The organism is Streptomyces solicavernae, from assembly GCF_029968095.1.
GTDB classification, from domain to species: domain Bacteria; phylum Actinomycetota; class Actinomycetes; order Streptomycetales; family Streptomycetaceae; genus Streptomyces; species Streptomyces solicavernae.
Genome location: NZ_JASCIR010000009.1, coordinates 114180 through 225901 on the forward strand (window position 1 = coordinate 114180; position 111722 = coordinate 225901).

General features: G+C 72.5%; 104 protein-coding genes and 1 other RNA gene (1 of these 105 only partly in view). 55 read left to right on the plus strand and 50 right to left on the minus strand.

Annotated elements, in window-relative coordinates; genetic code table 11:
- The 3 genes from QIS99_RS13490 to QIS99_RS13500 all read left to right on the plus strand — a co-directional run.
- A protein-coding gene (locus tag QIS99_RS13490; RefSeq protein WP_282513486.1) for a DUF3043 domain-containing protein crosses the window boundary here: on the plus strand, window positions 1–459 show its 3' portion. It extends 138 nt beyond the left edge of the window; 459 of the gene's 597 nt are visible here — the last part of the coding sequence; its start codon lies off the left edge, out of view; its stop codon occupies window positions 457–459.
- 86 nt (window positions 460–545) lie between these two features.
- Entirely contained in the window at window positions 546–1298 is a 753-nt protein-coding gene (locus QIS99_RS13495) for a class I SAM-dependent methyltransferase (RefSeq protein ID WP_408909556.1), read from the plus strand.
- 67 nt (window positions 1299–1365) lie between these two features.
- Window positions 1366–1962 carry an RDD family protein gene (locus tag QIS99_RS13500; protein ID WP_282513487.1) on the plus strand — a complete coding sequence of 199 codons (597 nt, stop codon included), beginning with the start codon at window positions 1366–1368 and terminating at the stop codon, window positions 1960–1962.
- A 41-nt stretch (window positions 1963–2003) separates the two neighbouring features.
- Here the strand turns inward: QIS99_RS13500 and QIS99_RS13505 are convergent, their stop codons facing one another.
- Window positions 2004–2228 (minus strand): hypothetical protein, encoded by a 225-nt coding sequence (locus QIS99_RS13505; RefSeq protein ID WP_282513488.1) that lies wholly within the window; start codon window positions 2226–2228, stop codon window positions 2004–2006.
- A gap of 92 nt (window positions 2229–2320) precedes the next feature.
- Between QIS99_RS13505 and QIS99_RS13510 the strand changes: the two genes are divergently transcribed.
- Entirely contained in the window at window positions 2321–3517 is a 1197-nt protein-coding gene (locus tag QIS99_RS13510; RefSeq protein ID WP_282513489.1) for a bifunctional adenosylcobinamide kinase/adenosylcobinamide-phosphate guanylyltransferase, read from the plus strand.
- Window positions 3518–3702: 185 nt separating this feature from the next.
- Window positions 3703–4824: a nicotinate-nucleotide--dimethylbenzimidazole phosphoribosyltransferase gene (cobT, locus tag QIS99_RS13515; RefSeq protein ID WP_282513490.1), complete on the plus strand. Its 1122-nt coding sequence runs from the start codon at window positions 3703–3705 to the stop codon at window positions 4822–4824.
- Between the two features lie 79 nt (window positions 4825–4903).
- Here cobT and QIS99_RS13520 read toward each other — a convergent pair whose 3' ends face one another.
- Complete coding sequence (locus QIS99_RS13520) at window positions 4904–5731, minus strand: adenosylcobinamide-GDP ribazoletransferase (protein ID WP_282513491.1); 828 nt, start codon at window positions 5729–5731, stop codon at window positions 4904–4906.
- Window positions 5732–5896: 165 nt separating this feature from the next.
- On the opposite strand from QIS99_RS13520, the gene QIS99_RS13525 reads away from it, so the two are divergent.
- From QIS99_RS13525 to QIS99_RS13550, 6 genes are all read left to right on the plus strand, one after another.
- Window positions 5897–7426 (plus strand): leucyl aminopeptidase, encoded by a 1530-nt coding sequence (locus QIS99_RS13525; protein ID WP_282513492.1) that lies wholly within the window; start codon window positions 5897–5899, stop codon window positions 7424–7426.
- A 312-nt stretch (window positions 7427–7738) separates the two neighbouring features.
- Window positions 7739–9127, plus strand: a complete 1389-nt coding sequence (lpdA, locus tag QIS99_RS13530) for a dihydrolipoyl dehydrogenase (protein WP_282513493.1) — start codon at window positions 7739–7741, stop codon at window positions 9125–9127.
- Window positions 9128–9190: 63 nt separating this feature from the next.
- Window positions 9191–10966: a 2-oxoglutarate dehydrogenase, E2 component, dihydrolipoamide succinyltransferase gene (gene sucB / locus QIS99_RS13535; RefSeq protein WP_282513494.1), complete on the plus strand. Its 1776-nt coding sequence runs from the start codon at window positions 9191–9193 to the stop codon at window positions 10964–10966.
- 205 nt (window positions 10967–11171) lie between these two features.
- Window positions 11172–11795 carry a GntR family transcriptional regulator gene (locus QIS99_RS13540; protein WP_282513605.1) on the plus strand — a complete coding sequence of 208 codons (624 nt, stop codon included), beginning with the start codon at window positions 11172–11174 and terminating at the stop codon, window positions 11793–11795.
- Between the two features lie 366 nt (window positions 11796–12161).
- The gene (aceE, locus tag QIS99_RS13545; protein WP_282513495.1) at window positions 12162–14858 is read left to right on the plus strand and encodes a pyruvate dehydrogenase (acetyl-transferring), homodimeric type; all 2697 of its coding nucleotides are present in this window, start codon (window positions 12162–12164) and stop codon (window positions 14856–14858) included.
- A 163-nt stretch (window positions 14859–15021) separates the two neighbouring features.
- Window positions 15022–15993, plus strand: coding sequence for a helix-turn-helix transcriptional regulator (locus tag QIS99_RS13550; RefSeq protein WP_282513496.1), 972 nt, complete (start codon window positions 15022–15024; stop codon window positions 15991–15993).
- A gap of 20 nt (window positions 15994–16013) precedes the next feature.
- Here QIS99_RS13550 and QIS99_RS13555 read toward each other — a convergent pair whose 3' ends face one another.
- Complete coding sequence (locus tag QIS99_RS13555; protein WP_282513497.1) at window positions 16014–16964, minus strand: SDR family oxidoreductase; 951 nt, start codon at window positions 16962–16964, stop codon at window positions 16014–16016.
- 124 nt (window positions 16965–17088) lie between these two features.
- Between QIS99_RS13555 and QIS99_RS13560 the strand changes: the two genes are divergently transcribed.
- Window positions 17089–17613, plus strand: a complete 525-nt coding sequence (locus QIS99_RS13560) for a DUF4240 domain-containing protein (protein ID WP_282513606.1) — start codon at window positions 17089–17091, stop codon at window positions 17611–17613.
- Window positions 17614–17635: 22 nt separating this feature from the next.
- Here QIS99_RS13560 and QIS99_RS13565 read toward each other — a convergent pair whose 3' ends face one another.
- Both QIS99_RS13565 and QIS99_RS13570 read right to left on the minus strand, forming a co-directional pair.
- Window positions 17636–18904, minus strand: a complete 1269-nt coding sequence (locus QIS99_RS13565) for a PP2C family protein-serine/threonine phosphatase (RefSeq protein WP_282513498.1) — start codon at window positions 18902–18904, stop codon at window positions 17636–17638.
- 120 nt (window positions 18905–19024) lie between these two features.
- Window positions 19025–19819, minus strand: coding sequence for an SDR family NAD(P)-dependent oxidoreductase (locus QIS99_RS13570; protein ID WP_282513499.1), 795 nt, complete (start codon window positions 19817–19819; stop codon window positions 19025–19027).
- 163 nt (window positions 19820–19982) lie between these two features.
- Here QIS99_RS13570 and QIS99_RS13575 point away from each other — a divergent pair, with 163 nt between their 5' ends.
- A complete protein-coding gene (locus tag QIS99_RS13575) occupies window positions 19983–20600 on the plus strand; it encodes a TetR family transcriptional regulator (RefSeq protein WP_282513500.1) in 618 nt (205 codons plus the stop codon).
- Window positions 20601–20642: 42 nt separating this feature from the next.
- Here the strand turns inward: QIS99_RS13575 and QIS99_RS13580 are convergent, their stop codons facing one another.
- Entirely contained in the window at window positions 20643–21152 is a 510-nt protein-coding gene (locus QIS99_RS13580) for a GNAT family N-acetyltransferase (RefSeq protein ID WP_282513501.1), read from the minus strand.
- Between the two features lie 101 nt (window positions 21153–21253).
- Between QIS99_RS13580 and QIS99_RS13585 the strand changes: the two genes are divergently transcribed.
- Window positions 21254–22159: a TIGR01777 family oxidoreductase gene (locus QIS99_RS13585; RefSeq protein WP_282513502.1), complete on the plus strand. Its 906-nt coding sequence runs from the start codon at window positions 21254–21256 to the stop codon at window positions 22157–22159.
- Window positions 22160–22402: 243 nt separating this feature from the next.
- Entirely contained in the window at window positions 22403–23773 is a 1371-nt protein-coding gene (locus QIS99_RS13590) for an NAD(P)/FAD-dependent oxidoreductase (protein ID WP_282513503.1), read from the plus strand.
- 39 nt (window positions 23774–23812) lie between these two features.
- Here QIS99_RS13590 and QIS99_RS13595 read toward each other — a convergent pair whose 3' ends face one another.
- Window positions 23813–25255 carry a regulator gene (locus QIS99_RS13595; protein WP_282513504.1) on the minus strand — a complete coding sequence of 481 codons (1443 nt, stop codon included), beginning with the start codon at window positions 25253–25255 and terminating at the stop codon, window positions 23813–23815.
- A gap of 277 nt (window positions 25256–25532) precedes the next feature.
- Between QIS99_RS13595 and lipB the strand changes: the two genes are divergently transcribed.
- The 4 genes from lipB to QIS99_RS13615 all read left to right on the plus strand — a co-directional run bounded on the left by lipB (window position 25533) and on the right by QIS99_RS13615 (window position 28726).
- Window positions 25533–26384, plus strand: coding sequence for a lipoyl(octanoyl) transferase LipB (gene lipB / locus QIS99_RS13600; protein WP_282513505.1), 852 nt, complete (start codon window positions 25533–25535; stop codon window positions 26382–26384).
- 129 nt (window positions 26385–26513) lie between these two features.
- Window positions 26514–27479 carry a lipoyl synthase gene (lipA, locus tag QIS99_RS13605; RefSeq protein ID WP_282513506.1) on the plus strand — a complete coding sequence of 322 codons (966 nt, stop codon included), beginning with the start codon at window positions 26514–26516 and terminating at the stop codon, window positions 27477–27479.
- A 317-nt stretch (window positions 27480–27796) separates the two neighbouring features.
- Window positions 27797–27994, plus strand: coding sequence for an SCO2195 family GlnR-regulated protein (locus tag QIS99_RS13610; RefSeq protein ID WP_282513507.1), 198 nt, complete (start codon window positions 27797–27799; stop codon window positions 27992–27994).
- Window positions 27995–28024: 30 nt separating this feature from the next.
- Window positions 28025–28726, plus strand: a complete 702-nt coding sequence (locus tag QIS99_RS13615) for a DUF4191 domain-containing protein (protein ID WP_282513508.1) — start codon at window positions 28025–28027, stop codon at window positions 28724–28726.
- 148 nt (window positions 28727–28874) lie between these two features.
- Here QIS99_RS13615 and QIS99_RS13620 read toward each other — a convergent pair whose 3' ends face one another.
- Entirely contained in the window at window positions 28875–29342 is a 468-nt protein-coding gene (locus QIS99_RS13620; protein ID WP_282513509.1) for an RDD family protein, read from the minus strand.
- A gap of 211 nt (window positions 29343–29553) precedes the next feature.
- Between QIS99_RS13620 and glnA (QIS99_RS13625) the strand changes: the two genes are divergently transcribed.
- On the plus strand, window positions 29554–30963 hold the full coding sequence (gene glnA, locus QIS99_RS13625) for a type I glutamate--ammonia ligase (RefSeq protein WP_282513510.1): 1410 nt from the start codon (window positions 29554–29556) through the stop codon (window positions 30961–30963).
- Between the two features lie 91 nt (window positions 30964–31054).
- Here glnA (QIS99_RS13625) and QIS99_RS13630 read toward each other — a convergent pair whose 3' ends face one another.
- The 8 genes from QIS99_RS13630 to QIS99_RS13665 form a co-directional block, all read right to left on the minus strand.
- Entirely contained in the window at window positions 31055–31621 is a 567-nt protein-coding gene (locus tag QIS99_RS13630; RefSeq protein ID WP_282513511.1) for a GTP-binding protein, read from the minus strand.
- The gene (locus QIS99_RS13635; protein WP_282513512.1) at window positions 31602–32018 is read right to left on the minus strand and encodes a DUF742 domain-containing protein; all 417 of its coding nucleotides are present in this window, start codon (window positions 32016–32018) and stop codon (window positions 31602–31604) included. The genes QIS99_RS13630 and QIS99_RS13635 overlap by 20 nt, the downstream gene beginning before the upstream one ends.
- Complete coding sequence (locus tag QIS99_RS13640) at window positions 32015–32467, minus strand: roadblock/LC7 domain-containing protein (protein WP_282513513.1); 453 nt, start codon at window positions 32465–32467, stop codon at window positions 32015–32017. The genes QIS99_RS13635 and QIS99_RS13640 overlap by 4 nt, the downstream gene beginning before the upstream one ends.
- Window positions 32464–34842, minus strand: coding sequence for a sensor histidine kinase (locus tag QIS99_RS13645; RefSeq protein ID WP_282513514.1), 2379 nt, complete (start codon window positions 34840–34842; stop codon window positions 32464–32466). The genes QIS99_RS13640 and QIS99_RS13645 overlap by 4 nt, the downstream gene beginning before the upstream one ends.
- 106 nt (window positions 34843–34948) lie before the next feature.
- Window positions 34949–35731 carry an MHYT domain-containing protein gene (locus QIS99_RS13650; RefSeq protein ID WP_282513515.1) on the minus strand — a complete coding sequence of 261 codons (783 nt, stop codon included), beginning with the start codon at window positions 35729–35731 and terminating at the stop codon, window positions 34949–34951.
- Between the two features lie 282 nt (window positions 35732–36013).
- Entirely contained in the window at window positions 36014–36994 is a 981-nt protein-coding gene (locus QIS99_RS13655; RefSeq protein ID WP_282513516.1) for an asparaginase, read from the minus strand.
- A gap of 43 nt (window positions 36995–37037) precedes the next feature.
- A complete protein-coding gene (locus QIS99_RS13660) occupies window positions 37038–38021 on the minus strand; it encodes a fibronectin type III domain-containing protein (RefSeq protein ID WP_282513517.1) in 984 nt (327 codons plus the stop codon).
- A gap of 180 nt (window positions 38022–38201) precedes the next feature.
- Window positions 38202–38495: a hypothetical protein gene (locus tag QIS99_RS13665; protein WP_408909552.1), complete on the minus strand. Its 294-nt coding sequence runs from the start codon at window positions 38493–38495 to the stop codon at window positions 38202–38204.
- A 191-nt stretch (window positions 38496–38686) separates the two neighbouring features.
- On the opposite strand from QIS99_RS13665, the gene QIS99_RS13670 reads away from it, so the two are divergent.
- On the plus strand, window positions 38687–39055 hold the full coding sequence (locus tag QIS99_RS13670) for an arsenate reductase family protein (RefSeq protein WP_282513519.1): 369 nt from the start codon (window positions 38687–38689) through the stop codon (window positions 39053–39055).
- A 57-nt stretch (window positions 39056–39112) separates the two neighbouring features.
- Here QIS99_RS13670 and QIS99_RS13675 read toward each other — a convergent pair whose 3' ends face one another.
- Window positions 39113–40063, minus strand: coding sequence for a Gfo/Idh/MocA family protein (locus QIS99_RS13675; protein ID WP_282513520.1), 951 nt, complete (start codon window positions 40061–40063; stop codon window positions 39113–39115).
- Window positions 40064–40290: 227 nt separating this feature from the next.
- Between QIS99_RS13675 and glnII the strand changes: the two genes are divergently transcribed.
- The 3 genes from glnII to QIS99_RS13690 all read left to right on the plus strand — a co-directional run bounded on the left by glnII (window position 40291) and on the right by QIS99_RS13690 (window position 44289).
- Window positions 40291–41322 carry a glutamine synthetase gene (gene glnII, locus QIS99_RS13680; protein ID WP_282513521.1) on the plus strand — a complete coding sequence of 344 codons (1032 nt, stop codon included), beginning with the start codon at window positions 40291–40293 and terminating at the stop codon, window positions 41320–41322.
- Window positions 41323–41709: 387 nt separating this feature from the next.
- Window positions 41710–42702 (plus strand): SDR family oxidoreductase, encoded by a 993-nt coding sequence (locus tag QIS99_RS13685; RefSeq protein WP_282513522.1) that lies wholly within the window; start codon window positions 41710–41712, stop codon window positions 42700–42702.
- Between the two features lie 60 nt (window positions 42703–42762).
- Window positions 42763–44289, plus strand: a complete 1527-nt coding sequence (locus tag QIS99_RS13690) for a DUF1996 domain-containing protein (protein ID WP_282513523.1) — start codon at window positions 42763–42765, stop codon at window positions 44287–44289.
- 26 nt (window positions 44290–44315) lie between these two features.
- Here QIS99_RS13690 and QIS99_RS13695 read toward each other — a convergent pair whose 3' ends face one another.
- Window positions 44316–44807, minus strand: a complete 492-nt coding sequence (locus tag QIS99_RS13695) for a hypothetical protein (RefSeq protein ID WP_282513524.1) — start codon at window positions 44805–44807, stop codon at window positions 44316–44318.
- Between the two features lie 114 nt (window positions 44808–44921).
- Between QIS99_RS13695 and QIS99_RS13700 the strand changes: the two genes are divergently transcribed.
- The 7 genes from QIS99_RS13700 (at window position 44922) to QIS99_RS13730 (ending at window position 55672) form a co-directional block, all read left to right on the plus strand.
- Entirely contained in the window at window positions 44922–48080 is a 3159-nt protein-coding gene (locus tag QIS99_RS13700) for an alpha-N-acetylglucosaminidase (protein ID WP_282513525.1), read from the plus strand.
- 334 nt (window positions 48081–48414) lie between these two features.
- A complete protein-coding gene (locus QIS99_RS13705; protein ID WP_282513526.1) occupies window positions 48415–50376 on the plus strand; it encodes a hypothetical protein in 1962 nt (653 codons plus the stop codon).
- Between the two features lie 97 nt (window positions 50377–50473).
- On the plus strand, window positions 50474–51400 hold the full coding sequence (locus QIS99_RS13710; protein WP_282513527.1) for a metal-dependent hydrolase: 927 nt from the start codon (window positions 50474–50476) through the stop codon (window positions 51398–51400).
- A gap of 41 nt (window positions 51401–51441) precedes the next feature.
- Window positions 51442–52518, plus strand: a complete 1077-nt coding sequence (locus QIS99_RS13715; RefSeq protein WP_282513528.1) for a PDR/VanB family oxidoreductase — start codon at window positions 51442–51444, stop codon at window positions 52516–52518.
- 149 nt (window positions 52519–52667) lie between these two features.
- Window positions 52668–53375, plus strand: coding sequence for a TetR/AcrR family transcriptional regulator (locus QIS99_RS13720; protein WP_282513529.1), 708 nt, complete (start codon window positions 52668–52670; stop codon window positions 53373–53375).
- A gap of 187 nt (window positions 53376–53562) precedes the next feature.
- Complete coding sequence (locus QIS99_RS13725) at window positions 53563–54600, plus strand: LacI family DNA-binding transcriptional regulator (protein WP_282513530.1); 1038 nt, start codon at window positions 53563–53565, stop codon at window positions 54598–54600.
- 118 nt (window positions 54601–54718) lie between these two features.
- Window positions 54719–55672: a phosphatase PAP2 family protein gene (locus QIS99_RS13730; protein WP_282513531.1), complete on the plus strand. Its 954-nt coding sequence runs from the start codon at window positions 54719–54721 to the stop codon at window positions 55670–55672.
- A gap of 41 nt (window positions 55673–55713) precedes the next feature.
- Here QIS99_RS13730 and QIS99_RS13735 read toward each other — a convergent pair whose 3' ends face one another.
- Genes QIS99_RS13735 through QIS99_RS13745 form a run of 3 tightly spaced genes read right to left on the minus strand, consistent with a single transcriptional unit; the run spans window position 55714 to window position 59496 of the window.
- Window positions 55714–58812, minus strand: a complete 3099-nt coding sequence (locus QIS99_RS13735) for a bifunctional [glutamine synthetase] adenylyltransferase/[glutamine synthetase]-adenylyl-L-tyrosine phosphorylase (RefSeq protein ID WP_282513532.1) — start codon at window positions 58810–58812, stop codon at window positions 55714–55716.
- A 58-nt stretch (window positions 58813–58870) separates the two neighbouring features.
- Window positions 58871–59287: a type II toxin-antitoxin system VapC family toxin gene (locus tag QIS99_RS13740; RefSeq protein WP_282513533.1), complete on the minus strand. Its 417-nt coding sequence runs from the start codon at window positions 59285–59287 to the stop codon at window positions 58871–58873.
- A gap of 5 nt (window positions 59288–59292) precedes the next feature.
- Window positions 59293–59496 (minus strand): hypothetical protein, encoded by a 204-nt coding sequence (locus QIS99_RS13745; RefSeq protein WP_282513534.1) that lies wholly within the window; start codon window positions 59494–59496, stop codon window positions 59293–59295.
- 46 nt (window positions 59497–59542) lie between these two features.
- On the opposite strand from QIS99_RS13745, the gene QIS99_RS13750 reads away from it, so the two are divergent.
- Window positions 59543–59965, plus strand: coding sequence for a VOC family protein (locus tag QIS99_RS13750; RefSeq protein WP_282513535.1), 423 nt, complete (start codon window positions 59543–59545; stop codon window positions 59963–59965).
- Window positions 59966–60030: 65 nt separating this feature from the next.
- On the opposite strand, the gene glnA (QIS99_RS13755) is transcribed toward QIS99_RS13750, so the two are convergent.
- Complete coding sequence (glnA, locus tag QIS99_RS13755; protein ID WP_282513536.1) at window positions 60031–61392, minus strand: type I glutamate--ammonia ligase; 1362 nt, start codon at window positions 61390–61392, stop codon at window positions 60031–60033.
- Window positions 61393–61576: 184 nt separating this feature from the next.
- On the opposite strand from glnA (QIS99_RS13755), the gene QIS99_RS13760 reads away from it, so the two are divergent.
- From QIS99_RS13760 to QIS99_RS13775, 4 genes are all read left to right on the plus strand, one after another.
- Entirely contained in the window at window positions 61577–62281 is a 705-nt protein-coding gene (locus QIS99_RS13760; protein ID WP_282513537.1) for a DUF3105 domain-containing protein, read from the plus strand.
- Window positions 62278–62946 carry a DUF305 domain-containing protein gene (locus QIS99_RS13765; RefSeq protein ID WP_282513538.1) on the plus strand — a complete coding sequence of 223 codons (669 nt, stop codon included), beginning with the start codon at window positions 62278–62280 and terminating at the stop codon, window positions 62944–62946. Before QIS99_RS13760 ends, QIS99_RS13765 begins: the two co-directional genes overlap by 4 nt.
- A 199-nt stretch (window positions 62947–63145) precedes the next feature.
- A complete protein-coding gene (locus QIS99_RS13770; protein WP_282513539.1) occupies window positions 63146–63997 on the plus strand; it encodes a DUF4190 domain-containing protein in 852 nt (283 codons plus the stop codon).
- Window positions 63998–64089: 92 nt separating this feature from the next.
- Entirely contained in the window at window positions 64090–65865 is a 1776-nt protein-coding gene (locus tag QIS99_RS13775) for an NAD+ synthase (protein WP_282513540.1), read from the plus strand.
- Between the two features lie 35 nt (window positions 65866–65900).
- On the opposite strand, the gene QIS99_RS13780 is transcribed toward QIS99_RS13775, so the two are convergent.
- Both QIS99_RS13780 and QIS99_RS13785 read right to left on the minus strand, forming a co-directional pair.
- Window positions 65901–67127: an MFS transporter gene (locus tag QIS99_RS13780; RefSeq protein ID WP_282513541.1), complete on the minus strand. Its 1227-nt coding sequence runs from the start codon at window positions 67125–67127 to the stop codon at window positions 65901–65903.
- Window positions 67128–67262: 135 nt separating this feature from the next.
- Window positions 67263–68285: an endonuclease/exonuclease/phosphatase family protein gene (locus tag QIS99_RS13785; RefSeq protein WP_282513542.1), complete on the minus strand. Its 1023-nt coding sequence runs from the start codon at window positions 68283–68285 to the stop codon at window positions 67263–67265.
- Window positions 68286–68578: 293 nt separating this feature from the next.
- Here QIS99_RS13785 and panB point away from each other — a divergent pair, with 293 nt between their 5' ends.
- The 3 genes from panB (at window position 68579) to QIS99_RS13800 (ending at window position 71544) form a co-directional block, all read left to right on the plus strand.
- A complete protein-coding gene (panB, locus tag QIS99_RS13790; protein WP_282513543.1) occupies window positions 68579–69502 on the plus strand; it encodes a 3-methyl-2-oxobutanoate hydroxymethyltransferase in 924 nt (307 codons plus the stop codon).
- A 174-nt stretch (window positions 69503–69676) separates the two neighbouring features.
- On the plus strand, window positions 69677–70705 hold the full coding sequence (locus tag QIS99_RS13795) for an ATP-binding cassette domain-containing protein (protein ID WP_282513544.1): 1029 nt from the start codon (window positions 69677–69679) through the stop codon (window positions 70703–70705).
- The gene (locus QIS99_RS13800) at window positions 70702–71544 is read left to right on the plus strand and encodes an ABC transporter permease (RefSeq protein WP_282513545.1); all 843 of its coding nucleotides are present in this window, start codon (window positions 70702–70704) and stop codon (window positions 71542–71544) included. The genes QIS99_RS13795 and QIS99_RS13800 overlap by 4 nt, the downstream gene beginning before the upstream one ends.
- A 156-nt stretch (window positions 71545–71700) precedes the next feature.
- Here the strand turns inward: QIS99_RS13800 and QIS99_RS13805 are convergent, their stop codons facing one another.
- Window positions 71701–75045: a BTAD domain-containing putative transcriptional regulator gene (locus QIS99_RS13805; RefSeq protein ID WP_282513546.1), complete on the minus strand. Its 3345-nt coding sequence runs from the start codon at window positions 75043–75045 to the stop codon at window positions 71701–71703.
- Window positions 75046–75183: 138 nt separating this feature from the next.
- Here QIS99_RS13805 and QIS99_RS13810 point away from each other — a divergent pair, with 138 nt between their 5' ends.
- Entirely contained in the window at window positions 75184–75978 is a 795-nt protein-coding gene (locus QIS99_RS13810; RefSeq protein WP_282513547.1) for a site-2 protease family protein, read from the plus strand.
- On the opposite strand, the gene QIS99_RS13815 is transcribed toward QIS99_RS13810, so the two are convergent.
- Window positions 75968–76165, minus strand: a complete 198-nt coding sequence (locus tag QIS99_RS13815) for a hypothetical protein (RefSeq protein WP_349017294.1) — start codon at window positions 76163–76165, stop codon at window positions 75968–75970. The two genes, QIS99_RS13810 and QIS99_RS13815, sit on opposite strands and share 11 nt — an antisense overlap.
- 80 nt (window positions 76166–76245) lie before the next feature.
- Complete coding sequence (gene npdG / locus QIS99_RS13820; protein ID WP_282513548.1) at window positions 76246–76983, minus strand: NADPH-dependent F420 reductase; 738 nt, start codon at window positions 76981–76983, stop codon at window positions 76246–76248.
- Between the two features lie 145 nt (window positions 76984–77128).
- Here npdG and QIS99_RS13825 point away from each other — a divergent pair, with 145 nt between their 5' ends.
- On the plus strand, window positions 77129–77737 hold the full coding sequence (locus QIS99_RS13825) for a hypothetical protein (protein ID WP_282513549.1): 609 nt from the start codon (window positions 77129–77131) through the stop codon (window positions 77735–77737).
- Between the two features lie 82 nt (window positions 77738–77819).
- Here the strand turns inward: QIS99_RS13825 and QIS99_RS13830 are convergent, their stop codons facing one another.
- Window positions 77820–78050, minus strand: a complete 231-nt coding sequence (locus tag QIS99_RS13830) for a hypothetical protein (protein WP_282513550.1) — start codon at window positions 78048–78050, stop codon at window positions 77820–77822.
- A 77-nt stretch (window positions 78051–78127) separates the two neighbouring features.
- Between QIS99_RS13830 and map the strand changes: the two genes are divergently transcribed.
- From map to QIS99_RS13845, 3 genes are all read left to right on the plus strand, one after another.
- Window positions 78128–78985 carry a type I methionyl aminopeptidase gene (gene map, locus QIS99_RS13835; protein WP_282513551.1) on the plus strand — a complete coding sequence of 286 codons (858 nt, stop codon included), beginning with the start codon at window positions 78128–78130 and terminating at the stop codon, window positions 78983–78985.
- 147 nt (window positions 78986–79132) lie between these two features.
- Window positions 79133–79798 carry a biliverdin-producing heme oxygenase gene (locus QIS99_RS13840; protein WP_282513552.1) on the plus strand — a complete coding sequence of 222 codons (666 nt, stop codon included), beginning with the start codon at window positions 79133–79135 and terminating at the stop codon, window positions 79796–79798.
- 190 nt (window positions 79799–79988) lie between these two features.
- The gene (locus QIS99_RS13845; protein WP_349017295.1) at window positions 79989–80966 is read left to right on the plus strand and encodes a hypothetical protein; all 978 of its coding nucleotides are present in this window, start codon (window positions 79989–79991) and stop codon (window positions 80964–80966) included.
- A gap of 146 nt (window positions 80967–81112) precedes the next feature.
- Here the strand turns inward: QIS99_RS13845 and QIS99_RS13850 are convergent, their stop codons facing one another.
- Window positions 81113–81847 carry a bifunctional DNA primase/polymerase gene (locus tag QIS99_RS13850; protein ID WP_282513554.1) on the minus strand — a complete coding sequence of 245 codons (735 nt, stop codon included), beginning with the start codon at window positions 81845–81847 and terminating at the stop codon, window positions 81113–81115.
- Between the two features lie 162 nt (window positions 81848–82009).
- On the opposite strand from QIS99_RS13850, the gene QIS99_RS13855 reads away from it, so the two are divergent.
- Window positions 82010–82903, plus strand: coding sequence for a glycerophosphodiester phosphodiesterase (locus QIS99_RS13855; protein ID WP_282513555.1), 894 nt, complete (start codon window positions 82010–82012; stop codon window positions 82901–82903).
- Window positions 82904–82909: 6 nt separating this feature from the next.
- Here QIS99_RS13855 and QIS99_RS13860 read toward each other — a convergent pair whose 3' ends face one another.
- Entirely contained in the window at window positions 82910–83545 is a 636-nt protein-coding gene (locus tag QIS99_RS13860) for a TetR/AcrR family transcriptional regulator (protein ID WP_282513556.1), read from the minus strand.
- Window positions 83546–83758: 213 nt separating this feature from the next.
- Here QIS99_RS13860 and ddaH point away from each other — a divergent pair, with 213 nt between their 5' ends.
- Window positions 83759–84589 carry a dimethylargininase gene (gene ddaH / locus QIS99_RS13865; RefSeq protein ID WP_282513557.1) on the plus strand — a complete coding sequence of 277 codons (831 nt, stop codon included), beginning with the start codon at window positions 83759–83761 and terminating at the stop codon, window positions 84587–84589.
- Window positions 84590–84711: 122 nt separating this feature from the next.
- Here the strand turns inward: ddaH and QIS99_RS13870 are convergent, their stop codons facing one another.
- The 4 genes from QIS99_RS13870 to QIS99_RS13885 all read right to left on the minus strand — a co-directional run bounded on the left by QIS99_RS13870 (window position 84712) and on the right by QIS99_RS13885 (window position 89940).
- Window positions 84712–85689 carry a small ribosomal subunit Rsm22 family protein gene (locus QIS99_RS13870; protein WP_282513558.1) on the minus strand — a complete coding sequence of 326 codons (978 nt, stop codon included), beginning with the start codon at window positions 85687–85689 and terminating at the stop codon, window positions 84712–84714.
- A gap of 47 nt (window positions 85690–85736) precedes the next feature.
- A complete protein-coding gene (locus QIS99_RS13875; protein ID WP_408909553.1) occupies window positions 85737–86903 on the minus strand; it encodes a serine hydrolase domain-containing protein in 1167 nt (388 codons plus the stop codon).
- Complete coding sequence (locus QIS99_RS13880) at window positions 86849–88153, minus strand: Bcr/CflA family multidrug efflux MFS transporter (RefSeq protein ID WP_282513607.1); 1305 nt, start codon at window positions 88151–88153, stop codon at window positions 86849–86851. The genes QIS99_RS13875 and QIS99_RS13880 overlap by 55 nt, the downstream gene beginning before the upstream one ends.
- Before the next feature lie 131 nt (window positions 88154–88284).
- A complete protein-coding gene (locus QIS99_RS13885) occupies window positions 88285–89940 on the minus strand; it encodes an alkaline phosphatase D family protein (RefSeq protein ID WP_282513560.1) in 1656 nt (551 codons plus the stop codon).
- A gap of 133 nt (window positions 89941–90073) precedes the next feature.
- Between QIS99_RS13885 and QIS99_RS13890 the strand changes: the two genes are divergently transcribed.
- Both QIS99_RS13890 and QIS99_RS13895 read left to right on the plus strand, forming a co-directional pair.
- Window positions 90074–90832 carry an SDR family oxidoreductase gene (locus QIS99_RS13890; protein ID WP_282513561.1) on the plus strand — a complete coding sequence of 253 codons (759 nt, stop codon included), beginning with the start codon at window positions 90074–90076 and terminating at the stop codon, window positions 90830–90832.
- A gap of 118 nt (window positions 90833–90950) precedes the next feature.
- Window positions 90951–91841 (plus strand): PhzF family phenazine biosynthesis isomerase, encoded by an 891-nt coding sequence (locus QIS99_RS13895; protein WP_282513562.1) that lies wholly within the window; start codon window positions 90951–90953, stop codon window positions 91839–91841.
- A gap of 28 nt (window positions 91842–91869) precedes the next feature.
- Here QIS99_RS13895 and QIS99_RS13900 read toward each other — a convergent pair whose 3' ends face one another.
- From QIS99_RS13900 to rnpB, 8 genes are all read right to left on the minus strand, one after another.
- Complete coding sequence (locus QIS99_RS13900) at window positions 91870–93123, minus strand: cytochrome P450 (protein ID WP_282513563.1); 1254 nt, start codon at window positions 93121–93123, stop codon at window positions 91870–91872.
- 185 nt (window positions 93124–93308) lie between these two features.
- Window positions 93309–93638, minus strand: a complete 330-nt coding sequence (locus QIS99_RS13905; protein WP_282513564.1) for a nuclear transport factor 2 family protein — start codon at window positions 93636–93638, stop codon at window positions 93309–93311.
- A gap of 292 nt (window positions 93639–93930) precedes the next feature.
- On the minus strand, window positions 93931–94230 hold the full coding sequence (locus tag QIS99_RS13910; protein WP_282513565.1) for a hypothetical protein: 300 nt from the start codon (window positions 94228–94230) through the stop codon (window positions 93931–93933).
- Between the two features lie 444 nt (window positions 94231–94674).
- Entirely contained in the window at window positions 94675–95136 is a 462-nt protein-coding gene (locus QIS99_RS13915) for a DUF5990 family protein (RefSeq protein WP_282513567.1), read from the minus strand.
- Window positions 95137–95395: 259 nt separating this feature from the next.
- Window positions 95396–95932, minus strand: a complete 537-nt coding sequence (locus QIS99_RS13920; RefSeq protein ID WP_282513568.1) for a hypothetical protein — start codon at window positions 95930–95932, stop codon at window positions 95396–95398.
- A gap of 23 nt (window positions 95933–95955) precedes the next feature.
- Window positions 95956–96633: a helix-turn-helix domain-containing protein gene (locus QIS99_RS13925; protein WP_282513569.1), complete on the minus strand. Its 678-nt coding sequence runs from the start codon at window positions 96631–96633 to the stop codon at window positions 95956–95958.
- Window positions 96634–96775: 142 nt separating this feature from the next.
- Window positions 96776–97024: a hypothetical protein gene (locus tag QIS99_RS32180; protein WP_349017296.1), complete on the minus strand. Its 249-nt coding sequence runs from the start codon at window positions 97022–97024 to the stop codon at window positions 96776–96778.
- Window positions 97025–97260: 236 nt separating this feature from the next.
- An RNA gene (gene rnpB / locus QIS99_RS13935) (RNase P RNA component class A) lies at window positions 97261–97662 on the minus strand.
- 98 nt (window positions 97663–97760) lie between these two features.
- On the opposite strand from rnpB, the gene QIS99_RS13940 reads away from it, so the two are divergent.
- Window positions 97761–98555, plus strand: a complete 795-nt coding sequence (locus QIS99_RS13940; protein WP_282513571.1) for a MerR family transcriptional regulator — start codon at window positions 97761–97763, stop codon at window positions 98553–98555.
- Complete coding sequence (locus QIS99_RS13945) at window positions 98552–99250, plus strand: hypothetical protein (RefSeq protein ID WP_282513572.1); 699 nt, start codon at window positions 98552–98554, stop codon at window positions 99248–99250. The genes QIS99_RS13940 and QIS99_RS13945 overlap by 4 nt, the downstream gene beginning before the upstream one ends.
- Here the strand turns inward: QIS99_RS13945 and QIS99_RS13950 are convergent.
- Window positions 99201–100697, minus strand: a complete 1497-nt coding sequence (locus tag QIS99_RS13950; RefSeq protein ID WP_282513573.1) for an RNB domain-containing ribonuclease — start codon at window positions 100695–100697, stop codon at window positions 99201–99203. The two genes, QIS99_RS13945 and QIS99_RS13950, sit on opposite strands and share 50 nt — an antisense overlap.
- Before the next feature lie 164 nt (window positions 100698–100861).
- On the opposite strand from QIS99_RS13950, the gene yaaA reads away from it, so the two are divergent.
- The gene (gene yaaA / locus QIS99_RS13955) at window positions 100862–101662 is read left to right on the plus strand and encodes a peroxide stress protein YaaA (RefSeq protein WP_282513574.1); all 801 of its coding nucleotides are present in this window, start codon (window positions 100862–100864) and stop codon (window positions 101660–101662) included.
- Window positions 101663–101731: 69 nt separating this feature from the next.
- Window positions 101732–102358 (plus strand): bifunctional 4-hydroxy-2-oxoglutarate aldolase/2-dehydro-3-deoxy-phosphogluconate aldolase, encoded by a 627-nt coding sequence (gene eda / locus QIS99_RS13960; RefSeq protein WP_282513575.1) that lies wholly within the window; start codon window positions 101732–101734, stop codon window positions 102356–102358.
- 10 nt (window positions 102359–102368) lie between these two features.
- On the opposite strand, the gene QIS99_RS13965 is transcribed toward eda, so the two are convergent.
- The 4 genes from QIS99_RS13965 to QIS99_RS13980 all read right to left on the minus strand — a co-directional run bounded on the left by QIS99_RS13965 (window position 102369) and on the right by QIS99_RS13980 (window position 106358).
- Window positions 102369–103613, minus strand: a complete 1245-nt coding sequence (locus tag QIS99_RS13965; protein ID WP_282513576.1) for a bifunctional RNase H/acid phosphatase — start codon at window positions 103611–103613, stop codon at window positions 102369–102371.
- Between the two features lie 3 nt (window positions 103614–103616).
- Window positions 103617–104360: a zinc ribbon domain-containing protein gene (locus QIS99_RS13970; protein ID WP_282513608.1), complete on the minus strand. Its 744-nt coding sequence runs from the start codon at window positions 104358–104360 to the stop codon at window positions 103617–103619.
- Window positions 104357–105220: a Nif3-like dinuclear metal center hexameric protein gene (locus QIS99_RS13975; protein ID WP_282513577.1), complete on the minus strand. Its 864-nt coding sequence runs from the start codon at window positions 105218–105220 to the stop codon at window positions 104357–104359. Before QIS99_RS13975 ends, QIS99_RS13970 begins: the two co-directional genes overlap by 4 nt.
- Window positions 105221–105311: 91 nt before the next feature.
- A complete protein-coding gene (locus tag QIS99_RS13980; protein ID WP_282513578.1) occupies window positions 105312–106358 on the minus strand; it encodes an ABC transporter substrate-binding protein in 1047 nt (348 codons plus the stop codon).
- Between the two features lie 178 nt (window positions 106359–106536).
- On the opposite strand from QIS99_RS13980, the gene QIS99_RS13985 reads away from it, so the two are divergent.
- Both QIS99_RS13985 and QIS99_RS13990 read left to right on the plus strand, forming a co-directional pair.
- On the plus strand, window positions 106537–107880 hold the full coding sequence (locus QIS99_RS13985) for a hypothetical protein (RefSeq protein WP_282513579.1): 1344 nt from the start codon (window positions 106537–106539) through the stop codon (window positions 107878–107880).
- A 179-nt stretch (window positions 107881–108059) separates the two neighbouring features.
- Window positions 108060–108236: a hypothetical protein gene (locus tag QIS99_RS13990; RefSeq protein ID WP_282513580.1), complete on the plus strand. Its 177-nt coding sequence runs from the start codon at window positions 108060–108062 to the stop codon at window positions 108234–108236.
- Window positions 108237–108323: 87 nt separating this feature from the next.
- On the opposite strand, the gene QIS99_RS13995 is transcribed toward QIS99_RS13990, so the two are convergent.
- From QIS99_RS13995 to QIS99_RS14005, 3 genes are all read right to left on the minus strand, one after another.
- A complete protein-coding gene (locus QIS99_RS13995; protein WP_282513581.1) occupies window positions 108324–109265 on the minus strand; it encodes a 3-oxoacyl-ACP reductase in 942 nt (313 codons plus the stop codon).
- Between the two features lie 61 nt (window positions 109266–109326).
- Window positions 109327–110403, minus strand: coding sequence for a Zn-dependent alcohol dehydrogenase (locus QIS99_RS14000; RefSeq protein WP_282513582.1), 1077 nt, complete (start codon window positions 110401–110403; stop codon window positions 109327–109329).
- Between the two features lie 159 nt (window positions 110404–110562).
- On the minus strand, window positions 110563–111417 hold the full coding sequence (locus tag QIS99_RS14005; RefSeq protein ID WP_282513584.1) for a MaoC/PaaZ C-terminal domain-containing protein: 855 nt from the start codon (window positions 111415–111417) through the stop codon (window positions 110563–110565).
- 45 nt (window positions 111418–111462) lie between these two features.
- Here QIS99_RS14005 and QIS99_RS14010 point away from each other — a divergent pair, with 45 nt between their 5' ends.
- Window positions 111463–111606 (plus strand): hypothetical protein, encoded by a 144-nt coding sequence (locus tag QIS99_RS14010; RefSeq protein WP_282513585.1) that lies wholly within the window; start codon window positions 111463–111465, stop codon window positions 111604–111606.
- Window positions 111607–111722 lie beyond the last annotated feature (116 nt).

The following is a 111722-nucleotide window of genomic DNA, read 5'->3' on the forward strand; positions in this document are numbered from 1 at the left end:
AGCGTGGCGAGTACGCCGACTAACCGCAAGGAGGCGGCGAAGCGGCAGCGCGAGGCCCGCCGTGCGGACATGGCGCGCCAGCGCGAGGCGCTCGCCAGTGGCGACGAGCGCTATCTGCCGGTGCGCGACAAGGGCAAGGTGCGCAAGTTCGCGCGCGACTTCGTCGACTCGCGGTTCTGCATCGCCGAGTACTTCCTGCCGATGGCGGTGATCATCCTCGTCCTGAGCATGCTGCAGAACCCGCAGCTGCAGAACATCGCGCTGCTGCTCTGGCTGGGCGTGATCCTGCTGATCGTCATCGACTCGGTCTTCACCGCGATCCGCCTGAAGAAGCAGCTCCGCGAGCGCTTCCCGGACGAGCCCAAGCGCGGCGCCGTGGCGTACGCCCTGATGCGCACGCTCCAGATGCGCCGACTGCGGCTGCCGAAGCCGCAGGTCAAGCGCGGAGAGCGGCCCTGAGCGGAGATTCTGAACCGGCGCGCAGCGCTCCTTGGAAGGGTGGCGGCGGGCGACGGGAGGGCTTCGAGGGGGGCGCGGCCGGCTGGCTGAAGGGTCTCGGCGGGCTGCGGAACGTCGTCCGCCAGGAGCTGGTCGCGCGCCAGCTCGACGAGCAGATCGGCGCCCGCTTTCCCGTCGGCCGGCGGCTGCGCGTGCTCGACGTCGGCCTCGGCCAGGGCACGCAGGCGCTGCGGCTCGCGCGCGTCGGCCACCGGGTCACCGGCATCGAGTCGGACGCGGAGATGCTGGCCGCCGCGCGTGCGGCGCTCGCCGCCGAGCCGGAGGGCATCCGCGCGCGGGTGCGGCTGGTCGAGGGCGACGGGCGGGACACCGGTGTGCACTTCCTGCCCGGCTCGTTCGACGTGGTGCTCTGCCACGGCGTCCTGATGTACGTGGACGAGCCGGACGGCCTGCTCGCCGGGCTCGCCCGGATGCTGGCGCCGGGCGGGCTGCTCTCGCTGCTCGTGCGGAACGCGGACGCGCTCGCGATGCGGCCGGGGCTTTCCGGCGACTGGCCGACGGCACTCACCGCGTTCGACACCACGGCGTACACCAACCGCATCGGCCTCGAAGTGCGCGCCGACCGCCGGGCCGACCTCACGGCGACGCTCGCGGGCATCGGCGCCCCGCTGCACGCCTGGTACGGCGTACGGGTCTTCACGGACACGGTCCCCGACGAGGCCGGGCTGCCGCCGGAAGCGGAACTCACGGCGCTGCTCGCGGCGGAGGAACGCGCGGGGCGCACCGATCCGTACCGGTCCGTGGCGGCGCTGACACATCTGTGCGGGGTACGGGGCTGAGCGCCCGGCCCACCACCCACGCGGAACGCCCAACTCCCCTTCTGCTGTGAGCAGTAGGGGAGTTCGCATGTCAGTGCGATGGGGCAGGATGGCGTACGTGATCAACCAGCAGCCGCCACAGAACCAGCCGTACGCCCCTCAACCGACGAACCCCTACCAGGCGAACCCGTACCAGCAGCACCCGCAGCAGCAGAGCCCTCCTCAGTACCCGCAACAGCACCCGCAACCACACCCACAGCAGTACCAGCGGCAGGCGCCGTCCGAGCCGGAGGAGGTAGGGGACTACCGGCGGGGGTTCGCGGCCACCGTCGACGGCCTGATCGCGCTGCTCGGCGGCTTCGCCCTCGCCGAGCAGCTCGCCGGGGACAAGAGCGTCGGCGCCTACTGGGGCTGTGTCGCGGGGCTCATCCTCGGGGTCTCGTTCGTCCACCATGTCCTCGGCGCGCTGATCTTCCGCGCGACCGTGGGGAAGTTCCTCTTCACCTCGCGTGTGGTGCGCGCCGAGGACGCCGGGCGGCCGCGGTTCTGGCAGACGGTCAGACGCTGGCTGCTCGGCCTGACCTGGCTCCCGATGCAGCCGGTGCTCAGCCTGACGAACGACGACGGGGATCCGTACGAGGACGGCTGCGGGCTGCGCTACGTACGCAGCAGAGACCTGCGTTGACCGTCCGCACACCGGCCGACGGCCAACGCTCCGGCCAAGGGCTACTCCTGCGCCGCGGCTTCCTGAGCGTGCAGGCTCATCGGGCCGTAGATCTCCGTGCCGTCCTCGAAGAGGCGTACCTGGTCGGTGCCGCCGTCCGCGAGGTCCTTCCAGACCTCGCCGATCCAGGACTCCGCGTCGCCCTGCGTCGTGAACTCCTCGGGCTGGACCGACGGTTCCACCTCGGTGCCGTCGGACCTCTCGAACCGCCACGTCCACGCCGCCATGTCAGCCTCCCAGGTGCTGGTCCAAGATCCGAGTCCTGGCTGCAGCCTATCCGGGCGCGCAAGACCGTCTCGGAGACGGCAGGATCGTCCCCGTGGAACTGACTCTGCTCGGCACCGGCGCCCCCGACGGGCTGCCCCGCCCCGACTGCCCCTGCGCCGCCTGCGCGAGCGCCCTCGGCGACGACACACGCGCGGCGACCGCGCTCCTGGTGGACGGCGTGCTGCTGCTCGACCTCACGCCCGGGGCGGCCTTCGCGGCCGCCCGCGCGGGGCACTCGCTCAGCGGCGTGCGCCAGGTGCTGCTCTCGCACCCGCAGGAAGGCCCGGCGTTCGAGCACCCGGCGGGGCTGCCTTCGGGAGGCCGGGTGCCGGAGGGCCGCGAGCTGGCGCTGCTCGACGGGCACCGGGTGCGGGCGCTGGCCATGGACGCGCCGGGCACCGGGTACGAGGTGACGGGTCCCGACGGACAGCGGCTGCTGTACCTGCCGCCGGGCTGTGCGCCCGCGGGGCTGGACCATCCGGTGCCGTACGACATGGTGCTCGCCGATGTCGTGGGGCGGCCGGACGCGCTGGCGCGGCTGCGCACGGCCGGGGCCGTGACCGCCACGACCGACGTGCTCGCGGTGCACATCGACCACGACGTGCCGCCCGGCGCCGAGCTGCGCCGCAGGCTGGCCGCGGCCGGGGCGCGGGCCGTGCCGGACGGTACGACGGTGGTGGTCGGCGAGTTCCACGCCGTACCGGACCTGCCGCGGCGCACGCTCGTGCTCGGCGGGGCCCGCTCCGGCAAGTCCGTCGAGGCGGAGCGGCGCCTGGAGTCCTTCCCGGAGGTGGTGTACGTCGCGACCGGCGGGAGCCGTGAGGGCGACGCGGAGTGGGCGGCGCGGATCGGCCTGCACCGGGAGCGCCGGCCGGGCAGCTGGCGTACGGAGGAGACCTGCGAGCTGGCTCCGCTGCTCGACGCGGACGGGCCGCCGCTGCTCGTCGACTGCCTGTCGCTGTGGCTGACCGACGCGATGGACCGGGTCGGCGCGTGGGACGACGACAAGTGGGCGGCGGGCGGCGAGCGGGCCCTGCGGGAGCGGGTGGCGCAGCTGACGGAGGCGGTGCGCAGGACGCGCAGGACGGTGGTCGCGGTCTCCAACGAGGTCGGCTCGGGCGTGGTCCCCGCGACGGCCGCAGGCCGCCGCTTCCGCGACGAACTCGGCCGTCTGAACGCGGCGTTCGCGGCGGAGTGCGAGTCCGTCCTGCTGGTCGTGGCGGGCCAGGCGATGATGCTGCGGGGGTGAGAGCGCCCTGCGGCGGGCGGCGGCACGAGGCGTGCGCGGCGTTCGGGGACGGGGACTGTTCGCGAGGTTGACGTGCTCGCCGGAGCCGCACCGGAGCCCCTGCCCTGGCCGCACGGGAGCCGCACCGGAGCCGCGTCGGGCCGGGGCGATGAGGTGTTCGGGTCGGTCCCGGTACTGTTCGGCGAATGAGCTCGCTGAATCTCGATGACTTCTCCGATCTGATCGAGCGCCCCGACGGCGGGGTGCGCCGCGACGCCGAAGAGCGCAGGGAGCGGCTGGCCGTGCCGCCGGGCGCGCTCGGACGGCTTGACGAGCTGGGCGAGTGGCTGGCGGCCGCACAGTCGACGGTGCCGGTGAAGCCGATCGAGCGGCCCCGCGCCGTGCTGTTCGCGGGCGACCACGGCGTGGCCGAACTCGGCGTCTCCGCGCGGCCCGCCGGGAGCGCTTACCGGCTGGCGCGCGCCGTGCTCGACGGGGAGAGCCCGGTCGCGGTGCTCGCGCGCCGCAGCGGCGTCCCGGTCCGCGTCGTCGACCTGGCCCTGGACTGCGACCCGGACGAGCTGCCCGCCGAGGCCGTACGGCACCGGGTGCGGCGCGGCAGCGGCCGGATCGACGTCGAGGACGCGCTCACCGCCGAGGAGGCCGAGCAGGCGTTCCGCGCGGGCATGGCGGTCGCCGACGAGGAGGCCGACTCCGGCACCGACCTGGTGGTGCTCGGCGACCTCAGCGTCGGCGGTACGACGGCGGCGGCCACGCTCGTCGCGGCGCTGTGCGGCACGGACGCCTCGGTCGTCACCGGGCGCGGCGGCCGGCACATCGACGACCTGGCCTGGATGCGCAAGTGCGCCGCCGTACGGGACGCGCTGCGGCGGGCCCGGCCGGTCCTCGGCGACCAGCTGGAGCTGCTGCGTACCGTCGGCGGCGCCGATCTCGCGGCGATCACCGGGTTCCTGCTGCAGAGCGCGGTCCGTCGCACGCCGGTGATCCTCGACGGAGTCGTCTCCGCGGCCTGTGCGCTGGTCGCGCAGCGGGTCGCGTTCCGGGCGCCGGACTGGTGGCTCGCGGGCCACCGCAGCGGCGAGCCCGCCCAGGCCAAGGCCCTGGACCGGCTCGCCGTCGACCCGCTGCTCGACCAGGGCGTCACGGCGGGCGAGGGTACGGGCGCGATGCTGGCGCTCCCCCTCGTACAGGCGGCCGCGGCCCTGGCCGCAGAACTGCCGGAGGTCAAACCCGAGACGGACGTCGAGGACGAACAGGCCGACACGGAGGCGGAGTTGGGGGACCGGGAGCCGCAGTCCGGCCAGTAGCCCGCATGGGCACAGCTCCGGCGAACCGCCCGAATTCACCCACTCCGCCCGCCGGGGCTCGGCCGCTACCCCCGAGGAGCTACCCCCCGAGGACCAGCACGACGAGCGCCGCCGTCGCCGCCGTCTCCGCGAGCGCGCCGAAGACGTCCCCGGTCACCCCGCCGAACCTCCGCACACAGCGCCGCAGCAACAACTCCGCCGCCCCCACCGCCACAAGGACCGCACCCCCGCAGCGCACCGCAGCGCTGACGGTGGCCTCACCCCACAGCGCACCGCACCCCGCGGCCACCACCGTGACCACGCCGAGGACGGCCGACGCGGACCGGACGGAGACCGTTCCGGCGACGGCGGCGCCGAGTCCGTCGGGCCGGGCGGCCGGGACCCCGGAACGTGACGCGAGGGTGAGCGCGACGCGGGCGGCGACCGCGGAGACGACGGCCGCGACGGCGCCCTCGGCCCACCCCGACTCGTACGCGTGGGAGACCGCCGCCACCTGGGCGAGGAGCGCGAAGAGCAGCGTGACCACGCCGAACGGGCCGATGTCGGACCGCTTCATGATGGCGAGCGCGGCCTCGGCGGGCTTGTTGGAGCCGAGGCCGTCGGCGGTGTCGGCCAGGCCGTCCAGGTGCAGGCCGCGGGTGAGCGCCGCGGGCACCGCGACCGTGGCGACGGCGGCGAGCAGCGGGCCGGTGCCGAGCAGCAACAAGGCCGTGCCGAGGGCGGCGGCGCACAGGCCGACGACGAGCCCGGCGAGCGGCGCGCAGAGCATGCCCGCGCGGGCGGCGCCCCGGTCCCAGCGGGTCAGCCGGACCGGAAGGACCGTCAATGTGCCGAAGGCGAACCGGAGTCCGTCCTCCAGGTCGTCCCGTATGCCCTTGCCGCTGCCGCCGCCGTCCACTGAGTTCACCGCGGCAGGTTATCCGCAGGTCGCGCGCACCCACTCCCGGGCGGTTGCGGGAGCGGCGAGCGTAGGCTCACTCCGGGTGCTCATCGGGCCGGTCGTACGATGCGGCTGGGCCAGGTCGACCCGATCCCATCGGCCACAACTCAACGGAAGCGAGAATTCACCACCGTGACTGCTCTGACTCTGAAGCCCGCCGCCGCTGCCGGGCAGCGCGCCGACGTGATCGTCGTCGGTGTCGCGAAGGGCGCGAAGGGACCGGTCCTCGCACCGGGCGCCGCCGTCGTGGACGAGGCGTTCGGCGGCAAGCTCGCCGCTGTCCTCGAAACGCTCGGTGCGTCGGGCGGCGAGGGTGAGACGACGAAGCTGCCCGCCCCCGACGGGCTGAAGGCGCCGGTCGTCCTCGCGGTCGGGCTCGGCGGACTCCCGGAGAAGGACGCGGCGTTCGACGAGGACGCGCTGCGCCGCGCCGCCGGCGCCGCCGCCCGCGCCCTGGCCGGCACCAAGAAGGCCGTGTTCGCCCTGCCCGCCGAGAGCGCCGAGGCCGTGGCCGCGCTCGCCGAGGGCGCCGCGCTCGGCGGGTACTCCTTCGACGCGTACAAGGACGACGGCGAGGCCGCCAAGGGCGGCAAGAACGGCAAGGGCCCGCTCGGCGAGGCCGCGATCGCCGTGGACAAGCCGCGCGACAAGGACGTGAAGGCCGCCCTGGAGCGCGCCGCCGCGGTCGCCGAGGAGGTCAACCGCTCCCGCGACCTGATCAACACCCCGCCGAACGACCTCACCCCGGAGGCCTTCGCCGCCGTCGCCTCGGCCGCGGCCAAGGAGCACGGCATCAAGGTGCAGGTGCTCGACGAGAAGGCCCTCGTCAAGGGCGGTTACGGCGGCATCCTCGGCGTCGGCGCCGGTTCGCAGAACCCGCCGCGCCTGGTGAAGCTCGCGTACACGCACCCGAAGGCGCAGAAGTCGCTCGCGTTCGTCGGCAAGGGCATCACGTACGACTCGGGCGGCATCTCGCTCAAGCCGGCGGGGCACAACGAGACGATGAAGTGCGACATGAGCGGTGCCGCCGCCGTGTTCGCCGCGATCGTCGCCGCCGCCCGCCTGGGCCTTGAGGTGAACATCACCGGCTGGCTGGCGCTCGCCGAGAACATGCCGTCCGGCTCCGCTGTCCGCCCCGGCGACGTCCTTCGGATGTACAGCGGCAAGACCGTAGAGGTCCTCAACACCGACGCCGAGGGCCGGCTGGTCCTGGCCGACGCGCTGTGGAAGGCCTCCGAGGCGAAGCCGGACGCGATCGTCGACGTGGCCACGCTGACCGGCGCGATGATGATGGCCCTCGGCAGCCGCACCTTCGGCGTCATGGGCAACGACGACGCATTCCGTACGTCGGTCCACGAGATCGCCGAGGAGGCCGGCGAGGCGTCCTGGCCGATGCCGCTGCCGAAGCACCTGCAGAAGGGCATGGAGTCCCCGACGGCCGACATCGCCAACATGGGCGAGCGGATGGGCGGCGGCCTGGTGGCCGGCCTGTTCCTGCAGGAGTTCGTGGGCGAGGGCATCGCCTGGGCCCACCTGGACATCGCGGGCCCGGCCTACAACGAGGGCAGCCCCTACGGCTACACGCCCAAGGGCGGCACGGGCAGCGCCGTCCGCACCCTGGTCCGCCTGGCCGAGCGCACGGCCGCCGGCGACCTGGGCTAGCACCGGCTCACGGAGCACGATCCGCACCCCCGGCCGCGGCGACCGTGGCCGGGGGTGCGGCCCCGGACGGGCTGCATTCGGTTTCGCTTCCGACGAAATCCGTACCTCGGTACGCAGCGCCGATCGACGAAATCACTGAGGCGCCCGTCTCAGTCAGCGGCCCGGCGTCCCGTCGCCCGTCGACAAGTGCGAAGATGGGTTCTCGGCAGGACAGGGCCCCCACCACAGGGCCGAAGGAACAAGCGGCCGAACACCAGCCGCCGCGCGGTCATCGCAGACCGGCGTACGGCGCACATGCATGGAGGACGTGACGTGGCGAACGACGCCAGCACCGTTTTCGACCTAGTGATCCTCGGCGGCGGTAGCGGCGGTTACGCCGCGGCCCTGCGCGGAGCGCAGCTGGGCCTTGACGTCGCCCTGATCGAGAAGAACAAGGTCGGCGGCACCTGCCTGCACGTCGGCTGCATCCCGACGAAGGCCCTGCTGCACGCCGGCGAGATCGCCGACCAGGCCCGCGAGTCCGAGCAGTTCGGCGTGAAGGCCACCTTCGAGGGCATCGACATGCCCGCCGTCCAGAAGTACAAGGACGAGGTCATCTCGGGCCTGTACAAGGGCCTGCAGGGGCTCATCGCCTCGCGCAAGGTGACGTACATCGAGGGCGAGGGCAAGCTCTCGTCCCCCACCTCCGTCGACGTGAACGGCCAGCGTGTCCAGGGCCGCCACGTGCTGCTGGCGACCGGCTCCGTGCCGAAGTCGCTGCCCGGCCTGGAGATCGACGGCGACCGCATCATCTCCTCGGACCACGCGCTGACCCTGGACCGGGTCCCGAAGTCCGCGATCGTGCTCGGCGGCGGCGTCATCGGCGTCGAGTTCGCCTCGGCCTGGAAGTCCTTCGGCTCCGAGGTGACGATCGTCGAGGGCCTCAAGCACCTCGTCCCCGTCGAGGACGAGAACAGCTCCAAGCTTCTTGAGCGCGCGTTCCGCAAGCGCGGCATCAAGTTCAACCTCGGCACGTTCTTCGAGAAGGCCGAGTACACGCAGGACGGCGTCCGCGTGACCCTGGCCGACGGCAAGACCTTCGAGGCCGAGGTCCTCCTGGTCGCCATCGGCCGCGGCCCGGTCTCGCAGGGCCTGGGCTACGAGGAGCAGGGCGTCGCGATGGACCGCGGCTACGTCCTGGTCGACGAGTACATGCAGACCAACGTGCCGACGGTCTCGGCCGTCGGTGACCTGGTCCCGACGCTCCAGCTCGCGCACGTCGGCTTCGCCGAGGGCATCCTGGTGGCGGAGCGTCTGGCCGGTCTGAAGACCGTTCCGATCGACTACGACGGCGTGCCGAAGGTGACGTACTGCCACCCCGAGGTCGCGTCGGTGGGTCTCTCCGAGGCGAAGGCCAAGGAGGTCTACGGTGCGGACAAGGTCGTCGCCCTGAAGTACAACCTGGGGGGCAACGGCAAGAGCAGGATCCTGAAGACCGCGGGCGAGATCAAGCTCGTCCAGGTCAAGGACGGCGCTGTGGTCGGTGTCCACATGGTCGGTGACCGTATGGGCGAGCAGGTCGGCGAGGCGCAGCTCATCTACAACTGGGAGGCGCTGCCCGCCGAGGTCGCGCAGCTCATCCACGCGCACCCGACGCAGAACGAGGCGCTCGGCGAGGCCCACCTGGCCCTGGCCGGCAAGCCGCTGCACGCGCACGACTAGTCGCTCTCCCGCAGCGATCGCGCCCCGTTACCCATACGTAGTTCGTTAGGAGCAACCGAAACCATGTCGGTTTCCGTAACCCTGCCGGCGCTCGGCGAGAGCGTGTCCGAAGGCACCGTCACCCGTTGGCTGAAGGCCGAGGGCGAGCGCGTCGAGGCCGACGAGCCGCTGCTCGAAGTCTCGACCGACAAGGTCGACACCGAGATCCCGGCCCCCGCCGCCGGTGTCCTCGCGTCCATCAAGGTCGCCGAGGACGAGACCGTCGAGGTCGGCGCCGAGCTGGCCGTCATCGACGACGGCTCGGGCGCCCCGGCCGCCGCCCCGGCCCAGGCCGAGGCCCCCGCCGCCGAGCCCGCCCCGGCCCCGGCCGCCGAGGCCCCCGCGGCTCCGGCGCCCGCCGCCGAGGCCCCCGCCGCCGCCCCCGCCGGTGGTGCCGAGGGCACCGACGTGACGCTGCCCGCCCTGGGCGAGTCCGTCACCGAGGGCACCGTCACCCGCTGGCTGAAGGAGGTCGGCGAGGAGGTCGCGGAGGACGAGCCGCTGCTTGAGGTCTCGACCGACAAGGTCGACACCGAGATCCCGTCGCCCGCCGCCGGTGTCCTCCTGGAGATCGTGGTCGGTGAGGACGAGACCGCCGAGGTCGGCGCGAAGCTCGCCGTCATCGGTGCCGCGGGTGCGGCTCCGGCCGCCGCCCCGGCCGCCCCCGCCGCTCCGGCCGAGCCCGCCCCGGCCCCGGCTGCCCCCGCAGCCCCGGCCGCCCCGGCTCCGGCTCCCGCTGCCCCGGCTCCGGCTGCTGCCGCTCCGGCCGCGCCCGCCGCCCCGGCTGCCCCGGCCGCCCCGGCTCCGGTCGCGCCCGCCGCACCCGCCCCGGCCGCGCAGGCCGTGGCTCAGGTGGACGACGGCGCCTACGTGACCCCGCTGGTCCGCAAGCTCGCGTCGGAGAACGGCGTGGACCTGTCGGCCGTCAAGGGCACCGGCGTCGGCGGCCGTATCCGCAAGCAGGACGTCATCGCCGCCGCGGAGGCCGCCAAGGCCGCCGCTCCGGCCGCTGCTGTGACTGCAGGGGGCCCTGCTGCCGCTGCCGCGCCGAAGGCCCCGGCCCTGGAGGTCTCTCCCCTCCGCGGCCAGACGGTCAAGCTGCCGCGCATCCGCAAGGCCATCGCGGACAACATGCACAAGGCCCTGCAGGAGCAGGCGCAGCTGTCCTCGGTCATCGAGGTCGACATCACCAAGCTGATGAAGCTGCGCGGCAAGGCCAAGGACGGCTTCGCCGCCCGCGAGGGCGTCAAGCTCTCCCCGATGCCGTTCTTCGTCAAGGCCGCCGTCCAGGCGCTGAAGGCCCACCCGGTCATCAACGCCCGCCTGAACTACGACGAGGGCACCATCACCTACTTCGACTCCGAGAACGTCGGCATCGCCGTCGACTCGGAGAAGGGCCTGATGACCCCGGTCATCAAGGGTGCGGGTGACCTCAACATCGCGGGCATCGCCAAGAAGACGGCGGAGCTGGCGGGCAAGGTCCGTACGAACAAGATCGCCCCGGACGACCTGTCGGGCGCCACCTTCACGATCTCCAACACGGGTTCGCGCGGTGCGCTCTTCGACACGGTCATCGTCCCGCCGAACCAGGTCGCCATCCTGGGCATCGGTGCCACGGTGAAGCGCCCCGTCGTCATCAACCACCCGGACCTCGGCGAGACCATCGCCGTCCGTGACATGACGTACGTGACGCTCTCCTACGACCACCGACTGGTGGACGGCGCCGACGCCGCCCGCTACCTGTCGACGGTCAAGCAGATCCTGGAGGCGGGCGAGTTCGAGGTCGAGCTCGGCCTCTGACCTGAGGATTCCCGTTGTACGGCGGCGCCCCCGTCCGGAACTTTCCGGACGGGGGCGCCGCCGTGTGCGGGGCGTCGCCGCGGCAGCCGCGAGTGACGGATCCCGCACCCCGCGCACACCCCAAGGACGAGGTGAACGCCGTATCGTCGTCCCATCGCACCTGCCTGAGGAGCCACCACCCATGAGTTCGAGCCCCGGGGCGGCCATGTCCGCGCCCGTCGTCCACTCGCTGCGCGACCAGATCCGCGAGCACATCGTGGAGGGGATCGTCAGCGGCCGCTGGAAGCCGGGCGAGCGCATCGTGGAACGCCGTATCGCGGTCGAGCTGGAGGTCAGCCAGACTCCGGTCCGGGAGGCCCTGCGCGAGCTGGAGTCGCTCCGCCTGATCGAGTCGGCCCCGAACAAGGGCGTACGCGTACGGAATCTGACCGCGGCCGACCTGGAGGAGAGCTACCCGGTACGGGCCGGCCTGGAGCAGATCGCCGCCGAGCTGGCCGCCGACCGCCTGGCCGAGGACTGCTCGGCCCTGGAGGCACACGTGGCGCCGCTCTACGAGGCCGACCGGAACGCCGACGGCACGGCGCAGGTGCGGCACACCGTCGGCTTCCACCGCGAACTGGTGCGCGCCGCGGGAAACTCCGTGCTCCTGCACACCTGGGAGGGCCTGGGCATCGAGGTGTTCACGGCCCTGTCGATCCGCTGGCTGGGCACGCAGCAGCAGTCGTACGCGGAGGAGCACGAGGAGCTGGTGGCGGCGTTCCGGCGGCGTGATCCGCAGATCGGGGCGTTGGTGAAGGAACACGTTCTTGGTTGTGCGCCGCGGGCATAAATCAGCCCGTCGTCTGGGGGGCACCTCCCAGCGGTAGCTGGGGGGACGAGCGCGGAGCGCGATCGAGGGCGCCCGAGTCGACGCTCACAGGCCGGCCGACCTGCGCTCATATGGTCCACCCCGCCCGCAAAGTAGCGTCCACTTTGACCAGAAATGGGCGGCACCCCGTGCCCGAACCCCAGGCACGGGGTGCCGATTTCTCCACGTAGAGAAATTTCTCCCCTCAACCCTTTGATCGATCATCGATCAGCGGCTTACAGTCGACGGCGGGCTGCACCCAGCCCACCGCCCTGTCCTGCCAGATAGGGCCATCTCCACCCCCTCTTCCGCGGCGTCGCGGAAGAACCTGTCCGGAAGGCGTCGATCATGACCGACCCCGTAGGCAAGCTTCCGAGCCAGCTGGACCAGCTGCCGGACCGCGACCCCGAGGAGACCGCCGAGTGGGCGGCCTCCGTGGACGCCGTGAGCGAGCACGCCGGTACGCATCGCGCGGAGTACCTGCTGCGCCGTACCCTCCAGCACGCCGAGGACGCGGGCCTCGCCCTGCCGCGGCTCCTGGAGACGGATTACGTCAACACCATCCCCACCTCCGCCGAGCCCGCCATCGAGGGCGACGAGGAGATGGAGCGGAAGATCACCGCCTGGAACCGCTGGAACGCGGCGGCCATGGTGACCCGCGGCTCCAAGCACGGCGTCGGCGGCCACATCGCCACCTTCGCCTCCGCGGCCTGGCTCTACGAGACGGGCTTCAACCACTTCTTCCGCGGCAAGGAGCAGGACGGCTCCGGCGACCAGCTCTACATCCAGGGCCACGCCTCGCCCGGCATCTACGCCCGCGCCTTCCTGGACGGGCGCCTCTCGGAGCAGCAGCTCGACCACTTCCGGCAGGAGTCCGGCGGCAACGGTCTGCCGTCGTACCCGCACCCGCGCCGCCTGCCCTGGCTGTGGGAGTTCCCCACGGTCTCCATGGGCCTCGGCCCGCTCTCCGCGATCTACCAGGCGCGGTTCAACCGCTACCTGACGAACCGCGGCATCAAGGACGTCTCCAACTCTCACGTGTGGGCGTTCCTCGGTGACGGCGAGATGGACGAGCCCGAGTCGACGGCGGCACTCGCACTCGCCTCGCGCGAGGGCCTGGACAACCTGACCTTCGTCATCAACTGCAACCTGCAGCGCCTCGACGGCCCGGTCCGCGCCAACTTCAAGATCGTGCAGGAGCTGGAGGCCCAGTTCCGCGGCGCCGGCTGGAACGTCGTGAAGTCGCTGTGGGGCAACGCCTGGGACGAGCTCTTCCAGCTCGACACCAACGGCGCCCTGGTCCGCCGCATCCGTGAGGTTCCGGACGCGCAGATCCAGACGTACCAGACGCGTGACGCCGCCTACATCCGCGACCACTTCTTCGCGGGCGACCCGGCCCTTGTCCAGCTCGGCAAGTCGCTCAGCGACGACAAGATCATCGAGTGCTTCCAGCTGTCGCGCGGTGGCCACGAGCCGCGCAAGGTGTACGCCGCGTACAAGGCCGCCCTCGCGCACAAGGGCGCGCCGACCGTGATCCTGGCCCAGACGGTCAAGGGCTTCACGCTCGGCGAGGGCTTCGCGTCGAAGAACGCCAACCACCAGATGAAGAAGCTGACCACGGACGAGTTCAAGGGCATGCGCGACCTGCTCGAACTCCCCATCAAGGACAGCGACTTCGCCGACGGCCAGGTGCCGTACGGCCACCCGGGCGAGAACTCCCCCGAGGTCCGCTACCTCCAGGAGCGCCGCGCCGCCCTCGGCGGTCCGGCCCCCGCCCGCCGTACGCAGCCGCTGCCCGCGCTGCCCGAGGCCGCCGCGAAGACCTTCGCCGCCTTCGACAAGGGCTCCGGCTCGCAGTCGATGGCGACCACGATGGCGTTCGTGCGCCTCGCCAAGGACCTGATGCGGGACAAGACCTCCGGCAAGCGCTGGGTGCCGATCGTCCCCGACGAGGCCCGCACCTTCGGCATGGAGTCGCTGTTCCCGTCGCTCGGCATCTACTCGCCGAAGGGCCAGACGTACGAGCCGGTCGACCGCGACCAGCTGATGTACTACCGCGAGGCCAAGGACGGCCAGATCCTCAACGAGGGCATCACCGAGGCCGGCTCGATGGCCGACTTCATCGCCGCGGCATCGTCGTACGCCACGCACGGCGAGACCATGATCCCCTTCTACATCTTCTACTCGATGTTCGGCTGGCAGCGCACGGCCGACCAGATGTGGCAGCTCGGCGACCAGCTCGGCAAGGGCTTCCTCATCGGCGCCACGGCCGGCCGCACGACGCTCACCGGTGAGGGCCTGCAGCACGCGGACGGCCACTCCCCCGTCATCGCGGCGACCAACCCGGCGGCGCTGACGTACGACCCGGCGTTCGCGTACGAGGTCGCGGCGATCGTCAAGGACGGTCTGCGCCGGATGTACGGCGAGACCGCGCCCGGCGAGGACTCGAACGTCTTCTACTACCTCACGGTCTACAACGAGCCGATGCCGCAGCCCGCGAAGCCCGAGGGCGTCGACGAGGGCATCGTGAAGGGCCTGTACCGCTTCAACACCGCCGAGTCCGCGGGCCTTTCGGTCCCGGCCGAGGCTCCGCGCACGCAGCTGATCTCCTCCGGTACGGCGATCCACTGGGCCCTCAAGGCGCAGCGGATGCTGTCCGAGGAGTGGGGTGTCGGCGCGGACGTGTGGTCCGCGACCTCCTGGACGGAGCTGCGGCGCGACGCCCTTGAGGCCGACGCGGCGCTGCTGCGTGGCGAGGAGCAGGTGCCGTACGTGCGCCAGGCGCTGGAAGGCGTCACCTCGCCGGTGCTTGCCGTCACGGACTACATGCGGCAGGTGCCGGACCAGATCGCGCAGTGGGTCGAGCAGGACTACACGTCGCTTGGTGCGGACGGCTTCGGCCTGTCCGACACCCGTGACGCGGCCCGCCGTCACTTCGGGGTCGACGCGGAGTCGATCGTGGTGGCTGCTCTGGCGCAGCTCGCCCGCCGCGGTGAGGTGTCCGCTGCGGCGGTCAAGGAGGCTCGGGAGAAGTACGGGCTGTAGCCGGTCCCCTCGGCTCTCCGGCCCCGTCACGCTGCGTCGTGGCGGGGCCGGTTCTTTTCACCCCACTGCTGCGCCGTCGTTCCAGCCCCTCCGGCGTTTGAGGAGCGGGGTCCGGGGCGGAGCCCCGGTTACGGGAAGAGGCGGGGCTGGGGAAAATACCCGCATGCGAGCCGCACGCCTCATCAAGATGGTCCTGTTGCTGCAGAACCGGCCCTCCATGACCGCCGCCGAGCTCGCGGCCGAGCTCGAAGTGTCCGAGCGCACCGTGACCCGAGACGCCCAGGCACTCTCCGAGGCCGGCGTCCCCGTGTACGCGGACCGGGGCCGCCTCGGCGGGTACCGGCTGATCGGCGGCTACCGCACCCGCCTCACGGGGCTCGCCCGCAGCGAGGCCGAGGCGCTGTTCCTGTCCGGCGTGCCGGGCGCCCTGCGCGAGATGGGCCTGGAGGACGCCGCCTCCGCCGCCCGCCTGAAGGTGTCCGCGGCGCTGCTGCCCAGCCTGCGGGACGCCTCGCGGAGCGCCGCGCAGCGGTTCCACCTGGACGCACCGGCCTGGTTCCGGGAGGCCGACCCGCCCGAGCTGCTGCCCGTCATCGCCGACGCGGTCCGGGACGACCGCCGGGTCACCGCCCGCTACCGCCGCCGGGACACCGAGACGGAACGGGAGTTGGAGCCGTACGGGCTGATCCTGAAGGCGGGCGTCTGGTACCTGTGCGCCCGCGTCCCGGAGCACGGGGCCCACCGGGTGTACCGGATCGACCGCTTCACCTCCGTCACGCCCGGCCCGGAACGCTTCGTGCGGGACGAGGAGTTCGAGCTGCCCCGGTTCTGGGAGGAGCGCGCGGCGCAGTTCGCGCGCTCGATCCTGCGCGCGGAGGCCGTCCTGCGCCTCTCCCCCGCGGGCGCGCGCAGACTGCCGTACGTCACCGACCCGGCCGCCGCCCGCGAGGCCCTGGACGCGGCGCCGGAACCGGACGGCCGGGGCTGGGTGCGGATCGTACTGCCGGTGGAGAGCGACGAGGTGGCGTACGGCCAGCTGATCGTGCTCGGCGCGGAGTGCGAGGTGCTCGGACCGGCCGCCCTGCGCGACCGGTTCGCGGAGACCGCAGCCCGGCTCGGGGACCTCTACCGGTAGGACCTTTACCGGCAGGACCCCTACCGGTAACCCGTCACGTCCGCCTCCGGCGCGGTCTGGTCGACCTCCGTCAGATACCGCCAGGCGTCCGGCGCCGAGCCGTCCACGTCGGTCACGCCGTACTCCCGCGCGAGGCCGCCGCTGGACAGGGACGTGCCGTTGAACCGGGCCACGTCCGGATCGGCGGCGAGCGCGGCCAGGGTACGGCCGATGTAGGTCGGCGTCTCGGAGATCGCGAAGTGCGGGTTCTGCTCGCAGCCGTCGAGCCAGTTCTCCTCGGTGACCTTGAAGTACGTGTCGAGCATCGCCTCGGAGCGCAGCCAGCCGGGGGTGAGGGCGACCGCGGTGCAGCCGTACTCCTTCAGCTCCTCGGCGAGGCCGTGGGCCATCCGCAGCGGCGCCGACTTGGCGAGGTCGTAGTAGAACGGCTCGCGGTAGCGGCGGTTGTACTCCTCGGTGCCGTCGGTGACCTCGACGACGAGGCCGCCCGGGTTCCGGATCAGCAGCGGCAGGGCGCAGCTGCTGGTGACGATGTGCGACTCGACGCCCAGGCGCAGCACGCGCAGGCCCTTGTCGAGGTCGTGCTCCCACATCTTGCGGCCCCACTCCACATGGACGTCGCCGCCCCAGATGTCGTTGACCAGGATGTCGAGCCGGCCCTGTTCGGCGTCGATGCGGTCGACCAGGGCGCGGACCTGCGCGGGGTCGAGGTGGTCGGTGGGTACGGCGATGCCGCGGCCGCCGGAGTCGGCGCCCGCCTCGGTGACGCGTTCCGCGGTGCCCTCGATGGTCTCGCGGTCGCGGCCGACCTCGCTGGTGTGCTCCCGGGTGGTGCGGCCCGTCACGTACACGGTGGCCCCGGCGCGCCCGAGCTCCACGGCCATGGCCCGGCCCGCACCCCGGGTCGCGCCCGCGACGAGGGCGGTCTTGCCGTGCAGGGGGGCTTCTTGCGGTGTTTCGGTTTCGGTCATACGTCGAGCCTGGCAGCGAATCCGGACATCTTCTGTCCGGAAGGCGGATGCGTGCGGTCGTACCAGTAACAAGAGCTGCACTCCGGGTGCGTCGGTCCCGCCCAGGGACGATGCTGGTCCCGTGATGGACGAGACGGAGTTCTGGGAGCTCATCGACAGCACCCGCGCGGCCGCCGACGGCGACCCGGAGGACCACGCCGACCTGCTCGTGGAACGCCTGGTGAAGCTCGACCCGGACGCCGTCCTGGACTTCGCCCGGCACTTCGAGGCCCGCTACAACCGCGCCTACCGCTGGGACCTGTGGGGCGCGGCCGCCGTCCTGCTCGACGGGGCCAGCGACGACGCCTTCGACTTCTTCCGTTGCTGGCTGATCGGCCAGGGCCGGGAGGTCTTCGAGGGCGCCCTGCACGACCCGGACGCGCTCGCCGACCTCCTGGACGACTTCGACGAGGAGATCGACGGCGACGCCGAGGAGTTGGGGTACGCGGCCGACGAGGCGTACGAGCAGCTGACCGGCACCGTCGCCGCCGACCTGGGCATCCCGGCCGCGCCCGCCGAACCGCAGGGCACGCCCGTCGACTTCGAGGACGACACGGCGCTCGCCCGCTACTACCCGAAGCTGTGGGACCGGTTCGGCCCTGCGGACTGAGCCCGACTGAGCCGCTGACTCCTCACTCGTCGCGCCGCCTCTCCTTCTCCGGTTCCTCGCGCCTCTCCTTCTCCGGTTCCTTCTCCGGTTCCTCGCGCCTCTCCTTCTCCGGTTCCTCCTCCGGTTCCTCGCCCTTCTCCTTCTCCGGTTGCTTCTCCGGTTGCTCCCCCTGCTCCGTCGGGGCCAGGACCAGCAGCGCCACGTCGTCCTCGACCTCCCCGGCGAAGGCGCGCAGGTCCCGCCACAGCGCGCCCACCAGCACCGCCGGGTCCCCCTCGCGCACCTCAAGGGGCAGTGTCGCGAACCGGAGCACCGGGACGTAGAGCTCGCCCTGCGCGTCCCGCGCCTCGGAGACGCCGTCGGTGTGGGCGAGCAGCCGGTCGCCCGGTGTGAGGTCGAGCAGGAGCGGCTGCGGCGGCGCATAGCTGGCGGCCAGGCCGAGGCCGAGCGGAGTGCCGGGGTCCGGCGCCAGTTCCGCGGCGGCGCCGGCCCGCAGCAGCAGGGGCGCCGGGTGCCCGCAGGACAGGATTCGTACGGTCGGCGAGCCGGGCACGAACTCGACGAGCAGCCCGGTGGCGAACAGTTCGGCGTGCTCGGCGCGGGCGTTGTCCGTGACGAGGCGCCGGTCCAGCTTGGCGGCGACGCCTTCGAGGTACGGCTCGTCGAGCACGGCCTCCCGGAACGCGCCGAGCAGCGCGGCCACGGTGCCGACGGCGGCGAGCCCGTGCCCCTGCACGTCGCCGACCAACGCCCGTACGCCCCAGGGCCCTTCGCGTACGTCGTAGAGGTCGCCGCCGACGAGGGTGCCGCGCTCGGCCGCCCGGTACAGGCCCGCGCAGCGCACCCGGCCGACGCGTTCGGCCAGCGGCGGCATGACGGCGAGCTGGGCGGCCTCGGCGACCGAGCCGACGCTGACCAGCTGGGCGTCGCGGCGGCTGCGGACCAGGGAGATGCCGACGCTGAGCAGTGCGACGGACGTGACCATGAGGATGTCGCTGTTGCCCGGCCGGTCGGGGCCGGCGCCGGGCACGATCGCGAGCACCACGGCCGCGGCGCCCATGAGGGCGGTGGCGACCGGCCCGTAGGCGAGCGCGGCGAGCGGCGGGGTGGCGGCGAGCAGCAGGCCCAGCTCGATGTCGCGCGGGGTGAGGGCCTGCACCGCGCCGAGGACGAGGAGCAGCAGCACCGGCAGCCGGCGGGCCCAGTGCGGTGGGCCCGCGCCGCGCCGCAGCCAGGCCGCCTGCCCGCCGCGCGGCTCGGCGTGCCGACGGCGGTCGGCTGCGCCGGTCACGCTCCCGTTCCGCGGGTTCCGGGACGCTGGGGGCTCATACGGCAACCCTGCGGCGCGGCCCGCCCGGACGCACTTCGGGCCGGTCGGTCAGGTGATCGGCGCCGCGCCCCCGGGCCGGGGTCAGAAGTGCGTGCCGCCGTCGATGCGGATCTCCGTGCCGGTGATGAAGCGGCCGTCGTCCGAGGCGAGCATCGCGACGACGGAGGCGACCGTCTCCGGACCGGCGAAGCCGTCGCCGAGCGCGGGGGCGAGCTTGACGAAGAGGCTCATGTCGGCGTCCTCGGGCAGTCCGGGGCCGGTGCTCCGGCGGCTGGCGCCGGAGCCGTCGGTCATCCCGGAGGAGATGGATCCGGGCTGGACGGCGGTGAAGCGGATGCCCTGCTTCCCGTACTCGCTCGCGAGGGCGTGCGTCATCGACTGGATGCCGCCCTTGCTGGCCGCGTACGCCGCCATGTACGGGTGCGCGAACATCGCGGAGGTCGAGCTGAAGTTGACCACGGCCGGGCCCTCGCCCCGCAGGAGCGCCGGGATCGCCTCGCGGATCACCAGGAACGTGCCGGTGAGGTTGACGGAGATGACCTGGTTGAAGGCGTCCAGGGTGGTCTCGTGGGTGTGCGAGGAGCGCAGGATGCCCGCCGCGTTGACCAGGGCGTCCAGGCCGCCGAGCGTCTCGACGGCGGCGGCGACGCCCGCCTTGACCGCCGCCTCGTCGGCGATGTTCAGGACCAGTGTGCTGAGGCGCTCCGCGTTCGGGCCGGCCTTGGCGACGGTGTCCTTCAGGCCGTCCTCGCTGATGTCGGCGGCGGCCACGCGCCCGCCCTCGGCGAGCATGCGCAGCGCGGTGGCCTGGCCTATCCCGGAGCCCGCGCCGGTGACGAGGACGCGGCGGCCCGTGTAGCGATCGAGGTTCTGCATGACGTTGCTCTCCCTGCTCTGTTCTCTCCGGGTTCTCTCCGGGTTCTCTCCGGCTCTGCCCGGCTTCCCTTCTCGCAGAGTACGCCTGCGTGGCACGGTTTGCCATGATGGCGATGTGCGCCACAATGGCGTCTGGGGCGCGATCGGGGCGTACGCTTCCGGCGTGAGCACCTCCGCGAGCACCTCTTTGACCGAGCGCCGCAAGGCGGCCACCCAGCTGGAGATCGCGCACGCCGCAGCCGAGCTGTTCACCGAACTCGGCCCGGACGCCACGACGACCGAGGCGATCGCCGCCCGCGCGGGCGTCGGACTGCGCACCTTCTACCGGTACTTCCGCAACAAGCAGGACGCCGTCGGCCCGCTGCTCGCGGTCGGCGGTGACCAGTGGCGCGCCAGCCTCGCCGCGACGGAACCCGGCGTCCCGCTCGCCGAAGCCCTGGACGCGGCCGTCGCGGACGCCCTCACGCCCACGGACGACGCGGCCGCCGACGGGCTGCGGCAGACCCGCGGACTGCTCCGCGCCGCCGCCGGGGACCCGGCGCTGCGGGCGGTCTGGTACCGCGTGAACCAGGAGTCCGAGGAACGGCTCGGGCCGGTGGTCGCCGCCCTGACGGGCCCGGACCCGGACCCGCTGCGGGTCCGCCTCACGGCGGCCGCGGCGACGGCCTCGATCCGGATCGCCCTGGAGACCTGGGCGGAGCGGGAGGACACGGCCGTACGAGGACCCGGCGCGCCCGCCGAGCTCGCCCTGCGCTGCCTCCGGGAGCTCATGCCCGCCTGACGGGCCCACGGCCTCGCAGCGGCGGCCCACCCCTCGCAGGAGTCAGAGGGCGCGCCCCATGAGCACATCGTCCACGTACGCCCCGTCGATCAGGAACTCTCCCGGCAGCACGCCCTCCACCGCGAAGCCCGCCGCCGCGTAGAGCGCGCGGGCCGGGGCGTTGTGGCCGAGCACGCGGAGCGTGACGCGGCTCGCGCCCTGCGCGCGGGCGAGCTCGCAGGCCGCCGCGACCAGGGCGCGGCCGAGGCCCCGGCCGCGCGCACGGACGGCGACGGCCAGGCCCTGTATCTGCCGCACATGGGCGTTGACGGCAAGCGAGGTGGGCGGCACCAGGCGCACATAGCCGGATATCCCGTCCTCGTCGGCGGCCACCAGGAAGTCCTCCGGGGCGTGCCGTTCGTCGAAGAACGGCGCGTCCGGCGCGGGTCTCGGCGTCACCGCGTGCAGCCGCGACCAGGCCTCCCGGTCGAGCGCGGCCAGCGCGCTCTCGTCGGACGGCAGGGCGGGGCGGATGCGGGTGTCGCAGGCCTCACGGGCATCGTCGAACGGCATGCCCGCCAGCGTAGGACCCGGCACTGACATCCCGGCCGGGCGGCGCAGAACGGGCCCTGCCGTATGTGCCGACTCCCGTCGCCTGTGGGCAGGATGGGCCCATGGACGCCAAACAGCGCATCGCCGTCGCGGGCGCATCCGGTCTCATCGGATCGGCCCTCGCACGCTCGCTCGTCGCGGACGGGCACCAGGTCGTGCGCCTGGTCCGCCACCGGGCCGACTCCCCGGACGAGGTCGAGTGGGACCCGAAGCGTCAGTACGTGGACACAGCGGGGCTCGCGGGCTGCGACGCCGTGGTCAACCTGGCCGGGGCCGGGATCGGCGACCACCGCTGGACGGACGCGTACAAGCGGGAACTGCGGGACAGCCGGGTGCTCGGCACCGCCGCGCTCGCCGAGGCCGTGGCCTCCCTGGACACCCCGCCGCGGGTCTTCCTGAACGGCAGCGCGGTCGGCTACTACGGCGACACCGGCGACCGCGCGGTGGACGAGAGCGCGCCCGCGGGCGACGGTTTTCTGCCGTCCCTGTGCGTGGAGTGGGAGGAGGCGGCGGGCCCCGCGGTGGAGGCCGGGGTGCGCACCGTGTTCCCCCGCACCGGCCTGGTGGTCGCGCGCGAGGGCGGCGCCTGGGCGCGGATGTTCCCGCTGTTCAAGGCCGGGCTCGGCGGCCGGCTCGGCGACGGCAGGCAGTACTGGAGCTTCGTGGCCCGACACGACGAGGTGGCCGCGCTGCGCCATCTCCTCGACACGGACTCGCTGTCCGGGCCGGTCAACGTGACGGCGCCGCACCCGGTGACCAACCGCGAGGTGACGGCCGCGATGGGCCGCGCCCTGCACCGGCCCACCCTCTTCCCTGCGCCCGCGCCCGCCCTCCGCCTGGTCCTCGGCGAACTGGCCTCCGACGTGCTCGGCAGCCAACGCGTGCTGCCCACCCGCCTGTTGGAGTCGGGCTTCCGCTTCGCGTTCCCGACGATCGACGCCGCCGTACGCGCGGCGCTGCGCAGCTGAGCGACGGCCGCACCCCCCGATGCGCCCCGGCGTACGCCCGGAAGGAGACGGCGTACGCCCGGAAGGAGGCGGCGTACGCCCGGAAGGAGACGGATGCGACCGAATGCGACCTCGTGCGACCGTGCCCGGTGCATGCGCGACTGCACCTGACCGAATCCGCTCCTAACCTCGTGCCGAACTCGGGTATTCCCGGGTCGAGTTGGGGCATCACGACCCCAGCAGCCGCAACCTGGGGAGGGGCACGTGCAGGAGCCCGCGGAACAGGCGGACGTCGTCATCGTGGGAGCCGGGGTCGCCGGGCTCTCCGCCGCACTCCGGCTGACCGAGGCAGGGGTGAGCACCGTCGTCCTGGAGGCGGCTCCCGCTGTCGGCGGCCGGATGAGCACCGAACGGATCGATGGATTCCGGCTCGACCGGATCGGCCGGCTGCTCTCCACGGCCGATCCCGAACTGCGTCGCACCCCGGCCCTGGACGCCCTGGCGCTGCGTGCGTTCGCACCCGGCGTCCTGGTCCACAGCGGCGGCCGGGTCCACCGCACCTGGGAGGCGGGGAGCGCGCTGAGCACGGCGCTCAGCGGGCGCCGGAGCGCGAGGGGCGCACGGGGCGCACTCAGCGCCGCGCGTGCGCTGGCCGCCGCGCCACGGGCGCCGCGCCCCGCGCTCCGGCCGCAGCGCGCCCGCCCCGCCCTGGGCGGACCGCTCGACCACGCCCGGCTCGGCGCCGCCCTGACCCGGCTCGCGGCCACCCCGGTGGACCGGCTGCTCACCCGGCCCGAACTGTCCACCGCCCAGGCCCTGTCGAGCCGCGGACTGCCCGCCCGTACCGTCGACGGCTTTCTGCGCCCGCTGCTCGCCGCGCTGCTCTGCGACCCGGACCTGGACACGTCCAGCCGCTGCGCCGACCTCGCGCTGCGGGGCTTCGCCCGGGGCCGGCTGTGCGTTCCCGGGGGCGGCGCCGACACCTTGCCCGCCCTGCTCGCGGCCGCGCTGCCGCCGGGCACGGTGCAGACCGGGGTGAAGGCGGTGGAGGTCGCCACCACCTCCCTGCGCACCGCCGACCACGGTGAACTCCGGTGCCGTTCCGTGCTGTTGGCGACCGGGGCGCGGCAGGCCGCCGAGCTGCTGCCCGGACTGCGGATGCCGGCGTTCCACGCGGTGACCGTGCTGCACCACAGCGCGCCCGAACCGCCGCTCGCCGAGCCCGCGTTGCTCCTCGACGCCGACCGCTCGGGACCCGTCGCGCACACGGCCGTGATGAGCGAGGTCGACCCGGCCCGCGCCCCGGCCGGACGCGCCCTGATCACATCCGTGGTCCACGGCCCGCCCCCCGCCGAGCGGGACGTACGGGCCCAACTCGCCCGGCTCTACGGCACGTCCACGTCCGGCTGGGACCTGCTCGCCGTCCACCACGACCCGGAGGCCGTCCCCGCGATGCCCGTCCCGCACGACCCGCGCCGCCAGGTCCGGATCCTCGCGGGCCTGTACGTGTGCGGCGACCACCGCGACACCAGCACGGTCCAGGGCGCCCTGCACTCGGGGCGGCGGGCGGCGCGGGCGGTACTGCGGGATCTGGGGGTTTCGGTGCGGGCGGAGGCGGTGCGGGCTGCGGCGTAGGCCCTGCGGGCGGCCTTCTCCCCGCGCCCCTGTCGGGTCTCAGCCGATCGCCGCCACCCGGTCCCGATACCCCCGCACCGGCATCGCGTCCCGGTACGGCTCAAGCCGCCGCTCGAAGTCCCGTACGTACTCAAGCGCGCGGGCCGACCGCATCTCCGCGGCCTGCTGGGCCGCCTCCGCGCCGAGGGCGCAGGCCTGGTCCAGCTCGCCGAGGCCGAGGCGGGCCGTGGCCAGGACGACGCGGCTGAACAGGCGCGAGCGGGCGAACGCGGGCGCGCGCAGATGCAGCGAGCGCTCCGCGTGCTGCGCGGCCGCCCGGTACTGCTGCAGGTCGCGGTGGCAGTGCCCGAACTCGTCGGCGAGCTGCGCCTCGTCGAAGAACCGTGCCCAGTGCGGCACTTCGTCCCCGGGCCGGGCGGCTTCGAGGGCGCGTTCGGCCCGTACGAGAGCGCCCGTGCAGGCGCGGACCTCGCCGAGTACGCCGTGTCCGCGCGCCTCCACCGCGTGCAGCAGCGCCTGCACCGCCGGCGGCGCCGCCGCGCCCACGCCCTGCTGGGCGACCCGCGCGAGCTGCACCGCCTCCCGCCCGTGCCCGAGATAGACCGCCTGCCTGCTCATCGTCACCAGCACATAGCTGCCGTACGCCCGGTCCCCGGCCGCCTGCGCGAGCCGCAGCGCCTGCACGAAGTACCGCTGCGCGAGCCCGTGCGCCGCGATGTCGTACGAGGTCCAGCCCGCGAGCCGGGTCAGGTCGGCGGCCGCGGAGAAGAGCCTGCGGCCGGTCTGCTCGCCGTACACCCCGCGCAGCATCGGCTCGGCCTCGTGTTCCAGATACCGCACGAGGGCCTGGCGGGCGTGGCCGCCGCCGTAGGCGTGGTCGAGGGCGCGGAAGAGTTCGCCGACGGAGCGGAGCGCCGCGATGTCGCCGCCGGTGACCCTCTGCCCCGGGCCGCGCTCGGTCTGGCTGCGCTGGCGGGGCACGGAGGCGCGGCCCTGGGCGGGGACCCGGGCGCCGTTCGCCGGTTCGCCGCGGCCGACCCGCTCGTCGGCGCGGCCGATCAGCCAGTCCCGGCTGGGCACGACGAGACCGGCCGGAGTGAAGGCGATCTTCTGCAGCTCGGCGTGGCTGCCGGAGTCCTTGCGCCACAGGCCGCTGACGATGTCGACGGCCTCCTCGGGCGTGCCGGCGAACTCCAGGCCCGCGTAGACCGGCGCGCAGGCGTCGAGGCCGAGGTCCTGGGCGGAGAGGCGGCGGCCGAGTCTGCGGGTGAAGACCTCGGCGATCAGGGCGGGCGTCGTGCCGCGGGGCTGCTGGCCGCGCAGCCAGCGGGTCACGGAGGTCTTGTCGTAGCGCAGGTCGAGTCCGTGCTCCAGGCCCAGCTGATCGACCCTGCGGGCAAGCCCCGCATTGGAGAAGCCGGCCTCGGCGATCAGCGCGGCTAGTTGGCGGTTGGGCGTGCGCTGCGGGGGTCGATCCGTCATCGGCTCTACGGTCTCCTGCCTTCCGGGCCGGTGTGCAGCCCTCATGGAACGGCGCGAATTTAGCGGCCTGCGACGCCCGCATCGCGAGCCTGGCCCCGCATTCATCCGATCGTGTGAGGATTGGGCGAGGATGTGACGGGTTTCGGCCGTCACGGGCGACTCGAACGGGTACTGCGCCGGGTCGTACAGTGGCCAGGGCCTGTCCGGCGGATCTTCGCGGGTCCACGACGCCTGGCGCGAAACGTGCACGGTGAAAGTTTTCAGGGAGGCGCTTGCCGTGAGTGAGCTGCGGTTCGTACGTCTGGGCTTCGGCCCGGACAAGGTCGACTATGTGCAGGCCTGGGAGGAGCAGCGCCGGGTGCACGCCGCCCGCTTCGCCGACGAGGCGCCCGACACCTGCCTGCTCCTGGAGCACCCCTCCGTCTACACCGCGGGCCGCCGTACCGCCGACAACGAGCGGCCGCTCGACGGCACCCCGGTGGTCGACGTGGACCGCGGCGGCAAGATCACCTGGCACGGTCCGGGCCAGCTCGTCGGCTACCCGATCCTGAAGCTGCCGCGCCCGGTGGACGTCGTCGCGCATGTGCGCCGCCTGGAGGAGGCGCTGATCCGCGCGTGCGCCGAGTTCGGCGTGGAGACCAGCCGGGTCGAGGGGCGCAGCGGTGTGTGGGTGCTCGGCGACGCCACGGAACCCGCCGCGCAGCACCTCGGCGGGCTTTCCCTGGACTTCGATCCGCGGCTGCAGGACGAGGAGTTCGACCCTCGGATGAACGGTCCGGAGTACGCGCCGTCCAACGCGGGCCAGCGCCGGGAGGACCGCAAGCTCGCCGCGATCGGCATCCGCGTCGCCAAGGGCGTCACGATGCACGGCTTCGCGCTGAACGTGAACCCGGACAACACCGAGTTCGACAAGATCGTGCCGTGCGGTATCCGGGACGCGGGCGTCGCCTCGCTCGCGAACGAGCTGGGCCGGGACGTCACCATCGACGAGGTCCTGCCGGTCGTCGAGAGGCACCTGCGGGACGTACTGGAGAACGCGGAGCTCAAGCCGCGCGAGATCGTGCGCGAGCCGGAACCGGAGCCGGAGCCACAGCCGGAGCCGGAGCCGGAGCCACAGCAGGCCGCCTGAACCGAGGGACGGCCGAGGCAAGGCCCGGGAATGCGGGCGGCCGTCCACAGGTTGGCCGCACTGAAGAGCGTACGAACAACGGGCGTACCCTGGTGTACGCCGAAGAATCGAAGCTGTAGGGAGCCGGTCGTGTCCGCAGTCGCACCCGACGGACGCAAGATGCTGCGCCTGGAGGTCCGCAACAGCCAGACCCCCATCGAGCGCAAGCCCGAGTGGATCAAGACCCGGGCGAAGATGGGCCCCGAGTACAAGGACCTGCACAACCTCGTCAAGAGCGAGGGTCTGCACACCGTGTGCCAGGAAGCGGGCTGTCCGAACATCTTTGAGTGCTGGGAGGACCGCGAGGCCACGTTCCTCATCGGCGGTGACCAGTGCACACGGCGCTGTGACTTCTGCCAGATCGACACGGGCAAGCCGCAGGCCCTCGACGTCGACGAGCCGCGTCGCGTCGGTGAGTCCGTCGTCAAGATGGACCTGAACTACGCCACCATCACCGGCGTCGCCCGCGACGACCTGGAGGACGGCGGCGCCTGGCTGTACGCGGAGACGGTGCGCCAGATCCACGCGATGACGGCGGAGCGCGAGGCCGGCCAGACCAAGGTCGAGCTGCTCATCCCCGACTTCAACGCCGAGCCCGACCAGCTGGCCGAGGTCTTCTCGTCCCGCCCCGAGGTGCTCGCGCACAACGTGGAGACGGTGCCGCGGATCTTCAAGCGGATCCGCCCCGGCTTCCGCTTCGAGCGCTCGCTCAAGGTCATCACCGAGGCCCGCAACGACGGCCTGGTCACGAAGTCCAACCTGATCCTCGGCATGGGCGAGACCCGCGAGGAGATCAGCGAGGCGCTGCAGCAGCTGCACGACGCGGGCTGCGAGCTCATCACGATCACGCAGTACCTGCGCCCGACCGTGCGCCACCACCCCGTGGAGCGCTGGGTCAAGCCGCAGGAGTTCGTGGAGCTGCAGGAGGAGGCCGAGGAGATCGGCTACTCCGGTGTGATGTCCGGGCCGCTGGTCCGCTCCTCGTACCGCGCGGGCCGGCTGTTCCGGATGGCCCGCGAGAAGCGTGGTGAGCAGGCGGCCTCGCAGGCGGTGTGAGCGGCCGGGTGAGGGGCTGGGTGAGCGGCCGGGTGAGCTGCTGGCAGCCGCGGACCTCAGGGTCGTGTGAAATCCCGCACAAGTGACTACTGGCCGGTAACGGCTTGGGTGGCGCGGCCCGTACGGTCCCCGCAGGCAGGGGCGCCGTACGGGCCGTGTCGGCTTTCGCGGAGCGCGCATCGGGCCCACATCGCGGCTTCATAGGTGTTTGACCGGCCGGTCATGCGCTGGTAACACCAATCAGTGACGCTGGCACTACGCCACGTACCCCCCGCGCACTTCCCGCTCCGTCCGGTCTTCCAGAGAGGGACCCCGCCATGCAGGCCGCGCCCCCCGTACGCGCCACCGCCATCCCTTCCGTCACCGACGCCCTGCGCGCCGTCGAGTCGCTCCTGATGGGCGGCGGCCAGCGCACCGCCCGCCGCAACGCGTGGTCCTCGGTCGTCGAGGACCGGCGCCGCGCCAAGGACCGCGTCGAGGCCCAGCGGGTGCTTGAGGCGGCCCGCACGTCGTAGTCCGTTCGAAGGGCACGTAAACTTCGAGACATGGCGAGGAAGGACGACGCAGCGAGCGCTGCGAACCCAGGGCGGCTCAAGCAGATCGCTCTCACGTACAAGATGACCCGGCGGGCCGACTCCAAGATCGGTCTCGTTCTAGCCGCAGTGGGAATCGTCACCTTCGGTGTCCTTCTCGGAATCGGTTTCCTCATCGGGTACCCGGTCTATCTGGGCATCCTCGGTGCGCTGCTGGCCTTCCTGGCGATGGCGATCGTCTTCGGCCGCCGGGCCGAGAAGGCTGCGTTCGGGCAGATGGAGGGACAGCCCGGTGCGGCGGCCGCGGTGCTCGACAACGTCGGCCGCGGCTGGACCACGACCCCGGCGGTGGCGATGAACCGCAGCCAGGACGTCGTGCACCGCGCGGTCGGCAAGGCCGGCATCGTCCTGATCGGCGAGGGCAACCCGAACCGGCTCAAGGGTCTGCTCGCGGCCGAGAAGAAGAAGATGGCCCGGATCGTCGTCGACGTACCGGTGCACGACTTCGTCGTCGGCAACGGCGAGGGCCAGGTCCCGCTGAAGAAGCTCCGCACGACGATGCTGAAGCTCCCGCGCGTGCTCGCCGGCCCGCAGGTCACGCAGACCAACGACCGGCTGAAGGCGATGGGCGACCTGATGAGCAACATGCCGCTGCCGAAGGGTCCGATGCCCAAGGGGATGCGGATGCCCAAGGGGGGCGGCAAGATGCGGTGACGCTGCCCGCTTGTCTTTCTACGCTGATGGGGCGCTGGGAACTTGACTGGTTCCCGGCGCCCCATCGGCGTATGCGGATGTTCTGGACGGGCTGAATTCAACCCGGGCACGGACAGGTGGCCGGACAGATGCCGACCGGACGCGGACTCTAGATGCGGACCTGGACCGCCTTCGCCAGGCGGTCGTGGAGGCCGCGGCCGTCGCGGTCCCAGATCAGGGCCGGGATGGCCAGGCACAGGAGCAGGCTGCGGAGCAGTACGCGGCCGATGCCCACGCGGCCGCCGTCCTCGCCGACCACGCGCAGGCCGAACATCCGCTTGCCCGGGGTGGAGCCGACCGTGCCGACGGTGAGCACGCTCAGGACGAAGAAGATGCCGAGGGCCCAGTTGCCCATCGCCTGCTGGTTGCCCTGAGCGAAGAGGCCGTATGCGATCAGCATGCACGCGGCCCAGTCGACGACGACCGCTCCGAAACGGCGGCCGAGCGGGGCGATGGCGCCGGGGCCCTCCTCGGGCAGACCCAGCTGCTGGCCCCGGTAACCGAAGTCGGCGCCCATGTCCTCGGCCGCCTGGCGGGGGCCGGAGAGCCACGATCCGATTGCCTGTCTGTTGTCCACCCGTCCACGGTACTGCGCCCCCTTTCGCACCCCGGAGGCCGGGTCGTGGAAGAGCGCGCGGCCCGTCGTTCGGTTAACTTCGACGAAACAAATGGGTCATGCTTGAGAAATCCCCCGTCCTTATGGTCAGGACCAGCGTGTGCCACCGCACTGGCCGCACTCAAGCGAGATTTCCCCGGCTCCACCCCGGACCGGGAGTAGGAGGAGCCGGATGTTCCAGAACGCCGACGATGCCAAGAAGTTCATCAAGGACAATGACGTCAAGATGGTCGACGTCAGGTTCTGCGACCTCCCGGGCGTGATGCAGCACTTCACGATCCCGGCGACGGCGTTCGACCCGTCCGAGGAGCTGGCCTTCGACGGCTCGTCGATCCGCGGCTTCCAGGCCATCCACGAGTCGGACATGGCGCTGCGCGCCGACCTGTCGACGGCCCGCGTGGACCCGTTCCGCCGCGACAAGACGCTGAACATCAACTTCTTCATCCACGACCCGATCACGGGCGAGCAGTACAGCCGCGACCCGCGCAACATCGCGAAGAAGGCCGAGGCGTACCTCGCGTCGACCGGCATCGCCGACACCGCGTTCTTCGGCCCCGAGGCCGAGTTCTACGTGTTCGACTCGGTCCGCTTCGAGACCTCCGCGAACCAGGGCTTCTACCACATCGACTCCGAGGCGGGCGCCTGGAACACCGGTGCGGAGGAGAACAACCGCGGCTACAAGGTCCGTTACAAGGGCGGCTACTTCCCGGCCCCGCCGGTCGACCACTTCGCCGACCTGCGCTCGGAGATCTCCCTGGAGCTGGAGAACGCCGGCCTGCAGGTCGAGCGCCAGCACCACGAGGTCGGCACCGCCGGCCAGGCCGAGATCAACTACAAGTTCAACACGCTGCTCGCCGCGGCCGACGACCTGATGCTCTTCAAGTACATCGTGAAGAACGTCGCCTGGCGCAACGGCAAGACCGCGACCTTCATGCCGAAGCCGATCTTCGGTGACAACGGCTCGGGCATGCACGTCCACCAGTCGCTGTGGCAGGGCGGCAACCCGCTCTTCTACGACGAGCAGGGCTACGCGGGCCTCTCGGACACCGCCCGCTACTACATCGGCGGCATCCTCAAGCACGCCCCGTCGCTGCTCGCCTTCACCAACCCGACGGTGAACTCGTACCACCGCCTGGTGCCCGGCTTCGAGGCCCCGGTCAACATGGTGTACTCGCAGCGCAACCGCTCCGCGGCCATGCGTATCCCGATCACCGGCTCGAACCCGAAGGCCAAGCGCGTCGAGTTCCGCGCCCCGGACCCGTCCTCCAACCCGTACCTGGCCTTCTCGGCGCTGCTGCTCGCCGGCCTGGACGGCGTCAAGAACAAGATCGAGCCGGCCGAGCCGATCGACAAGGACCTGTACGAGCTCGCTCCCGAGGAGCACGCCAACGTCCAGCAGGTCCCGACCTCCCTTCCCGCGGTCCTCGACGCCCTGGAGGCGGACAACGAGTACCTGCAGCAGGGCGGCGTCTTCACGTCCGACCTGATCGAGACGTGGATCGACTACAAGCGCACCAACGAGATCGCCCCGATCCAGCTGCGCCCGCACCCGCACGAGTTCGAGCTGTACTTCGACCTCTAAACCGCGGATACGCCCACGCGTACGAAGGCCGCCGCCCCTCTGAGGGGCGGCGGCCTTCGCCGTTCCTGCCGTGTGGCCGGCATGGTGACGTTCAGGGTTGGGCCAGGACGTGTTCGACCAGGGAGATCAAGACGTCCTTGCCGGACTCGCGGTCGCGCACGTCGCAGAGGAGTACGGGGGTGGTCAAAGAGAGGTCCAGGGCGGCGGCGACGGCTTCGGGGGTGTGGGTGCGGATTCCGTCGAAGCAGTTGACCGCGACGATGAACGGGATGTTCCGGCTCTCGAAGTAGTCCACCGCCGGGAAGGAGTCGGCCAGGCGGCGGGTGTCGGCGAGGACGACCGCGCCGAGGCAGCCGGTGGCCAGCTCGTCCCAGACGAACCAGAAGCGGTCCTGGCCCGGGGTGCCGAAGACGTAGAGGGCGAGGTTCTCGCGGAGGGTGATGCGGCCGAAGTCCATCGCGACCGTGGTCGTGGTCTTGGTGGACACGCCCGCCAGGTCGTCGACCGGGCGGGAGGCCTCCGTCAGCTGTTCCTCCGTACGCAGCGGGCGAATCTCGCTCACCGACTCCACCAGCGTCGTCTTCCCGACGCCGAAGCCACCGGCGATGAGGAGCTTCAGGGCGGTGAACGGGACGCGGTCAGAGTGCTCGTAGGCCATGGATCACTTCTCGCAGAAGGTGGGCGTCGGGGCGGGTGCTGGTCTGCGGGGCGGCGTCCGGCGAGGTGACGGTGATCAGTCCGGCGGCGGTCAGGTCGCCGAGCAGGACGCGTACGACGCCGAGGGGGAGGTTCGAGTCCGAGGCCAGGTCGGCCACCGGGCGTGGGCCTTGGGCGCACAGGGCGAGGAGGTCGCGCTGTTCGGGAGGCAGGGGCCCGGTCGGGGGCGGGCCGTCGGGGGTCGTGCGCACGATCGCCATCAGGTCCACCCGCTCCGCGCCGTTGGCGGTGCGGGCCCGGCCGGCCGTCATGGCGTAGAGGCGTACGAGCGGTCCTGCCTCGTCGTCGTACCGGTCGGTCCAGGCGTCCCCCGGGCGCGGCTCTGCGTCGTCCGTCATGGGGTCTCGCCGTCCGTGCGGGTGGGGACGCCGAGGTGTTCGCGTACGCGGTCCACCAGGAGGGCCATTTCGTACGCCACCAGGCCGATGTCCGCGTGCCCGTCCGTGAACACGGCGAGGCAGGAGCCGTCCCCGGCGGCGACCACGAACAGGAAGCCGCCCTGCAGCTCGACCATCGTCTGGACGACTCCGCCCGCGTCGAAGTGCCGGCCCGCGCCCTTGGCCAGGGAGTGGAAGCCGGAGGCGATCGCCGAGAAGCGTTCCGACTCGTCGCGGCCCATGCCGCTGGAGGCGCCCACGCACAGGCCGTCGCCGGAGAGCATCACCGCGTGGCGGACCTCGGCGATCCGGTCGACCAGCTCGTCGAGGAGCCAGTCGACGCCGCCGCGGCCCTCGCCGCCGGACCGGTCGCCGCCGCCGAGGTTGGTGACGGTGTACGTCGGGGTCATCGGGGTCCTTGTCCTTCGTCGTCGGTGTGCGGGGTGTGGGGGGTGTGCGGGGTCTGGGGGGTGTGCGGTACGGCGGTCTCGCGGGCGGCGCGGGCGCGGTGCCGGCCGGAGCGCAGGGAGGCCATCGTGGCGCGTGCGGCCTCCGGGGAACGGCGGCCCGGCAGCTCGCGGCCGGGTTCCGGTGCGGTGTCCGGGGGTGCGGTGGCTGGTGCGGTGGCTGGTGGAGTGGCCGGTGCGGTGTCGGGTGCGGTGTCCGGTGCGGTGTCGGGTGCGCGCAGTTCGGGCGCCATGTTCGCCTGGCGTACGCGGCGGGGGAGGCCGTCTTCCCGAGGGGTGGGGGTCGGGGTGGGAGTGGGGGCCGGGGTGGTGGGCCGGGGTTCCGGCTTCGGCTTCGGCTTCGGCTCCGGCTTCGGCTCCGGCTCCGGCTCCAGTCGGCGTTCCAGTCGCTCCGGCAACGGGCGCAGACCCGGATGCGGGGCCTCCAGGAGTTCCTTCGGTACGAAGACGACCGCCGTGATACCGCCGTACACCGAGCGGCGCAGCGTCACGTCCAGGCGCTGGCGTTCGGCGAGGCGGTTGACCACGAAGAGGCCCAGGCGGCGGGAGTCGAGCAGGTCGATGTCGGCGGCGTGGATCTTCTCGTTGGCCGCCGCCAGCGCCTCGTCGCCCATACCGAGGCCGCGGTCCTCGATCTCCAGGACCGCCCCGGACCCGACCTCCTCGCCGCGCACCACCACGGGTGTGTGCGGCGGCGAGAACTGGGCGGCGTTCTCGGCGAGTTCGGCGACGAGATGGACCAGGTCGGCGACGGCGGAGCCCGCGAGCCGCAGGTCCGGAATGGCGTGCAGCTGGACCCGGTCGATGTCGGCGGTCTCGGCGATGCCCGCGCGTACGGCGTCGATCAGCGGCACCGGGTTGCGCCAGGCGCGGCCGGGGGCCGAGCCGGAGAGGATGAGCAGGGACTCCGCGTGCCGGCGCATCCGGGTCGTCAGGTGGTCGAGGCGGAAGAGGTCTTCGAGGTCGGTGGGGTTCTCGGTACGGCGCTCCATCGTGTCGAGGAGTTCCAGCTGACGGTGGAGCAGCACCTGGCTGCGCCGCGCGAGGCTGACGTACACGCCGGAGACGCCGGTGAGGACGGCGGCGCGGCCCGCGACGGCGCGCAGGGCGGCGCGCTGCACGGTGGTGAGGGCCGCGCCGACCTGCCCGATCTCGTCCCGTACGGGCGTGCGGGCGAGCGGCGCCTCGGCTTCGAGGTCGATGTCCTCGCCGTTGTGGATGCGGCGCATGGCGGTGGGCAGGCGGGTGGCGGCCAGGTCGAGGGCGCGGTTGCGCAGCCCGGTGAGGTCGGCGACGAGGCCGCGCCCGACGCGTACGGAGAGGATCAGGGCGAGCACCACGCCGAGCAGGCCGAGGATCACGGCGAGGCCCGAACTGCCCAGGGTGGCGAGGGAGTACGGCTCGGCGGAGGCGACCGGTGCGGTGGTGGCGCGCTCGGCGCGGTCGAGTCCGGCGAGGGTGGTGCGGGCTGCGGTGTGCCAGTTCCCGGCGGGCAGGGCTTCGGCGGCCTTTCCGGCGCCCGCGGCGAGCACCGCGTCCTGGGCGGTGCGCAGCTCGGCGGCGGAGTCGGAGTCGAGGACCGCGCGGTAGGCGGCGGCGTCGCGCGGCGCGAGGTCGGCGGCGGCGCTCCGGGTGAGGCTGCGCTGGAGGGCGACGTCGCCGACGAAGGTGCGGTACTGCGCGCCGGTCATGGCGCCGTCGGCCTGCGCGGCCCCGTACACGGCGTTCTGGCGGCTCAACGCCTCGCGGGCGCGGGCGAGTTCGAGGACGGCGCGGGTGTCGGCGGCCGTGCCGGTGCGGTCGGCGCGGGCGAGCGCGGAGCGGACGGCGAAGCCGTGGTCGACGGCGGTGCTGTAGCGGGCGAGCGCGGCGGACGGGGTCGGAGCCTTCCGCCCGGCGAGCGCGTCGGCTCCGGCGAGCAGCCGCTGGATGCGGTCCGGCAGGGCGGCGTCGATGCCGGCGATGTCGGTGCTGCTGGAGCGTACGCCCGCGCGCAGGGCCGCGGCGGCCTTGTCCGTACGGGACTTGGCCGCGTCGTAGGCGCCGCGGGCGGCGGCGTCCGGGGCCGCGTACTGCACGAGGGCGGCGGCGCGCTCGTCCTGGACGGCGCGGGTGAAGTCGGAAACCGGCTGTACGAGCGCCGAGTTGACCTGCTTCAGCTGCTCGGCGTCCGAGACCTGGGTCGCGGTGGTGACCGCGGCGTGTCCCCAGAGCGCCATCAGGGAGACCACCGGAACCGTCAGCAGCGTGACGACCTTGGCTCTGATCGACTTGGGGCGCAGCCGTTCGGGCAGCGGCAGACGTGGGCGTACGGGCATGACGGAGTGGCTCCTCGACGGCACTCGGCGGTGCGGGAGTTGAGCGGGCGAGGGACGGCTCGGCCCTGCGGGACTGGCGGGGTGAGAAGGAGGGGCGGGCGCGCGCTCAGGCGGCCGGGAGCTCGACCTCGTGCAGCGGCCGGGCGGCGGCCGCGTTCTCGGCGCTCTCCCGGGCGGTCGGCGACAGCGCGACGAAGGCGCAGGTCAGGAAGAGGAACGAGCCGAGCACGACGGCGAGCGGCAGGATGAACGCGGGCGCGCTGGCGCCCGCGAGGGGCTCGGTGCCCGGCCGTACGGTGACGGAGACCGCGGCCATCCCGGTGTAGTGCATGCTGCTCACGGCCAGGCCCATGACGAGGGCGGCACCGGCCGCGATCACCGGTCCGCGTACGGCGAGCGCGGCCCACAGGGCGGCGGACGCGGCGACGACGGCGATGACGACGGACGCCGCGACGAGCGTCGGGTCGTACGCGAGGCTGCCGTTGAGTTCCACGGCGGCCATGCCGATGTAGTGCATCGCGGCGACGCCGAGTCCGGTGCCGAGGCCGCCGAGGAGTACGGAGCGGGCGCGGGAGCCGCCGTATCCGGCGATGAAGACGCCCGCGCCGACGACGGCGATCGCGACGACGAGGCTCAGCAGGGTGAGCGGGATGTCGTAGCGGATCGGCGTGCCCTCGACGTGGTAGCCGAGCATCGCGATGAAGTGCATCGTCCAGATGCCCGCGCCGATCGCGGCGGACGCGGTGATCAGCCAGTTCCTCTTGGCCCGCCCCCTGGCGGCCAGCGCCCTCACGGTGCAGCGCAGTCCGAGCGCTGCCCCCACGACGGCCATGACGTACGACAGGACTGGTGTGATCCAGCCACCGTCCATGTGGTGCATGTGACCCACGGTTCCCTCTCGCTTCGAGCGGTCGACCCCCCGGTCGGACGGGAACCTAGCACGCACTGAATCTCCGCACGATCTCCGCACTCGGGCCGGAAATTCGGGGTGAAACTACGCGCTACCCATGGGTAAGCCCCGGGTTCAAGGGCCATACAGGGCAAGGGGAATCGACTGGTCGCCGGGTCGGTGCGACTCTTGTCACGCCACGCCTCGGGGTGCTTCGGACATACGGGACCAGGCCCGACTCGGGCATTTCCGGCGGATGTTTTCGGCCAGGAGGCTGTGGACTCAGGCGTATCGCGCGAACGTCTCCGCAATGCTCTTCACCGTCACGTCCGCCGTCATGAGGAGGAGGCGCAGCAACACCCGTGCCTTGTACGGGTCGAGGAGTCCGGCGTTGATGAGGCCGCGCCGCTGGAGGTCGGTCTCGGAGCCGGGGGCGCCGTAGGTGTGGCTCAGGACGGACCCGGCGCCGGTGCGGGAGACGAGGACGACCGGGATGCGGGTGGCGAGGTCACCGAGGACCGGCGCGAGGTCGGCGGGGACGTGCCCGACGCCGAAGGCCGCGACCACCAGGCCCTTGACGTCCTCGCCGAGGCGGGTGAGCGCGTCGCCGTCGTCGTCGAGGGTGACGGTGTACAGGGCGACGCGGGCGGGGTCGGCGGTGCCGGGGGTGAGCGGGGTGCGGCGGGGCGGGCGGGTCAGGATGCGGGGCGTGCCCTCGATGACGTGGCCGACGGGGCCGGTGTTCGGGGACGTGAACGCGGCCGTGCTGGTGGCGTGCGCCTTGCGGACGGAACGTGCCGCGTGGATCTCGTCGTCGAGCACCACGAGCGCACCGAGGTCGCGGGCCCCGTCGGCGGCGGCGGTGCGGGCGGCGGCGAGCAGGTTGGCGGGTCCGTCGGGGCCCGCGAGGGTGGGGTTGCGCATGGCGCCGGTGAGGACGAACGGCTCGGGGTGCGGCCACACCAGGTCGACGAGGAAGGCGCTCTCCTCCAGGGTGTCGGTGCCCTGGGTGACGACGACGCCGCGCGCGCCCGCGCGTACCGCCTCCGAGGCCTGTTCGACCAGGTCGAGGAGGTGCCGGAAGGTGAGGTTCGCGCTGGGGACGGCCCGGGTGTCGTGGACGTCGAGGGGGATGTCGAGCCCGGGCACGGCCGCGGTCAGGTCGGCGCCGGTGAGGCGGGTGACGACGGTGCCGCCGCGCTCGTCCGCACCGGCGCCCGCCATCGCGATGGTCCCGCCGAGGGTGAACAGGGCTACGGTCACGGGGAGTTCCCTTCGGGGGCGGGACACGGCCGGCAGGCCGAGGCTACTGCCCGGTAGTCACCGTGCGCTCCTCGGAGAAGGCTCCCCAGTTCCCGTCGGGCAGCTTGGCGCGCAGTTTCACACGGTACGTGCGCCCGTCCTCGCGGCCGATGAAGAAGCTGTGCTCGGCCCGGCCTTCGGGTGCCTTCGCGCCCCACATCAGGGTGGTGGCGGGTCTGCCGTTGAGGTGGATCTGGTACTCGCTGACGTCTCCCCCGGTGTCGGGCGGGGTCCAGGACAGGTCGAGGTGGTGGGCGCCGTCGTCGGTGTGCGTGGTGACGCGGAACCCGGTGGGTGCGGTGTCCTTCGAGGTGTCCTCGGCGCCGTCGGGTCTCTCGGCCGTGGTGACGCCGACGGGGTCGCCCGCGCGGGAGCTGTTGTCGGCGGCGTCCCTGGCCTTGACGGTGAAGGTGTAGTCGGTGCCGGGGCGAAGTCCCGTGACCAGGGCGGTGGTCGAGTCCCCGTCGACAGTGTGGATCTTCGAGCCGCGCTGGTAGATGTCGTACGAGGTGACCTCCTCGTTGTCGGTGGCCGCGCGCCAGGACACGGTGGCGGCGCGGGGGCCGGAGGCGCGGGCGCGCAGGCGGGTGGGGGCGGTGGGTGGTTCGTGGTCGGTGGCGGTGTGGGAGCGGGTGGTGACGGTGACGGCGCGGCTCGGGGGTGAGGCGGTGCCGTCGTCGCCCTTGGCGCGGACGGTGAACGTGTAGGTGGCGGCGGGTTTCAGGCCCGTGACGTCGACCATGAGGCGATCGGCGGGGACGGTCCTGACGCGGGTCCTGCCTCGGTAGATCTCGTACGCCGTGACGTCTCCCGTGGCCGCCTTGTTCCACATGACGTGGACCGAAGTGGCGCTGGACGCCTGGGCGGTGAGGCCGCGCGGTGCGACGAGGTCCGGTTCCGCGGCCCTGGTGTCGGTGGCGCAGCCGGTCAGGGCGGCGCCGAGGACTGCGGCCAGGGCTGCGGGGACGAGGAGCTGGGTGCGTCGCACGGTGCGGCCTTCCGTTCGACGGCGCGCGGCGCGCACCGGACCCGACGGCATTGGTCTGGACATGTTCGCCACAGGGTCGGGTGCACTTCAAGAGGGCGTACGCGAGCGGCGGTTGACGCCTCCCGCGGGGGTGCGGGGCGGCGGCAGTCCACCGCCCCGCACCCCGCCGTGGACCACGCCTCAGCGGCTGTAGCGCATCAGCGCGCGGACCATGTGGCAGGTGATGTCCGACGGTGGGTGCACACCGACGAGTTCGGCCGTGCTGCGTATCTTGCGGTTGTTCGCCTGCTCGGCGCGGAGCACGCCCGAGTCGAGCAGGGCGATCGCGAGACGCATGGCCTTCAGGCGGCGGTTGTGCATGATGTACCACTCCCGCGGGCGGCCCGCGGGGAGCGGCTGCTTCAGCAGCGGCATGTACGGAAGGTCGATCGGCAAGGGCTTCGGGACAGCGGACAGGACAGCGGCCATGAACATCCTCCTGGGTGGTCGGGGGTGGGACACACCGCTGCCGCGGCCGTGCCCAACCCGTCTCGAACACTGCTTCAATTCTATGGCCCACCACTGACAATCGCCGCTGGCCGCACGGGCGTTGAGGCTCGCGCCGCGGCCCGGACCGAGGCCCGGTCCGGCCTCCTCGTAGCGGAGTGCTGGCTTACGCTTGCGGCATGGAGATCTGGATCAACCCGGCCTGCTCGAAGTGCCGCAGCGCGGTGCGGCTGCTCGACGAGGAAGGCGCGTCGTACACGGTGCGCCGCTACCTGGAGGACGTGCCCGGCGAGGACGAGATCCGCGCCGTACTGGACCGGCTCGGCCTCGAACCGTGGGAGATCACCCGCACCCAGGAGGCGGCCGCGAAGGAGCTGAACCTCAAGGACCGCGAGGAGTGGCCGCGCGAGGCCGCCGCCCGCGACCGCTGGATCGCCGCGCTCGCCGCGCACCCGAAGCTGATCCAGCGCCCGATCATCACGGCGGACGACGGCACGGCCGTGGTGGCCCGCACGGACGAGGCGGTACGGGACGCGCTGAGCCGCTGAGCCGCTGAGCCGCTGAGCCGCTGAGCCGCTGGCAGCGTCCCTCGGTTCCGCCCGGCGCTACCCGAGCAGGGCCTCCGCCTCGGCCAGAATCTCCGTCACGCGCAGCCCGAACCGCACGTCACAGGCGTGCGGGACGCCCGTGCGGGCCGCGGTCAGGAGGGCATCGACGGCACGCGCGTAAGCGTCGAGCGGCCCGTCGCCCCACACCTCGGGGAGCGTCGCGACGCCGGACGCGCCGCGCAGCTCGACCGTCACGCCGCCCGCCTGCTCCGGCGCCGTCAGGCTCAGCGTGGCCACCGACGAGGCGCCCGAGGCGTGCCCCAGCAGCAGGTGCACGGTGTCGAGGGGGCCGCGCGCCGCCGCCGTCACGGACGTCACGTCGCCGAGCGCGGGCAGCAGCAGCGACAGGGCGTGCGGCCCCACGTCCCACAGCGCGCCCTTCTCGCGGCGCCAGGGCGACGCGGCGTACGGGCTCTTCGCATCCGGCGCGTGGATGCTGCCGAGCCACTGCGCGCTTGCCGTGAACCAGTCGTCCACGGCGGCCTGTTCGGCGAGCCAGGGGGCGCTCGCCGCCGAGAAGCGCAGCGTGAAGAAGACGACCGAGGCGACACCGGCCGCCGCGTCGGCCAGCGCACGCGCGGTGCGGGTTTTTGTCGCCACCGGCTTGTCGAGCAGCAGATGGCGCCCGGCCCGCGCCGCGCGTGCGGCGATCTCCGCCTGCACGTCCGGCGGCAGCGCGAACGCGGCCACATCGACGTCGGCGATCAGGGCGTCCGCATCCGCGTACGCGCGCGTGGAGAGCTCCTTGTCCGCGTACGCGCGCGTGGAGAGCTCTTTCGCGAGCGCTCCGGCCGCCTCGGGCCTGCGCCCCCACACCCCGGTGAGCTCCACCTCGGGGTGCGCGGCGAGCGCCGGACCGTGCACACGCGCGGCCCACGGTCCCGTACCGAACAGGCCGACGCGCAACGGTGCCGCAGGAGTCTCGGGGGTCATCTGTGGTGTCGCCATGCGGCCCAGTCAACCGTGTACCGCAACCGTGGACGTCAACCGGGTACACGACGCGCCTGACCACCGGCCACCAGGAGCCGGCGGCGTTACACGGGGTTCACAGACGGGCAACGGACGGGAAATCGCGGGTTGCCAGGCTGCGGGTACAGCGCGACAGCACCGCCGCGACCCACCCGCATGCGCGATTCACCCGCATCGCACGCACAGCCCGCAAAGGATGGCGCCCCGTGACCTTCAAGGCCGAATACATCTGGATCGACGGCACCCAGCCGACCGCGAAGCTGCGCTCCAAGACGAAGATCATGACCGGTGCGCCGGCCGGCCTGGCCGAGCTGCCGATCTGGGGCTTCGACGGTTCCAGCACCAACCAGGCCGAGGGCCACGCCTCCGACCGCGTCCTCAAGCCGGTCTTCACCTGCCCGGACCCGATCCGCGGCGGCGACGACATCCTCGTCCTGTGCGAGGTCCTCAACACGGACATGACGCCGCACGTCTCCAACACCCGCGCCCCGCTCCGCGAGGTCGCCGAGAAGTTCGCGGGCCAGGAGTCGATCTTCGGCATCGAGCAGGAATACACGTTCTTCAAGGGCGCGCGTCCCCTCGGCTTCCCCGAGGGCGGCTTCCCAGCGGCGCAGGGCGGCTACTACTGCGGTGTCGGCTCGGACGAGATCTTCGGCCGTGACGTCGTCGAGGAGCACCTGGAGAACTGCCTCAAGGCGGGCCTCGGCATCTCCGGCATCAACGCCGAGGTCATGCCCGGCCAGTGGGAGTTCCAGGTCGGCCCGCTGTCGCCGCTGGAGGTCTCCGACCAGCTGTGGGTGGCCCGTTGGCTGCTCTACCGCACCGCCGAGGACTTCGACATCTCCGCGACCCTCGACCCGAAGCCGGTCAAGGGCGACTGGAACGGCGCCGGCGCGCACACCAACTTCTCCACCAAGGCCATGCGCGAGGGCTACGACGCGATCATCACCGCCTGCGAGTCCCTCGGTGAGGGCTCCAAGCCGATGGACCACGTCAAGAACTACGGCGCGGGCATCGACGACCGCCTGACCGGCCTGCACGAGACCGCCCCCTGGAACGAGTACAGCTACGGCGTCTCGGACCGCGGCGCCTCGGTCCGCATCCCGTGGCAGGTCGAGCAGGACGGCAAGGGCTACATCGAGGACCGCCGCCCGAACGCGAACGTCGACCCGTACGTCGTGACGCGCCTGATCGTCGACACCTGCTGCAGCGCCCTGGAGAAGGCCGGCCAGGTCTGACCGAACCGTTCACCGTGAGGGTGCCCCCGCCGGACGTCCGGCGGGGGCACCGCGTGTGTGCCGGTCCACTTCGTCGTCCGCCGTCGGCCGCTGCCGCGCGTGCGGGCGTTCTGCAGTGAGAGTCGCCTCAAGTGCCGCCGCCTGCAAGGGCGTTGGCTCAAGTCTGACCTGCACCACCGGCTTCACACCGCCGGGCTGACGCCCACGACACTGCCTCCGCGCGCGAGGCGCCACTGCACTGCCACTGCACTGCACTGCCCGGCGGCGCTGCTCCGCGCACAATGTGCCGACGCCCCGGATCGTTCCCGGTTCCGCCGACGACTTCGCGGATCTTCTGACAGCAGAGCGGTGTTCCGTCGCGGCCGTCCGGCGGGCAAGCTCGAAGGCATGAAACTTCTGATTCTCGGCGGCACGGAATTCGTCGGCCGGGCCGTGGCCGAGTCGGCGCTCGCCCGCGGCTGGGACGTGACGGTGCTGCACCGCGGCCGGCACGCACCCCCGCCCGGCGTCCGCGCCCTGCACGGCGACCGCACGGCGCCCGACGGCCTGGCGGCACTGGCCGACGGCGCGTGGGACATCGTGGTCGACACCTGGTCGGCGGCGCCCCGCGTCGTGCGGGACAGCGCGCGGCTCCTCGCCGAGCGGGCCGGGAGATACGTGTACGTGTCGAGCGGCTCGGTCTACGCCTGGGCACCCCCGGCCGGCTTCACCGAGAGCGCCCCCCTCAACGACGGGGCGGCCGACGCGGACCAGACGGAGTACGCCCAGGACAAACGCGGCGGCGAGCTGGCCGTCCTGGAGTCATTCGGCACGGACCGCTCCCTGCTCGTGCGGGCCGGACTCATCATCGGGCCGTACGAGAACGTGGGGCGGCTGCCCTGGTGGCTGGGCCGGATCGCGCGCGGCGGCCCCGTCCTCGCACCCGGCCCGCGCGAACTGCCGCTCCAGTTCATCGACGTACGGGACCTCGCGGAGTGGACCCTCGACGCGGCGGCCGCGGAACGGGGCGGCCCGTACAACGTGCTCGCGCCGCCCGGCCACACCACGACCGGCGAACTCCTCGACGCCTGCGTGCAGGTCACCGGCAGCGACGCCGAGCTGCGCTGGACCGCTCCCGAGGTGATCGCCGAGGCGGGCATCGAGCCCTGGACGCAGCTGCCGATATGGGTGCCGCCGGACAGCGACATGCACGGCGCGCTGCACGGCGCGGACGTGTCGAAGTCCCTGGCCGCGGGGTTGCGGTGCAGACCGGCTGCCGAGACCGTGCGGGACACCTGGGAGTGGCTTCGGTCGAGAGGCGGCACCGCACCCCAGCGCGCCGACCGGCCCCGGCTCGGACTCGCACCGGAGGTGGAGAAGAAGGTCCTCGGCATGGCGTGAGCGGGTCCGTGCGACGGGGCGCCGTTGAACGGCACGGACTGCTGTTGCGTACGTCAACGCATGGGACGCACATCACGAAAACGATCGACGCTGGCAGGCCGGGCGATCGCCGCCGCCACGGCCCTGATACTCGGCGGCGGCGGGCTGGCTGTGGTGAATGTCTACGCCTCGGCCGGCGAGAGCAGCGGCCGTGAGGGGCCCGGCACCGGAGCCGGTCAGCCCGCCGCCGTCATGTCCACCATCGACTGCCCCGACGTGGGCGACGAACTCAGGGAGGTGCCCCAGGCGGCACGGCAGGAAGTAGACGCCCAACTGGCCGCGCTCGACAGCCAGATCACCGAGGCGTACACACAGCTCGCGCAACGGCAGCAGACCGGCGAGGATCCCGCCGGACTGTTCCCACCGCTGGAGCAGCAGCGCCGGGCGTCGATCGGCGGCATCGTCGGCGCCATCGAGGAGAACGGCGGCGCCGCCCCCGAGAACCTCGACAGCCTGGCCCCCTGCACGCTCCGCGCCACCGACCAGGACCCCGAACCCCAACCAGACCCAGACACGGACACAGACCCAGACCCAGACCCAGACCCTGACACTGACACGGACAGAGACATGGGCACGGGCACGGGCACGGGCACGGACACAGGCACAGGCACAGGCACAGGCACAGCCCCAGACACAGCCCGGAACCAAGGCGGTCAAGCCGGGAACGGCCCCGTCGCCGACGACTTCGTCGACATTCGCTCAGTCGAGCCGAACGTGAACCTCCCGCGTGCGCAACAGAACGCGTCCCGCGGCACGTTCACGACGGACTGCGGCACGAACGAGAACGGCAACCGCAACCCCGACAACGTCATCGTGGCCCCAGGGGTGAGCAACGGTGCGCACCACATGCACGATTACGTCGGCAACCAGGCCAACAACGCCTTCGCCGACGACGAGGACCTGGCGAACGGCGCCACCAGCTGCCGCAACCAGGGCGACCGCTCCACGTACTACTGGCCGGTGTTGCGCGTGCAGAACGGGCAGGACGAGGAGGACGCCGGGGCCGACGGCGGCGGCAACGACCAGAACGTCGGGGAGATCCAGACGCCGGTCCAGGTCAGCCTGACCTTCGAGGGCAGCCCGGTCGGCGAGGTCACCGCGATGCCGCGGTTCCTGCGGATCATCACCGGCGACGCCAAGGCCTTCACCAACGGCGACGCCAACGCCAACGCGTCCTGGAGCTGCACCGGCTTCGAGGACCGTCAACTGGCGGACAAGTACCCGCTGTGCCCCGACGGCAGCGACGTGGTGCGGACGTTCCGCTTCCAGAGCTGCTGGGACGGACAGAACACCGACAGCGCCAACCACCGCACTCACGTGGCCTTCACCGACGAGCAGGGCCGCTGCCCGCAAGGGTTCCGGGCCGTGCCGCAGCTGGTGCAGCGGATCGTGTACGACGTCGCGCCGGAGCGGAACTTCGCCGTCGACTCGTTCCCCGAGCAACTGCACAAACCGATCACCGACCACGGCGACTTCATCAACGTATTCGACGAGGAGCTCATGAACCGAATGGTGCGCTGCATCAACCGCGGCGACCGCTGCACATGACCGAAGACTCCCGTACCGCTGCGCGGTCAGTTCGTGCCGTGGCCCGGGTGGTGTCCCTCCTGCTTCCCCCCACCACCGCTGCTGGCCGAGTGGTGCGAGGAGGTCACCACGGTCCCGCCGAGCCGGCCGCGCAGCTCCACGAGCAGCCGTCGCTCGCCGACCGCGATCCACCGGCGGCCGACGAGATAGCTGCCGCCGTAGTCGTTCGCGGCGTCCAGCCACTCCCGCTGGCCACGGTCGGTACGGAACGCGGTAAGGACGTAACGGCCTTCATCCGTTCGGCAGTTGGCCTGGCGCAGATCACGGCTCTCCGTACGGACGACGGGGTCGCAGCCGGCTGCCGCCGCGAGCCGGTCGAGGCCGGACGTGCCGGTCACGACCACCCCGCCCCCGCCTCCGCCCCCGCCCCGACCGGAACCACACGACGCGACCCCGAGCACCGCCACCAGCACCGCCACCAGCACCGCCACGACCACCGCCACGCCCACCGCCATGCCCACTGCAAGGAGACCCCTCATCCGCCTCTCCCGTCCCATCCGCCGACACGAACACGCCAGCTCCGTAAGCACCGTTGAGCGCCGCCGACCGCCCGGTTAGCGTGCGCCGCAGCAGACGACAGAGGGGGGCACCACATGACTGATCCGTCCCGCCGCAGCGTCATCGGGACAGCCGGAGCCGTCGGCCTCGGCACCGTCCTCGGCACGAGCACGACCGACCCGGCCCACGCCGTCCCGCCCCACGCCCCGGGGCGGCCCGCACAGGGCCCCGCCCTCGATACGGATCCCGTGCGCGCCGCGCTCAACCGGCTGCTGCCCGAGCACGCGGACCAGTTCCGCCTCACCGGACTGGACGGCCCCGGCGAGCGGTTCCGGGTCACCGGCCGCACCGGGCGGATCGACGTCGCGGGCACCGGGCGCCTTGCGCTCCTCACCGGCGTGCACTGGTACCTGAAGTATGTGTGCGGCGCCCATATCTCCTGGGCGGGCAGCCAACTCGACCTGCCGAAGCGGCTACCCGGACCGGACCGGCCGCTCCACCGGGCCGCGACGGTCCCGCACCGCTTCGTCTTCAACGACACCCACGACGGCTACACCGCCCCGTACGCGGACTGGCCCCGCTGGGAGCGCATGATCGACGTGCTGGCGCTGCACGGCTGCAACGAAGTGCTCGTCACCGCAGGCCAGGAAGGCGTCTACCACCGCCTTCTGCAGGACTTCGGCTACTCCGACAGCGAGGCCCGCACCTGGCTGCCCGCCCCTTCGCACCAGCCGTGGTGGCTGCTGCAGAACATGAGCACGTACGGCGGCCCGCTCAGCCGTGAACTGATCGCCAGGCGCATCGGGTTGGGGCGCAAGATCACCGCCCGGCTGCGTGCGCTCGGCATGGAACCGGTGGCGCCCGGATACTTCGGGACCGTCCCCGACGGCTTCGCCGAGCGCAACCCGGGCGCCCGCACCGTCCCGCAGGGCGACTGGAACGGCCTGCGGAGGCCGGACTGGCTCGACCCGCGCACCGAGGTGTTCGCCCAGGTCGCGGCAGCTTTCTACCGGCACCAGGCCGAACTCTTCGGCGAGGTCGACCTGTTCAAGATGGACCTGCTGCACGAAGGCGGCGACCCCGGGGACGTGCCGGTTCCGGAGGCCGCGCGCGCCGTGGAGCGGGCGCTGCGCACCGCACGTCCCCGGGCACTCTGGACGATCCTCGGCTGGCAGGCCAACCCCCGGCGCGACGTGATCGACGCGCTGGACGAGAAGCAGCTCCTCGTCGTGGACGGCCTGTCCGACCTGGAGACGGTCACCGACCGGGAGCGGGACTGGGGCGGCGTGCCGTACGCGTTCGGCACCATCCCCAACTTCGGCGGCCGCACCACCATCGGCGCGAAGACCCACATGTGGACGGAGCGGTTCACGGACTGGCGGGACCGGCCGGGCTCGACGCTCGCGGGCACCGCGTACATGCCGGAGGCCGCCGAACGCGACCCGGCGGCGTTCGAACTGTTCACGGAACTCGCCTGGCGCACGGAGCCGGTGGACCGCGCCGCCTGGTTCCGCGCGTACGCCGATCTGCGCTACGGCGCCGGGGACAGGCCGGACCGGCAGGCCCGCGAGGCGATGGCGGCACTGCGCGACACCGCGTACCGGATCACCAGCAAGGACGGTCGGCCGCACGACTCGATCTTCGCGGCGCGCCCGAGCCTGAGCGCCAACTCCGGCACGTACTACGCGACGCACACGCCCGCGTTCCCGCCCGGCGGCTTCGACGGGGCGTTCGCGGCGCTGCTCGGGGTGCGGGAGTCGCTGCGCCGCTCGGACGCGTACCGGTACGACCTCACCGACCTGGCGCGGCAGGCGCTCGCCAACCGTTCCTGGCAGTTGGTGCCGCAGCTGCGGGCGGCGTACGGGAGGAAGGACCGGGAGACGTTCCGGGCCCTGGCACGGCTCTGGCTGAAGCTGATGCGGCTGAGCGAGGACGTCACGGGATCCCACCGGGCGTTCCTGCTCGGACCCTGGCTGGACGACGCCAGGCGGATGGCGTCGTCCCCGGCCGAGGAAGCCCAACTGGAGCGCACCGCCAGGGTGTTGATCACCACCTGGGCGGACCGGGCCACCGCGGACGGCGGCCGTCTCGCCAATTACGCCAACCGGGACTGGCACGGCCTGATCGGCGACTTCCACCTACCGCAGTGGACGGCCTACCTGGACGCGCTGGAGGACGCGCTCGCGGCCGGGCGGGAGCCGGAGACGTTCGACTGGTACGCGATCGAGGAGCCGTGGACGCGGGAGCGGAAGGCCTACCCTTTGCGGCCGCCGAACGACGCGTACCGCACGGCGAAGCGGGCGCACGATGTCCTTGCGCGCGCCCCCTATCAGGGGGAGATCGCGGTCTCCGCCGAGCCGTCCGCGTTCCCGCCCGGCGGGCACGCGCGCGTGCGGGCGGTTTTCACCAACGTCAACGGGCTGCGTGCCACCGGCCGGGTGGACTTCGCCCTCACCGGCCTCGACGCCGCCCCGGAGGACGGCACGTCCCTGCCGTCCGTGCCCGCGGCCGGCGAGGGCGAGGTGTTCTGGCGCGCCCAGGCCCCGGACGAGCCGCTGACCGGCCCGCTGAGACCGCTGCCGTACGAACTGTCCGTGCGGTACGGCCCGAAGGGCGAGGACCGGGTCACGACGGTGGTCGAGGACAGCCTGTACGTGGCGGGGCCGCTGGACGAGGTGTGGCGGACGTACACCAACAGCGGGGCCGTGTTCGGGCAGGCGGGCGGGCGGTTCGCGGTCAACGGCGGCGGCCGGGACCTGTGGAAGGGGACCAGCGAGTTCGGCGCCGCGTACCGCGCGGGGGCGCTGCGGGACGGGGTCGCGGTGACGGTCCGGGTGGACGCGCAGGACGCCACGGGCCCGTGGGCACGCGCGGGGCTCATCGCCCGCAACTCCCTTGCCACGCCCGGATCTCCGGGTTTCGTGAACCTGTCGGCGACACCGGCGAACGGGGTGGTGCTCTCGTACGACACGAACGGTGACGGCACCGTGGACACGTACCGGCGGATCACCGGCGTCGCGGCCCCGGTACTGCTGCGGCTGAGCCGGGCCGGGGACACGTTCCGCGGCGCGTGCTCGACGGACGACGGGGCGAGCTGGCGGACGGTCGCCGAGGTGCCGGTCGCGGGCGCGGCGGCGACCCAGGACGTGGGCCTCTTCATGTCGGCGGCGCACGGAGGCAGCGGGGCACGGGGGACGGTGGAGTTCAGCGGGTTCGGGATCGGGTTCGGGATCGGGATCGGGGGTGGTTCATGACCGGGTGACGGATCAGGCTCGGGCAAAGGCGCAGGCTCGGGCAATGGTGCAGGCTCGGGCAAGAGCGCAGGCTCGGGGGACCGTTCAGGCTCAGGTGGGATGCAGGCTCGGTGGGTGCAGACCCGGTGGCGGCAGGCTCGACGGATGCAGGCTCGGTGGATGCAGGCTCGGTGGATGCAGACTCGGCGAATGCAGACTCGGCGAATGCAGACTCGGTGGATGCAGACCCGGTGGCTGCAGACTCGGCCGACGGGAGCAACTCCGCTCACCCTGCCGCCAATTCACGCGACTGCCTTTCGGGTGACCATCCGACGATTCGCTCGTTCTGCTGAACGTGAGTTCCTCGGACGCCGCCACTCGAACCGCCCCCTCCGCCGGCCCCGAGCCCGCTCCCGTCGTGGACGTGGAGCAGGCCGAGGCCGCGCTCGTCGAGCACTACCCGCGGCTCGTGCGGCTCGGCTATCTCGTGCTGCCGCCGTCGCTCGGGCGCAACCGGCGGGTGCTGACCGCGCACTGGCTCACCCAGCGCACCCTGCCCCGCGGCCGTACGACCGTCGAGCGCGCCATGGTCCCGGCACAGCGCGGGGCGGGTCGGCCGGGCTGCGACCCGGGGTACGGATACGTGCGCCTGCGGGTGCTGCGGAGCGCCCTGGAGGCGGGGGTTCCGCTGCGGCGGCGGGCCTGGCCGCGGCGCGCCCAACTGCCGCCGCTGCTGCCGCAGGTGTGGGGCCTGAGGCTGTTCCCGCGCTCCGGCGGCGCCGATGAACTCGCCCTCGACCAGCAGCTGTCGGCGCTCGGCGGCCCGGCGCGCGCCGCGTACGTACTGCGCGGCCTGGAGCGGCTGCCGGACGCCGAGGTGCGCAGGATCCTGGAGGGCGCCGGGGTGGCGGACCCGCACGCCGCACTCGCCGAGGCGGACGGCGTGGCCGCCTCGTACGAACTGCTCGGCTCCTCCGAGTTCGACCCGTGCTCGCTGCAGGCCAGGCCGCCGGACCTGATGCGGCGCAGGCAGCACGGCCGGGCCGCGCTCGCCGCCGCGGCCGCGGCCCTGGTGTGCGGCACGCTGCTCGCCCTGCCCGGCGACGGCCTGGCCCCCGGCGGCCCGGCGGCCCCCGCGCACGCCCGCAACCCGGCGGCCGAAGCGGCGTTGGATCCGGGGAAGTTGACGCGGGCGGCGGACGGGGAGTGGCGGAGCTCGGCGCGCACCGACTTCTCCGTGTGGCCGGCCCGCGGCTCCCGCACCGACGACCGCGAACTCCTCGGCCGGGCCCTCGCCGTGTGGGCGCGGCCCGGCCCGTCCGTGCAGGTCTCCGCGACCCCCGGCACCGCGTCGGGCGCCCCGCCCGGACCGGCGCAGCTGCTGTACGCGGGCGAGGTCGGCCGGGCCCGTGTGGTGGTGCTGTACGACGGCCTGCGCCTGGTGCGGTACGCGGAGCCGCGGTCCGGGGCGGGCGGCGGCGCGGCCCTGGACTTCGCGCGGGTCGACGGCGCCGGGCAGGCCGGGTCCGGGGCGGTGGTCGTGAGCCGGGGCAAGGGTGCGGTGCGGTATCTGACGGCACCGTGGGTGCGTACCGTCGCCGTCCGTGACCTGCGCGATCCGGGTTCGCCTGCCCGGGAGTTGGAGCGGGCGCCGGACGGCGTGACGGGACCGCTGCCGGCCGTCGCACCGTCGGCCTCGCGCGGTGCCTCCGGGTGCGCGGAGGTCGCCGCCCTCGAACTGCGCGAGGAAGGCGGCGGCACCCGCCTGGTGACCGACCTCGGCGAGCTCACCCCGGCCCGCCTCACCTCCGGGCGCCCGCAGGCGCCGCATGAGGTCGAAGGCGAGGCGGCGCGGGCCGCCTGGGCGCGTACGGCGTGCCTGCTCGGGGCGGTGCGGTCGAACGGGGTGCGGTCGGTGAACTCCTGGGCGTACGCGACCCAGCGGCTGCCCGAGGGGAACGGGACGGCGACCTGGGTGTGCACGCGGGCCGACACCTGGCGGGGTGCGGGCAGCAGGGTGCTCGCCCAGTTCCAGGCGCCGGGTGAGGAGACCGGGGCGATCGCGGCGCGGGCGCAGGACTCGCCGGCCTGCGGGGCGCGCGATCCGCGGGTGCTCGCCGGGGTGCTGTGGAAGTCCCGCGCCGGTCACTGGCATGTGCTCGCGGCGGGCAGCAAGGACGTGGCGTCGATCCGGGTGACGGGCGGCGCGCAGGGCGCGGCCCGCGGCCACACTCTCGCGGCTCCCGCCCGCAAGGGCGCGCAGGCCCAGCTGACGGGCCGCCTCGCGAACGGCAAGAAGGTGCCGGCGCTGCGGTAGCGACGGAGGTGCCGGCGCTGCGGTGGCGGTGGAACTCGCGCCAAAAAGCCGCGTTCAAGGGCTACCCGTAGGCTTTACCCGTCAGTACATTGACGCCATGTCTAATACGCCGCAGGCCCGGTCGGACCGGGCGCCGCAGCCCATCGCCTCGGAGTGGACGGCCCTGAAGGCACGCAAGGTCTCCTTCGCCTGGGAGGAGACGCCGCTGCACTGGCTGCCCGGCGACCCGTTCACGACGCACACCATCAACGTCCTGCACCTCCTGCTGCCCGCGGGCGAGCGCTGGTTCGTGCACGTCTACAAGCAGGTCCTGCCGTACATCGAGGACGAGCAGCTGCGCGCCGACGTGATCGGATTCATCGGGCAGGAGGCCATGCACTCCCAGGCCCACGACGAGGTTCTGCCGCACCTGCGCGAGCAGGGCCTGGACCCGACCCCGTACACCGCGCAGATCGACTGGTTCTTCGAGAAGCTGCTCGGCGACCGGACGCTGCCGCCCGGCAGGCCCCGCAAGTGGTGGCTGATGGAGCGGGTCGCGCTGATCGCGGCGATCGAGCACTACACCGCGTTCCTGGGCGACTGGGTCCTGAACGCGGACGAGCTGGACCGGCGGGGCGCCGACCCGACCATGCTGGACCTGCTTCGCTGGCACGGCGCCGAGGAGGTCGAGCACCGCTCGGTCGCGTTCGACCTGTTCCTGCACGTCGACGGCTCGTACGCGCGCCGGGTGCGCACCTGGGCCACCGCGTTCAGCGCGCTGGTGTTCCTGTGGCAGCGCGGGGCGCGCTTCTTCATGGAGAACGACCCGACGCTCGTCGACGGCAAGGCCTCGTTCAAGGAGTTCTTCGCCAAGGGCCGGCAGGGCGTGCTGCCGACCGCGGGCGCGATGGTGCGCTCCATCCCCCGGTATCTGAACCGCGCCTACCACCCCTCGCACGAGGGCTCCACGCAGCAGGCCGTCGCCTACCTGGCGTCGTCGCCCGCCGCCCTCGCCGCCGAGGCCCGTGAGAAGGGCGCCGCCTGAGATGTGCGCCGCGCCGAAGACCCAGAAGGGTGCCGCCTGACATGCCCAAGATCCGCACCGTCGTCGCCGTCGCGGGTGCCGCACTGCTCGTACGGAAGGCCGTGCGCAGCCGCATGGCGACCGCACCGCTGTGGCCGATGCCCGCCCTGGAGACCCCGGTATCAGGCCGGCCGCGCGGGCGCGCCCAGCGCCTGCGTGTCGCGGACCGCACCGAAGTCGCCGACGGCGTGGTCCGGCTGCGTCTGGTGCCCCGCGACGCGGCGGCGGGACCGCTGCCGGCCTGGGAGCCGGGCGCGCACCTGGACCTGGTGCTGCCGTCCGGGGCGGTCCGGCAGTACTCGCTCTGCGGCGACCCCGCGGACCGCACCGCGTACACCGTGGCGACCCGGCTGATCGAGGACGGCCGCGGCGGCTCGCGCGAGGTGCACGAGAAGCTGGCCGAGGGCACCGAGGTGGAGGTGCGCGGCCCGCGCAACCGCTTCCCGCTCGAACCGTCGCACGCGTACGTCTTCGTGGCCGGCGGCATCGGCATCACGCCGGTGCTGCCGATGCTGCGCGCGGCCGAGGCGTCCGGGGCGCTGTGGCAGCTGGTGTACGCGGGGCGCTCGCGGGCCTCCATGCCGTTCCTGGACGAGGTGGAGCGGCTCGGCCGCGGCGGCCGGGGCCGGGTGACGGTGCTCGCCGAGGACGAGGACGGCCGGCCCGACGCGGCCGCGCTGTTCGACGGGGTGCCGCAGGCCGCGGCGGTGTACTGCTGCGGACCCGAGGGCCTGATGGACGCGGTGGCGGCGGCGCTGCCGCACGGCAGCGCCCTGCACCTGGAGCGGTTCACGCCCGCCGCGGCCACCGCGGGCAGCACGGCCTTCGAGGTCGAACTGCGCCGCACCGGCGGCACGGTCGCGGTCGCCGCCGACGAGACGGTCCTCGCCGCGGTCCGCAAGAAGCTGCCGGACGTGGCGTACTCCTGCGAGCAGGGCTTCTGCGGCACCTGCCAACTCCGTGTGGTGGCGGGCGAGGTGGACCACCGGGACGAGCTGCTCACGGACGAGGAGCGGCGCGACTCGATGCTGGTCTGCGTGTCCCGCGCGCGCGGCGCGAAGCTGGTCCTCGACCTGTGAGGCGCTGCGAACGCGGCACGCCGGGGACCGGTGCACGCCGGTGACCGGTGCACGCCGGTGACCGGTGCAAGCCTGTGACCGGTGCACGCCGTTGATCGGTGCGACCGGCCCCTGGCGGTGACCGTACCCCCGGCCGTTAGGGTGTTCGTATGACGACCGGGGTGCGCCGCAGGATGGGAGTCGAGGAGCGGCGGCAGCAGTTGATCGCTGTGGCGCTCGAACTGTTCAGCCACCGCTCCCCCGACGAGGTCTCCATCGACGAGATAGCCGGCGCGGCGGGCATCTCCCGCCCGCTGGTGTACCACTACTTCCCGGGCAAGCGCAGCCTGTACGAGGCGGCGCTGCGCAAGGCCGCGGAAGACCTCGCCGCGCGCTTCGAGGAGCCGCGCGAAGGGCCGCTCGGCGCCCGCCTGTTGCGGGTGATGGGCCGCTTCTTCGACTTCGTCGACGAGCACGGTCCGGGCTTCGCGGCCCTGATGCGCGGCGGCCCCGCGGTCGGCTCGTCCACCACCAACGCCCTGATCGACTCGGTCCGGCAGGCCGCGTACGAGCAGATCCTCGCGCACCTCGGCGTCAGCGCGCCGTCCGCCCGGCTCCAACTCGTCGTGCGCTCCTGGGTGTCGCTCGCCGAGTCCACGGCGCTGCTGTGGCTGGACGGCCGCCGGGTGCCGCGCGCGGAGCTGGAGCTGCAGCTGGTCCACGATTTCGCTGCGCTGGCTGCGGTGAGTGCGGCGTACGACGAGGAGATGGGGGATGTGCTGCGCGGCATCATCGCCTCGGAACCGCCCGACGGGCCGTTCGCGGAACTGGTCGAGCGGCTTGTCGCGCTGGCGCCGCTGCCGCAGGGTTCTGCGTGAGCTGCGCCTTGAACCCGACGGTGTTGGGTCTGCCCCGTACCCGTTGCGCCGCCGAGTGCCGGCCGCCCCTGGTCGCTCGCGCCCCGCGGCTGAGCCGCACAGGTGACAGCCCCGCGCCCCTGGCGGGGCACGTACGCCACCGGTACCCGATAGGCACCGCCGGGTCCGCCCGGTACAGTCGCGTCCCATGACCGCGAGGCTTGCCGACATCGCAGCCCAGGCGGGGGTCAGCGAGGCCACGGTCAGCAGGGTGCTGAACGGGAAGCCGGGGGTAGCCGCGACCACCCGCCAGTCCGTGCTTGCCGCCCTCGACGTCCTCGGCTACGAGCGGCCGGTGCGGCTGCGCGGCCGCAGCGCGGGCCTGGTCGGGCTGATCACGCCGGAGCTGGAGAACCCGATCTTCCCGGCCCTCGCGCAGGTCATCGGGCAGGCCCTCACCCGGCAGGGTTACACGCCGGTGCTCGCCACCCAGACGCCGGGCGGGTCCACGGAGGACGAGCTGACGGAGATGCTCGTGGACCGCGGCGTCGCCGGCATCATCTTCGTCTCCGGGCTGCACGCCGACACCAGCGCCGACATGGACCGGTACGAGCAGCTGCGCGCCCAGGGCGTGCCGTTCGTGCTGGTCGACGGCTTCTCGGACAAGGTGCGGGCCCCGTTCATCTCCCCCGACGACCGGGCCGCGATGCGCCTGGCCGTCACGCATCTCGTCTCCCTCGGGCACACCGACATCGGCCTGGCGCTCGGCCCGAAGCGGTTCGTGCCGGTCCAGCGGAAGATCGAGGGCTTTGTACGGGCCGTACGGGAGCAGTTGGGCCTCGACGAGGACGCGGTGCACGAGCGGCTGGTGCAGCACTCGCTGTTCACCCTGGAGGGCGGTCAGGCGGCGGCCGCGGCGCTGATGGACCGGGGCTGCACGGCGGTGGTGTGCGCGAGCGACATGATGGCTCTCGGTGCCATCCGCGCGGCACGGCAGCGCGGCCTCGAAGTGCCGGACGACATCTCGGTGGTCGGCTTCGACGACTCCCCGCTGATCGCGTTCACCGACCCGCCGCTGACCACGGTCCGCAAGCCGGTCCCGGCGATGGGCCAGGCCGCGGTGAACACGCTGCTCGAAGAGATCGCCGGCACCCCGGCCCCGCGCAGCGAGTTCGTGTTCATGCCCGAACTGGTCGTACGCGGTTCAACTGCTTCTGCGCGCAAGGCTTCTCCCCCTAAGGGTTGAGGCGGGGATTCCTCCGCCGGAGGCCTTCCGCGCATCGTCCTTGGGGCGTAGAAAATGCGCCCCGGACCCACCCGAGGGATGATCGGGCAAAGGTGAAAATCTGGCAGACTTTCTGTCCATGGGTGAGACGCATGTGAGTACACGGGAAGGCCTGACGGCGGCCGGAACCTCACCCCTCGGAGCGGAGGACCGAGCCCGTCCGGCGGGAACCTTCCTGCGCCGGCTTCGCACCCCGCGACGCCCCCGGATCTGGTACGAGCTGGCCCTCATCGCGGTGAGTTACTGGCTGTACTCCCTGGTCCGCAACGCCGTTCCCGAGCAGCGGGACGCGGCGATGCGGCACGCCGACTGGGTGTGGCAGGCCGAGCAGACGATCGGTCTCGCCTTCGAGCGGGCGGTCAACCAGGCCGTGAACTCGGTGACATGGCTCGTCGTCGGCATGAACTACTACTACGCGACGCTGCACTTCGTCGTGACGATCGCGGTCCTGGTGTGGCTGTACCGCAGGCATCCAGGGCGGTACGCGGCCATGCGCACCGTCCTCTTCGTGACCACCGGACTCGCCCTGATCGGCTTCTACTTCTTCCCGTTGGCCCCGCCGCGGCTCTTCGAGGGCGGCGGCTTCGTGGACACGGTCCTGGTGCACGAGACGTGGGGTTCGATGGCGTCCGGCGACCTGAAGCACATGACGAACCAGTACGCGGCGATGCCGTCGATGCACATCGGCTGGTCGCTGTGGTGTGGCCTCGCGGTGTTCACGCTCGCCCGGGTGCCGTGGGTCAAGGTCCTTGCCGTGCTGTACCCGCCGGCGACGCTCGTGGTGATCATCGCCACGGCCAACCACTTCTGGCTGGACGCGGTCGGCGGCCTCCTCTGCCTCTGCGTGGCCCTCGCCCTCGCCCACCTCTGGTACGGCAGGGCCCCGCACCGGGCGCCCGATCAGGGGCGCGGGGAACTGCGCGACCAGCCCCCACCGGCCCGCAGAGAACCAGCGACACAGGAATCAGCCCGTCTGGGGACACCTCCCGGCCGAAGGCTGGGGGAGCTTGAGGACGAGCCCGCAGGGCGATGACGATGCCCGAGCCGACGGCGCGCTGAGGCGCCGGACAGGCCCTAGCCCACCGCCCCGTAGAACAGCTCCTCCACCACGTGCCGGGCCCGCCGCGTGAGCCGCCGGTAGTCGTCGATCATCTCGCCGACCGTGCCCGCCTCGTACCCGAGATACCGGCCCACCGCCGCCAGTTCACGCCCGTCCGACGGGAACGTGTCCCCGGCCCGCCCCCGGACCAGCATCACCGCGTTCCGTACCCGGGTCGCGAGGACCCATGCCTCGTCCAGGACCTGTGCGTCCTCCGTGGACACAAGCCCGGCGGCGTGCGCGGCGGCCAGCGCCTCGCGGGTGCGGGTCGTACGGAGGCCCGGCTCGGCCCAGCCCTCCTTGAGCTGGATCAGCTGCACCGTCCACTCGACGTCGGAGAGGCCGCCCCGGCCCAGCTTGGCGTGGAGGGTGGGGTCGGCGCCGCGCGGCATCCGCTCGGCCTCCATGCGGGCCTTGAGGCGGCGGATCTCGCGTACCGCGTCGTCGCCGATGCCCTCGGCCGGGTAGCGCAGCGGGTCGACCAGCTCGACGAACCGCTGCCCCAGGTCCGCGTCGCCCGCGACGGGCTCGGCGCGCAGCAGCGCCTGGCTCTCCCAGACGTGCGACCAGCGCTGGTAGTACGCGGCGTACGACTTGAGGGTGCGCACCAGCGGGCCGCTCTTGCCCTCCGGGCGCAGGTCGGTGTCGATGAGCAGCGGCGGGTCGGACGTGGGCAGCTGCAGGAGGCGGCGCATCTCGGCGACCACCTGGTTCGCGGCCTTGGCGGCGTCCTGGTCGTCGACGCCCTCGCGCGGCTCGTGCACGAACAGCACGTCGGCGTCGGAGCCGTAGCCCAGCTCGTGCCCGCCGAAGCGGCCCATGCCGATGACGGCGAACCGGGTGGGCAGCTCGTCGCCCCAGCCCGCGCGGACCACGGCACGGAGGGTTCCGGCGAGGGTGGCGGCGGTGAGGTCGGAGACGGCGCTCCCGACCCGGTCCACCAGGGCCCCGGGGTCGGCCCGCCCGTCTCCCGCCACCGCCCCTGCCAGGAGCGCTTCGCGCACTGCCTCGAACGCGGGGCTCTCCTCCGTCCCGTACGAGCCGATCAGGTCCCCCGCGGCCGTACGGAACAGCTCGCGGCGGCGTACCCCGCGGGCCGCGGCCACGGCCTGCTCGGCGCCGTCGGCCCGGCGGACGGCGGCGAGGATCTCCTGCTCCAGGTGGTCCCGGCCGCGCGGTTCGAGGCCGCGGGCGTCGCCGAGCAGGGCGACCGCCTCCGGGGCGCGGAGCAGCAGGTCGGGGGCGAGCCGGCCGGCGGACAGGACGCGGGCGAGGTTCTCGGCGGCGGCGCCCTCGTCGCGCAGGAGCCGCAGGTACCAGGGGGTTTTGCCGAGCGCGTCGGAGACCTTGCGGAAGCCGAGCAGGCCCGCGTCCGGGTCGGCGGAGTCGGCGAACCAGCCGAGGAGTACGGGGAGGAGGGTGCGCTGGATGGCGGCCTTGCGCGTCACACCCGACGCCAGCGCCTCCAGGTGGCGCAGGGCGGCGGCCGGGTCGGCGTAGCCGAGGGCGACGAGGCGTTCGCGGGCGGCGTCGGCGGAGAGCCGGGTCTCGCCGGGGGCGAGCTGGGCGACGGCGTCGAGGAGCGGCCGGTAGAAGATCTTCTCGTGCAGCCGGCGGACCACGGCCGCGTGCCGCCGCCAGGCCCGGTTCAGCTCGGTGACGGGTTCGATGCGCAGGCCGAGGGAACGGCCGAGGCGGCGCAGGTCCCGCTCGTCCTCGGGCACGAGGTGGGTGCGGCGCAGCCGGTACAGCTGGATGCGGTGCTCCATGGCGCGCAGGAAGCGGTACGCGGCGTCCAGTTGCGCGGCGTCGGCGCGGCCCACGTACCCGCCTGCGGCGAGGGCCGCGAGGGCGTCGAGGGTGGTGCCGCTGCGCAGCGAGGCGTCGGCCCTGCCGTGCACCAACTGCAGGAGCTGCACGGCGAATTCGACGTCCCGCAGGCCGCCGGGCCCGAGTTTCAGCTCGCGCTCGATCTCGGTGACGGGGATGTTGTCGACGACGCGGCGGCGCATCTTCTGCACGTCGGGCACGAAGTTGTCGCGCTCGGCGGCCTGCCAGACCAGCGGGGCCAGGGTCTCCACGTACGCCTCGCCGAGCTCGGGGTCGCCGGCGACCGGGCGGGCCTTGAGGAGTGCCTGGAACTCCCAGGTCTTGGCCCAGCGTTGGTAGTAGGCGAGGTGCGAGGAGAGGGTGCGGACGAGGGGGCCGTTGCGTCCCTCGGGGCGGAGGTTGGCGTCGACGGGCCAGATGGTGCCCTCGACGGTCGTCTCGGAGCAGATCCGCATCATGTGCGAGGCGAGCCGGGTCGCGGCCTGCATGGCCTTGGACTCGTCGGCGGCGTCGGCGGCGCCTGCGTGGCCGGGGGGTTCGGTGGGCTCGGCCACGAAGATGACGTCCACGTCGGACACGTAGTTCAGCTCGTGCCCGCCGCACTTCCCCATCGCGATCACGGCGAGCGAGCAGAGCGCGGCGTCCTCGGGTGCCGCGCTACGGGCGATGGCGAGGGCGGCCCGCAGGGTCGCGGTGGCCAGGTCGGCGAGCTCGGCGGCGGTCTCGGCCACGTCGGTGGTGCCGCACACGTCGCGCGCGGCGATGGACAGCAGACAGCGCCGGTAGGCCACGCGCAGCGTCACGGGGTCGACGGCCTCGGCGAGACCGTGCTCGAACTCCTCGACGCCCGGGTGCAGATCGCTCGCCTCGTACGTCACCAGGGCCTGCCAGTCGCGGGGGTGGCGGGCCAGGTGGTCACCCAGGGCCTCGGAGGCGCCGAGCACGCCGAGCAGCCGGTCGCGCAGCGGCTTCGAGGACAGCAGCGTGTCGAGCAGCAGATGCCGCTCGTCGGGGGTCTCGGGGGCACCAGGGTCATGGGGGTGCTGCGCCTCGACGAGCCGGACGAGCCCGAGCAGCGCGAGGTCCGGGTCGGCGGTGGCGCCGAGGGCGTCGAGCAGCACCGGGTCGTTGCGGACGGAGGCCAGCTCCGGGCTGTCGAGGAGCCGCCCGGCCGCGGAGGCGTCGTTGAAGCCGTGCCGCAGCAGCCGCGTGAATGTACTGCTTCTCCGCCCCGGCGTGGTCATGTCCGGCCTCCCGTGTGATCATCGTACGGGGCCGAGCCTAGCCGCAGGGGCAGCAGTGCTACAGCTTGAGCGGGTACAGCTCGAAGGCCGGGGCATGGAGCGGACGTACGGTGGCGAAGTGGCGTCGGTCCACGGTGCACACCCGCACCGTCTTCAGCCTCTCGGCGACGGCCATGACGCAGGCATCCGTACCGCCGAGTGGGAAGTCCGCGTACCGCCGCACCAGTTCGGAGGCCCTGAGCAGTTCCTCCGGCATGATTGCGGTGACGGTGCCGTACCAACCGTGGGCGAGATCCTCGAGGAACGTCGCCTCCACCTCGGCTCCGCAGCGGAGCGCGATCAAGTAGCACGCTTCGGCGATCACCGGAGCAGGCACGGCAAGGTTGCGCGGATTCACGTCGGCGTACCAGTCGCGGCACGCAGTGTGGTGGGCGTCCGTACGATCCGTGAGGGCCACCAAGGGGCCCGTGTCCATGACGATCACTCGCCGAAGCCCGATTCGCGCAGAATTTCGTCCGCCCGCTCGGAGGTGTCCGTGTGCCCGGAGTTCCCCATACCGAGCGACCTCGGACCGGTGGCAGCCGTCCGCAACAGCCCGAGCTCGCGCAGGCGCTCGGCGAGAACGGGCAGATCATCGTCCGGGACGCGGTCGAGCAGCGCGTGCAGTTCTTCCCGAGTGGTCATACGTTCAGAGTAGCCGCGCCGTCCGACAAGGAGCATGGTTTCCGATATGGACTACACACTCGAAGTAATCACACTTCCCGTCTCTGACGTGGACCGCGCCAAGGAGTTCTACCGCGACAAGGTCGGCTTCACCGTGGACTTCGACGGCGAGGTGATGCCGGGCGTGCGCGTCGTCCAGCTGACCCCGCCCGGCTCGGGCTGCTCCGTCGCGATCAGCGACAACCTGGAGGGCGTGAACGTCACACCGCCGCCCGCGCCCGGCTCGTACCAGGGCATGCAGCTGTGCGTCGCCGACATCGCGCAGGCCCACAAGGAACTGACGGGCCGCGGCCTGGACGTCACCGAGCCGGTGACCTACGGCGAGCAGGACGGCGGCACGTTCATGCACTTCAGGGACCCGGACGGCAACGGCTGGGGCATCCAGGAGTACCGGGTCCGGGCGGAGAAGCCGCTGCGGTCGGTGATCTGAGGGCGGTACGGCGAAGGGCCCGGGGAGCAACGCCCCGGGGCCCTTCGCCGTACCGCCCGACTCCCTTACAGGACCGGCAGGTTCTTCCGCAGTTCAAAGGCGGTGACCTCGCTGCGGTACTCCTCCCACTCCTGCTTCTTGTTCCTGAGGAAAAAGTCGTACACGTGCTCGCCCAGGGTCTCGGCGACCAGTTCCGAGCGTTCCATCAGGGCGATCGCCTCGCCGAGGTTCTGCGGCAGGGGCTCGATGCCGAGGGCGCGGCGTTCCGCGTCGCGCAGGGCCCAGACGTCGTCGTCGGCGCCGGGCGGGAGTTCGTACCCCTCCTCGATGCCCTTGAGGCCGGCGGCGAGGAGGACCGCGTACGCGAGGTAGGGGTTGGCGCCGGAGTCGAGGGAGCGGACCTCGACGCGGGCCGAGCCGGTCTTGCCGGGCTTGTACATGGGCACGCGGATCAGGGCCGAGCGGTTGTTGTGGCCCCAGCAGATGTACGAGGGAGCCTCGCCGCCCGCGCCCGCGGTGCGCTCGGAGCCGCCCCAGATGCGCTTGTACGAGTTGACCCACTGGTTGGTGACCGCGGAGATCTCGGCGGCGTGGCGGAGGAGGCCCGCGATGAAGGAGCGGCCGACCTTGGAGAGCTGGTACTCGGCCCCGGACTCGTAGAACGCGTTCCGGTCGCCCTCGAACAGGGACAGGTGGGTGTGCATGCCGCTGCCCGGGTGCTCGGAGAACGGTTTCGGCATGAACGTGGCCTGCACGCCCTGCTCCAGGGCGACCTGCTTCATGACCAGGCGGAACGTCATGATGTTGTCGGCGGTGGAGAGCGCGTCCGCGTACCGCAGGTCGATCTCCTGCTGGCCCGGGGCGCCCTCGTGGTGGCTGAACTCGACCGAGATGCCCATGGATTCGAGCATCGTGATGGCCTGGCGGCGGAAGTCCATGCCCACGTTCTGCGGGGTGTGGTCGAAGTAGCCGGAGGAGTCGGCGGGGGTGGGTCGGGAGCCGTCCACCGGCTTGTCCTTGAGCAGGAAGAACTCGATCTCGGGGTGGGTGTAGAAGGTGAAGCCCAGGTCCGAGGTCTTGGCGAGGATGCGCTTCAGGACGAAGCGGGGGTCCGCGTACGACGGGGAGCCGTCCGGCATCAGGATGTCGCAGAACATCCGGGCGGTGCCGGGGGCCTCGGCGCGCCACGGGAGGATCTGGAACGTCGCCGGATCGGGCTTGGCGATCATGTCCGACTCGTAGACCCGGGCGAAGCCCTCGATCGCCGAGCCGTCGAAGCCGATGCCCTCGTCGAAGGCCTGCTCCAGCTCGGCCGGTGCCACCGCGACGGACTTGAGGAAGCCCAGGACGTCCGTGAACCACAGGCGTACGAAGCGGATGTCGCGTTCCTCAAGGGTGCGGAGCACGAATTCCTGCTGCTTGTCCATAGCTACATCCTTGCAGTTCAGACGGTCTGTGCACCACCGCCCCGGCACGGTAGGGGCTTCAGTATCGAGGCCAGGGGTTTCCGCCAGATTACGGGCCCCTTGTGGCCTGCGACATCCCGGTGGCCACTACGATCGGCGGGCCGCCGTACCCCGTCATCCATACCTTTGCGCAGAAGGACAACTCATGGGTTCCAGCAAGACCTCCGGACAGGGAAGTTCGAGCGACCGCAAGGCCCGGATAGAGGCCATGCGCCGGGCCGAGCGGGCGCGGGAGCGCCGCAACCGGACCATCGCGATCGTGGCGAGCACGGCCGTCGTCGCGGGCCTGGTGGGGTTCGGCTCGTATCTGTTCATCCGCGAGCGGGACGAGCAGAAGAAGGAGGAGGCCCGGATCGCGGCCGAGCAGAAGGCGCAGGCCAAGGCCCGCAAGGAGGCCGCGGGGAAGTCCATCGAGGGCGAGAGGTCCTGGGACGCGAAGACGCTGGGACGCGACCACGTCACGAAGCCGGTCAGCTATCCGATGACGCCTCCGGTCGGCGGCGACCACGACCAGATCTGGATGAACTGCAACGGGGACGTGTACGGGAAGCCGATCCCGGACAAGCACGCCGTGCACTCCCTCGAACATGGCGCCGTCTGGGTGACGTACAACGAGAAGGCGAAGCCGGCCGACCTGAAGGCCCTTGAGGCGAAGGTCAGCGCGACGCCGTACTCGCTGATGAGCCCGGTGAACGAGCAGAAGGGCGCGCTGATGCTGAGCGCCTGGGGCAAGCAGGTCACCGTGGACAGCGCGAAGGATCCGCGCGTGAACACGTTCTTCGCCAAGTACGTGCAGGGCAAGCAGACTCCGGAGCCGGGTGCGGCCTGCCAGGGCGGGATCGCGCAGTGAGGCGTGCGGGGTGGGCGGCGGTGTGCGCCGCGGTGGTGCTCGCCGCTGCGGGCGGCGGGGTGACGGCCGCGCTCGCGGGCGGCGGCACGGTGCACGACCCGCCGCTGCCGCCCGCTCCGGCCGCGCACGAACGCCCGGCCGCGGACTCGGCGGACGCGGGCTTCGCCCGGGACATGGCGGTGCACCACCAGCAGGCGGTGGAGATGTCCTTCGTCGTACGGGACCGCACCGACGACGAGGAGGTGCGCAGGCTCGCGTACGACATCGCCAACACGCAGGCCAACCAGCGGGGCATGCTGCTCGGCTGGCTGGACCTGTGGGGGCTGCCGAAGGTGTCGGCGGGGCCGCCGATGGCGTGGATGGGGATGGGCGGGCACGGCGGGCACGGCGGTGGCCCCGGGGACGACGGGCGGCTGATGCCGGGCATGGCGACGAAGGCCGAGCTCGCCGAGTTGAGGAAGGCCGACGGCGAGCGGGCCGAAGTGCTGTTCCTGCAGCTGATGACGGCGCATCACAAGGGCGGCGTGCACATGGCCCAGGGCTGCGTGGACCGGTGCCGCCCGGGCGTGGAACGCGACCTGGCCGAGGGCATGGTCGCGGCCCAGGAGTCCGAACTGAAGCTGATGTCCGACCTGCTCAAGGCGCGGGGCGCGAAGCCGGGTTGAGGCTTGACTCCGCGCTCGGCGGCGCATGCGGTGGGCGTCCCCGCCTACGTACGGCGCCGCGGCCCGGTGTTCCGCTCCGTAAGACGGACGGGAATCCGTGCAACCTTGCGGCCGGGATGTGAGTCCTTCCTGCGCAGGGTCCGGTCGTGGACCCTGCTCGACCGCTCCTGCACCAGGAGCTCCCTCTCAAGGACTGCAGATGACCACGCCCAGCCACCACCCCGGCCCGCCCTCGCCCTGGGACCAGCCGCCGTACCCCGGACCGCCGCCGCAGCCGCAGAACGGCCTCGGCATCGCGGCCCTCGTGCTCGGCATCATCGGCGCGGTGCTGTTCTTCACCGTCTGGGGCGGCGTCATCCTCGGCGTACTGGCCCTGATATTCGGCCTGATCGGCCTCTCCAAGGCGCGCAAGGGCATGGCCACCAACAAGGGTGTGGCGCTGTCCGGCACGGTCCTCGGCGGTGTCGCGATCGTCCTGTCGGTGGTGTGGCTCGTGGTCGTCGTGCTGGCCGTGCAGAAGGTGTCCGACGAGCTGGAGAAGGAGGCCGACCGGGTCGCCTCGGCCGACCCCGGCACCAGCGACGGCGGCTCCGGCACCGGCGGCTCCGCGGGCGGCGAGGACACCGGGGAGCCGGGAGCGGCCGGGTCGGACGAGGCGCTGAAGTTCGGCGCGACCCACACGTACGACGACGGCGTGAAGGTCACCGTCAGCAAGCCGCAGCCGTACAGCCCCGACCAGTTCGCCGCCGGGCACACGGACGGCAACGTGGCGGTGCAGTTCACGATCACCATCGTCAACGGCGGCAAGAAGACCATGGACGTCACCACCGCGCTGCCGTCGCTGCGGGACGCGAACGGCGCCGGCGCCGACCTGGTCTTCGACGGCAACAACGGCACCGAGCCCTTCAACGGCAAGGTCCTCCCGGGCAAGCAGGCCCAGGGCAAGTTCGCCTTCTCGGTGCCCGCGGACGCCACGGAGGAGCTCCAGCTGCAGGTCGGCCCCGAGATCCTGAAGTACGACGAAGTGATCTGGACGGGCCCGGCGAAGTAGCACGTACCCCGGGGCGCCTCCCGTACCGGCGTGGGGCGCCCCACACCGCTCCCCCACCACATCGCGTCGCTCTGACGATTACACTGGGCCGCGTGCCTCAACTACGCCTCGCCCTGAATCAGATCGACTCGACCGTCGGCGACCTCGCCCAGAACGCCGACGCGATCGTGCACTGGACCCGGCACGCCGCCGACCAGGGCGCCCACCTCGTGGCGTTCCCGGAGATGGTGCTCACCGGCTACCCCGTCGAGGACCTGGCCCTGCGCCCGTCCTTCGTCGAGGCGTCCCGGCAGGCGCTGCGCGCCCTGGCCGCCCGCCTGGCCGACGAGGGGTACGGCGAACTTCCGGTGATCGTCGGCTACCTGGACCGCTCCGAGACCGCGCAGCCGAAGTACGGCCAGCCCGCCGGCGCCCCGCAGAACGCCGCGGCCGTGCTGCACCGCGGCGAGGTGGTCCTCACCTTCGCCAAGCACCACCTGCCGAACTACGGCGTCTTCGACGAGTTCCGCTACTTCGTCCCCGGCGACACGCTGCCCGTCGTCCGCGTCCACGGGGTCGACGTGGCGCTGGCGATCTGCGAGGACCTCTGGCAGGACGGCGGCCGCGTCCCGGCCACCCGCTCGGCGGGCGCGGGCCTGCTGGTCTCCGTCAACGCCTCGCCGTACGAGCAGAACAAGGACGACACCCGCCTGGAGCTGGTGCGCAAGCGCGCCCAGGAGGCCGGGTGCACCACGGCCTACCTCGCGATGATCGGCGGTCAGGACGAGCTGGTCTTCGACGGCGACTCGATCGTGGTCGACGCGAGCGGCGAAGTCGTCGCGCGCGCCCCGCAGTTCGCCGAGGGCAGCGTCATCCTCGACCTGGACCTGCCGGCCGCGGGCCCGGCCCCCCAGACCCGCGGCGGAGCCGCTGGTGGACGCCTCGTGGACGACGGTCTGCGGATCGACCACGTGATCCTCTCCGAGGAGCCGGTCCCGGCGTACGAGGCGGAGCTCGCGGGCGGGTACGCGGAGCGGCTCGACGACGCCGAGGAGGTGTACTCGGCGCTGGTGGTGGGCCTGCGGGCGTACGTCGCGAAGAACGGCTTCCGGTCCGTCCTGATCGGCCTCTCCGGCGGCATCGACTCCGCGCTCTGCGCCGCGATCGCCTGCGACGCGCTGGGCGCGCAGCACGTGTACGGCATCTCGATGCCCTCGAAGTACTCCTCGGACCACTCCAGGGGCGACGCCGCCGAGCTGGCCCGGCGGACCGGCCTCAACTTCCGTACGGTGCCGATCGAGCCGATGTTCGACGCGTACATGGGCTCGCTCGGTCTGACCGGGCTCGCCGAGGAGAACCTGCAGTCGCGGCTGCGCGGCACGATGCTGATGGCGGTCTCCAACCAGGAGGGGCACATCGTGCTCGCGCCGGGCAACAAGTCCGAGCTGGCGGTGGGATATTCGACGCTGTACGGCGACTCGGTGGGCGCGTACGGGCCGATCAAGGACGTCTACAAGACGGCGATCTTCCGCCTCGCTGAGTGGCGCAACCGGGCCGCGGTCGAGCGCGGGCAGACCCCGCCGATCCCGGAGAACTCCATCACCAAGCCGCCGAGCGCCGAACTCCGGCCGGACCAGGTGGACACGGACTCCCTCCCGGACTACCCGGTGCTCGACGGGATCCTGGCGCTGTACGTGGACCGGGACAAGGGTGCCGGGGAGATCGTGGCGGCGGGGTACGAGGAGGAGGTCGTGGCGAAGGTGCTGCGGCTGGTGGACGGCGCGGAGTACAAGCGGCGCCAGTACCCGCCGGGCACGAAGATCTCGGCGAAGGGGTTCGGCAAGGACCGTCGTCTTCCGATCACCAGTCGCTGGCGGGAACTGGGCTGACCCCAGGGGGGCGGGGCTGGGGCAAGAAAGAAGCCTCAGCCCACCTGCTCCTGCTCCTGCTCCTGCTCCTGCTCCTGCTCGCGCACCGGTACGCCCCCGGCGACCACCCGGGACGCACCCGTACCCCGGTCCGCCAACCCCGCCAGCACGGCGATCGCAAGCCCGACCACCGCGAGCCCGGCGCCGACGAGCGTCGGAGACATCCATCCCCAGCCCGCCGCGATGGCCGCCCCACCGGCCCAGGCCCCGCCCGCATTGGCCAGGTTGAACGCCGAGTGGTTGGACGCCGAGGCCAGCGTCGGAGCGTGGGCGGCCTTGCGCATCACCAGCATCTGCAGCGGCGTGGTCGTCATGAACCCGACCGCCCCGAGCACCACGACCGTGACCAGCGCCGCCCACCGCACATGCACCGTGTAGTCGAAGGCGAGCAGCACCAGGGCGAGGGCGCCGAGCGACCCGTACAGCGTGGGCCGCAGCGCCCGGTCGGTGAGGGGGCCGGCGACCAGCGCGCCCAGCGTCATACCGATGCCGAACAGGGCGAGGACGACCGTCACCGAGGACTCGGACATCCGCATCACCTCGGTCGTCATCGAGGCCAGGTACGCATACACCGCGAACACGCCCGCGAAGCCGAACACCGCGGTGAGCAGCCCGAGCAGCACCTGCCGGTCGCCGAGGGCGCGCAGTTCGGCGCGGAGGCTCTGCCCGGCCTCGACGGGGACGTACGGGACGAGCTTCGCCAGGGCGCCCATCGCGAGCAGGCCGATCGCGGCGACGACCAGGAAGGTGGCACGCCAGCCGAGGTGCTGGCCGAGCAGCGTCGCGGCGGGGACACCGACGACGTTGGCGACGGTCAGGCCGAGGAACATCGTCGCCACGGCCCGCGCCTCGCGCCCCTCCCGCACCAGCCGCGCGGCGACCACCGCGCCGACGCCGAAGAACGCGCCGTGCGGCAGCCCGGCGAGGACCCGCCCCGCGGCGAGCAGGCCGAAGCTCGGGGCGAGCGCGGAGGCCAGGTTGCCGATCGTGAAGACCGCCATGAGCAGGACCAGCATCTTCTTGCGCGGGACGCGGGAGCCGAAGGCGGTGAGCAGCGGGGCGCCGACGACGACGCCGATCGCGTACGCGGAGACGAGGTACCCGGCGGTGGGCACGGAAGTGCCCAGGTCGTCCGCGACGTTGGGCAGCAGGCCCATCATGACGAACTCGGTGGTGCCGATACCGAAGGCGGAGACGGCGAGCGCCAGCAGCGCCACAGGCATGAGAGAGACCCTTTACAACTGGCAGGGGGAGATGTCCGTACGCCCTCGTACGCACTTAAGTTCTCGTACGGAACAAAGTCTCTCAGGCGTTGTATTCCGCGGGATGAGGGCCCCGTGAACGCGGGATGACGGTCCTCAGAGGGAGACCCGGGCCGCCAGCGGCAGGTGGTCGCTGTCCGTGCCCGGCAGGGTCCAGGACGCCTCCGGCTCCACGTCGCGCACCATGATCTGGTCGATCCGCGCCGCCGGGAACCCGGCGGGCCAGCTGAAGCCGAAGCCGTCGCCCGCCGCGCCCTGCGTGGAGCGCAGCTGCGAGGTGACCGGGGCGAGCGCGCGGTCGTTCATCGTGCCGTTGAGGTCGCCGAGCAGCACGACCTTCTCGACCGGCTCGTCCCGGATCGCGATGCCCAGGGCCTCCGCGCTGTTGTCCCGCTGCCCGGCGGTGAAGCCCGCGTCGGCCTTGACCCGTACCGAGGGCAGATGGGCGACGTACACCGCGACGTCGCCCTGCGGCGTGTTCACGGTGGTGCGCAGCGCCCGGGTCCAGCCCATCTTGATGTCCACGGGCCGGCTGTCGCTCAACGGGTGCTTGCTCCACAGGCCGACGGTGCCTTCGACGGTGTGGTAGCGGTACGTCCGAGCAAGGGCGCGCTTGTACGCGGGCATCGCCTGCGGCGACAGCTCCTCCAGGGCGACCACGTCCGCGCCGGACGCGGCGACCTTGTGGGCGGTGCCCTCGGGGTCGGGGTTCCCGGCGTTGACGTTGTGCGTGACGACGGTGAGGTCGCCGCCGGTGCCGGCCTTGTCGAAGACCAGGCTGCCGAAGAGGTTCACCCACACCGCGGCGGGCAGCACGACCGCGACCACCGCGGTGAGCGACTTCCGGGCGAACCCGAGCAGCAGCAGAAGCGGAACGCCGAGGCCGAGCCACGGAAGGAACGTCTCGATCAGGCTGCCGAGGTTGCCGACCGCATTGGGGATGTACGAGTGCACCGCCATGACCAGCGCGAGCACCACCGCGAAGAAGGCCAGGACGAGACCGCGGCGCAGGCTCCCGCGGTCCGGCCGCCAGTCGCCGCGCAGCCGCCGAAGCCGAGATCCGGAACGCGCGGCCCCCGAGCCTCGGCTCCCCGTCTCCGCCCTGTACGCCTGCGCCATACCGTTGCCTCACTGCCTGCCGTGCACACCGTCCGCCCCAGACCCTAGGCGATGCGGTGCAGCCCTTGTCTCGCCGCCGTACGACGGCCGTACGTGGTCGAGGACGACGCGGGGCCGTGCGGAGTTCCGCCGGTGCGGGGCCGTGGGGCGGCTGTGACGAAACGCGCACGATGCGACGGCGGCGGGGCGGGTCGGGACCCCGCTCTGGCGCGGGCGGGCCGCGAGGTGCCACCATGGCGGTGATCCGGGGACGCCGTCAGGGCGCCACGAGATGACTTGAAGGAGCCGTCGTCATGACGCAGATTTCGGCTGCGCACACGCCTGCCCCGCCGCAGGAGACCACCACCAGCAGCACCACCAGCAGCAGCACCACCACCGGCAGCAAGACTTCCGGTACGCCGCTCTACGGCGGCGTGACCACCCGACGCGTCACCGTCCGCGACCTCGCCGTCGCCAAGGAGCGCGGCGAGAAGTGGCCGATGCTGACCGCGTACGACGCGATGACCGCGTCCGTCTTCGACGAGTCGGGCATCCCCGTCCTCCTCGTCGGCGACTCGATGGGCAACTGCCACCTCGGGTACGAGACCACCGTGCCCGTCACCCTCGACGAGATCGCGATGCTCAGCGCCGCCGTCGTACGCGGCACCCAGCGCGCCCTGGTCATCGGCGACCTGCCGTTCGGCTCGTACCAGGAGGGCCCGGTGCAGGCGCTGCGCTCGGCGACCCGGCTGGTCAAGGAGGCGGGCGTGGGCGCCGTGAAGCTGGAGGGCGGTGAACGCTCGCTCGCCCAGACCGAGTTGCTGGTCTCCGCGGGCATCCCGGTCATGTCGCACCTGGGCCTGACCCCGCAGTCCGTGAACACCATGGGCTACCGGGTCCAGGGCCGCGGCGACGAGGACGCGCACCGGCTGCTCCGCGACGCGAAGGCCGCGCAGGACGCGGGCGCGTTCGGGGTGGTCCTGGAGCTGGTGCCGGAGGAGCTGGCCGCCGAGGTGACGCGTTCCCTGCACATCCCGACGATCGGCATCGGCGCCGGGGCCGGCTGCGACGCGCAGGTCCTCGTGTGGACGGACATGATGGGGCTGACCTCGGGGAAGGTGCCGCGCTTCGTGAAGCAGTACGCTGCGCTGCGCTCGGTGATGGGGGACGCGGCGAAGACCTTCGCGGACGAGGTTCGCGGCGGGGCGTTCCCGGCGCCGGAGCACGCGTTCCACTAGCTGGCCCGGAGCACGCGTTCCACTAACCCGGAGCACGCGTTCCACTAGCTAGCCCGGAGCACGCGTTCCACTGCCCGGAGCGGAGTCCGGGGTAGAGGCCCGTGTCGGTGGGGTGTCGGACCCTGTCGGTCGGCTGTCGGTGATCTGTCGGCAGCCCCCGGCAGGGTTGTCCCCATGACGCGATCCGACAAGAACCCCAGCAACGGCGGGCACGCCGTGAAGGTGCGGGGGCTGGTCAAGCACTACGGCGGTCCCCAAGGAACACGAGCCCTGGACGGCGTGGACCTGGACGTCCGCGAAGGCACCGTCCTCGGCGTCCTCGGCCCGAACGGCGCGGGCAAGACCACTCTCGTGCGCTGCCTGTCCACCCTCATCACCCCCGACTCCGGCTCGGCCGTCGTCGCCGGGTACGACGTACTGCGCCAGCCCCGGCAGCTGCGCCGCAAGATCGGCCTGACCGGCCAGTACGCCTCGGTCGACGAGAAGCTGTCCGGTTTCGAGAACCTGTACATGATCGGCCGCCTCCTCGACCTCTCCAGGGCCGACGCCAAGCGCCGCGCCACCGAGCTCCTGGAGCGGTTCTCCCTCACGGAGGCCGCCAAGCGCCCCGCCGCCACGTACTCCGGCGGCATGCGGCGCCGCCTCGACCTCGCCGCCTCGATGATCGGGCAGCCCGCCGTCCTGTACCTGGACGAGCCGACCACCGGACTCGACCCGCGCACCCGCAACGAGGTGTGGGACGAGGTGAAGCGGATGGTCGGCGAGGGCGTGACCGTACTGCTCACCACCCAGTACATGGAGGAGGCCGAGCAGCTGGCCTCCGAGCTGACGGTGATCGACCGCGGCAAGATCATCGCGGGCGGCGGGATCGCCGAGCTCAAGGCGAAGATCGGCGGCCGCACCCTGCGCGTCCGCCCGGCCGACCCGGCCGAGCTGCGCGCCATGGCCGCCGACCTGGACGCCTCCGGCCTGACCGGGCTCGCCACGGCCACCGTGGACGCCGAGAACGGCACGGTCCTCGTACCGGTCCAGAGCGACGAGCAGCTGACCGCGATCGTCGCCGCGCTCGCCTCCAGGGGCTACGCGCTCGCCGACATCGCCACCGAACTGCCCAGCCTGGACGAGGTGTTCCTGTCCCTCACCGGCCACAAGTCCAGCGCCCCGCAGGACGCCGCCCCGACCCGAGAGGAGGTCGCCGCATGACCACCGCGACCACCGCGCCCCTCGACGCCCCGCCGACACTCAAGCAGGGCGACGCCGACGACCGCATCGGCCTGCGCGCCCACGTCCGGCACACCGGGGCGCTGATCCGCCGCAACCTGCTGTGGATCAGGAACAACCCGGAGTCGATGTTCGACGCCCTGCTGATGCCGGTCGTCTTCACGCTCCTGTTCGTGTACGTCTTCGGCGGCTCGATCGGCCAGGCGCTCGGCGGCGGCCAGGACGCGTATGTGCAGTACGTGATCCCCGGCATGCTCGCGATGATGAGCATGACCATCGCGCAGGCCGTCGGCACCGGCTTCAACGAGGACTTCCAGAAGGGCATCATGGACCGCTTCCGGTCCCTGCCCATCGGACGTGCCTCGGTGCTGATCGCGAAGATCTCCGTGGAGATCCTGCGGATGCTGATCGCCACCACCGTGCTGATGGTCGTGGCCGTCCTGGTCGGCTTCGAGGTGACGAGCTGGAGCGGTCTTTTCGCCGCCGTCGGCCTGTCCGCGCTCTTCGGCTTCGGCGTGATGTGGATCTTCCTGACCCTCGGTGTGGTCATGAAGAGCGCCCAGTCGGTGCAGGCCATGGGCTTCCTGGTGATGATGCCGCTGCAGTTCGGCTCGTCGATCTTCGCGCCGACCGCGTCGATGCCGGGCTGGCTTGAGGCCTTCACCCAGTACAACCCGATGTCCGGCCTCGCGGACGCGGCCCGCGGCCTGATGGTGGGCGGCCCGATCGCGCACGGCCTGTGGGTGACGCTGGCCTGGTCCATCGGCCTCACGGTCGTGATGGCGCCGATCGCCATCCGCAAGTTCACCAACAAGGCCTGATCCGCGGAACGCAGGACGCAGCACGCAGCACGCAGCACGCAGCACGCAGCACGCAGCACGCAGCACGCAGGACGCAGGACGCAGGACGCAGGACGCAGGACGCAGGACGCAGAAACAACGAGGCGCTGCGTGCCGCCCCTTCTGATCGGCCCCGGATCAGAGCAGGGCGGCGGCCTCTTCCGCGGAGAGGCCGCCGCCTTCCGCATGCCCGCGCTCGTACGCCTCGTCGCCCAGGATCTCCCGTACGGCCTGCTCGGCGGCCTCCCGTTGCAGGCGTTCCTGCCGGGCGGGGCGGTGGCCGGGCGGCTGCTTGGCGTCGGCCGCGCCGAGCAGCCGGGCCCCGCGGTACGCCGCCTCGCTGCCGCCCCGGCCCGCCAACGCCCAGGCGCACAAGGCGAGTTGGATGGACGCCATGTGCGGGGCGACCATCGCGGCGACCGGGTCCTGGGACCAGTCGAAGGCTGCCTTGCCGTGGGTGTACGCCTCCTCGTGGCGGCCGTCGAGGATGTCGAGCCAGCCGTAGATGCCGTGCAGGACGCCCTTGAACATCACGGCGGGCCCGGAGAAGTACTGGTCCCACAGCAGGTCGAGCTGTTCGCGGGCCTCGTCCCTGCGGCCGCTCTCGCCGAGCCGTCCCGCCAGGTGGACGCGGGCGGCGGGCACGGCCTCGGAGAAGGTGTCGCCGGCCTCGTGCAGGATCTGCCACAGCATCGCCTCGCCCTGCTCCGGCTGCCCGGTCTCCAGCATGATCCCGGCGAGCCGCACCCGGAGCACCGCCGCCTGCGCGGCCGCCCCGATGGCCTCCGCGTGCTCCACGGCCGCGGTGAAGTCCCGTTCGGCCAGGGCGAGTCCGCCGCGCCGCTCCCAGGCCTCGCCGCGCGCCGACAGGGCCTCGGCCGCGCCCCAGGAGTCGCCGAGCTCGGTGAACAGGGCAAGCGCCTCGGTCGCGTCGCGGTCCGCGTCGCCGCCCCAGGCGCTGCGGTTGGCGAGGATGTTGGCGCGCAGCTGCAGCATCCCGGCGAGCTCCCAGCGGAAGCCGTGCGCGCGGCAGGTCTCCACGTTCCGGTCGAGGAGGGTGCGCAGGTCGTCGGGCCTGCCGGTGAGGAGGACCGCGAACATCCAGAACCCGCCGGGGCTCCAGCAGGTCTGCGGCAGGCCGGGGCGGTAGGCGGCGACGATGCCCTGCAGGCGCTGCTCGTTCTCCGGCCGGTACCAGTCGTTCGACCGGTGGTCCATCGACGCGATCTGCATGAGCCGCACCCCGCGCCGCGCCTCCGTCAGCTGCTCGGGCACCATCGGCGGCGGCTTCGCGGTGCACCGTTCGGCGAGCGGCGGCGCCGGTTCGACGGGCTCGGCGAACGGATCGGGGCCGAGCGTGGACACGACGGCCGACCAGTGCCGGGACTCGCTGCGCAGGTCGCGCATCTGCCAGTACCAGCACAGCGACAGGACGAGGCACAGCGCCTCCTGCTCGTCGCCCGCGTCGGTGGCGCGGCGCAGGGCGGTGCGCAGGTTCTCGTACTCGCGCTCGATGCGGGCGATGGCCTGCTTCTGCCGGCCGGTGCGCAGCTCGGGGTCGGCCCGGCGGGCGAGTTCGCGGTAGTGGACGAGGTGGGCGTGCTCGGCGGCGGGGCGGTCGCCGGCCGCGTCGAGGTGGGCGCCCGCGTACTCGGCGACGGTCTCCAGGAGCCGGTAGCGCATCGTGCCCGCGTCCGAAGGGGCCGCCACCACCAGGGACTTGTCGACGAGCGAGCCGATCAGCTCGGTCACGTCCCGGCGGTCCACGTGCAGGTCGAGCGTGCAGGCGGCCTCACCGCCCGGCTGTTCGGGCCCGGTGGGCGCGCCGCCGCACACCGCCTCCGCCGCGTCGAGTTCGCAGCCGCCCGCGAACACCGAGAGCCGCTGGAGCACGGCCCGCTCGTGGGCGTCGAGCAGTTCCCAGGACCAGTCGACGACGGCCCGCAGGGTCTGCTGCCGGGGCAGCACCGTACGGCTCCCCGAGGTGAGGAGGCGGAAGCGGTCGTCGAGGCGGTCGGCGATCTGGCGCGGGGTGAGCGAGCGGAGCCGGGCGGCGGCGAGTTCCACGGCGAGCGGCAGGCCGTCGAGCCGCCGGCAGATCTCCGCGCAGGCCTCCGGGTCGTCCTCGGTGCGGAAGCCGGGCCGGGCGGCGGCGCCCCGGTCGGCGAGCAGCCGCAGCGCGACCGGCTCCGGCAGGGGTTCCACCGGGCGCACCCACTCGCCCGGCACGCCGAGGGGTTCACGGCTGGTGGCGAGCACGGTGAGCTGCGGGCAGTGCGCGAGCAGATACTCGACGGTGCGCGCGGCGGACTCCACGACGTGCTCGCAGTTGTCGAGCAGCAGCAGCATCCGGCGCGGCGCGCAGTGCTCGGCGAGCCGTACGAGGGGGTCGCCGCCGCCCTGGTCGGCGCCGGCCCGCAGCTCCTCGGCGCCCATGCCGTACAGGACGGTACGGCGGCCGCCGAGCGCGGTGAGCACGGCCTCGGGCACGGCGGCGGCGTCGGTGGCCGCGGCGGCGGCTGCGACAGGAGCCAGCTCGGCCAGCCACACCCCGTCCGGCACGGGCAGCGCCTCGGCGGCCTCCTGCGACAGCCGGGTCTTGCCCGCCCCGCCCGGCCCGAGCAGCGTGACGAGCCGCGCCCGCCCGAGGTCGCCCCGCAGCGCCTCGATGTCCGCCTCGCGCCCGACGAAGCTGGTGAGGCGGGTACGGAGGTTGCCGCGGGCGGCCGGGGCGTCCGTGCCGGCCGGGCCGGGGACCGCCGGACCGGCGAGCAATTCGCCGTGCAGCGAGCGGAGTTCGGCGCCGGGGTCCGCGCCGAGCTGGGCGGCCAGCTCCCCGCGCACCTGCTCGTACGCCGCGAGCGCCTCGGCCGCCCGGCCCGCGTCCCGCAGGGCACGCAAGCGGAGCGCCTGCAGCGGCTCGTCGAGGGGGTGCTCCGCGCACAGGGCGGTCAGCTCGGGCAGCGACTGCTCGGCCCGGCCGAGGCCGAGGGCGGCGGCGAGCCGGGTCCGGCGGGCGTCCAGGTGCCGGGCGTCGAGGCGGGCGGCGTCGGCGGTGCGGTCGGGCAGGTCGGCGAGTGCGGGGCCGCGCCACAGGGCGAGGGCGTCGTCGAGCAGGGCGGCGGCCTTGGCCGGGTCGCCGTCGGCGAGTGCGCGGGCGCCCTCCCCTGCGAGGCGTTCAAAACGGTGCGCGTCCACGTCGTCCGGGGCGGCGGCGAGCCGGTAGCCGCCGCCCTCGACGGACTCGACGGCCGTGTGCCCGAGCGACCGGCGGAGCCGTCCGACGAGCGCCTGCAGCGCGGCGGTCGCGTCGGCGGGCTCGTCGCCGTCCCACACCTCGGCGACGAGCTGTCCGACCGGCACGGTCCGCCCGGCGCGCAGCGCGAGCACGGTGAGCAGGGCGCGAAGCCGCGGCCCGCCGACCGCGACGGCGCCGCCGTCGGCGCGGACTGCCTGGGTGGTGCCGAGAATGGAGTAGCGCACCGGGCCATTCTCCCCGTCGCCGTGCGGTGCCCGCGCACGCGTACGAAATCCAGCCCGTCCGGAGTTTGAGGGCGAGCCCGGAGGGCGATCACGGTCACCGAGGCGACCCCGCCGCACAGCCCGCCGAGGAGACCCCGTATGACGACCGCCCTCACCCGCAGCGACCGCCGCCCCAGCCCCGTCTTCCTGGGCATCGCCGCCGTCACGGCCGCCGCCGGATGGGCGACGTGGACGGGGTTCGCGGCGAACACCGGCCTCGCGGTGTTCCTGTTCGTCACCGGCGCCTGGGTCGTCTCGCTCTGCCTGCACGAGTACGCGCACGCCCGCACCGCCCTGCACAGCGGGGACATCTCGGTCGGCGCGAAGGGCTATCTGACGCTGAACCCGCTGAAGTACACGCACGCGCTGCTGAGCATCGTGCTGCCCGTGGTGTTCGTGATCATGGGCGGGATCGGGCTGCCCGGCGGCGCCGTGTTCATCGAGCGGAGCCGGATCAGGGGCCGCTGGCGGCACAGCCTGATCTCGGCGGTGGGTCCGCTGGCCAACGTCGCGTTCGCGGTGGTGTGCACGGCGCCGTTCTGGCTGGACGCGCTGGCGGGCGTACCGCCGGCGTTCCGGTACGCGCTGGCGTTCCTGGCGCTGCTGCAGGTGACGGCGGCGCTGCTGAACTTCCTGCCGGTGCCGGGCCTGGACGGGTACGGGGTGATCGAGCCCTGGCTGTCGCGGAAGGTCCGCCGCCAGGTGGAGCCGTTCGCGCCGTTCGGGCTGCTCGCGGTCTTCGCGGTGCTGTGGATCCCGGAGGTCAACATCGCGTTCTTCGACGCGATCGACGTCCTGCTTCGCGTCCTCGGCATCGAGGAGCCGGCGGCGTACTGCGGCCAGAACCTCTACCGCTTCTGGCGGGCGGACAGCCCGGTCTGCGTCAGCGGCTGACGGCGGCCGCGTCGGCCTGCGCCTTCTCGGCCCTGCCCTTGCGCAGGTAGTACCAGGTCATGTTGGACGAGAGGCCGGCGATCAGCACCCAGACGATGCCGAGCCAGCTGCCCTCGACGAAGGAGACCACGGCCGCGGCGACGGCGAGGACGCAGACGACAAGGGCGTACAGAGCGAGGCGGGGCATGGGGGTCGGCTCCTGTCCGGATACATGCGGTTCGTACGCCGTCCAGTGTCCCCCATGCCCCGCCGGGGTCCGCAGCCCGCCTACACGTCGGTGACGCGCAGGCCCGCGTGCGCCTTGTAGCGCCGGTTCACGGAGATCAGGTTGGCGACAAGCGACTCCACCTGGTGGGCGTTGCGAAGGCGCCCGGCGAAGACGCCGCGCATGCCGGGGATGCGGGCGGCGAGGGCCTGCACGAGGTCGGTGTCGGCGCGGGTCTCGCCGAGCACCATCACGTCGGTGTCGATCTCGTCGAGGGATGCGTCCTGGAGCAGCACGGCCGACAGGTGGTGGAAGGCGGCGGTGACCCGGGAGTCCGGGAGCAGCGCGGCGGCCTGCTCGGCGGCGCTGCCCTCCTCGGGCTTCAGGGCGTACGCGCCCTTCTTGTCGAAGCCCAGCGGGTTGACGCAGTCCACGACGAGCTTCCCGGCCAGCTCCTCGCGCAGCGATTCAAGGGTCTTGGCGTGCCCGTCCCACGGCACCGCGACGATCACGATGTCGCAGCGGCGGGCGCACTCGGCGTTGTCGGCGCCCTCGACGCCGAGGCCGAGCTCGTCGGCCGCGGCCCGGGCTCGCTCGGCGGCGCGGGAGCCGATGACGACCTTCTGGCCGGCGCGCGCGAGCCGGTAGGCGAGGCCGCGGCCCTGGTCGCCGGTGCCGCCGAGCACGCCGACGACGAGCCCGGACACGTCGGGAAGGTCCCAGGGGTCCTTCGCCGGAGCCTTGCCTTGCGCCTGGGACGGAGCGGACGGGGCCTCTTGAGCAGCATCGTGGGAAGTCATACGGCGACGATACTTGCCGGTAGGCGGCGCTGGCGTACGGAATCCGCGCTCGTGTGCGAACCCGCGGCCGCAACCACGGCCCCGGGCCTTTGAGTTGGGGCAAGTCCCGGACAGCCGCCGGGCACGGGAGGCAGCATGCGGGGCCATGGACGCCGTACGGGTCGCGCTGCTGCGCGAAGTGCTCGCCGGAACGGAATGGCCGCGCGCCACCCGCCGCTTCGCGGGGGCGCTGCGCGGCTCGGTGGTGCCGCACGGCGGCGGGCTGCTGCTCGTGGGGACGAGCGGGTACGAGCCCTGGCACCTGGCCGCGCACCTGGTGGACGAGGCCGCCTGGTCGGGAACGCCCGAGCTGCGGCCCACGCTGGTGCGGCACCGGGTGCGGCCCGGGGATCCGGCGCATCTGTCGGTGGGCCTCGGCCGGATCGAGGCGGCGCGGCGCGGCGAGACGCTGCTCGTGGTCGCGCCGGACGACCCCGGCGGCGGCCTGCTCGAACGGGTCCACGACGCGCGCAGGGCGGGGGCGACGGTGCTCGCCCTGGAGTCGGGCGACCGCGAGCTGAACCGCCTCGCGCACGAGGCGCTGACCGTGCCCGAGGAGCCGGAGCTCGACCTGGACACGGTGCAGCACCTGGTGAGCGCGGCGGCCGGCGAGAACGCGCTGCCCGCGCCGGCCCCGCGCGGGCGCCGCGGCCTGCGGGACCGGCTGTCCCGGCTCGCGGATCAGCTGACGGAGCCGCCGCCCGCCCGCTGGTGAGCCGGGACGGTCACCCGGGGGTGCCGGGTTGCTCGGGGATGCCCGAACGCTCGCGGATGCCCGATCACTCGGGGATGCCCGATCACTCAGTGGTGTCGGTCTCGCCCTTGCGGTCGTGCCACCTCGGGTCGGTCTCCCACTCCAGGTTCCGCTCCTGGGCGGTCTGCATCGCGTGCTCCGCCTCCACGCGGGAGGCGTACGGGCCGAAGCGGTCCTTGTTCGGACATTCCGGCCCCTCCTCGACCTTCCGGTGTTCGAGGCAGTAGTACCACTCTCCCGGTTTGCCGACCGTGCGCTTCTTGAACAGGGCCATCACGGACCCCTCTCTGCCGCTCCGAGGATGGTTCCCGCCGCCATCGTGCCCCAAGCGCGCTGGATACACTCACTGGCATGTCTGGCCAGTCGCTGCTCGTACCAGGGGAGCTCTCTCCCACCCGTTCCGTCCCCGGCAACATCCGCCGCCCCGAGTACGTGGGCAAGCCCGCGCCCACGCCGTACTCGGGCCCGGAGGTGCAGACCCCGGAGACCGTCGAACTGATGCGGACCGCGGGCCGTATCGCCGCGCAGGCCATGGCCGAGGCCGCGAAGTACATCGAGCCGGGCGTCACCACGGACAAGCTGGACGAGGTGGCGCACGCGTTCATGTGCGACCACGGCGCCTACCCCTCCACACTGGGCTACCGCGGCTTCCCCAAGTCGCTGTGCGCCTCGGTCAACGAGGTCATCTGCCACGGCATCCCGGACTCCACGGTGCTGCGCGACGGCGACATCGTGAACCTGGACGTGACGGCGTACATCGGTGGCGTGCACGGCGACAACAACGCCACGTACCTCTGCGGTGACGTGGACGAGGAGTCGAAGCTCCTGGTGGAGCGGACCCGGGAGGCGACCGCGCGGGCCATCAAGGCGGTCAGGCCGGGCCGCCAGATCAACATCATCGGCCGGGTCATCGAGTCGTACGCGAAGCGGTTCGGCTACGGCGTCGTGCGGGACTTCACCGGGCACGGCATCAACTCGTCCTTCCACTCCGGCCTGATCGTGCCGCACTACGACAGCCCGCACGCCACGACGGTGATCAAGGCCGGCATGACGTTCACGATCGAGCCGATGCTCACGCTGGGCACGCACGAGTACGACATGTGGGACGACGGCTGGACCGTGGTCACCAAGGACCGGAAGCGGACCGCGCAGTTCGAGCACACGCTCGTGGTGACGGAGACGGGCGCGGACATCCTCACGCTGCCCTGACACGCGTTTTCTCCGAGAGACGTTTTACCGACAGTACGTCGGGAACTCCTTTACCGACAGCCCGTCGGAAACCAGTTGACTTAGGTATGCCTAAGCAGCAGGATCAGTGCTGGTTCCCAGCCCGCTCGGCACCGGAGGTCCACAGCCATGTCCACCGCGTCCACGCCGTTCTCGACGCTCATCCGCACCGCGTCCCACGAGGCGCACACCGAGGCCGAGACCTCGACGTTCATGGGCGACCTGCTCGGCGGCCGCCTCGGCGTGGAGGCGTACACGCGCTACACGGAGCAGCTCTGGTTCGTGTACGGCGCGATGGAGAGCGGCATGGAGGCCCTGCGCGAGGACCCGGTTGCGGGCCCCTTCATCCGGCCCGAGCTGGAGCGCACGGCCGAGCTGGAGCGGGACCTGACGCATCTGCACGGAGACTCCGGGGACTGGCGCGAGGGCCTGCGCCCGCTGCCCGCGACGCAGGCGTACGTGGACCGGGTCGCCGAGTGCGCCCGCAGCTGGCCCGGCGGCTTCGTCGCCCACCACTACACCCGCTATCTCGGCGACCTCTCCGGCGGCCAGATCATCCGCGACAAGGCGGAGAAGACCTGGGGCTTCGCCCGCAAGGGCGACGGCGTGCGGTTCTACGTCTTCGAGGGCATCGCCAACCCGGCGGCGTTCAAGCGGAGTTACCGCGAACTGCTCGACGGGGTGCCGGTGGACGACCTGGAGAAGATGCGGATCGTGGACGAGTGCAAGCGGGCGTTCGCGTTGAACACCGCCGTGTTCCGGGCCCTGGGCGAGGAGTTCCCGCTCAGCGCGTAAGGCGCACCCGGGGGCTCCGCCCCTGCCCAGGGCCGGCGAGCAGGCCGAGCCTTGGCGGTCGTCCAGGTCACGGTGTGGGCTCTGTATCCGATCCCGGCGGTTGTGCCGCCCCTGGCCCCGGTAGGGTTCCGAGCGTCAGTGGCGGCAGTTGGAGCGGAGCGAAAAGCAAGCGATGAGCAGGCTGCGCAGGGTGAGTCGGCCGGCCGCGGCGGCAGCGGCGGTGACGGTGCTGGCCGTGACGGCGAGCGGGTGCGTGACGGTGCACGGGGAGCGGGAGGTCCTGCCGGCGGCGACGAAGGCCGAGGCCGCGCGGGCGCTCAAGGACTTCACGGAGGCGTACAACGCCGCGGAGGCCGCCGCCGACCCGGCCAAGGACGCGAAACAGGTCACCGGACCGTTCGGCGCGATCAACCAGGCGGGCCTGAAGGCGCGCGCGGAGCGGAAGAAGGACGGCGACGAGCTGACGGCGCCGACGCCCCTGAAGCTCGACGACGCGAAGTTCACCATCCCCAAACAGACCGGCTGGCCGCGCTGGTTCGTCGCGGACACCGACAGCAACAAGGACAAGAACGGCTCGTTCCGCTGGGTGATGGTCTTCACCCGCGGCGGCCTCGACCAGTCGTGGGAGGCCTCGTACCTGGCGTTCGTGCCGCCCGCGAAGATGCCGGAGTTCAAGAAGGACAAGGACGGCTTCGCCGAGCCGGTCGACGTGGACGACGCGAAGCTCGCCGTCGCACCGAAGAACCTGAGCGAGGAGTTCGCCTCCTACCTGAAGGACGGCGGCGAGACCTTCGAGGACGGCCCGTACACCTCGTCCTGGCGCACCAAGCGCGAGGAGGAGGCCGAGAAGGCGGGGCTGGTCACGCAGTACATCGACGAGCCGCACAACTCCGGTGACTTCGCCCCGGTCGGGCTGCGCACGAAGAACGGCGGGGCCCTGGTGTTCTTCTCCACCCGCCACTACGAGAAGCGCACCGCCGCCGAGGGCCTGAACCTGCGCATCGGCCCGGACGTACGGGCGCTGATGAGGGGCGACGCGAAGAGCGCGGTCACCCTGGAGTCGGCGGCCGCCCAGACCGCCCTCGTACCGCCGAAGAAGGGCGGCACCACCTCGCAGGTGCGGGTGCTGAACCGGGTGCAGGGGCTCACGGGCGCGAAGGGCGAGTAGGCGGGTAGGCGGGTACGCGCGTGGGCGCGTAGGCGTGGGCGCGTAGGCGTAGGGGGCGTACGCGCAGGCGAGCGGGGGTGCGACGCGCGACGACGGCCGGGCGAGGGGGTCTCGCCCGGCCGTCGTCGCGCGCAAGCGCGTGCAGCTCAGCCGCGCAGCGGCCAGGCCGCGCTCTCCGGCTCCGCGCCCGCGTCCGCATACCGCGCGATGGCGTCGGTGAGCGCTTCGAGGAGGGTCAGCGGCTCGGGCAGCGGATGCTCCGGGCCGCGCACCCAGTGCACGTCGAGCTCGCCGGGCAGGCGGGCGGGCGGCACCAGAACGTACGAACCCCGGCAGTGCCAACGCAGGCCGGGGTGTTCGTCCATCGTCTCGGGGTGGCAGTCCAGCTCACACGGCCACCATTCGTCCTCGTCCTCGGGGGTGCCGCGGGTCGCCGTGAAGAACATCATCCGGTCCCCGCCGGACTCGGCGACGGGGCCGACCTCGACGCCCGCCGCGAGCAGCCGCTCCAGGGCGCTGCGTCCGGCCTCGACCGGCACGTCCAGGACGTCGTGGACCATGCCCGTCGCGGTGATGAAGTTGGCCTCTACCTGGTGCTCGGCCCAGCGCTCGATCTGGGCGCGGTCGGTGGTGGACTGGGTCTGCCAGGCGAAGGAGAGCGGGTGCCGGGCGGGGGTGGGGCAGCCGATGCGCTCGCAGGAGCAGCGGTACCCGGCCGGGTGCGCGGCCGGGGCGAGCGGCAGCCCTGCCGCGGCCGCGGCTAGGAGCAGGGCCGTGCGGCCACCGCCGTCGTCGTCGGCCGCTTCCTTGGGGCGGCGGGCGCGCAGCCACTGCGAGAACCTGCTCTGTCCGCCGGTCCGGCGGCCGAACTCCGCGCCCATCTATCCCCTCACCTTGCTTCGTCCCGTCCGTCCATGGTGCCACCATCCTGCGCCCCGGGTGGCCGCACTCCTCAACCGGGGTACCGGGGGCGATGCGCGGCCTTGGGTGACGATGACGGGCGAGTCCGGACATATATGCCTACCTTGGTCGGCATGGTCACCATGGCTGCACCCGCTGTCATCACCGCCCTCGCCCTGGCGGGACAACTGACCGGCGTCGCCCCGGCCAGGCCGTCCGGCGTCACCCCGGGCGGCCCGACGGCACCCCTGGAGTGGAGCGCCGGCGGCCCGCTCACCGTCGACTCGCTGCCCCGCATCACGTACACCGCGCATCGCGGCGGCGCCCTGGAAGTGCCGGAGAACAGCATGTCCGGGCTGATGGCGGCGTTCGAGCGGGGCACGGCCCAGGTGCTCGACGTGGACACCCGGGTGCTGCGCGACGGCACGCTGGTCGCGATGCACGACGCGACCCTGGACCGTACGACCGACCGGAAGGGCCGGGTCCGCTCCCTCACGGCGAAGCAGTGGCGCGACGTACGACTGACGCCGCACCCCTCGCTGCGCGGCACCTGGCGGCCGGAGCGCCCGCCCACGGTGGCCGAGGTGCTCGACCGGTTCGGCGGGCGGGTGGTGCTGCTCCTTGAGGTCAAGGACAGGGACGGGCTCGCCCCGCTGGCGCGGATGCTGCACAAGCGCGGCCTGACCCGCTCCGTCCTGGTCAACTCGCACTGGCCGTCGGTCGCGAAACGCGCCCACGAGCTGGGACTGCGCACCCAACTCTGGCGCAGCGCCCGGCAGATGAGGACCGACCGGCCGCGCGAGTGGCGCGGCTTCGTGGACGTCCTGGACGTCGACTACAAGGCGCGTGACGAGGATCTGGTGCGCGCGGTCGCCTCGGGCATCCCGCATGTGTGGGCGCACACCGTGAACTCGGCGAGGCAGCGGGACCGGGTGCTGCGCCTGGGCTGCGACGGCGTGATCACCAACGCGCCCGGCCGCCTCACCCGCACTCCGGTCACGGGCCAGGTCCGGGCACGGCCGCTCAGCGAGGGGTGAGACCGCTCAGCGAGGGGTGAGACCGCTCAGCGCGTACTCGACGAGGGTGTCCGCGTACGCGTGGGTCAGCTCGCCGGTGCCCTGCAGCCAGCGCTGCGCGATCGGCGAGACGAAGAGTTCGAGAGCGATCCGCGGATCCAGGTCGGCGCGCAGCTCGCCCTCCTCCTGGGCGGCGCGCAGCCGGGCCACGTAGAGCTGGAGGCCGGGTTCGAGGAGCTGTTCGACGACGCGGGCGCTGAGGTCGCGGTTGATGATGCCCTCGGCGGCGAGCGCACGGTAGGGGATCTCGAACCGGGGGTCCTTCAGCTCGTCGACGGTGGCGCGCAGCACGTCCTTCAGGTCGGTCGCGAGGTCGCCGGAGTCGGGGATGGCGCGGTACTCCTCCGGGTCCACCCCGGCGGCGTCGGCCGCCTCGGCCATACTCCGCTCGCCGAGGTCGACGAAGGCTTCGAGCAGGACCTCCGCCTTGGACGACCACCAGCGGTAGATCGTCTGCTTGCCGACGCCTGCGCGGGCGGCGATGCCTTCGATGGTGGTCTTCGCGTATCCGGCCTCGCCGATCAGGGCGAGGGCGGCGTCGTAGATGGCGCGGCGGGAGCGCTCGCTGCGCCGCGATGAGTCGGGGGCTGTCTTGGTGGCCATGGCTCGAATGTAGCAGCGGGGTGAGGCGATACGTATCGTCTCGGAATCTCGCCCTCATGTCTCGCCCTCATGACCGTTCGCGGGGTGAACGCGCGCGGCACATACGGAAAACAACCCGTTCGCCACCGCGCAGGAGGGCTCTTCACGGCGGACCATGGGCAGCAATCCGAGTGGCCGACACCCGGCCGCTCCACCCACCGTGAGGAGCCCTCATTGCCTCGTCACGCCACACCCCGGCGCTACCTGATGTGCCCACCCGCGCACTTCAAGGTCACGTACTCCATCAACCCGTGGATGGACCCGGCCAAGCCCGTCGACGTATCCCTGGCCGTCGCCCAGTGGGAGGACCTGAGGGAGCGCTACCGCTCGCTCGGCCACACCGTGGAGGAGCTCACCCCCCGCCCCGAACTCCCCGACATGGTCTTCGCCGCGAACGGCGCGACCGTGATCGGCGGCCGCGTCCTCGGCGCCCGCTTCGCCCACGCCGAGCGCGCCCCCGAGGCCGCCGCGCACCTCGACTGGTTCCGTACGCACGGCTTCGCCGAGGCCGACGTGTGCGAGCCCGCCCACATCAACGAGGGCGAGGGCGACTTCGCCGTCACCGCCTCGTACGTGCTCGCCGGGCGCGGCTTCCGGGCCAGCCCGCTGTCGCACGGCGAGGCGCAGGAGTTCTTCGGGCGGCCGGTGATCGGGCTCGACCTGGTCGACCCGCGCTACTACCACCTCGACACCGCCCTCGCCGTGCTCGACGACGCGGCGGACTCCGGCGACGCGGTCATGTACTACCCCGGCGCCTTCTCCCCCGGCAGCCGGGCCGTCCTGCGCCGGCTCTTCCCCGACGCGCTGATCGCCGAGGAGCCGGACGCCGCGGCGCTCGGCCTGAACGCGGTGTCGGACGGCGTGCACGTGCTGCTGCCGCAGGCCGCGGTGGGCCTCTTCGGGCCGCTCAGGGAACGCGGCTTCGAGCCGGTCGGGATGGATCTGGGCGAGCTGCTCAAGGGCGGCGGGAGCGTCAAGTGCTGTACGCAGGAGCTGCGTTGCTGACCGCCTCGCGCGCGTGACCGTACGCGGGCGGGTTCGCCGTACGCGGGCACGTTCGCCGTACGCGGGCAGGTTCGCCGTACGCAACAAGCGGCGGCCCTACTTTCAGGCGTCGCTCCCAGGCGTCACTCCCAGGCGTCGCCCCACTCCGCGTCCCGGGCCGCCTTGTACCGGTCCCCGTGCCGCTTCGTCACCGTCGTACGGGTCAGTTGCTCGTCGCGCACGCACAGGTCGAGCAGCACCTGGCCCTTGCGGAGCTGCGGGCGGCGGACGATGCGGGCCGGGGCCGGGGCGGCCGGGAGGCGGGTGGCGGCGACGTAGCTGAACTTCTCGTCCTCGTACGCCAGGGAGCCGCCCTTGACCTGCCGGTGCAGGGAGGAGCGGCTGACGCGGGACGCGAAGTGGCACCAGTCCTTGCCGGGCTCGATGGGGCAGGCGGCGCTGTGCGGGCAGGGCGCGGCGATGCGCAGGCCCGCGGCGATCAGGCGGTCCCTGGCCTCGATGATGCGGGCGTAGCCGTCGGGGGTGCCGGGTTCGACGACGACGACGGTCTCGCCGGCCGCGGCCGCAGCCTCGACGACCGAGCCGCGGTCGGCCTCGGTCAGCTCGCCCAGTACGTACGAGATCGTGACGAGATCAGCGCTCTCGACGGTGAGCGCTGCTCCGATACGGGAGCGCTGCCAGCGCGCGGCGCGCAACAGGGGGTTGGACTCGGCCAGTTCACGCCCCAGGGCGAGCGCGGGCTCCGCCCAGTCGAGGACCGTGACCGGGCGCTCCTCGGGCCAGGTCGCGCTGACCGCCCAGGTCGCGGCGCCCGTGCCGCCGCCGATGTCGACATGGCTGCCCGGCGACCAGCCCTCGGGGGCGGCGGCCGCGAAGGCGTCGAGGGCGGAGCGTACGGCCTCGAAGGTGGCGGGCATCCGGTACGCCGCGTAGGCGGCGACGTCCGAGCGGTCGCGCAGGACGGGGGCGTCGGTCGGGGTGCGGCCGCGGTAGTTGGCGATCAGGCGGTCCACGGCCTGGGCGGCCTGCTTGGGGGGCAGTCCGTCGAGCAGGCCGCTCAGCGCGGGGCGGAGCGCTTCGGCGGGGGCGGGGTCGTTCACCTGGGGAATCGTACCCGCGGCCCCAGCACCCCCGGGGGGCTCCGGGGTCAGACCGCCCCCGCCCCCGCCACCGCCCGCGCCAACCGCGTGGCCGCCCGCGCCCGGGGCGTGCTGTCCGGCACCCTCCGCACCGGATGCACCGTGTTCGCGAGCAGCACCAGGAAACTGTCCGTGGCCCGGTCGAGCACCAGGGACGTCCCCGTGAACCCCGTGTGCCCCGCGGCCCCGCGCCCCGCGAGCTCCCCCATGAACCACGGCTGGTCGACCAGGAAGCCGAGCCCCGGCGGCCGGAGCAGCAGGTCGACGAAGTCCGGCCCGAGGATGCGCGCGGGCCCGTACGCGCCGCCGCCGAGCAGCGTGCGGCAGAACACCGCCAGGTCGTGGGCGGTGCCGAAGAGGCCCGCGTGCCCGGCGACGCCGCCGAGCGCGTACGCGTTCTCGTCGTGCACCACTCCCCTGAGCATGCCGCGGTCCAGCTTCGCGCGCGGTGTGCGCTGGTCCTCGGTGGCCGCGGCGAACGGGCAGGGCCCGAAGCCGGTGGCGCGCATGCCGAGGGGCCGGGTGATGCCGTCGCGGATCAGCCGGTCCAGGCGGCGGCCGGTGAGGCGCTGCAGGACCTGCTGGAGCAGGAGCATGTTCAGGTCGGAGTAGAGGTAGGCGCCGCCCGGCTCGGCGACCGGTTCCTCGGTGCGCAGCGCGGCGAGCATCGCGGGCTCGTCCGGGCAGGCGTACAGCGGGAGTTCGGGGCGCAGGCCGGAGGTGTGGGTGAGCAGCTGGCGCACGGTGATGCCGTGGTCCGCGGCCGCGGTGAGCTCGGGGGCGTACGCGGCGATCCGGGCGTCGATGCCGAGGGTGCCGCGTTCGATCTGCTGGACGGCGGCGACGGCGGTGCACAGCTTGGTGAGCGAGGCCAGGTCGAAGGGCGTGCCGAGGGTCATCGGGACGCGGCGGTGGGCGGGGAGCTCGACGCCCCCGGCGGCGTACCGGACGGCCCAGCCCGCCGCCTCCTCGACCGCGAGGACGGGGCCGCGCCCGGCGACCACCACCGCGCCCGCGCACCATGTGCCGGGCAGCGCGCGCACCTCCTCGGCGAGCAGCCGCAGCTCCTCCGGGTCGAGTCCGGCTCGCTCGGGCGGGCCGCTGCGCAGCCGTGGCGGGGTCAGCGCTCCGCCCCCTCGGCGCGAGCGGACACCGCCGTACGGGAGTTCCGCCACGGCCGGCACAGCCCCACGAAGCACGCGGCCGCGAGCAGCGCGCAGGACAGCTGGACCACGGCCATCGGCACGGCGGTGTGCTCGCCCGCGATGCCGACGAGCGGCGAGGCCACGGCGCCGACCAGGAACGACGACGTGCCGAGCAGTGCGGAGGCGGAGCCCGCGGCGTGCGGGGTGCGCGTCAGGGCGAGGGTGTTGGCGTTCGGCAACGTGATGCCCATCGCGGACATCAGGACGAAGAGCCCGGCGGCGACCGGTACGAGCCCGAGGTCCCGGGCGTCCCCGAACACCCCGGCCGTCAGCAGGAGCAGCGCGGCCGCGGCGAGGGTGATCACGGCGAGGCCGGCCCCGAGGACCCGGTCGAGCCGTACCCGTCCGACGAGGATCCTGCCGTTGATCTGCCCGACGAGGATCAGGCCGACCGAGTTGACGCCGAAGAGGAGGGAGAAGGTCTGCGGGGAAGCGCCGTAGATCTCCTGGATCACGAACGGGGAGGCCGAGATGTACGCGAAGAGGGCGGCGAAGGCGAAGCCGCCGGCGAGCGTGTACCCGGCGAAGACGCGGTCGCCGAGCAGGCCGCGCATCGTGCGCAGCGCCGAGCCGACCCCGCCGGACTGGCGGCGCTCCGGCGCCAGGGTCTCGGGCAGGCGGCGCCAGACGAGGGCGGTGAGCGCGATGCCGATGGCGGTGAGGACGACGAAGATGCCGCGCCAGTCCGTGAAGCGGAGCACCTGCCCGCCGACCACCGGCGCGACGATCGGGGCGACCCCGGAGATCAGCATCAGGGTGGAGAAGAACCGGGCCATGTCCACGCCGTCGTACAGGTCGCGCACCACCGCGCGGGCGATCACTATGCCCGCGGCGCCGGCGAGTCCCTGCAGCAGGCGGAAGGCGACGAGGAGTTCCACGCCGGGCGCGGCGGCGCAGATCGCGGTGGCCACGATGTAGACGAGCAGGCCGACGAGGAGCGGCCGGCGCCGCCCCCAGCGGTCACTCATCGGCCCGACCACGAGCTGCCCGAGCGCCATCCCGGCGAGGCAGGCGGTGAGGGTGAGCTGCACGGTGGCGGCGGGCGCGGCCAGGACGCGGGTGACCTCGGGCAGTGCCGGCAGGTACATGTCCATGGAGAGGGGCGGTACGGCGGTGAGCCCGCCGAGCAGGAACGTGGTGAGGAGTCCGGTGCGCCGCGCGGCCGCCTTGCCGCCGTCGCGTACCTCTGGCCCGCTGAGCCCTGCGGAACGCCGGTCCACAGCCGTCACGTACCTCAACCCCTCCCCATAGTTGCCTCGGCTCCCTATGTTCTCAGCTCGGCCGGCGTGGTCGAGGCCAGTCCTCTCGGCAGGGAGCCGAGGCCGGGGTGGCGGCGGTCACGAGAAGCCGGTTACACCGGCTTCAGGCCCGGGTCCCCCGCCTCCGTGACGAACGAAGCCGCCGTCGAGATCGGCGCGCCCGGCGTCGTCACCGCCGGGACCGTCTTGAAGTCGGCCCGCGCCGCGTCCGTGCCGAGGGCCACCGTCACGTACCCGCGGCGGCCGTTGAAGAACTTCAGGTGCGGGTTGGCCTTCATGTACGTGTCCCACGTGGCGGGCCTGTCGGCGCCGTCCTCGCCGCTGGCGATGGAGGTCGCGACGATCTCCGTGCCGAGGGTCCTGGAGTCCGGGTCGTCGAAGTCCTGCTTGATGTCGAAGGCGTAGCCGCGGTGCACGTCGCCGGTGAGCACCATCAGGTTGTCGATTCCGGCCGCGCGCGCCCCGTCCAGCACTCGGGTGCGGGAGGCGCGGTAGCCGTCCCAGGCGTCCATGGACAGCTTGGGCGTGTCGGTGAGGTCGAACGCCCGCTGGGACACGACGACCTGCTGCGGCAGCAGGTTCCACAGCGCCCGCGACTTCCGCCAGCCGTCGAGCAGCCAGCGCTCCTGCGTCGCGCCGGTGATGCTGCGCTTCGGGTCGTCCGTCTCGGGCCCGGCCGGGTGCGCGTTGTCGCCGTACGCCTGGTCGGAGCGGTACTGGCGGGTGTCGAGGATGTCGAACTGGGCGAGCCGGCCCCAGTGCAGGCGCCGGTAGAGCTGCATGTCGGGCCCGGACGGCTGCTGCGGGCGGCGCAGCGGCTGGTTCTCCCAGTACGCGCGGTACGCGGCGGCCCGGCGGATCAGGAACTCCTCGGGCGGTACGGAGTTCTCGGGGATGTCGTCCGCGTAGTTGTTCTCGGTCTCGTGGTCGTCCCAGGTGACGAGGAACGGGTGCGCGGCGTGCGCGGCCTTCAGGTCGGGGTCGGACTTGTAGAGGCCGTAGCGCATCCGGTAGTCGTCGAGGGTGACGGTTTCCCGGTTGAAGTGGGCGGGCAGCACGCGGTCGGTGTAGCTGCGGGCGCCGCCGGTGGAGTTGACGGCGTACTCGTAGAGGTAGTCCCCGAGGTGGAGGACCACGTCGACGTCGTCCTGCGCGAGGTGCCCGTGCGCCGTGAAGTAGCCGTCGTGGTACGCCTGGCAGGAGACGGCGGCGAGCTTCAGGGCGGAGACGGCGGCGGCGCGGGCCGGGGCGGTGCGGGTGCGGCCGACCGGGCTGACCCACTTGCCGGTGCGGAAGCGGTAGTAGTAGACGCGCCCGGCGTCCAGGCCGTCGACCTCGACGTGCACGGAGTGGCCGAACTCGGGGTGCGCGGTGGCGGTGCCCCGTCTGACGGTCCGGGCGAAGCGGTCGTCGTGGGCGATTTCCCACGCGACGGTGACGCGCCGGGCGGGCAGTCCGCCGTCGGCCTCGAAGGGCTGGGGGGCGAGCCGGGTCCACAGCACGACATTGCCGGGCTGCGGGTCGCCGGAGGCCACGCCCATGCTGAACGGGTCGTCGGATATGCGCCGTGCGTCCAGTTCCGCGGCGTGCGCGGCGCCGGTGCCCGGCAGGTTGGTGGCGAAGGCCAGCGCGGCGGCGGCGCCGGTCACGGTGAGGAACCGCCGGCGCCCCAAGTGGCGTGCCGCGGCCTGGAGTTCGTCGGTGCGGTGAGCTGCGTTGCGGGCTGCTTCGTGCGCGGCGACTGTCATCTGCCCCTCCCCTGACGGTTGTTGTCAGAGGCATTCGACGGGGGCGCGAAGACCGGGGGCTGTCGCGTACACAACAGTCGTATGGCGGACGGATGAGCGGCGGATTGCCGCGCGTCCCGTACGCTGCGGGGCCATGAACGAGGCGCAAACGAAGATCGCGATCGTGACGGGCGCGGGTTCCGGCATCGGCCGGGCCGTCGCCCTCGAACTGGCCCGCGGCGGCTGGTCCCTGGCGCTCGCCGGGCGGCGCACCGAAGCCCTTCAGGAGACGGCGGCGCTCACGAAGAGCGACGACGTGCTCTGCGTACGCACCGATGTCGCGGTGCAGGACGACGTGGCGGCCCTGTTCGCCGCCGCCGGGGACCGGTTCGGCCGGCTCGACCTGCTCTTCAACAACGCCGGTACGTTCGGCCCGGGCGGCGTCCCCCTGGACGAGCTGTCCTACGAGGCGTGGCGGCACGTCGTCGACACCAACCTCAACGGCGCGTTCCTGTGCGCGCAGGCCGCGTTCCGGCAGATGAAGGGCCAGTCCCCGCAGGGCGGGCGGATCATCAACAACGGGTCGATCTCCGCCCAGGTGCCGCGCCCGCACTCCGTCGCGTACACCGCGACCAAGCACGCCATGACGGGCCTGACGAAGTCGCTGTCCCTGGACGGGCGCCCGTACCGGATCGCCACCAGCCAGATCGACATCGGCAACGCCGCGACCGACATGACCGCGCAGATGCAGCGCGGCATCCTGCAGGCAGGCGGGGAGCTGGCCGCCGAGCCGGTGATGGACGTCGCCGACGTGGCCCGCACGGTGCGGCACATGGCGGAGCTTCCCTTGGAGGCGAACGTGCAGTTCGCCACGGTGATGGCCACGAACATGCCGTTCATCGGGCGGGGTTGAGCGGTTTTCCGTCGCGGGCGCGGGCCGGGAATGCCCGCGTCCCGTACGGAGTTGAGCAGTTTTCCGTCGCGGGCGCAGGCCGGGGAATGCCCGCGTCCCGTACGGGGTTGGTCGGCACATGAGCGCATCCACCGCACCCTCCGCCCGCCCCGACGTCCTCCGTTACACGGCCTTCTCCGCCGACCCGGCCGGGGGTAACCCGGCCGGTGTCGTGCTCGACGCGAGCGGCCTGGACGACGCGCGGCAGCTGGCGATCGCCGCCGGGCTCGGCTACAGCGAGACCGCGTTCCTGACCGCCCCGCCCGCCGAGCTGGCCCCTGCGGGCGGCCGGGCGTACACGCTGCGCTTCTTCAGCCCGAAGGACGAGGTCAAGTTCTGCGGGCACGCCACGGTCGCCACGGCCGTCGCCCTCGCCCAGCACGGCGGCGGCCCCGGCGACTACGTGTTCGCGACCCCCGCCGGCACGGTCCCGGTCACGGTGGCCGCGGTGGACGGCGAGCTGCGCGCCACCCTCACCAGCGTCGAACCGCACGTCAAGGACGTCGGGCGGGCCGACCTCGACGAGGCGCTGGCCGCGCTCGGCTGGGCCGGGTCCGACCTGGATGCGGCGCTGCCGCCGCGCATCGCCTTCGCGGGCAACGACCATCTGGTCCTCGCCGCCGCCACCCGCGAACGCCTCGCCGACCTGGACTACGACTTCGCCCGCCTGGAGGCGTTCATGCGGCGCCTCGGCCTCACCACCCTGCAGCTGGTGTGGCGCGAGTCGGACGCGCTGTTCCACGCCCGCGATCCCTTCCCCGTCGGCGGCGTCGTCGAGGACCCGGCGACGGGCGCGGCGGCCGCGGCGTTCGGCGCGTACGCCCGTGAGCTCGGCCTGGTCGGCGAGGAGTCGGAGTTCGTCATCCGGCAGGGCGAGGACCTGGGCCGCCCCGGCACGCTCACGGTGACGCTGCGCCGGGGCGACCCGCGCGTGCACGTGGCGGGCACGGCGGTCCGTATCGCCGACTGACCTCCGCGGGGGCGGGGCGGGGCGGGGGTCAGCTGAAGCGCACAGGGAGGTACTTGATCCCGTTGATGAAGTCCGAGCGCATCCGCCGCGGCTCGCCCGTCAGCTCGACGTGCGGGAAGCGGCGGAGCAGGGCTCGTACGAGCGACTTGATCTCGGTGCGCGCGAGGCCCGAGCCCAGGCAGTAGTGCGGACCGCCGCCGCCGAACGCCAGGTGGTCGTTGGGGGTGCGGCGCAGGTCGAGCACGTCCGGGTCGGCGAAGACGGCCTCGTCGCGGTTGGCGGAGGTGTAGTAGAGGACCGCCTTCTGGCCCTCCCCGACCGGTACGCCGCGGAGTTCGGTGTCGCGGGTCGCGGTGCGCCGGAAGTTGTGGATCGAGCCGTTCCAGCGCAGGAACTCCTCGGTGGCGGTGGCCCACAGCGCCTCGTCGTCGATGCCCGCGACCAGCTCGGCCCGCGCCTTCGGGTGTTCGGCGAGGGTGAGCAGGGTGCCGGCGAGGAGGTTGCGGGTGGTCTCGTTGCCGGCCACGCAGAGCGTCACGAAGAACATGTCGATCTCGTGCGCGCTGAGCCGTTCCCCGTCGACCTCTCCGTGCACGAGAGCACTGATCACGTCGTCGCGCGGCTCCTTCAGGCGGGCGGCGGCGAGTGCGTCGCAGTACCCGTAGATCTCGGCCGCCGCGATCTGCCCGTCCTCCTCGCTGGTACGGAAGTCCGGGTCCTGGAAGCCGACCATGCGGTTGGACCAGTCGAAGATCTTGTCCTCGTCGGCGGCCGGGATGCCGACCATCTCGCAGATCACCTGCAACGGAAGCCGCGCGGCCAGCTCCTCGACGAACTCGACCCCGCCGCCGCCCTGTTCGCTCAGCTCGGCGACCCGGTTGGCGAGGATTCCGGCCCGCCGCTCGATGTCCTCGGTCAGCTTGCGGATCATGCGCGGCGCGAACGCGGCGTTGACGAGCCGCCGGTAGCGGCTGTGCTTGGGCGGGTCCATCCCGACGAGGGTGAGCGCCAGGCTCTCCAGGGCCTCGGGCGGCTGGTCCCGTACGAAGAACGAGCCGCGCTCGACGGACCACAGCTCCGGGTCCCGGCTGAGCGCGACGACGTCCTCGTGCCGGGTGACGGCGAAGAAGCCGGTGTCGCCGCCATTCCCCTCACGGTCGCCGGGTATCTCGTGCCAGTGCACGGGGTCCTCGCGCCGCAGCCGGGCGAACTGCTCGTGCGGCACGCCTTTGGCCCAGGTGTCTTCGAGGAGGTCGATGGGGGTCAGGTCGGGGGAGGTCATGGGAGTCCCTTCGGAGTAGGGGGTGGGTTCACGGTGCGCTCGTCCAGGGGCCCTCTCCTCCCCTCCCGGCCCAACGGACAAGGAGAGGTTCCAACGGACAAGGAGAGGAACCCACAGAACTGACGAACCGTCAACTACCGTTCCGAAAAAGGCTGCTGACCGAATCAGGCCTCAAGCCTCAAGCCTCAGACCTGCCCCGTGTCGAACCGGGCGACCTTCCCGCCCTCGACGGTGAACTGCCAGCGGGTCCGCATCTCGCCCCAGGTGTCGTTGCTGTAGCGGACGAGGAGGGTGAGCCCGTCGTCCGACTGCGACTCGACGGCCATCCGACCGTTGGAGGAGAAGATCTCCCGCTCGGTCCATTCGGCGAGATTCCGCTCCGTACCGTCGTCCGACATGGCCGCACCGGGTGCGAGCGCGTCCTGGAAGGCATCCCTGTCCTGAGCGTTGACAGCCGCGACGAAGGCACGTACGGCGGGGTCCGCGAGCAGCTCGACCGGCAGATCGTCGTTCATGGAGTCCCTTTCGCTGGGTTTCCGCTGGTTTCGGGGGCAGCCCGAGACGTACACCAATCGGCCCCACGCCCAGCGGACCTTGGCCCGCTCGCGGCGGGTCGCCCAGCGGGCAGGGCATTTACGGAAGCCGGACGGCACAGAAGAGCACCGGTTCAGACCGTACGGCAGGTCGTTCCAGCGTCCGGGTACAGCAGCACCCCCACAGGTTCAGTCGAGCCGGTGGGGGCGTGCCGTGATCGGGTCACCTGGCTGGGTGGCTGGGTGGCTGGGTGGCTGGGTGGCTGGCCAGGTGTCAGGCGACGCGGGCGAGCCCTTCAAGGTCGCGGCGGTGTTCCTCGTCCACCTCGATGCACACGGGGTAGACGTCTGCGACTTTCCGGATTTCCTGGGTGGCGATGGAGACGGCCTCCAGGAGCGAGGAGGCTTCGATGAAGCACATCGATTCCATTTTGCTGGTCCCCGGGGGACCCTTTGTCTGGCCGATGCTGCCGTCTACGAGCAGGTCGTCAGCCTCAGGCCAGTAGTTCCAGGCGTGCTCTTCCTCGTCCGTCAGCCCCCGGTTCATGATCAGCGTGAATTCCCAGGTGCGCACCGCTTCCTCCTCACTTGTGCATCTTCTTGTGTCTGTCGACGAATTCCTTGAGTCGCTTGGCGGCGACGTCGGAGTTGCGAGGAGTGCAGGAGATCCGCTCTCGGTCACCGCAATTGCAGCAGATCAGCCACCCCCACAGGTGCCCGTGGTGGACTTCCTCAACCTTGAAGCCGTCCCTTTCGGCCTCCCTGCGTCGGTCTGCACGCTGCCAGAGGTCGGCGTCGCTTTGGCGAGACCCCCGAACGACGGAGGGCGCACCCCGCCGGCCCCGGGGCTTGTCTGATAATTGATCTTGTGGTGGGTCATGGTGAGCTGACGGATGCGGCGTTGGGCGGATAGCGCCCCTCCTGCCGGGTGATGACGGGCATGGCCGGCCATGGCGGCACCGTTCGATGTTCAGGCCACCACGCTGGACGACAACGAGGACCGATCTGCACCGCGCTGCTACGAAGTCGACCACTCGATCAGGGGTGGCCGGACAGCCGCACACAGCGGACCTCCACGCATGTCCGTCAGCCCCAGCCTCCCTACCAGCAGGCCACCATCCACGGCCGCTGTGAGGACCCCGTGGTCGATGCCGTCGAGCCAAAGCTTCGCCCGACGAAACATCGTGAACACCTCGTGATCGTCGACTGTTCCCCACGAAAGGTAGATGAACCGGGCGCCGGGCCGCCCCTGCACATACGGGCCACGCAGGTCCCACTGCCCATCAACTGATCTGGCCGTGACCTCCAACTCCCAATGCGCCGACAACGCGTCTCCCGGATGCAGACCGAACAGCTCACTCGGCCGATCGCGCCGCTGTACCGCAATGTGGATGTTGCGGTAACCGGACACGCCCGGCGTCTGCCCGCACTGTCCCCACTCCTGTCCAGGCAGATTCGATCCCTCGATGTGAATCAACATGGCCCCATCATCCACCAGAGAGCATCCGCCCCGTCTCCACTGCAGAGAGCGAGCAGGCGGGTGACCGTACCTGGGGAATTCTGTCTGGCCGCCGTCACAAATGCCACGAGCTCTCCTCCTCCGGATAACGGGATTCGTGATCCAGACGAACGGCCTTACAGGTGAACGGGATTGATGAACCGTGGACGTGTCGACCTCGGGGGCGCGTCGGCGCATTCACCTGAAACCTGCGATACGGCCGTTTCATGAACGCCCGATGTCAACTACTCGCCCCGGAAAGGATTCTTGATACTGGTTTGCCACAACTCCCGTGCGCGGTCGACGTAGAGCAGCCCACATACCAGGCGAGCGCCACGCCCTCGGGGTCGTCGTCGTGCCGGGCGAGGTCGAGCCGGAGCCCGGCTCGAAGGAGACTGCCGATCGGCCACCACCCGACGGTGGCGCCGGTCACGGTCTCGCCGAGCGCCCACACCCTGACGGATACGCTCGCCGCCATGGTCACCATCACCCCGCTGCCCGACCGTCCCCAGGCCCGCTCGTCGCCGAACTCGTCACCCTCCTCCGGGCGGCCGGCCTGCCCGTCCTCGACGGCGGCGAGGGCGCGGGCGCCATCATCAGCCCGCTGACGTTCGAGGCGCGGCCAGCGACTGGGCCCCGCCCCGCCCGCCTTCGATGACAGTTTCCTGGGCCGCCGCACCGAGGACGACGCGGACGCCCAGGCGGAGGCTGAGGCGCTGAAGAGTCTGGGCCGGCCCACCGCGGATTCGGCGCCGCGCCCGATGCACGGCTTCCTCATCGACGAGCACGACCAGGACTGAGTCAGGTGTACTCGCGTTCTGTTCGAGAGCGCACGCGCCGGTATTCCGCCAGGGGATCCTCTGCCTGGGTTCCCCAGTTGGCGGTTGAGCCGCCAGCTGCATGAATCGCCGTGCGCATCACATCGTTGGCCAGGCTTTCTGCCTCACTGGTAGCGAGGGGCTCGGTCAGCATCACCGAGATGGTCACCTCGCCTGTCGCCGTGTCCAGGTCGAGGGTCGCATCCCCGATGGCGGAGTTGACGTGTGACAGCGCGGAGAGTTCTTCAGTGACTCGCGCCAGGTGCTTTTCCAGGGCGGCAGGCGGTGAGGGGAGACATTCCTTGCGCACAGTCACCTGGAAGCTGGACGTCACGACCGTGTGTACGGCGGTGGCCTCGTCGCGCGGCCCTTCGAGGGAGACGTTCAGCTTGGCGTTCAGTGCCTTCGCCAGGCGCGTGAGGATGGGCACGGTAGGGGTGACGCCGCCGCTCTCGATGCTGGAGATCTGCGGCTGGGTCATGCGTGCGCGCTTGGCCAGCTCCGTCTGGGACAGGCCCAGTGACGTGCGCCGGTCGTAGACGAGCTGGCCGAGGTCGATCGCTGCTGCGATCTCCGCCCGTCGCGCTTCGACCTCCGGGGTCTCGTTGTAGCCCTCGCTGAGCTTGCGCTCGCGGGCGAGCTTCCATCGGGTGTGGCTCATCGGAGGTCTCCCTTCGTGACGTTCCGCGTATAGACGTCGTGTCCCGGCTCGTGTCCGGGCCCTTGTTCCTGGCAGGCCTTCATGACAAGACGGGCCCGGTCGACTTCATTGGTCTCGCGCTGCTTCGTCTTGTGGAACACCGTCAGCAGCACGATCCGCTGATCCGGAGCCAGCCAGTACGTGATGCGCACTGCCAGGCCATCATGTCCGAGATGAACCGCAGCTCGCGCAGGCCATCACCCAGGTGTCGGGAGTAGGGCTCGCCGAGCGTGGTCGGCGCGTCCAGTAGACGCCCGACGTGTGCCTCCACGTGCAGGTATTCGTCATCCGTGAGTCGGTCGAGCCAATCCAGAACATCTTGTTCGACGTCGACGGGCCACGGCTCGCTCATGCACCCACCCAACATCCAATCTGTTGTATATCCGATGGTGAGCCGGGATGGCATAGCCCACACGCTCATGCGGACTCCCTCGGCGCCGAAGCCGATGCACAACACCTCAGGTCAGTCCCGGCGGGCGATGCGGGCGCGCATATGCGTGGCGCGAACTTGCAGGGTGAAGCGCGATGGGAGCAAGCAAAAACCCCTGGCCCGAGAGTCGGAAACTCCCAGGTCAGGGGCCTTGCGGCGGAACGAGTCGACCTGTACGCCGGGTTCTGTCTCCCCAGGGCCTCGCGGCCCGGGGGGAGGCGGTCATCCATCTGGGGCCGGCGTTGCCGTCGGCCTCGTGCGGTCTACCCGCGGACTCGGGCGGGCAGCCCTCGATCATCCGCGCAGAGCGCCTTGCGGTGCTCCTCTTGACCTTGCTCCGGGTGGGGTTTACCTAGCCGCCTGAGTCACCTCAGGCGCTGGTGGTCTCTTACACCACCGTTTCACCCTTACCGAGGGTTGAAGCCCCCGGCGGTTTGTTTTCTGTGGCACTGTCCCGCGGGTCACCCCGGGTGGCCGTTAGCCACCACCCTGCCCTGTGGAGCCCGGACGTTCCTCGGAGAGAGTCCGAAGACCCTCGCCGCGACCGCCCGGCCGGCTCGTCCGCCGTGCGTCACATGCTACCCGGGTGCTACCAGGGTTCTGCCCCCGGCCGGAGCGCCCTTGACCTTGTCGCAGCGGCAACGTTTCTACTGGGCTCATGCGGATCGGAGAGATCGCCGCGCTCGCCGGGGTCACCACGCGGGCCGTGCGCCACTATCACCAGCAGGGCCTGTTGCCGGAGCCGGAGCGGCGGGCCAACGGGTACCGGGAGTACGGCCTGCGGCATGCCGTGGAGCTGGCCCGGATCCGGCGGCTCACCGAGCTGGGTCTGGGGCTCGCCGAGGTCAGGGATGTGCTCGCGGACGACGCCGGGCGGGAACTCGTAGAGGTTCTGGAGGAGTTGGACGGGGATCTGGCGCGGCAGGAGGCGGCGGTCCGGGAGCGGCGGGGCCGGCTCGCGGAGCTGTTGCGGCAGGCGCGGGCCGGGGAACTGCCGCCGGAGGGGCCGGTGTCGCCGGAGCTCGGCCGGCTGTTCGCCGCGTTGGGGCCGACGGACTCGGCGATCGCCGCGAAGGACCGCGAGCACCTGGCCTTCTTCGACTCGCTCGGCGGGCCCGAGGGCAGCGGTGAGCTGGTCGCGGCGCTGCGGCCGCTGGCCGAGGACCCGGAGTTCGTGGGCCGGGTGGAGGGGCTGTACGGGCGGTTGGACGCGTTGGCGGAGGCCGCGGCGGACGATCCGCGGATCGGGCCGCTCGGCGACGAGCTCGCGGCCGCGATGCCGGAGGCCGTGCTGCGGCTGATTCCGCACGGGGGCGCCGAGCAGTCCCTCGGCGGCGGCTTCGGGGAGGCGTTCCTCGCGGATTTCCCGGCGGCGCAGGCCGAGGTCGTACGGCGCATGATCGCGGGCCTCGCCGAGCGTGCGCGGCGTACGGGAGGGGGTGGGCGGCCGTGAACTGGGCGAAGGCCGTACGTGTCGTGCGGCGGCTGACCGTGCTCGAACTGCACGGGTTGTACAGCCTGCTGCTGTGGGTGGCGCGGCGGCGGCACGGGGTTCGGGAGGGCGCGCGGGCGGTCGCGTACACCGGGCCGCAGACGGCGATGCTGTTCGGCCTGCTGTTCGTGGCGGTGCTTGAGACGGTGGCGCTGGCCGTGCTGATCCCGTGGCCCGCCGTGCACGCGGTCGTGCTGTTCCTCGACGTGTACACCGTGCTGCAGGTGCTCGCGCTGCACGCCGCCTGTGTGGTCCGGCCCCATGTGGTGGGCGTCGACGGTTCGCTGCGTATCCGGTACGGGCACCTGCTCGACCTGCGCATTCCGGCGGAGGCGGTCGCGCGTGCACGGGTGGAGCGGCGCTACCCCGGCGGCAAGCGGGTCCAGGAGCACCCGGACGGCAGCCTCGACCTGCTGGTCGGCTCGCAGTCGACGGTGACCGTGGAGCTCGCGGCGCCCGTGGCGTTCGTACGGCCGCTGGGGCGGCGGGTGGAGGTGGGGACTGCGGTGCGGTTCCACGCGGACGATCCGCAGGGCCTTGTCACGGCGCTCAACCTTGTCACGGCGCTCAAGAGCACGGCTCCCAAGAGCACGGCTGCCAAGGAGCTCACTCCGGAGCGAACCGCACCTTCGCCGTCCCCGGGTCGGCCTGGGTGAGGCGGACGCGGAGGCGTTCGCCGAGGGGGAGCGGCTCGGTGCCGCCCTCGATGCGGGCGACGACCGCGGGGTCCTCCAGGTGCACGGTGCCGACGGCCGGTTCCTGTTCCTTGACGTCGATCACGATCGCGTCGAAGGTCTCGCCGACCCGGTCCCGGAGCAGCGCGGCCTCGACGATGTCGACGCACTCGCGCTCCACGGTGTTGGCCCGCCGGGTGCCGTCGGCCATCTCCTTCGGCAGTTCGGGCAGGGCGGCCAGGACCCACTCGGGCGGGTCGTCGTCGGCGCAGGCGGCCAGGCAGATCTCCCCCGCGTAGCGGTCGACGAGTCGGCGCAGCGGGGCCGTGCAGTGCGTGTACGCGGCGGCCACCGCCGAGTGGACGCGCGGCTCGGGCAGCTCGCCGCCGGTGAACGCGGTGTAGCCCGCGCCGCGCAGGAGCGTCGTGCACTCCTCCAGGAACGCCGCGTGGTGCGGCTCGCGCGGGTCGAGGGCGCGCAGGAGGTCGGCGTACGGGACGTGGTGCGGCCAGTCGACGTGCAGGGCGGTGGCGGCGCGGCGGAGGCGGCCGACGGCGCCGTCGGGGGCGGCCGGCAGGGTGCGCAGGATGCCGGTGCCGTGCTCGGCCATCAGGTCGGCGGCGGCGATGCCGGTGAGCAGGGAGATCTGGGCGTTCCAGGCGTCGGCGGGGCGGGGCGCGCGGTAGGTGAGGGCGTAGTGATTGTCGCGTTCGACGATCTCCTGCTCGGGGACGTTCAGGGAGATTCCGCCGCGATCCACCTCGCGCTGTTCGCGCAGCAGCCCGATGTCGCGGAGGAGGGCCAGGGGTTCCTCGGCGGTGCCGGAGTCGATGGCCTTCTGGACGCCCTCGTAGTCGAGCTTGGCGCGGCTGCGGACGAGGGCGCGGTGTACGTCGACGGCGGTGCGGTGTCCGTCCGCGTCCAGGTCGATGGTCCACAGGAGGGCCGGCACGTCCTGGTCGGGGAGCAGGCTGGCGGCGCCCTCGGAGAGGACCGGCGGGTGCAGCGGCACCTTCTCGTCGGGGAAGTACAGGGTGACCGCGCGGGCGTGGGCCTCGCGGTCGAGGGCGCCGCCGGGGGTGACGAAGGCGGCGACGCCGGCGATGGCGTACTGCACGCGGTAGCCGCCGCCGTCCCTGCGGGAGAGGTGCATGGCCTGGTCGAGGTCGGTCGGATCAAAAGGCGGTCGCGAAGCGACTCGTTGGAAGGGTGGTGGCGGGTGACGGGTGGGCGGGTCGATCGTGAAGAACGGGACGTCGGTGGCGTCGGCCTCGGGGAGGCGGGGCTCGCGTGCGGCGGCCTCCGCCTCGGCGATGACCTCGGGCGGGAACTCCTGCGGCACGTCGAGCTCCGCGCGCAGCTCGCGCAGGGCGGCGCGCAGCGGGGTGGCCTCCGCGGTGGGGGGCACGTGCAGGTGGCGGCGGGGCATGTGTGTGAGCGTATTTCGTCCGTACGATTTCCTCCCGTTCTGCCCGCTTGTTCCTCCCGTTCTGCCCGCTTGCTCCCGGCGCGGTCCTGGCGTACCGCACGCGGCCGATACGCTGCCCAGGGGCCGCACCCCCGCCTCGTACCGCCGCAGAAGGAGAACCCGTCGTGCTCGTGCTCTTGCCTCCGTCCGAGGGAAAGGCCGCCTCCGGGAGGGGCGCGCCGCTGAAGGCCGAGGGGCTGTCCCTGCCGGGCCTGAGCGGGGCGCGGCAGGCGGTGCTCGACGAGCTGGTGGAGCTGTGCGCGGCCGACGAGGAGAAGGCGCGCGAGGTGCTCGGCCTGAGCGAGGGGCTGCGCGGCGAGGTCGCGAAGAACGCGGAGCTGCGCACCGCCGGGGCGCGTCCGGCCGGGGAGATCTACACCGGCGTCCTGTACGACGCGCTCGGCCTGGCCTCCCTGGACGCGGCGGCGAAGCGGCGGGCCGCGAAGTCGCTGCTGGTGTTCTCGGGGCTGTGGGGCGCGGTCCGGGTCACCGACAGGATCCCGTCGTACCGCTGCTCGATGGGCGTGAAGCTGCCGGGTCTCGGCGCCCTGAACGCGTACTGGCGCGAGGTCATGGCCGATGTGCTTCCGGAGGCGGCCGGGCAGGGGCTGGTCCTCGACCTGCGCTCGTCCGCGTACGCGAGCGCGTGGAAGCCGAAGGGCGAGGTGGCGGGGCGGACCGCGACCGTGCGGGTGCTGCACGCGCAGCTGGTCGACGGCGTGGAGAAGCGCTCGGTGGTGAGCCACTTCAACAAGGCGACCAAGGGCCGGATCGTGCGGGACCTGCTGCAGGCGGGCGCGGCGCCCGCGTCCCCGGCGGAGCTGGTCGGGACGCTGCGCGGGCTCGGGTACGCGGTGGAGGCGGAGGCGCCCGGGAAGGCGGGGAAGGCCTGGCAGCTCGATGTGGTCGTGACGGAGATTCACTGACACATACGAGGTGTTGCAGCATGCGCAATGGGCTTTGCGCATGCTGCGCACGCCGGGCAGGATGGGGCCATGACTTCGCGCTCTGTCCTTGACCTCGCCCCTGTCGTCCCCGTCGTCGTCGTGGAGGACGCCGCGGACGCGGTGCCGCTCGCCCGCGCCCTGGTGGCGGGCGGACTGCCCGCGATCGAGGTGACGCTGCGCACCCCGGCCGCGCTCGACGCCATCCGCGCGATCGCCGCCGAGGTGCCGGACGCGGTGGTCGGCGCGGGCACCGTGATCTCCCCCGAGAACGTCCGGGACTCGGTGGACGCGGGCGCTCAGTTCCTGGTCAGCCCCGGCTGGACGGACACGCTGCTCGACGCGATGAAGGCGTCCGGGGTGCCGTTCCTGCCCGGCGTCTCCACGACGTCGGAGGTCGTGGCGCTGCTCGAACGCGGCGTCAGCGAGATGAAGTTCTTCCCGGCCGAGGCCGCCGGCGGCACCGCCTACCTCAAGTCCCTCGCGGGCCCCCTCCCCCAGGCCCGCTTCTGCCCGACCGGCGGCATCACGCCCGCCTCGGCGCCCTCGTACCTGGTGCTGAAGAACGTCGGCTGCGTGGGCGGCAGCTGGATGCTTCCCGGGGACGCGGTCGCCGCGAAGGACTGGGCGCGCGTCGAGGGTCTGGCCCGCGAGGCGGCGGCCGTACGGGCAGCCTGAACGCCCGGGTTCAGCGCAGGTGGGATGTCTCGTTGAGGAGCCGCAGCGAGGCGTTCCCGTCCGCGTAGTACGCGACGGCCGAGAGCGACGCCGCCGACAGCTCCATCCGGAACAGCGCCTGCGGCGGCGCCCCGAGCGCGAGCCGTACCAGCGTCTTGACCGGCGTGACATGCGTGACGAGCAGGACCGTACGCCCCGCGTACCGCGCGACCAGGCGGTCCCGCGCCTCCTCGACCCGCGCCGTGACCGCGGCGAAGGACTCCCCGCCGGGCGGTGCCGCGTCCTGCGAGGCCAGCCAGGCGTCGAGCTCGTCCGGGTAGCGCTCGCGCGCCTCGGCGAAGGTCAGGCCCTCCCAGGCCCCGAAGTCCGTTTCCCTGAGGCCCTGTTCGAGCGTCACGGGGAGGCCGAGGCGGGCCGCGACGGCGTCCGCGGTCTCGCGGCAGCGGCGCAGCGGTGAGCTGACGATCTCCTGGATCGTGCCGCGCGCGGCGAGCGCGGCGGCGACCCGCTCGGCCTGCTCCCGCCCGGCGGCCGAGAGCACCGGGTCGGAGCCCCCGCTGCCGGAGAACCGCTTCTCGGGCGTCAACGCGGTCTCGCCGTGCCGCAGCAGGACGAGCGTGGCGGGCGGGCCGAGGTCGGGTGCGGCGGCGGGCCGGGCGACGGTGGGGGCCTGGACTACGGGAGCCGCACTCGTACGCGAACCCGCCGGCGCCGCCCGCGCCTTGGCCGCTCCCGCCGACGCGTCGCCGGGCGGGCCGTCGCTGACAGGGGCCTTGGCCGCGTTCCGTGCCGCGCGGGCGTCCTGCGCGTCCAGCTCCGCCGTGGAGTCGGCCGCGCACCACTGCTCACCGCGCTTGCCCGCGTCCATCGCCTCGTTGGCGAGCCGGTCCGCGTGCTTGTTCTCCGCGCGCGGGATCCACTCGTACGTGACCGTCCCCGGCGGGAAGACTCCGCGGGCCTCCGCGGCGAGCGGGCGCATGTCCGGGTGCTTGATCTGCCAGCGGCCCGACATCTGCTCGACGACCAGCTTGGAGTCCATCCGGACGGCGACCGTGGCCTTTGGGTCGAGCTCTCGGGCGGCCCGCAGACCGGCGACCAGGCCTTTGTACTCCGCGACGTTGTTCGTCGCCACGCCGATGAACTCGGCCCGCTCGGCGAGGACTTCACCGGTGGCCGCGTCCAGGACGACCGCGCCGTACCCCGCGGGGCCCGGGTTGCCCCGGGACCCGCCGTCGGCCTCGACCAGGAAACGCATGGACTACAGCCCGGACTCCGACGTACGGACCAGGATGCGGCGGCAGTTCTCGCAGCGCACGACCGCGTCCGGGGCGGCGGCACGGACCTCGTTCAGCTCGGTGATGTTGAGCTCAAGGCGGCAGCCCTCGCAGCGGCGCTGGTAGAGGCGGGCCGCGCCGACGCCGCCCTCCTTCTCGCGCAGCTTGTCGTAGAGCTTCAGCAGGTCGGCGGGGACCGAACCGGAGACGACCTCGCGCTCCTTGGTGACCGTGGTGGCCTCGCCGTCGATCTCCTCGAAGGCGGCGTCCCGGCGGGCCGTGGCGTCGTCGATCTTCGCCTGCACGGACTCGACGCGCTCGGTCAGCTCGCCGACCCGCTCCTGCGCGGACTCGCGGCGCTCCATGACCTCCAGGACCACGTCCTCCAGGTCGCCCTGGCGCTTGGCGAGCGAGGCGATCTCGCGCTGCAGGTTCTCCAGGTCCTTGGGGCTGGTGACCGCGCCGGAGTCCAGGCGCTGCTGGTCGCGGACGGCGCGCTGGCGCACCTGGTCCACGTCCTGCTCGGCCTTGGTCTGCTCGCGGGCGCAGTCGCTCTCCTCGGTCTGCGCGGCGACCAGGAGGTCCTTGAGCTGCGTGAGGTCCTTGGTGAGCGACTCGATCTCGGCGTGCTCGGGCAGCGCCTTGCGCTTGTGCGCGAGCTGCTGCAGGCGTACGTCGAGCGCCTGGACGTCGAGGAGGCGGATCTGGTCGGCGGGCGCGGCGTTCAGTTGGGGGCTCCAGTTGGTTTGGTGGGTGCGGAGGCGGACGACGCCGCGTGGGCGGTCCAGGGGTCGGTGACCGTACGCGAGACATGGACCCTCAGGCCCCATCCGTGGCGGTCGGAGATCTCGTCGAGCTGGGCGGCGGCCTGCTCGCACCAGGGCCACTCGGTGGCCCAGTGGGCGGCGTCGAACAGCGCGAGAGGAGTCGCTTGAGTGGCCTCGGACGCCGGGTGGTGGCGCAGGTCGGCGGTGAGGAAGCCGTCGACTCCGGCCGCGCGGACCGCGTCGAAGAGGCTGTCGCCGGAGCCGCCGCTCACCGCGACCGTACGGATCACGGCGTCCGGGTCGCCCGCCGCGCGGAGGCCCTGCGCGGTGCCGGGCAGCCGCTTGGCCGCGCGGTCCGCGAACTCCCGCACGGTGAGCGGGTGGTCGAGCTCGCAGATCCGGCCGAGGCCGCGGCGGCCCGACGGGTCCGTGGGGTCGGGCACGAGGGGGCGTACGACGCGGAGGTCCAGGGCGCCGGCGAGGGCGTCGGAGACTCCGGGGTCGGCGGTGTCGGCGTTGGTGTGCGCGACATGCAGCGCGACGTCGTTCTTGATCAGGTCGTGCACGGCCCGGCCCTTGAAGTGCGAGCGGGCGACCGTCGTCGTACCGCGCAGGTAGAGCGGGTGGTGCGTGACCAGGAGGTCGGCGTCCAGGCGGACCGCCTCGTCGACGACCTCCCGCACCGGGTCGACGGCGAAAAGGACGCGCGTGACCTCGGCCTGCGGGTCCCCGCAGACGGTGCCGACGGCGTCCCACTGCTCGGCCCGCTCCGGGGGCCACAGGGCGTCCAGGGCGGCGATGACTTCAGACAGACGGGGCACGGGTTCAGGCTACCTGCCCTTCCGCCGTCCGATCACTGGCCGTTCCCCGCGAGCTGGCGCGGCCCGGGGTACGTGCCCCGGGCCCTTGGGCTCACTGCGTCAGGTACCCGTCCAGGTCGTCCAGGACCTCGTCAGCGGCCGTCACGCCGAGGCCCAGGTACCAGGTCTCGTCCGGGACGTTCTTCGCCTGGCCCTGCTTGACCGCGTCGAGCTTCTTCCACAGCGGGTTGCCCTCGGCCTGGGAGCGGTCGGTCTTCTTCGCGTCGCCGTAGACGCCGGTGAAGATCCAGTCGGCGTCGGCCTCGTCGATCCTCTCCGGGCTGATCTCCGCGGCGAGGTCGTTGATCTGCTGGTTCTTCGGGCGCTCGACGCCGACGTCCTCCAGGATCGTGCCGATGAACGAGGCCTTCGCGTAGAGGCGGATCTTGCCGGGCAGGTAGCGCAGCATCGTGACGGTGGGCTTCTCGCCGCCCTCGTCGATGGCCGCGCCGAGCTCCTTCGCCTTCTTCTCGTACGCGGACAGCTGCTCCTTCGCCTCGGCCTGCTTGTCGAGCGCGGCGGCGTTGAGGAGGTAGTTCTCCTTCCAGGTGAAGCCCGGGCGGATGGAGAACACGGTCGGGGCGATCCTGGAGAGCTGCGGGTACATCTTCGCGGCGCGCAGCTCGCTGCCGAGGATCAGGTCGGGCTTGAGCGCGGCGATCGCCTCCAGGTTGAGGGAGTTGATCGTGCCGACGCTCTTGGGCTTGCCCGCGTCCTTGGCGAGGTAGCCGGGTATGCCGTCGTCGCCCTCGGTCGGCGCGTACCCGACGGGCTTGACGCCGAGCGAGACGACGTTGTCCAGCTCGCCGACGTCCAGGACGACGACCCGCTTCGGCTTGGCCTTCAGCTCGGTTTTGCCCATGGCGTGCTCGATGGTGCGCGGGAACTCGCCGGGCTTCGCGTCGGTGCCCATCTGCGCGGTCTCCTCGGCGGCGTTCGAGAAGTCCTCGCCGCCCTGGGCGACGGACTTGCTGCCGTTGCCGTTCTTCTTGCCGGAATCCGCTCCCGAGCCGGCGTCGCCGCTGGAACAGGCGGCCAGGGAGAGCGAGGCGGCGACGGCGAGGGCGACGGCGGCGGTGCCGCGGCGGCGTAGGGACATCGAAGCTCCAGGGGTACTTAGGTTGGCCTTACCTTAAGCCACAACCGGTTCAGCACAACCCCCTGGCTTTCTCAGGCGAATCAGGACATGGCCACCCTTTGGTGTGAAGGAGTGGGCCGCTCGTGCCACGGCAGCGCGTGCGAAAACTAGCTTTCTGGGCCGGAGGTGACCGCTACTCATGACCACGACGGCCTGGGCCAAGAAGACCGCGACGACCGGCACGCAAGCCCCCGGAGGCAGCGGCGCGAACGGCGAACGCGACGAACGCGACGAACGCGACGAACGCGACGAGCGCGACGAACGCAGCCAGCACGGCCAGCACGGCCAGCACGGCGAGCGCAGCCAGCACGGCCAGCGCAGCGAGCCTGCCGCCCCTGCCGAAACGGTCCTGCAAGACCCCCCGCCCCGCCCCCCGCACCCCCCGGCCACGCCCTCCTTCACCATCTCCGCGGACGGCGCGTACGCCGCCCGCCTCGCCCCGCACGGCGACCGCGGGGATGCGTGGTGCCCCGAGCGCTGGACCCTCGACGGCCCCGAGCCGTACGCCGTCCCGCTCCCCCTCGACAAGGCCGAGGAGTACGGCACCGAGGTGCTCGCGATGGCCGACGGCCGGGTCCTCGTGCACCGCGCCGTCGCGGAGCGGCAGTCGTTCTCGCTGCTCTACCCGACCGGCCCCGGCACCGGCGAGCACGTCCTGGGCGCCCTGGAGTGCGCGGAGTTGAGCCTCCTGACGCCCTCGCCGGGCGGCTCCCGCGCGTACGCCCTGGCCCCCGGAGCGCACTCCACCGCGGTGTGGCTGGTCGCGGGCGGCGCCTTCGGGCCCGAGCGGGTCGCCGAGGTGCCCGGCCGCTGCACGGGCGGGGTGTGGCTGGACCGCGCAGGCCGGATGCTCGCCCTCGACCAGGAGCTGGACGGCCGTACGAAAGCGGTCGCCGTCGACCTGGAGCGCGGCGGCGAGGTCACGCCGCTGCTGCAGATCGCCGAGGCGAGCGACGACCGGCTGCTGCTCGCCGACGCGGCCGGCGGCCTGATCCTGGTCCGCTCCGACGCCCCGGGCCACGACCGGCTCGGCTGGGGCGTGCTCGGCTCGACGCTGCCCGTCCGCTTCCCCGAGTGCCTGCGCCTTCCGGACTGCGCGGTGACCCCGTTCGCGATCCAGCCGGGGCAGGTCCTGATGCCCGAGCACTGCGCGGTGGCGCTGCGGATCGACGGCCCGGCGGGTACGTGGATCGGGCTCTGGCGGCCCGTCGAGCGCCGCGTCCACCACATCGCCGCGCCCCAAGGCTGGCTGACCGGCGCCGGGTTGTGGACGCCCGACGGCGAACTCCGGCTCCCGTACGCCACGGACGCCGAGCCCTGTGGCGTGGCCCGGGTCATGGCGCCGCCCCCGGCCCCGCCCGAACCGGCTCCCGCGCCCGCGCCCGCGCCCGCGCCACGACCCGTCCCGTTGCAGCAGGCGCCCCTCCAGCAGGCCCTGCTCATGCGGCGGATCGCGCGCCGCATCCAGCACGCGGAGGCGTGAACGCCCCCGAGCGGAAGGGCCGCGTGCAAGGGGTTCGCACGGCGTGCCGGGCACGGCTTCCGAACCGTTACGAAGGCGTGCCACAACCCGTTATGCACCTGGCGTGATTGCCGCGTACAGGACAGTTAGACTCGCCCGGCTGTCCTTTGACGATCTTCTTACGGGGTGACATTTTTCCCATGACCGAGAACAGCGACGTGCCCACGGAGCAGTCCGCTCCGGATGCCGCGGCAGAGCAGCGCGGGCACGGCAGGCACCGCGGTCCGGTGTCCGTCCAGGACGTCCCGGAGCAGGCTCCGGCACCGCGCGGCCGGCACCGCAAGCCGTCCGACGAACGCCGCTCGGAAGCGGCGTAAGCAGTCTTCTTCCGTTTTCTTCCGACGCCAACGCGCCCCCCTGAAGCCCGCTCGGGCCTCGGGGGGCGCGTTGCTTTCGAGGGAGAATCACCCCTTCTTGAGCCCCAGCACCTCCGACGCCCCGAACGTCTCATTCGCCGGCCGGTCCGCGTAGTACGGGGACAGCACCTCATCCAGCTCCCCGTACGAGAACACCTCCTTCGCCGCGTCGAACTTCGCCGCCACGCGCGGCCGTTCGACGACGGCGACCATCCCCCCGTGCACGACGAGCAGCTGCCCGTTGACCCGCGCGGCGGCAGGCCCGGCGAGGTACCCGACCAGCGGGGCCACGTGTTCCGGGGCCAGCGGGTCGAGCGCGTCGCCCTCGGGCTCGTTGAACCCGGCGAAGACGTCCTCCGTCATCCGCGTACGGGCGCGCGGGCAGATCGCGTTGGCCGTGACGCCGTACTTGCCGAGGGCGAGCGCCGACGACGTGGTGAGGCCGACGATCCCGCCCTTGGCCGCCGCATAGTTGGGCTGCCCGGCCGAGCCCGCGAGGAAGGCCTCCGACGACGTGTTGACGATCCGGCCGTAGACCGGGCCTCCGGTCTCCTTGGCGCGGGCGCGCCAGTGCACCGAGGCGAAGTGGGTGGTGTTGAAGTGCCCCTTGAGGTGGACGCGGATCACCGAGTCCCACTCCTCCTCGCCCATGGAGAAGATCATCCGGTCCCGCAGGATGCCCGCGTTGTTGACCAGGATGTCGAGCTTCCCGTACGTGTCGAGCGCCGACTGCACGAGCGCGCGGGCCTGTTCGTGGTCCGCCACGTCGCCGAGGTGTGCGATCGCCTCCCCGCCCGCGGCGCGGATCTCGGCGGCGACCTCCTCCGCGGGCGCGGCCGAGGCCTCCCCGGAGCCGTCCCGCCCCGGCTGTCCGAAGTCGTTGACGACGACGCTCGCGCCGAGCCGGGCCAGCTCCAGGGCCTCCGCCCGGCCGAGGCCGCGGCCCGCTCCGGTGACGACCGCCGACAGACCGGCAAGTGGCTGTGACATCAAGGTCCTTTCTCAGTGAGGCAAGTGAGGGAGTTGAGCGGCTGCCGTACGGCGGGCAGGGTCAGAGTTCGATACAGGTGCGCAGGGCCTCGCCGCTGCGCATCTGGTCGAGCGCGTCGTTGACCGAGGCGAGCGGCACGCGGTGCGTGATCAGGCCCTCCAGGTCGATCCGTCCCGCCCGCCACAGCGCGATGGCCCGCTCGTACGAGGTGAGGACGTCACCGCCGCCGTACATGGACGGCAGGATGCGCTTCTCGTCGAAGAACAGCTCGAACATATTGACCTGCAGGAAGTCGTCGAGCGCCCCCGCGCCGACCACGCACAGGGTGCCGCCGCGCCGGGTGTTCTCGTACGCGGCACGGGCGGTGGCGGACTTGCCGACGACCTCGAAGACGTAGTCGAAGCCCTCGCCGGAGGTGAGACGCTGCTTGGCGTCGTCGAGCGCGTCCGGGGCGACCGCCTCCGTGGCGCCGAACCGGAGCGCCGCCTCGCGCCGTGACGCGACCGGGTCGACGGCGACGATCTGCGCGGCGCCCTTGAGCCGCGCGCCCTGGATCGCGGAGATCCCGACGCCGCCGCAGCCGATCACCGCGACCGACGAACCGGCCCTGACATCGGCGGTGTTGACGGCCGCGCCGAGCCCCGTGGTGACGCCGCAGCCGATGAGGGCGGCGATGTCGAAGGGCACGTCGTCCGGGATGGGCACGGCGCACTTGGCGTCGACGACGACCTCTTCGGCGAAGGTGCCGGTCCCGGCGAAGCCGAACACGTCCCCCGCGGCGCGCTTGAAGTTGGGCACCCCGGCGTTCATGAACCCGGCGAGGCACAGGTGCGTCTGGCCCCGCCTGCACGACGGGCACGCCCCGCAGGCGGGCAGCCAGCAGACCAGGACGCGGTCGCCGGGCCCGACGTGCGTGACGCCCTCGCCGACGTCGACGATCTCGCCGGCGCCCTCGTGCCCCGGCACGAACGGCCCGGGCTGCGGCAGCACGCCGTTCATCGCGGAGAGGTCCGAGTGGCAGAGCCCCGTGGCCCGTACCCGGATCTTCACCTTCCCCGCACCGAACCCCACCGCCTCGACGTCGTCGAGGACCTCCAGCTTCTCCTGGCCTGTCTCGTGCAGTACGGCTGCGCGCATGGTGCGGCTCCTCTCGTACGTCAACTGGGCCTGTTCGTACGTCAGTTGTGCCCGGACTCGGTCACGTGCGCTCGGTCACGTGCGCTCGGTCACGTGTGCGCGGTCATGCGTGCGCGGTCATGCGTGCGCGGTCATGCGTGCGCGGTCATGCGTGCGCGGTCATGCGTACTCGACCAGCGTGTCCGCGAGGACCGGCGCGTCGTCCCGCTCCACCGCGCTCACCGCGACCTGCACGCGCCCCTCGCCCTCCCACATCCGCAGCCGCAGCGTCTCCCCCGGGAAGACCACCCCGGCGAACCGCGTGGTGTACGAGCGCACCCGCGACACGTCCCCGCCGAGCACCGTGTCCACGACCGCCTTGAGCGTCATGCCGTACGTGCACAGCCCGTGCAGGATCGGCCGGTCGAACCCGGCGAGCTTCGCGAACTCCGGGTCGGCGTGCAGCGGGTTCCAGTCGCCGGAGAGCCGGTAGAGGAGGGCCTGGTCCTCGCGGATCGGGCGCTCCTCGACACGGTCGGGCGCGCGGTCGGGCAGGTCGAGGCGTGCCGAGGGCCCGCGCTCACCGCCGAAGCCGCCTTCTCCCCGTACGAAGATCTGGGTGTCGCAGGTCCACAGCGGCCCGTCGGCGTCGGCCACGTCGGAGCGCATCACGATCACCGCGGCCTTGCCCTTGTCGTACACCGCGGGGATCGTCGAGGTCTGAACGGCCTTGCCGGACACGGGGATCGGGCGGTGCAGGGTGACGGTCTGGCCGCCGTGCAGGACGTGCGCGAGGTTCACGTCGACGCCGGGCGCGGAGAGCCCTCCGGCCACGGCCATGCCCCCGCCCGCGACGGTGGCGAAGCTGGGCAGCACGTGCAGCTTCGACTCCAGGGTGTAGCGCAGCTCGTCGGGGTCGGTGGCGGGCAGGCCCGCGCCGAGGCCCAGGTGGTAGAGCTGGATGTCCTTGTGGTCCCAGGCGATGTCGGTGCTGCGGGGCTCGGCGGCTACGGCCTTGGCGGCATCAATGGGCATGGGGACACGGCTCCTTGTGGTTCGCGGGGTGGCGCGTTCGCGGCGATGCGTTCGTACGGATGCGTCGTACGGATGCGTCGTACGGATGCGTCGTACGGATGCGTTCGTACGGGCGAAGACCTCGGCGCGACCGTCCGCACCGTCAGCCGCACCGAGGCCGTCCTCGACCGGCCCGGCGCGCGGTTCTAGAACGCGTTCTAGGCCGTTGGGCACCATGTATAACGCAGCCCAATGCCGTTGTGAAGACGTTCAGCTGACGCAATGTCAGATCAGCCCGGGTGCCCGAACCACCCTATATCCCTAAT

What these genes read in the sequence shown, in the direction of transcription:
- QIS99_RS13500 (WP_282513487.1), top strand. Translation starts at nt 1,366, where the DNA reads ATGTCAGTGCGATGGGGCAGGATGGCGTACGTGATCAACCAGCAGCCG.
- QIS99_RS13505 (WP_282513488.1), bottom strand. Translation starts at nt 2,228, where the DNA reads ATGGCGGCGTGGACGTGGCGGTTCGAGAGGTCCGACGGCACCGAGGTG.
- cobT (WP_282513490.1), top strand. Translation starts at nt 3,703, where the DNA reads ATGAGCTCGCTGAATCTCGATGACTTCTCCGATCTGATCGAGCGCCCC.
- sucB (WP_282513494.1), top strand. Translation starts at nt 9,191, where the DNA reads ATGTCGGTTTCCGTAACCCTGCCGGCGCTCGGCGAGAGCGTGTCCGAA.
- QIS99_RS13540 (WP_282513605.1), top strand. Translation starts at nt 11,172, where the DNA reads ATGTCCGCGCCCGTCGTCCACTCGCTGCGCGACCAGATCCGCGAGCAC.
- aceE (WP_282513495.1), top strand. Translation starts at nt 12,162, where the DNA reads ATGACCGACCCCGTAGGCAAGCTTCCGAGCCAGCTGGACCAGCTGCCG.
- QIS99_RS13550 (WP_282513496.1), top strand. Translation starts at nt 15,022, where the DNA reads ATGCGAGCCGCACGCCTCATCAAGATGGTCCTGTTGCTGCAGAACCGG.
- QIS99_RS13555 (WP_282513497.1), bottom strand. Translation starts at nt 16,964, where the DNA reads ATGACCGAAACCGAAACACCGCAAGAAGCCCCCCTGCACGGCAAGACC.
- QIS99_RS13560 (WP_282513606.1), top strand. Translation starts at nt 17,089, where the DNA reads ATGGACGAGACGGAGTTCTGGGAGCTCATCGACAGCACCCGCGCGGCC.
- QIS99_RS13570 (WP_282513499.1), bottom strand. Translation starts at nt 19,819, where the DNA reads ATGCAGAACCTCGATCGCTACACGGGCCGCCGCGTCCTCGTCACCGGC.
- QIS99_RS13580 (WP_282513501.1), bottom strand. Translation starts at nt 21,152, where the DNA reads ATGCCGTTCGACGATGCCCGTGAGGCCTGCGACACCCGCATCCGCCCC.
- QIS99_RS13585 (WP_282513502.1), top strand. Translation starts at nt 21,254, where the DNA reads ATGGACGCCAAACAGCGCATCGCCGTCGCGGGCGCATCCGGTCTCATC.
- QIS99_RS13595 (WP_282513504.1), bottom strand. Translation starts at nt 25,255, where the DNA reads ATGACGGATCGACCCCCGCAGCGCACGCCCAACCGCCAACTAGCCGCG.
- QIS99_RS13610 (WP_282513507.1), top strand. Translation starts at nt 27,797, where the DNA reads ATGCAGGCCGCGCCCCCCGTACGCGCCACCGCCATCCCTTCCGTCACC.
- QIS99_RS13615 (WP_282513508.1), top strand. Translation starts at nt 28,025, where the DNA reads ATGGCGAGGAAGGACGACGCAGCGAGCGCTGCGAACCCAGGGCGGCTC.
- glnA (WP_282513510.1), top strand. Translation starts at nt 29,554, where the DNA reads ATGTTCCAGAACGCCGACGATGCCAAGAAGTTCATCAAGGACAATGAC.
- QIS99_RS13630 (WP_282513511.1), bottom strand. Translation starts at nt 31,621, where the DNA reads ATGGCCTACGAGCACTCTGACCGCGTCCCGTTCACCGCCCTGAAGCTC.
- QIS99_RS13635 (WP_282513512.1), bottom strand. Translation starts at nt 32,018, where the DNA reads ATGACGGACGACGCAGAGCCGCGCCCGGGGGACGCCTGGACCGACCGG.
- QIS99_RS13640 (WP_282513513.1), bottom strand. Translation starts at nt 32,467, where the DNA reads ATGACCCCGACGTACACCGTCACCAACCTCGGCGGCGGCGACCGGTCC.
- QIS99_RS13645 (WP_282513514.1), bottom strand. Translation starts at nt 34,842, where the DNA reads ATGCCCGTACGCCCACGTCTGCCGCTGCCCGAACGGCTGCGCCCCAAG.
- QIS99_RS13665 (WP_408909552.1), bottom strand. Translation starts at nt 38,495, where the DNA reads ATGTTCATGGCCGCTGTCCTGTCCGCTGTCCCGAAGCCCTTGCCGATC.
- QIS99_RS13670 (WP_282513519.1), top strand. Translation starts at nt 38,687, where the DNA reads ATGGAGATCTGGATCAACCCGGCCTGCTCGAAGTGCCGCAGCGCGGTG.
- QIS99_RS13675 (WP_282513520.1), bottom strand. Translation starts at nt 40,063, where the DNA reads ATGGCGACACCACAGATGACCCCCGAGACTCCTGCGGCACCGTTGCGC.
- QIS99_RS13685 (WP_282513522.1), top strand. Translation starts at nt 41,710, where the DNA reads ATGAAACTTCTGATTCTCGGCGGCACGGAATTCGTCGGCCGGGCCGTG.
- QIS99_RS13690 (WP_282513523.1), top strand. Translation starts at nt 42,763, where the DNA reads ATGGGACGCACATCACGAAAACGATCGACGCTGGCAGGCCGGGCGATC.
- QIS99_RS13695 (WP_282513524.1), bottom strand. Translation starts at nt 44,807, where the DNA reads ATGAGGGGTCTCCTTGCAGTGGGCATGGCGGTGGGCGTGGCGGTGGTC.
- QIS99_RS13700 (WP_282513525.1), top strand. Translation starts at nt 44,922, where the DNA reads ATGACTGATCCGTCCCGCCGCAGCGTCATCGGGACAGCCGGAGCCGTC.
- QIS99_RS13710 (WP_282513527.1), top strand. Translation starts at nt 50,474, where the DNA reads ATGTCTAATACGCCGCAGGCCCGGTCGGACCGGGCGCCGCAGCCCATC.
- QIS99_RS13715 (WP_282513528.1), top strand. Translation starts at nt 51,442, where the DNA reads ATGCCCAAGATCCGCACCGTCGTCGCCGTCGCGGGTGCCGCACTGCTC.
- QIS99_RS13720 (WP_282513529.1), top strand. Translation starts at nt 52,668, where the DNA reads ATGACGACCGGGGTGCGCCGCAGGATGGGAGTCGAGGAGCGGCGGCAG.
- QIS99_RS13725 (WP_282513530.1), top strand. Translation starts at nt 53,563, where the DNA reads ATGACCGCGAGGCTTGCCGACATCGCAGCCCAGGCGGGGGTCAGCGAG.
- QIS99_RS13730 (WP_282513531.1), top strand. Translation starts at nt 54,719, where the DNA reads ATGGGTGAGACGCATGTGAGTACACGGGAAGGCCTGACGGCGGCCGGA.
- QIS99_RS13735 (WP_282513532.1), bottom strand. Translation starts at nt 58,812, where the DNA reads ATGACCACGCCGGGGCGGAGAAGCAGTACATTCACGCGGCTGCTGCGG.
- QIS99_RS13740 (WP_282513533.1), bottom strand. Translation starts at nt 59,287, where the DNA reads ATGGACACGGGCCCCTTGGTGGCCCTCACGGATCGTACGGACGCCCAC.
- QIS99_RS13745 (WP_282513534.1), bottom strand. Translation starts at nt 59,496, where the DNA reads ATGACCACTCGGGAAGAACTGCACGCGCTGCTCGACCGCGTCCCGGAC.
- QIS99_RS13750 (WP_282513535.1), top strand. Translation starts at nt 59,543, where the DNA reads ATGGACTACACACTCGAAGTAATCACACTTCCCGTCTCTGACGTGGAC.
- glnA (WP_282513536.1), bottom strand. Translation starts at nt 61,392, where the DNA reads ATGGACAAGCAGCAGGAATTCGTGCTCCGCACCCTTGAGGAACGCGAC.
- QIS99_RS13760 (WP_282513537.1), top strand. Translation starts at nt 61,577, where the DNA reads ATGGGTTCCAGCAAGACCTCCGGACAGGGAAGTTCGAGCGACCGCAAG.
- QIS99_RS13770 (WP_282513539.1), top strand. Translation starts at nt 63,146, where the DNA reads ATGACCACGCCCAGCCACCACCCCGGCCCGCCCTCGCCCTGGGACCAG.
- QIS99_RS13780 (WP_282513541.1), bottom strand. Translation starts at nt 67,127, where the DNA reads ATGCCTGTGGCGCTGCTGGCGCTCGCCGTCTCCGCCTTCGGTATCGGC.
- QIS99_RS13785 (WP_282513542.1), bottom strand. Translation starts at nt 68,285, where the DNA reads ATGGCGCAGGCGTACAGGGCGGAGACGGGGAGCCGAGGCTCGGGGGCC.
- panB (WP_282513543.1), top strand. Translation starts at nt 68,579, where the DNA reads ATGACGCAGATTTCGGCTGCGCACACGCCTGCCCCGCCGCAGGAGACC.
- QIS99_RS13795 (WP_282513544.1), top strand. Translation starts at nt 69,677, where the DNA reads ATGACGCGATCCGACAAGAACCCCAGCAACGGCGGGCACGCCGTGAAG.
- QIS99_RS13800 (WP_282513545.1), top strand. Translation starts at nt 70,702, where the DNA reads ATGACCACCGCGACCACCGCGCCCCTCGACGCCCCGCCGACACTCAAG.
- QIS99_RS13810 (WP_282513547.1), top strand. Translation starts at nt 75,184, where the DNA reads ATGACGACCGCCCTCACCCGCAGCGACCGCCGCCCCAGCCCCGTCTTC.
- QIS99_RS13815 (WP_349017294.1), bottom strand. Translation starts at nt 76,165, where the DNA reads ATGCCCCGCCTCGCTCTGTACGCCCTTGTCGTCTGCGTCCTCGCCGTC.
- npdG (WP_282513548.1), bottom strand. Translation starts at nt 76,983, where the DNA reads ATGACTTCCCACGATGCTGCTCAAGAGGCCCCGTCCGCTCCGTCCCAG.
- QIS99_RS13825 (WP_282513549.1), top strand. Translation starts at nt 77,129, where the DNA reads ATGGACGCCGTACGGGTCGCGCTGCTGCGCGAAGTGCTCGCCGGAACG.
- QIS99_RS13830 (WP_282513550.1), bottom strand. Translation starts at nt 78,050, where the DNA reads ATGGCCCTGTTCAAGAAGCGCACGGTCGGCAAACCGGGAGAGTGGTAC.
- map (WP_282513551.1), top strand. Translation starts at nt 78,128, where the DNA reads ATGTCTGGCCAGTCGCTGCTCGTACCAGGGGAGCTCTCTCCCACCCGT.
- QIS99_RS13840 (WP_282513552.1), top strand. Translation starts at nt 79,133, where the DNA reads ATGTCCACCGCGTCCACGCCGTTCTCGACGCTCATCCGCACCGCGTCC.
- QIS99_RS13850 (WP_282513554.1), bottom strand. Translation starts at nt 81,847, where the DNA reads ATGGGCGCGGAGTTCGGCCGCCGGACCGGCGGACAGAGCAGGTTCTCG.
- QIS99_RS13855 (WP_282513555.1), top strand. Translation starts at nt 82,010, where the DNA reads ATGGCTGCACCCGCTGTCATCACCGCCCTCGCCCTGGCGGGACAACTG.
- QIS99_RS13860 (WP_282513556.1), bottom strand. Translation starts at nt 83,545, where the DNA reads ATGGCCACCAAGACAGCCCCCGACTCATCGCGGCGCAGCGAGCGCTCC.
- QIS99_RS13885 (WP_282513560.1), bottom strand. Translation starts at nt 89,940, where the DNA reads ATGACAGTCGCCGCGCACGAAGCAGCCCGCAACGCAGCTCACCGCACC.
- QIS99_RS13890 (WP_282513561.1), top strand. Translation starts at nt 90,074, where the DNA reads ATGAACGAGGCGCAAACGAAGATCGCGATCGTGACGGGCGCGGGTTCC.
- QIS99_RS13895 (WP_282513562.1), top strand. Translation starts at nt 90,951, where the DNA reads ATGAGCGCATCCACCGCACCCTCCGCCCGCCCCGACGTCCTCCGTTAC.
- QIS99_RS13900 (WP_282513563.1), bottom strand. Translation starts at nt 93,123, where the DNA reads ATGACCTCCCCCGACCTGACCCCCATCGACCTCCTCGAAGACACCTGG.
- QIS99_RS13905 (WP_282513564.1), bottom strand. Translation starts at nt 93,638, where the DNA reads ATGAACGACGATCTGCCGGTCGAGCTGCTCGCGGACCCCGCCGTACGT.
- QIS99_RS13915 (WP_282513567.1), bottom strand. Translation starts at nt 95,136, where the DNA reads ATGTTGATTCACATCGAGGGATCGAATCTGCCTGGACAGGAGTGGGGA.
- QIS99_RS13920 (WP_282513568.1), bottom strand. Translation starts at nt 95,932, where the DNA reads ATGAGGAAGCCGTGCATCGGGCGCGGCGCCGAATCCGCGGTGGGCCGG.
- QIS99_RS13925 (WP_282513569.1), bottom strand. Translation starts at nt 96,633, where the DNA reads ATGAGCCACACCCGATGGAAGCTCGCCCGCGAGCGCAAGCTCAGCGAG.
- QIS99_RS32180 (WP_349017296.1), bottom strand. Translation starts at nt 97,024, where the DNA reads ATGAGCGAGCCGTGGCCCGTCGACGTCGAACAAGATGTTCTGGATTGG.
- QIS99_RS13940 (WP_282513571.1), top strand. Translation starts at nt 97,761, where the DNA reads ATGCGGATCGGAGAGATCGCCGCGCTCGCCGGGGTCACCACGCGGGCC.
- QIS99_RS13950 (WP_282513573.1), bottom strand. Translation starts at nt 100,697, where the DNA reads ATGCCCCGCCGCCACCTGCACGTGCCCCCCACCGCGGAGGCCACCCCG.
- eda (WP_282513575.1), top strand. Translation starts at nt 101,732, where the DNA reads ATGACTTCGCGCTCTGTCCTTGACCTCGCCCCTGTCGTCCCCGTCGTC.
- QIS99_RS13965 (WP_282513576.1), bottom strand. Translation starts at nt 103,613, where the DNA reads ATGCGTTTCCTGGTCGAGGCCGACGGCGGGTCCCGGGGCAACCCGGGC.
- QIS99_RS13980 (WP_282513578.1), bottom strand. Translation starts at nt 106,358, where the DNA reads ATGTCCCTACGCCGCCGCGGCACCGCCGCCGTCGCCCTCGCCGTCGCC.
- QIS99_RS13985 (WP_282513579.1), top strand. Translation starts at nt 106,537, where the DNA reads ATGACCACGACGGCCTGGGCCAAGAAGACCGCGACGACCGGCACGCAA.
- QIS99_RS13990 (WP_282513580.1), top strand. Translation starts at nt 108,060, where the DNA reads ATGACCGAGAACAGCGACGTGCCCACGGAGCAGTCCGCTCCGGATGCC.
- QIS99_RS13995 (WP_282513581.1), bottom strand. Translation starts at nt 109,265, where the DNA reads ATGTCACAGCCACTTGCCGGTCTGTCGGCGGTCGTCACCGGAGCGGGC.
- QIS99_RS14000 (WP_282513582.1), bottom strand. Translation starts at nt 110,403, where the DNA reads ATGCGCGCAGCCGTACTGCACGAGACAGGCCAGGAGAAGCTGGAGGTC.
- QIS99_RS14005 (WP_282513584.1), bottom strand. Translation starts at nt 111,417, where the DNA reads ATGCCCATTGATGCCGCCAAGGCCGTAGCCGCCGAGCCCCGCAGCACC.
- QIS99_RS14010 (WP_282513585.1), top strand. Translation starts at nt 111,463, where the DNA reads ATGCGTTCGTACGGATGCGTCGTACGGATGCGTCGTACGGATGCGTCG.